This window comes from Synechococcus sp. MIT S1220 (assembly GCF_047303025.1).
In the GTDB taxonomy this organism is placed as follows: Bacteria; Cyanobacteriota; Cyanobacteriia; order PCC-6307; family Cyanobiaceae; genus Parasynechococcus.
Map to the genome: position 1 here is coordinate 625089 of NZ_CP138939.1, position 113951 is coordinate 739039.

Below are 113951 nucleotides of genomic sequence, written 5' to 3' on the forward strand. Positions count from 1 at the left end.
CGACGAAGCTGCGGCCCAGTTGAAGATGGAGGTGACCTCCAAACCTCAGGTGGTGGAGGAAGCGGAGGCCGATCTGCGTCGGGTTGAACTGGCCTTGCTGGCCGCGGAGCAGTCCCCGGAGTCGGAACGGATTCAGCTGCAGCGCAACAGACTGGAGGTGTCCAGCCGCCTCGATGATCTGCGGCGGCGTTGGCAGGAGGAACGGGCCCAGCTCGATGAACTCGGCCAGTTGCTGCAGCAGGATGAAGACCTCCGTCATGCCATCGCTGAGGCTGAGCGGCTTGGCGATCTGGAGGAGGCGGCTCGGTTGCAATATGATCAGCTCCATACCCTCCAGCAGCGTCGGGAGGAACTGGAGGCCGATCAGGCCCAGGCCCAGGCAGCAGGGGAAGCGCTCCTACGTGAACAGGTTGAAGCGGGGGATATCGCCGATCTTGTCGCCCGCTGGACCGGTATCCCCGTTCAGCGTTTGCTAGCGGGGGAGCGCCGCAAGCTGCTGGCGTTGGAAGATCACCTTGGCGAACGGGTGATCGGCCAGGCAGAAGCGGTCACCGCAGTGGCCGCGGCGATCCGGCGTGCCCGGGCCGGCATGAAGGATCCCCGTCGCCCGGTGGGCTCGTTCCTGTTCCTCGGTCCGACAGGGGTCGGCAAGACCGAGCTGGCGAAGGCGCTGGCCTCCTCTCTCTTCGATGAGGAGGAGGCCCTGGTGCGGCTCGACATGAGCGAATTCATGGAGCGCAACGCTGTGGCACGTCTGATCGGTGCTCCCCCCGGTTACGTCGGGTACGAGGAAGGCGGGCAGCTCACCGAGGCGGTGCGGCGCCGGCCCTATGCGGTGCTGTTGCTGGATGAGGTGGAGAAGGCCCACCCGGATGTGTTCAACCTGCTGCTGCAGGTGCTCGATGACGGACGGCTGACCGACTCCCAGGGACGCACCGTCGATTTCAGGCACACCGTGGTGGTGATGACAAGCAACCTCGCCAGTCCTGCCATTCTTGAACATGCACGTTCGGGCTCCAGCGATGAAAGCCAGCTTCAGCAGCTGGTGGATGAGGCTCTGGCCAGCCAGTTCCGACCGGAGTTTCTCAATCGCATCGATGAGGTGATTCGTTTCCGGCCTCTGCAGGTTGAGGACCTGGTTCGGATTGTGCGCTTGCAATTGGCTGATCTCGGGGCCCTTCTGGCTGAGCAGGGCTTGCAGCTGATGGTTGAGGACCCTGTCGCTGAGGCACTTGCGCAGCAGGGATTCGAGCCGGAATACGGCGCGCGTCCGCTGCGACGGGTGCTTCGTCGCCAGTTGGAAAACCCCCTGGCCACCCAGCTGCTGGAGGAGCGTTTTACGGGCATCAGCCGCGTGCGGGTGCGGACCGATGGCCAGACTCCTGGGTCGCTGATCTTTGAGCCGGAAGACTTGTAAGGGCATCCAGTAAGGTGGTTGTTTGGCATGGTGCCTTTTGGCATCGCTGTCAGCACAAGGTCCAAGCCCAAGTGACCAGCCCAACATCTGAGGACACCGCACCAGCCCGCTCGGATTCCGACGCCGTCCCGACCCGGAAGGGAGGATTTCTGGCTGAAACAGTCGATGAGCTCAAGCTGGTGGTCTGGCCAAGCCGACAACAGCTGTTCAGCGAATCCATCGCTGTCATCCTCATGGTCAGCCTGTCGGCGGCCACGATTGCAGCTGTGAGCCGTTTCTTTGAATGGGCTGCATCGCAGGTGTTCCGTTGATTCACCCCCCGCTCTTCCGCCGTGTCTGACAACCTGATCACAACGGACTCTTCAGAGGTGCTCGATCTGCCTGCACCCAATGAGGGTGAGGAGGGAACGGTTCAGGCTCCAGTTGCTGCCAAAACGGCTGTGGCTCGCTGGTACGCCGTGCAGGTGGCATCCAGTTGCGAGAAAAAGGTCAAAGCCACCCTGGAACAGCGGGCTGTCACCCTCGGCGTTAGCAACCGGATCCTTGAGATTGAGATTCCGCAGACGCCGGCTGTGAAGGTCAAGAAGGACGGCAGTCGCCAGTCCACGGAAGAGAAGGTTTTTCCCGGCTACGTGCTGGTTCGGATGGTGCTGGATGAAGACACAATGATGGCCGTGCGCAGCACGCCGAATGTGATCAATTTCGTTGGTGCTGAGGATCGACGCGCCACTGGTAAAGCTCGAGGCCATATCAAACCCCGGCCCTTGAGTCGCTCTGAAGTTGACCGGATCTTTAAGCGTGCTGCCGAGAAGAAAGCAGTGGTGAAGGTGGATCTCACTGAGGGCGATCAAATTGTGGTCACCGGTGGTCCGTTTAAGGACTTCCAGGGTGAGGTGATTGAGGTCTCCGGAGAGCGCAACAAACTCAAGGCGCTTCTCTCAATTTTTGGTCGCGAGACCCCTGTGGAGCTTGAGTTCTCCCAGATCAGCAAACAGAACTGAATCCACGGGCGGCCGTCTCCCTGCGGAGGGCGGCCATTGGGGTGGTTCGCCGCCCAGCCCACCGGACCTGAGGGACTGGTGATCCGCAACCGTCCAATCCCCTAGCCGATGGCCAAGAAAGTCACAGCAGTCATCAAGCTGGCCCTGCAGGCCGGCAAAGCAAACCCTGCGCCACCGGTGGGCCCTGCCCTCGGTCAGCACGGGGTAAACATCATGATGTTCTGCAAGGAGTACAACGCTCGGACGCAGGACAAAGCCGGCTTTGTGATTCCGGTGGAGATCTCTGTTTACGAAGACCGCAGCTTCACCTTCATCACCAAGACGCCTCCGGCGTCAGTGTTGATCACCAAAGCTGCTGGAATCGAGAAAGGTTCCGGTCAGTCCGCCAAGGGCAGCGTCGGTTCGATCAAGCGGGCTCAGCTCGAAGAGATCGCCAAGACCAAGCTTCCCGACCTCAACTGCACCAGCATCGAATCCGCGATGCGGATCATTGAAGGCACAGCCCGCAACATGGGCGTCGCCATCAGCGACTGACGTCGCCGCTTCACACCCAAACCTCTATCGGGGGAGACATCGCTGATGTCGTCCGCACCCCACCGCTGACATGCCAAAAATCTCCAAGCGCCTGGCCGACCTGGCCGGCAAAATCGAGGACCGTACTTACGCTCCCCTCGATGCGATTGCCCTGGTGAAGGACAACGCCAACGCCAAATTTGACGAAACGATGGAGGCCCATGTGCGCCTCGGCATCGATCCGAAGTACACCGACCAGCAACTGCGCACCACCGTGGCGCTGCCGAACGGCACCGGGCAGAGCGTGAGAATCGCTGTGGTCACCCGTGGCGAAAAGGTCGCCGAGGCCAAAGCGGCTGGTGCTGAACTGGCTGGCGAAGAGGAGCTGGTGGACACCATTGCCAAGGGCGAAATGAATTTCGACCTGCTGATCGCCACCCCCGACATGATGCCCAAGGTGGCCAAACTGGGCCGGGTGCTTGGTCCCCGTGGCCTGATGCCCAATCCGAAGGCCGGCACGGTGACCACTGACCTGGCAGCAGCGATCAAGGAATTCAAAGCCGGCAAACTTGAATTCCGTGCTGACCGCACCGGAATTGTCCACGTGCGTTTCGGCAAGGCCAGTTTCAGTGCTGAGGCTTTGCTTCAAAACCTCAAGACGTTGCAGGAGACCATTGATCGCAACAAGCCGAGTGGGGCCAAGGGGCGCTACTGGAAGTCGCTGTATGTGACCTCCACCATGGGCCCATCCGTGGAAGTCGATTTCTCTGCCCTGCAAGACATCGAGCAGGAAAGCTAATCAGGCTTTCCTTTATGATTAGAAATTGGCGTAAGCCAAATCGGGCACGCGCCCGGCCAGAGACAGCAGGATTTTTTAGGCCCTGATTTTCATTGGGTTCCTTGATGTAATCCCTGCCGAGGCAGACGCGACACGGTTTTGACCCATCTGGATCGGATCGGCACGCGGCCTCGTCTTCTTTCGAAAGACTCGATCGGCCGTGTGCCCAGCTTGTTCCTTTGATCCGATCCAATTCCTATGGGCCGCACGCTGGAGAACAAGCAGCAGATCGTCGGTGAGCTCAAAGAGCTCCTCGCCGACGCCGAACTGGCACTCGTCCTTGATTACAAGGGCCTGTCCATCAAGGAGATGTCTGACCTGCGGGATCGTCTGCGGGCCAGCGACAGCGTTTGCAAGGTGACCAAAAACACCTTGATGCGCCGCGCCATTGATGGTGACAGCAATTGGGCCAGCCTCGACTCCCTGCTGACCGGAACCAACGCCTTCGTCCTGGTGAAGGGCGATGTTGGTGCTGGTGTGAAGGCTGTTCAGACCTTCCAGAAGGAACTCAAGAAGTCCGAGACCAAGGGTGGCCTTTTCGAAGGCAAGCTTCTCTCTCAGGACGAGATCAAAGCCATTGCTGATCTCCCGTCCAAGGAGCAGCTCATGGCTCAGATCGCTGGTGCGATCAATGCTGTGGCCACCAAGGTTGCAGTGGGCATCAACGAGGTTCCCTCTGGTATGGCCAGGGCACTCAAGCAGCACGCCGAAGGCGGCGAAGGCTGATTCGGCCCTGCCGAAACCACTGTTCACTGATCTGTTGCTTCCCCCTAAAAACCATGTCTGCAAAAACCGACGAAATTCTCGAATCACTGAAGTCCCTCTCCCTGCTTGAAGCTTCCGAGCTGGTCAAGCAGATCGAAGAGGCCTTTGGTGTGTCTGCCGCTGCATCAGCTGGCGTTGTGATGGCTGCTCCTGGCGCTGCCGGTGGTGGCGGTGGCGAAGCTGCTGAGGAGAAGACCGAATTCGACGTCATCCTCGAAAGCTTCGACGCTTCAGCCAAGATCAAGGTGCTTAAGGCTGTCCGTAACGCGACCGGCCTCGGCCTGGGCGATGCAAAAGCCCTGGTTGAAGCGGCTCCCAAGCCCGTCAAGGAAGGCATCTCCAAGGATGATGCTGAAGCTCTCAAGAAGGAAATCGAAGAAGCAGGCGGAAAGGTCACCCTCAAGTGATTTTCCGGGGCTGGTCCCACTGGCCCTACTGCACCGATTGCTTGCATTGCAAGGCCTCGTCTGACGCCGGTCCTTTGTGGGCCGGCTTTTTTGTCGTCATGGGGGGGCGGATCGTGGCCCAAAAAAAACCCTGCCTAAGGCAGGGAACAAACGGTGGAACGCATTCAGGAGTCTGTCCTTGTTTCGACCCTGAAGAGGCGATCAGCACTCCTCACACTTTGAAAACATAAAGGGTTGATATGAGGGCCGCATTAGAAACTGGTCGCCTCGCCAACTGGCACTGTGACAATTGGCTGGTGTTCAGCGTCTATAGGGGATGACTTCAAGTCTGATCGGTCCCTTGCCTAGATGGGCGAGGTTGGTGGGGGGAGTCTCCTGACTCGATTTGGGTGACGTCCTGCCTGGACGTTGTGGTGCTGTCGGCGATCCGATCCTTGTGAATCCGGGGCTGTTGCTGCTCGGTTCTGATTTGGCCAGCAGACGGTTCACCGGTTCTGGATGGGAGAAGTACACGTGGCTCAAGGTTCTGCCCTGATACACCCGACGTTCCAGCGTCCATGCGTCGTTGAGGGTGAGCTTCACGAAACCATTCCTGTCGCGACTTGGCACGGTTGCCGAGCCAACCCGGATCGGCATCGCCTGATCCGGGTCCATCGCCTGCAGATGCAGGGTGTCGCCCGATTGCACCAGTCGCAGGCTGAAGCGTCGACTGAGATCCTTGCCTCCACTGCGCAGGGAGTAGCCATTGCTGTCGAGGTATCGGCTGCAGATGCCGCTGAAATCGAAGTTGTTCAGGGATGGATCGATCAAGCCATCCGGGCGAGGTGTCCAGCAGAGCGGTCGGCGTTTGATCTGCTCGAGAACAAGCAACTTCCATTTGTGATCGCCAACGGGCTGGGCGAGCACTGCGAAGCGGGATTGATCCAGAGGCTTGGTGTCAAACAGCGCCCTGGCAGCGATGGACCCCGGCAGCACAGACAAGGTGACCAGGCCTGCCCCTGTCAGGCCGATGGCTTGGAGGTAGGTTCGCGACATGCGCGGGACCGTGAGAACCCGAGTTTTAACGAATCACGCAGGAGCGAACAATGGCAGAGGGACCGGGACGTGTGGTGGCTGCCGCGACCGATGGAGCCTGCAGCGGAAACCCCGGTCCGGGGGGGTGGGGAGCCTTGCTGCGCTTTGAAGATGGCAGCGTCGAGGAGTTCGGTGGACACGATCCCGCCACCACCAACAACCGGATGGAGCTTCAGGCAGCGCTGGAGTTGCTTCAGCGGTTGAAGGATCTGCCGCGCCATCCGGATCTGACTCTGCGGACCGACAGCAAATATTTGATTGATGGACTCGGTTCCTGGATGAAGGGCTGGAAACGCAAAGGTTGGCGAACGGCGGCCGGCAAGCCCGTGCTTAATCAGGATCTTTGGAAGGCCCTGGATCAGGCACAATTGGCGGATGTGCCGCTCCGCTACGTGAAAGGCCACAGCGGTGATCCAGACAATGACCGCGTCGATCGCATCGCTGTTGCGTTTTCGCAGGGCCGGTCACCTGCGCTGGCAACAGCGGCAGCGGGAGCAACGACGGCACCAGCGTCTGTCTCGGACTCTGCTGATGACCCGGCACCACTGGAGCTGCAACGTTTGCTGTCGCGCCTCGAGTTGGCAGACCGTCTGGCAGAGGGGGGGTATGGCCTCACCGCCGTAGAGCTGGCGCAGTTGGTGGAGCAGCCGCTGAAGAGGTTGGAGCTGAAACAGATGGCCTGGAGCTGGCGGGACTGGCAGGTGGAGCCGCTGGAGGAGTGCCGCTGGCGGTTGCGACGCCGCGAGGGAGGATCAGAACAGTCCTGAGAACCTGCATGGCAGTTCCAGACGCATCAAGGACAACTGTCAGTGGTGGGTTTTACAGCCGTTGGCTGGGCCCGCTGCTCAGTCAGGACGAGGGCATGGATGCTGAGCAGATGTCGCGCTCGGCGCTGACCGCTCTCGGGCAGGCCAGTCTGCGGCGCCGCTGGCCTGGGGTTTCCACAGTGCTGAATGGTTTGGCATCGGAGCTGCAGCGTCGCGATCTTCGCCTTGAGCAGGTGTTGTTTGGCTGCCGCTTCGCCAATCCCGTCGGTCTGGCGGCCGGTTTCGACAAGAACGGTGTGGCGGCTGCGATCTGGGATTGTTTTGGATTCGGGTTTGCTGAAATCGGTACCGTCACCTGGCACGGCCAGCCCGGTAACCCAAGGCCGCGGCTGTTCCGTCTGGCGGAGGAGCAGGCGGCGTTGAATCGGATGGGGTTCAACAATGATGGTGCCGAACAGCTCCAGCGCACCCTGAAACGGCAGAACCTGGATCCCACGGGCAAGCGACCGGCCGTGCTGGGGATCAACTTCGGTAAGTCGAAGGTCACCGCCCTGGAGCAGGCGGCCGACGACTACGCCTCATCGCTGGAGCTGCTGGCACCGATGGCGGATTACGCCGTGATCAATGTCAGTTCACCGAACACCCCCGGATTGCGGGAGCTGCAGGATTCAGCGCAATTGCGCTGGCTGGTGGAGCGGCTGCGGCGTCTGCCGGCCTGTCCGCCATTGCTGGTGAAGATCGCCCCCGATCTGGAGGATGAAGCGATTGATGGCATCGCTCGGCTGGCCTTCGAGGAGGGCCTGGCTGGGGTGATTGCTGTGAACACGAGCCTCGATCGGCTGGGTCTGGAGGCGCGTCGGTTGCAGCAGACGGGGCGCAGCCTGGCGGAGGAAGCCGGTGGGTTGAGTGGTGCACCGCTGCGGCGGCGGGCGGTGGAAGTGGTCCGTCGTTTACGGGCCAGCGGTGGCCCTGCCCTGCCGTTGATCGGTGTGGGCGGAATCGACTCTCCGCAAGCGGCCTGGGAGCGGATCACCGCAGGAGCATCACTGGTGCAGCTCTACACCGGTTGGATCTTTCAGGGACCCGATTTGGTCCCCGCCATCCTGGATGGATTGCTGCAGCAAATCGATCGCCATGGCCTGCGTTCGATCACAGAGGCCGTGGGCAGTGGCTTGCCCTGGATGGATTGAGTCACCTGTTGAATCAGTCGTTGAGTAGACGACTCGATCGAGGGATCAGATCACCGCAAAATTCGACTCGGCAAGGTCTGGCCCTCCCTGCACGATCGCAAACAATCCACCGTTCTTGCCAAAACCAGCTTGGGTTTCATTGCTGTTGAAGTACAGCTGACCTTTGGGTTCAAAATAGATGATGTTGCTTGCTTGCTTTTTCTGCGCATTGAGCTGTTGCTTGGATGAAACAGTCACCAGATTGATGCTCTTCAGATTCTTAAATATTTCTCGCTCAAGGTGAATTTGATCCCCTTCGGACGAACGGAAGTTTGTGATGTGATCAGCTTTTTGGTTTCCAAACTCATTGGGCAGATTAAAAATAAAAGCATCTTTTGTTTTTTTAGATGATTGTAATTTTTGTGCACCGCGTCTGCTTTTGACCATTCGAGTGAGGTTTTGATCTTCACCTGATGGATTGATGCGCCAAAGCTCGCGACCTTTTTGATCTTGCGTTGCAGAAAAGTAGATCGAGCCGTCAAGAGCTTCGATATCCCGAGGCGAGGAATTTTTTGCTCCAGGGTTGATGTCGGTGAGTCGAATCGTTCCAGCTTCCGTTCCGTCGCTTTGCCACAACTCCTCACCGTGAACCCCATCGTCTGCACTGAAATAAATCAGATTGTCAATGGCGGTGAGCGCCGTTGGATTGGAGCTTCCTGCCCCTGGATTGATATCCATAACAAGCGCCAGGCTGTCTTTGGATCCTTGCGTGGTCCAAAGTTCGCGGCCGAGGTTATTGCTGTTGTCCGGAGCTCCAAATGGACCTGCTGAGGAGCTTCCGCCAGCAGAGCTTGGATTTGTTGCAGCGCTGCTGCCAGTCTCGCTTGTTCCTGGTTGGGTGCCTGTGCTCGGTGAGACTGGTGTACCGCTGCTAGAGGATGATGAATTTCCTGTGTCAATAATGATCCTGGTTTTGCTACATTGGTTGGCATAATTGATATTCCAATCTCTGGCAAGGGTTGCATCACTTTCCCTCTCCATTTGTTGAATTGCCGAGCTACGAGCGAAATCAATCCAATCGCAGTTGTTTGATTTTTTATATTTGTCAATATATCGATTGTAGGAATTGAAATTGCTTGCCGTTTGTTTGCTGATCGTGTTTGATGGAACAACAAGTTTCGTGAATTCGCAGGGATTTGCGTATTTGTTGTTCCAGTCCCTTGCCAAGGAAGGATCATTTTTCTCTTCCAATTGTCGGATTGCTGACCATCGAGCAGAATCGACCCAATCGCAATTCTCTGTTTCTTTGTAGCGATCGATATTTTCATTGTATGAATTAATATTGGAAGTATCCGATCGTAGTTGTGCAGAGCGCTGCAGGGGTGTCGATTGAGCTCTTGATGGATTGAGGGGATTTAAATCTTTGGTCCGCTTACGCATCGATTGACCATCAGAAATTCTTGCTGTGCTTCCGTCGTTACTGTCTGATCCTTCGTCTTCACCTCCATCTTCCGTTTCTGGTATGGCTTGATAAGTTTCTGCGGACAGGAAAAGCTGAGTGTTGGTCGCAGTTAAATCATCAGGATCAAGGTAGCTGAATTCACTCGCTCTTCTTATCAGTGGTTCTGTTCCTCCAGTAGAACCATCGCTGCTCCAGATCTGTAGCCCGCTGAAGTTATTCTTGGCGGTAAAGAAAAGCTTGTTATTAAATACAGTAAGATTTTCGGGATTAGAGCTGAAGCCTCCAGGTGCAATATCAAAGAACATGCGTGTGCCCTTACCGGATCCATCACTCACCCACAGTTCCCGTCCGTAAATGTCGTCATCAGCTGCAAAATATATTTCCTGCTGATAATTAGTAAGGTGCTGGGGGTTTGATCCGGATGTACTCGAAATGTCTTTGACTAAAGACGCCTTTTGTTTTTTGCTGTTGTATTTCCAAAGTTCAGCACCATTCTCTCCGTCGTTCGCTCCAAACAACAGGCGGTTGGTTAAAGCTGCAAAGTTAGATGGAGAAGAACTGGCAGATCCTGGACGAATGTCGGCCGTTTGTTTGGTTCCCTTTTTTGTTCCATTAGTTTGCCATAATTCAACTCCAGAACTTCCATCTTCAGCGGCAAAATAAAGAGTTTGCTTCAATTCAGTGAAACCATTGGGTGAGGAACTGTTCTTTCCTGGGTAAATGTCTTGAAGAAGTTTTGTTGAGCCGCTTGTCCCCTCAGAAACCCATAACTCTGATCCTTTTTTGCCGTTGTTGGCGGCAAAAAGAAGATTTTTATTAAATGTAATTGTACCTTTTGGATCAGAGCTTGTACGGCCAGATCTGATATTTTTGACGAGTTTCCATTCAACTTCTGTTTCTGATGATGGATCATTATCTGCGTTTGAGCCTTCTCCCTGGTTCACGTCCTGATTGTTTCCATCTTCTTGTGATGATGGATCGTCTGATATTTGCCCATCATTTGGCCCGGATTCTTTAACATTGAGGACCTCGACATTAACGTATTGGTATGAAGAGAGACTCGTATCTTTGTCCTGAACTCGTACAACAACTTGGTAGATGTTATCACGATCTACATCCAATGGATTTTCATAGTCAGGATCTTCTTTGAAATATAATTTTCCGTTTTTAGATTTTATTTTGAACAAATCAGCATCTTCGCCACCCTGTGTCGACCAGGCGGTTGGGTCGTCTGTTGAGGTTGTAAATTGATAAATAAAGTCTTGATTTTCGCGCACCTTAATTTGAGAAGACCCTGCGCCTCTTCCACCTGTCGGTCCTTTGATCGCTGGTCCTAAGGTCCATAATTCACGGCCTGTTTTACCATCATTTGCGGTGAAGAATAGATTTTGATCACTGTTTATGATTTCTCTGGGATCACTGCTGGTTGGCCCGCTGAAAATATCAGTTGCGCGTTGAGCCTTTGCATTTTTTTCGTTGAGATTCAAGGACCACAATTCAACTCCTCTTTTGCCATCCGTTGCATTGAAATAAACAAAGTGTTGTTGCTTGCTGCCGCTTCCTCTTCTGATGGCCGTAAATGATGCCGGGTTCGATGAAGCCGGGCCAGGATTGATGTCTTGGAATGCTTCAGCTTTTCCGTTTCTGACCCTCCAGGGCTCACGTCCATTGGGGGAGGATGCGGAGTAATAAAGCGTTCCATCCACATTGGATAGCTGACTTGGCTTTTCGCCACTGTTTGCTAAGCGTGTTGGTTTGTTGTTGGCTTTGCTGATGAAATAAAGTCCACGACCGTTTCTTCCGTCATTTGCTGTGAAGTAGAGTCTGTCGTTTACAACTGTTAGATCTTGTGGGCTTGAATTACCATTGATGTAAATATCTTGAACAAGTTTTTCATTTTTTCCTTGGTTAGATACGCTCCACAATTCAAAACCAGTTGTGCCATCATTGGCCACCAGGTAAAGCTGATTATTGAAACTTTGTAGCTCCCTGGGAAAGGAGCTGGCAATGCCGGTAGAAGGAATGTACTTGTCGATGAGTGAGGGTGGAGTAACCCTGATGTCTCTGACCTCATATATTGAATATTCAGTGCTGTTGATTCGTATTGGTCTCGTGCCGGCTTCAGTGCCATCACTGAACCAGAGCTGAAGACCGCCGAAATTGAGTTCTGGGGCAAATGCATCTACCCTCTTGAACTCTTCAACTGTGTACCCAGTGAAGAAAAAATTTCCATTACCTGCATCAGTGAAATTTCCTGGGAAAAAATCATCAGAATAGAGTGGACTTTCTTTCGATATTTCTGCTGTAGTTATGTTTAGCGTTTCTGTCCTGGTTATGATTCCGGTGTCTTCGTCTTCTTCCTCTTGAACCTCGATTATTTGCTCCGTTATTACTCTATTTGGGAAGAGATTTCTGAAAATCTTGGTTCCTACATCATCTCCTTCCCAGCGCCAAAGCTCGTAGCCATTCTCGCCTTTGTTAGGATCAGGCCCTAATGCATCATCTGCACTGAAAAATAAAACATCATCAATAACAAAAAGATTATTTGCGGCAAATCCATCTGCACCTGGGTACAGGGCTTTAAGTTTCTTGGTTCCCCCAGTGGTCCCGTCGCTACTCCAAACTTCAAAACCCTCACCTGAATCAGCTGTGAAATAAAGAAGTCCATTCGCTTCGACCAAGTTATCGACAGCATTGAACGATTTGATGAGTACTGTTCCACCTTCACTTCCATCGCTTTTCCATAGGCCTACAGGTTGTTCGTTGTTGTTTTGATTTCCATCGCTCGTATTGGAAGTGTTCTCATTACTCGAGTCTTGCTCTGTTTCTGCATCATCTTCGCCTAATTCACTGTTCTCTGTCGGTGTATCGTTTCCATTTGCATCAGCTTCGTTATCGGTTCCGCTTCCATTTAAATCGGTGCCACTGCCGCCATTCCCTTCGCCAGTATCACTGTCTTCTTCGTTTTGATTGATGGGCTGATCATTGATTGAAGTTTCTTCTCCTCCTCCACCGTCATTGCTGAGGTCGGCGGCAAAATAAAGAAATCCATCGATGCTAATCAGGTTGTCTGGAGAAGAACTTCCTGAGGGATTGATGTTCTTGACTAGCCTGGCGCTCAATTCTTTTTAAAAAAAGCATTGTTTAATTTTAACGGCTTTTGGCTTCCCCGCAAGGGCTTCATGAAAGTCTCATTCACTTCTCAGCTTTTTTGAGCCTTAACTTTTATCGTGCAATTATTTTATTGTTTAAGTGGATGCAATTCTTTGTTAACGTTGTGATTGCAGTATGAACTGCCCACTCTGTGTTTATTCCCATGGAATTGCCGCAGGTCCAGGAGTTGATGGTGTCATGGCGGCGAATGTTGAAAGCGCAGAGCGTCTGGGTGGTCGTTTCCGATCGTGATGTCATCTGTTGTTGGAAGAACGCTGCTGGATTGGCTTGGCGCTCGGCTTTGTGGCCTCCAGATGGTTGTCGGGGTGGTGTGCCACTGCAGCGTGAACCCATGGGCGAATTGCTGGCTGACCTACTGCTTGATTGCGACGTTGACGGTGCTCAGATTGAGTTGTTGCTCCCAGTTGGTGCATGCAACTGGCGCGTTCTTGAAGGTGTGACTTTGGACAAGCTTGCTGCAGCAAATTTCAGTTATCTCAATCCTGCAGTGTCTGGTGAGATCCCTCCCGGTCAGGCTGACTATCGCTCGTATCTGTCCCTTTCCGATTGTGTGGTGGAGGTCTCCACTCCTCGGCAGACGCTTCAGAGCTGGATCGATGTGATCGAGCTTGCTGATCTGCCCCTTCGCAGGGTGACATGGACTCTTGGCTCAGCTTTTCGGGCCACGCAATGTCTTGTGCCTCTGGAAAACGCTCATGTGGCATGGCTGGTCAAGCACAGCGAATCATCAAGTCCTCGTTTGATCCTGCTGCGCGATGGGATTCCGGAGGTGGATTGTCATTTGAACTTAGACATGGATTTAGGAAACCAAGTGCGTCAAACCGTTGATGCCTGGACGAAGCTCTCGAACGCGTTCGTTTCGGTGTCTTGGGTGCTGACCGCACCTGAAACGGAGTTTCATCTCTTAGCCGAGATGTTGCAGTGCAATGGAGAACTTTTAGATCTTGGGATCGATTCGGCTTTCTGCCCAGAGCCATTGCTACCTGACCTCGAGCCGGTCCCCCTTGATCCGTTGGCTCATCTCGCTTTGATGGGGGCTTGGCAGGAGGCACACTGATGGCCTTACGTCGCGGCGATGATCAGGCGGATTTGCTTCGTGAACGTCGGCTGGAGCTGGGTCTCACGAGTGCGCCCAGGCCTTTGTTGCCGGCCGGCAGGTTGTTGCTGATCGGATCCAGCTTTGGTGGTGTTCTGCTTGTGCTCAGTGTTCTGTTGTTGTTTTGGTTAAGGCTGGAGACGGGCCAGCTTGAACAGCAAGTGGCCAAGCTTCAACCGATCGAACAACGCGTCAACTCAGCGCGTCAACGCTTGCAGGTCATGGGTCAACGCACCAAGGCCCTAACTGACGACACGGCGCGTTTGGCCTCCCAGCTGGTGTCGATTCGCTCCGGCTCTGCGTTTTTGGAGCAACTGCGACGCGTCACCCCAGCCGGCGTTCAGCTGCTTTCAGTAAGCGTCCAGCCGAATCAGCTCGTTCTTACTGGTCTGGCCGAGTTTGAAGCGGGGGCGGGTGCCTTTGAACGGATCAACGCTTTGGCTTTGAATCTTGAAGCGCTCTCAGCTGTTCCGCTCGAAGGCGTCACCGTTGAGAAGGTCAACACCGACGACACTGGACTGGCTGATTTCAACATGCGTGTTGCCATTAACCCCACGGTTCCAGTCTCTCCAGAGGAGCTGCAGCAACTTGGCGCGGATGGGCTGGCTCGCCGGTATCAGTTTTTGGTGGAGCGGGGCATTGATCTGTGACCAATCTGTCTGGGGCTAACAAGGCAGTTTGGTTCAGCCGTGAACGGGTACTGGTTGGGTTGCCCTTACTGGCAGGTGGATTGATGGCCGCGATTATGTATTTGCTTTTGGTGCGTCCTGCCTGGGTTGGTGTTGATGGCCTACGCGAGCGTCTGGAGCAACTGGAAGTAGTGCAGCAGTCGTTACCGAGCCTCGAGCGCAAGCTGGCGAAGGCGCAAGAGAAGCAGCAGGACGCTGAGGATCAACAGGCGCTCTTGGTGGATTTGATCGCTGGTCGTGAACGCATCCAAACTTTCCTCGCTTGGTTGGATCGTGATGCGCAGGCCGCCGGCGTGGAGCTGAAGTTCTATGAACCTACGAAGCCTCAGAGCGCTCCCCCCCAGCAGAGCAATCGGCCTCAACTTCGTCAAAGGACATCGAAAAAGGACGCCAGCGATGAGACCGCACCCACGGATCCCCTGCTGGGCTTGGGGTACCGCAAGACATCGTTGTTGTTGCGGGTTCAAGGCGCATTTGCTGATCTACAGGACTTTCTGCAGCGGATGGAGCGGCTGCAGTTGTTGGTGGAGAGCAGTGACCTTGAGTTGGAACAGGTGGATCTGCCGGCCGCCCCCTCTGAGGACCCCAATGCGGAGGGATTGTCCGGCACGATGCTTGGTTTGCGACTCACGTTTTACGACAAGCAACCGGTACCCCCGGATGTTGAGGCGGTGGGTGCCGATCCGAAAGCGGAATCAGCGTCCTTGAAAGAGGCACCAAATTGAGGCTGGTTGAACCCGTCCAGCATCGATACCATCCGCCAAGACGGACCTTGAGTGTCGCGACGGCGTGATGATCCCTTCCCCGAAGCGACTGTTTCCTTTGTCACTCATTCTTGGGTTGCTCGGGGGGCCCTGTCTGGAGATGGCGGCCCCCGTTTCGATGGCCAGGGCGCAGTCCGTTCGAGCCGTGGAATTGAAGGTGCGTCAGACCCCGAACGGTGTTGACGTGATCATGGCCGGGGTTGGTCCTGATGCTCGTTTGGTGGATCAGCGCTTAAGTGCCAATGCTTGGGCGGCGCGCTTGTTGGCCCCATCCAGTAGCGGCCTCAGTCGCGGATCTCAGCAAATGGCCTTGCCTTCGGCGGGGCTGCAGTCGATCCGCCTCACGGGGAGCGGCTCCAAGCTGGATCTCCTTGTGGAAACAGGGCCTGGTGTGCAGCTTCCATCGCCGGAGATCAGCGACAACGGATTGGATCTGACCCTGCGATTTCCTGGGCTTGGACCACGCGCCATCAGCACGACCGGTCAGCTCGATTTGAGGCGACCTGGACGTGTGGCGCAACCGACCTATGTGCCACCGATGCGCCCTCGAGCGGTGGCGCCACCGTTGGGCGACATGGCCGTGGGCACGATGTTGATCAACAACCGTAGTTTCGTGAATGTGAGTGGGCCACCAGTCACGCTCACCTTGAACGACGCACCTGCGAAGGATGCGCTGATGGCTCTGGCTCGTCTTGGTGGTTATGGGTTCGTTTACGTGGACGATGACATTGCTGGAGGAGGTGTATCAACGAGGGCTGATTCCGGTTCCATCCTGAGCGTTCCCGTCACGATGGCGTTCAGAAACGAGCGATTTGACCGGGCTCTGAACAGTGTGCTGCTCGCTTCCGGGTTGCAAGGCAAGTTGGACGGCCGCACATTGATGGTGGGAAGTGCTGTGTCGGCAAAAACCTTTGGACCGCAAATGTCCAAGGTGTTCCGCTTGAATCAGGTTGAAGCGGACAAAGCAGCTCAATACCTAGCGAATCTGGGTGCGCAAATCAGTGTCACGATCACCGAAAGTCAAACGGACAGAGATTATGAGACTACGGGTGCGTCAACGGACAGTCAAAATGTGACTGAATCAAGCACGGAATCATCTCGTGAGCGGGTTGAAACCTATGGAGCATCAACGGGTCCTTTGTTGGGTTTAACGGGAACAACAGATAGTCGTTTGAGCACGATCACACTGATTGGTGATCCTCTTTTAATTAGTGTGGCTGAGGCCTATCTGAAGCAGCTGGATTTGCGTAAGCGGCAAGTGGCTGTGAAGGTGCAGATCCTCGCTGTTCAGTTGGACAACAACAAGGCAATCGATTCCAGTTTCTCGGCTCGGATGGGGGATGCTTTTATTGTCAGCCAGAATGGTACGGCCCATATCAATTTTGGGAAAAATAAGCCAGGTAATAGCGATGGAACCGGTGTTTATGACCCCGAAGGAACGGGATATGGCGAGGTTGGTGCTTACCAAGCCAGGGTGCCCGGCGTGCCAGCTCGATCTGTGTTGGACCCTGTTGTTGAGGAAAACCGAGTCGTTAATCCTCCGTATGTTCAGGCTCAGAAGGAAGTGACTCTGGCAGACGGTACAACTGAAATGGTTGAATTATTGGATCAGCAGGGCAGGCCTATTTATGTTCCAAGTACAGATCCAGCTGCAGAACCTCAATTGGTTCAAGTGTTCGATAGTAAAGGACGTCCTATTTACGTCCCATCTACAGATCCAGCTGCGGATCAGGTGCTGAAGCCGCGCTACGACAAATATGGTCGTCCAGTGTATGTGCCGGGAAAAGATCCTGCTAAATATGTTCAGTCCGATAATTCGTTTTATGCCTATATCGAGTCTGTGATTACGTCGACATCGGCCAAGGTTTTGGCGCAACCAACGTTGTTGGTCCAAGAAGGTGAGAAAGCAAAAGTTGAAACCGGTGAAAGTGTGATTACGGGAGTGGAAAAAAATGAGTCGGACAATGGAACAGTTACATTTACAAATGACCGGCAAATGGCTGGTTTAACTTTGGATTTGCAAGTGTTTAAAATTGATGACAACGGATTTGTAACAATGAAAATTCAGCCAAGCATTTCTGTTCCTAATTCTGCTGGCGTCCAAGAGAATGTTCAGATCTTTAATATCGATAAGCGGTCTCTTGATTCCGGGCGAATTCGTCTACGGGATGGTCAGTCTTTAATCCTGACTGGTGTGATTCAAGACAGGCAGGCTGAGCGGGCGACGAAATGGCCAATCCTCGGCGACATGCCAATAATCGGGCAATTTTTTCGCGATTCTAATTCCTCGCGATCGAAAAGTGAGCTCGTGGTTATCGTCACCCCTGCTGTCCTTGATGATGATCAAGGAGGAACCTACGGATATGGCTATCGACCGGCAACACCTGCTTCTCGTGAGCTGCTGCAATCGGATCGTTGACGCTTAAGGGATCATTGGAGCCAGCGCGCGGATGGCAATTGGGGCCAGAGTTTGGAGAGTCGACAGAGTTCCTCCTATCAATTTAGAGCCGAAACCATTGCCGTTTGGTTCTGGGTTTCCTGGCTTTTTCAAGACTTCAGTGCTGGCGATCTGCAATTGCTTCGCTTTTACAGAATCGCCTTGCTGCTCAAAGAGTCGTCCTGCGTGGGCCAAATCGTTTGAGGCAAGGGCAATTTTTTCCTGTTCTCCCCGGCTTATGCCTCGGGCCACCCAACTCAACGGTTCGTTCGGTTTGCTTTGAATGGCTGCACTGAAGAGTTGCTCCGCGTCTTGCCAGCGACCAGCGGATGCGGCGTCCACGCCCGCGTTGTGCAAGGCGGCATGACTGCGCACGCCTGTTTGGATTCCCTGGGCTCCTTGCCAATGGCTCTGTTCAAGCGCTTGCTCATCGAGTAGTGCGCCGCTGAGATCAGCGTTGCGAAGATCGGTGCCGTAGATCCTGCTGCCCCGAAGATCTGCTCCGCGCAGGGAGGCTCCGCGCAAACTGGTAAAGCTCAGGTCGCTGTCACGCAGCTTGGCGCCATCAAGTCTGGCCTGGCTGAGGTTGGCGCGTTGGAGTTGCGTGCCTGTCAGATCAGCATCCCGTAGATCGGCGTGCACGAGGTCTGCATCGGCCAGGTCGCAACGTCGGCAACTCTTGTGCTGCAGCACTCTGATCAGATCAGTGGGGTCACCAGCCCGGGCCAGATTGCTGCTGCTCAGCAGGCTGACCAGCAGCAACAGGGGCAGTGCGATCGGCATGCCGTCATTGCGGAGATTGCTTTGTTGTTGTATCGCCCTCGTTTCCCGGTGTCGACGGCTGTCCAGTCCGTTTAAGGGCTTGATCCACCGCTTCCTTAAAGGCGGGCCATGGCAATGCGCCTTCGATCACGGTGCCTCGATGCCGATGCTCGGCAAGGGTCGGACCAATCACGAAGGTTGGTGTGGCTTGGATGCCAAGCAGGCTCGCTTCAGACCGGTTGGCTTCAATGAGAGCCAAAGTTCTTGGATTGTTCATGCAGGCCTGAAGGGACGTTGTGTCGTCAATAACGCTCCCTGCAATCTCCATGACCCCTTTGCAGCTCAGGCAGGTTTGCTCCTTGAACAGAGCTGAATACACCTTCCAGTACGACGTTTGATCTCCCGCACAACGGGCCGCAGCGGCTGCTGGCACGGCATGGTTATGAAACGGAAGGGGCAAATCCTTGTGCACAAAACGCACCAAGCCTTTCTCGATGTAGGTGCTCTTTAATTTCGCCATCACATCATTGTGAAATTGTTGGCAATAGGGGCATTCGAAATCGCTGAATTCCAGGATGGTGATCGGTGCATCGGCTTGCCCCAGCGTTGGTTCTCCCTGAATCAACACATCTGTTGTGATTGTGTTTGGCGTGGGGGGTGGCCCCTCGCGTTGCTGGTGTTCTGCCTGTTTGAGGTCCCGCTTGGACGAAAGCCAGCGTTGAGCAATCAGCGTCGTAGCGCTGCCGACGGCCATGCCCAGCACCACCGCGAGGATGAGGAATCGTCGCGACGGCATCTGTCGCCAAACCATGTGCTGTTCCATGGTTATGGCACAGACGCTTCGTCCTGGATTCAATGATGTTGGACAGGGTCTCGGTTTGTGAGTTCTGGTGCGTGGCTTGATCTTGATCTCTTGCGTCAACGACGCGAGCAGACGGGGCAACGCGCCCCTGAAATTCTCCCTACGCGCATTTTTCTGCTGCGCGGTGCCTTGATCGGGGCCGTGTTGCCCGTGCTGCTGCTGCTCGCCTGCGGCTGGCAGTGGTGGCAGGCGCAGCATCTGGCATCAGAGGAACAGATGTTGCAAGCATCAGCAGCAGAACATGATGCGATGCAGCAGCAGCTCACGCAAAGCAGAGCGGATTTGGAGCGGTTGATCAGCACCAATGAAGCCATCGCCTCGGCGATGGCGGATGTGCGATCGAGTTCGGCGTTGCTGACAGATCTCAGTCAGCGGATTCCAAGCACGGTGACCCTTACGAGCATGAAAAGTGAGGGAAATGCCCTTGAGTTGGTGGGTGTGGCATCGCAGCCGACCGGGCTCAGGGATGTGAATGCCTTCCTCCTGCGTTTGGCGGCATCATCGATGTTTGATCCTTCAGAGGTGCGGCTGCAGCGAGCTGAGCTGGAGCGAACAGACACCCTGGAGAGATTGAGATTCACCGCACGTGCTTTGTTTGCGCCGGATGCAGCGCGAGCAACGCTGCCGCGATTGCCTGGCATCGGTGCTGATGGTCTGGCCAGCCGCGTTCGCGTGTTGCAGAAGGAGGGGTTGCTCAAATGACCAACTTTTCGGCCGGACGCGCGCCGCGGGCGGCGGCCTGGATGACACCGGAACGGGCGGTTGTTCTGATTCCGATCATTCTTGGTGTGTTGATTGCATCGATGCTGTTGATCTTTGGCTTCACACCGTTATCGGTGCTGGTGCGAGATCGTCAGGCGACGGTGGATCAACTCAAGCTCAAACGGGACGCAGTGCCTGGGTTGCGTCAGGAGCTCGAATCCCTGCGTGCCGATCAGGAGGCCCGTGAGAGCCAGAAGGATCAATTGCTCGGCTTGATTGCTGGAACGGCCGACTTGGCAACGTTCCTGGCTGAGTTGAATCTTCTTGCCTTGGCCGAATCGGTCACGATTACGGCGACTGAACCCGGTGAGATCGAGCGTTATGTGCCTCCCCCTGAACCTCCAGAGGGCGAGTCCCCAGACGAGGACCCCCCTATGGAAGGTATGGAGGTCCTTCCCACGGATCCGCTGCTGAATCGAGGTTTGGAGAAACGTTCCGCTGCGCTCACAGTGCAGGGCCCGTTTGAACATGTGTTGCGTTTTCTCCGTGCGTTAGAGAGTCTTCAAGTGTTCGTAATCATCAACGATCTCAGTGTTGAAGCGGAGCCAACTCCGATCGTGCGTAAGAAGATCGCTGAGGACTCTCCCTCAGCATCATTCACACGAATGTCACTCACACTCACGGCCTATGGACGGACGGCAGCGCTTGTCAAGTCAGGTATGGACTCTGCGCTTGAGGAACCAGAACCAATGGATGAACAGCCTTGAGGTTAAGGAGTTATGCGTTTCAGAAGTTTTTGCTCGTTATGTCAAGGTGCTGTTCTGAATAACTTTGGATGGTGTCATAAGCAGAATGAGTCTCTTTACTTATCAATTGGAGTTCTTCCAGTGGAGAAGGCTTGCTCCAAATGAACATGTTTTCGCGTGAAAGCCTGCTTAGAATGTATGCAATCGCTGGCTTGAGCTTGTGGAATGACCTATCTTTATGCTGGCTTGGGAATTGCGATGTTGACAGGAATTATGGCAATTTTTGAAATGAGTTTGTCTTTAACTGGCCGTACATTGATTCCTGCACAAGAGGATCCTTATTTTCAAGCTGTAAATTTCTCCGCAATCGATCGTGACTTCCTCAAATTGCTAAACGAAAATAGTCATCTCAATGCAATTGGAAAAAATGAAAAACGTTCAATTCTTTGCCAGAAGATAGAAAGTCATATTGAATCATTGACGAAAGGCAAATGCCCGCCTCAAGTTGAGTTTTGTGCCATCAAAGATTTCAAAGAGGATGCTTCAGTTTCTCCTGGTAGTGACGTTCCTTTTGCGTGTGCATTGAGGTCTTTGTCGTATAGAGTTATTGTCAATCCAGGGATTTCGCAGGATTATCAGCTTTTTTCCTGTATTCTTGATGGTAATGATGAACGTTGCTCTTTCGAGGGTTCGTAAATGATTGATGCTGTTGTGGGTGGTGTGATTATCGTTACGGCGACATCGTCTCTGTTGATGGCGTTGGATCTTGCTCAGAAGGCTTTTGATGAGTCAGGTCGTTATCCATTGACTACTGAAGAAAAAGATATTTTAGTGCGAGCTGGAATTGATCGAGATGATTCGGAAGATTTCTACGTAAAAAATATTCTTTCTCTGCCTCGCGATGCGCAGTAATCGTCAGGCTGATCTCCGTGGGATGACGGTGCTCGAAGTGCTTCTTGCGGTCATGATGCTCAGTGTCTTCACCGGTGTTGTGGCCACTGTGATGCAGTTCACCGTTCGCTTTATGGGGGAAGCTGAGCCGGGCACCGCTGATCCGGGTGGACAACTTCCCCACGGCGTTCTGATTGATCATCAAAAGATCCAGTTGGTGATGGATCGATTGGTCGACATCCTTCAGCAACCAGGAATCAGCAAAGAAAGGTTGGATGGAACTCTTCAGGGTTACAACCAAATTGCTTTTGATAACGCGACGTCTCGTGCTACGGCTTGCACTAAAGAGCGCGACCCTTTACTGGCTTGGGATTTACCAGGCAAGTCTCTTGAGATGCCAGCCGGCTATAGAATGTGTTTGTGGAAGACAACTCGAGCCGAACCTTCACTGAAAGACCTATTGGATCCGACAAAAAACTCAAAAGGCGGTGTGTATGTGCTTCAAGCACTTCCTGAAACCTTGAGTGCTTCTGGTCTTCCTGTTCGACGATTGTTCTGCCGACCGCGTCCTTACTGTTGATCGATGACCTCAACTCCTTTGGTCGGCGGTACATTCTTTGGCTTGGACATCAGCCAATTCCCTCAGCGTTTGTTCAATCTGAGACGTCGATTCTCCAAACGCGTACTGCTGTTGGAGTTTGGTTCTGATGCACTGCGTTACGCCGAGGCAAAAGTCTCCGTTGATGGTATTCAGCTGAATCATCTCAGTACATTTAAGTTGCCGGCTGATGCCTTGGATCGCGGTGTGCCAAGCGACCCTATGGCGATGGCAGAGTTGCTCAAGGAGATTTGTCTTGAGAAAAAGATTCCTGCCCATCGTGTGGCTGTTTGTTTGTCTCCAGAGGTTGCTTTTCAACGGGTGATTCAACTGCCAGCTGATCTAACCGATGAGCAAGCACGTTTGTATGTGTTAGATCCTGCCAATGGCATTCAAATTCCATTCCCGTTAATTCAAACTGATTTTGATCTTTGTTCATTTTCTTTTGGTTCTGAGCTCAGTGAAGACCAAGGTATGAAGGATTATCTTCTTTCAGCAATTCCTCAGGTTTTGGTGGATCAGGTGATTGCCATGCTCGAGCTGGCGAATCAGGAATTGCAACTTCTCGAATTGGGCTGTTTCAGCCACTTACGCTTAATTCGAGACGACTTGTTGGCGATCACTCAAGATCAAGTCCATCTGGTTCTCGAACTTCTTCCAGACTGCAGTTATTTCATGGTCGTAGGGAATTCGGGGCCGATGGCTGTCGACAGACTTGCTGCAATTCGCACATTTCCAGAACCTGAGTTTGATGAAGATCAAACTCTGAGTGTTTTACAGAATCATGTCAATGCCGAATCACTAATTATTCAGGAAGAGAGCTACCTTCCGATTTCTGAACTTGATCTCCGCGCTTTGATTCTTGATCTCAAGTCTTCCCTTAAGAATTTCAATGAACGATTTCCCAACCGTGTGATTAGCTGTTTGCATTTGATGGGAAGCAATACATCGCATCCAAATTTGGCTGAGTTGTTGACCTCCGAGCTTGGCTTGAATTCTGTTGTGTGCAAGCCATTGTTGGCGCCAGGTCTTCTCGCAGCGCAAGCCGACGATCCTTTGCTTCAAGGAAGCATCAATCGATTGGTTGGATTGGCACTTGGCCTTCTACCCAAAAAAATGTTGCTTGCAACATCTCAACACTCTTCTAAAGAAAGTTTGGATGTCAAGCTGAGTTCAATAAGTACTCTGTCAGTTGTTGATGTCGTTGCGGGTAGATTTGCTCAGCCGTCATCTTCGACGACCAATCAATCTGAAATGTCTAATGGTCTTGTTCTATCAACGCAGCAACTTGCTGAACAACAAGAACTTGAATTTCAGCCAGATAGTGAGAATAACCTACGCCCATTACCCCTGGGTGAACGTGAGCCGGCTGAAGTCAATGAATCGACTTTAGTGTTGCTAGAGGATTCCAGCGTAGTTCCCGGAATACTCAACCTAATAGAAGATGAACAGCCAGATGAAGTAGACGATTTGACTGACATTCAGAGCCGACGACCCAGTGTTAATCCTGAGATGGTAAGTTTTGATGCTCAGCTCGTTGATGAAAAAAATGAGCCTGACCAAATCAGTTTGATGCCCGAAGATCCATCACAATGGCCAAGTATCCAGAAGGCTGAGCTTGAAGACGATCATGACGCTGATCGGAACCCAGTCGTTGCAAAGGCCGATGACTCGGATCAGGATGTTGTGATCGCATTGGATGACGGATTGCAATGGCCCTCCATTCAGAAGGACCGCGATGATGATCAGCCTGAGAAGAGCATTGATCGACACTCTATGTCCAGCGACCAGCTGGTCGCGTCTGAATCCTCAGTGGAAAGTTCATCAGCCTGGCCAAGCATCCAAAAGGCTGAGCTTGACGACGATCAGGATGTTGATCGGAACCCAGTAGAGGCGATGGCTGATGACTCGGATCAGGATGTTGTGATTGCATCGGATGAAGAATTGCGATGGCCATCGATTCAAATTGATGGAATTGACAATCTTTCAGGTGCTTCAACTGATCAAGGCTTGATTGTCAACAATCAGGATGCTCAGGTCGCACCTTCGTTGGAGGATCAAGAATCATGGCCGAGTATTCAGAAAGTTAATCGCGAGGACGATAGCAAGGCAATAGGAACTGATCGCCCATCCATGCTGGAAAATTTGGATGTGGAACCTAAGAGTTCGTTGGATGAGGCTTTGCGCGGTTCAGTTATTCAAAATATTGGCGATGAAGCGATGCACAAATTAGAGAATAATCCTGATGCTGTCGTTGTCAGTGAGGATACCGATAATGATCTGTTGTTGATTCTCAATGATGTTGTGCAGGAAGAGATTGGTTCTGTGGAGGCTTCTCAGAATTCCTCTTTGTCTACCTCTGAGACGTCTCTTGATCTGAACCTGGCTGCACAGTTGCGGGATGATATTCGTGACGATGAACTGAATCAGTGCAACGATGGTCCTGTCACTGAATCTAAAGCTGAACATTTAGAAGAATCGTCTGATTCTATCCCTGGCCTTCCTAAAGTTAATGCCTCAGACACGTTAATTCCTAAACGAGGTCAATCATCTGTCGAGACGGATGACAAAACGACTGAAGATTACTCCTTTGGTGAATTGCGCTTTCAAGACGATTGATTTTTACCCCATATTTTGAATTAAACTGAACATTGGTAGATATAATGCAACCACGATGGTGCCGACAATTCCCGCAACCACAAACACGACAGCTGGCTCCATTGCCTTTGTCAGAGATGAAACAGCAGACTCGACTTCGCGTTTGTAAAAAACAGATAACTTTTCAAGCATAAAGCTCAATTGTCCTGTTTCTTCTCCAATTTTGATCATCGATACAACAAGCTTTGGAAATGTTCCACTTCTTCCTAGAGAATAATTTAATTCTTGCCCTTGCTGAACGAGGTGGATGCCTTGTCGAATGGTGCGTCGGATCACCTCATTTGAGCTGGCTGAAACGCACCGCTCTAATCCCTCAACAATTGGGATCCCCGAGTTGACGAGAGTCGCTAGCGTGTCGCACATGCTTGCCATCTCCGCACGCAAGATCAGATCGCCAAACAGTGGTATCTTCAGGAGTAATCGATCGATATTGAGTCGACCTTTCGATGAAGAGTAGTATTTGCTAAATAAATAACTACCTGCAATAACAGCAATTGGTCCACCAACCGCGAATTGGAGTGAAGTGACAACCTTGGACAATTCCAAAAGGAATGTTGTTAGTGCTGGAAGTTCGGCTCCCATGCCGTCAAACATATCTTTGAATTTTGGAACAATAAAAATCAAAAGTCCAAGGCTCACGGTCACTGCTAGTAAGAGGACAATGGCTGGATAGATCATGGCTCCAATGAGCTGTCCTTTTAATTTCGCCTTTTCTTCCATCAAAAGTGCGATCCGATCCAGGACGCTTTCAAGGATTCCCCCTGCTTCCCCTGCTTCAATCAGACCAACTGTCAGTGGTTCAAACACTTTTGGGAAATTCCGAAGGCTTAAAGACAGCTCTTCACCAGCACTTAATCTTGCTGCTATTTGTTGAACACAGCTGCTGAGATTTTGATTGGTCATGTTCTCAGCAATCAATGTCAGTCCTTGTGCCAGTGGCACACCGCTTTGCAGAATCACGGCCAGCTGGCGAAAAAAGACGAGTAGATCCTTCTGTGGAACTTTTAAATTTTTGCCAACAGCTTTTGTTTTGACTGTTCTAGGCTTACTTCCTTCTCCTCCAGCTTTATTCGAGGTTGGCGCTGAGATCGTCGAGCTGTTTGATTTTGAGCCATAACTAGCCATGATCAGTTCGTCACCAGCGTCGCTAAAATAGCTTTCGGATTCGATGCTTTGCCCATCGCTTCTTCTTGGCTCACTTGCCCTTCTTCGATCAATTGCATGAGGCATTGTTCAAGGGTATTCATTCCTTCTTTGCTTCCGGTTTGAAGTTGAGAGTAAATCTGGCTTACTTTTCGTTCACGAATCAAGTTAGCAATGGCCGGCGTGTTGATCAGGAGCTCATACGCCAAGGAACGTTTGCCAATCGTATTTTTGCAAAGTGTTTGGGACATGATTCCCAAGAGCGAGGTTGACACTTGCAGCCGGGCTTGCTCCTGTTGATCCCCTGGGAACACATCAACGATTCTTTCAACAGTTTTTGCTGCAGAGGATGTGTGTAGTGTTCCCAGGACAAGGTGACCTGTTTCTGCAGCGGTAATCGCTAGCTGTATGGTCTCAAGGTCGCGCATTTCTCCGATATAAATCACATCAGGATCCTCTCGCAAGGCGGCCTTAAGAGCTGAGGCAAACGTTTCGGTGTCTCGCTTGACTTCCCGTTGATGAATGATTGAGGTGCGTGAATGGTTGAATTCAAATTCAATCGGATCTTCAATGGTGAGGATATGTCGTTTCTGAGTTTCTAAAATACAATTAATAAAAGCCGCTAAAGTTGTAGATTTTCCAGAACCAGTTGGCCCTGTACAAAGCACAAGTCCACGGTGTTTATGTGTTAAGTCGATAAATGGTTGTGGAAGCCCAAGATCTTGCCATTTTGGTAAATTATCTGGCAAGATTCGTAAGGTGAGACAACGCTTTTCATTGGCGACATAAGCATTAATACGAATTCTTGATAGTCCGTCCAAGCCAATGGACGTATCCAAATCGTTTCTGTTTTGAAATTGCTCTAATTTCTCTTGCCCCATGATTTCAAGCAGAAGCTTTGTCATGTCATCTGGACTTAAAATATTCTCTAAAATTTTGATATCTGAATTGACGCGGATGGCGATTGGTGATCCTTCCTCAAGGTGAATATCTGAGGAACCGGCTTTGATGGCAAAATCAACAATCTGACGTGCAAGCCCCATGATGTTTGAAAAAGATTGTTTTTAGAATTCCGTATTGCAGATTTTCTGAAGTTCAGAAATCGTTGTGAGTTGTTGCCGGATCAGATCTACAGCATAGCTTTTGAGTGTCAACATGCCACTATCAACGGCAATGCCCTCGATTTCGTGTGTCGCCTTTTTTTCTTTGATGGCATCACGGATTGGCCGGTTGATTTTCATCAGTTCATAGGTACCAATGCGTCCCTGGTAGCCACTGCCATTGCAGCGGGTGCATAGCGTGCCCTCCTGTTTGCGTTGTTGTTTGTCCTCGGCATTCAGGCTTGTTGCGAACCGCACTGACGTGCCAACATTCAACGTTGTGAAATGCGCTTCAGCGTCATTGATGGGGCGTTCCACACTGCATTCTGGGCACACTTTGCGGAGCAGTCGTTGTGCAAGAACACCGCGAAGTGATGCATTGAGTTTGTAGCTTGGCACTTCCATATCCATCAAACGTGTTAACGAACTTGACGCACTGTTGGCGTGCAAGGTTGTAAAAACGAGGTGCCCTGTTTCAGCTGCGTCCATCGAGGATTCTGCAGTTTCTGGATCTCTTGTTTCACCAATCAGGATCACGTCCGGGTCTTGCCTGAGGAAGGTTCGCAGCAGGTTGGCAAAGGTTTGACCCTTCGCTCGAATCACTGGAAACTGTTGGATGTTCCCACCCAGGTCATATTCGATGGGGTCTTCTGCCGTCACAATATTCAACTCACCACTGTCTTTTTCCCGGAGGGCTGAGGCTAATGTTGTTGATTTGCCCGAGCCTGTTGGGCCCGAAACGATAATAATTCCATTGGCTTCATTGATGATGGATCGGAAATCATTGCGCACTTGTTCGTTGCTCACCAATACATCCAAACTCAGCATGTCTGAGTTGCTGTTGAGGATCCTCATGACCATCTTCTCGCCATATTTTCCTGGTGCTGTGGCGCATCGGAATTCCATCAATTGACCTTCAAAGCGTCTTCTAATTTTTCCATCCTGTGATTGACGACGTTCTGCGATATCCATTTGTGCCATATTTTTAAGGCAAGCCGTCAATTTGATTCCAGCGGAGCGAGGCATGCTGACGTAATTCTGCATGACCCCATCGCGTCGAACCCTGATTTTGTAATCTTCCTGTCTGGGTTCAACGTGAATATCTGACACTCCAGACCGGCATGAATGAATGAGTACTTTTGCTGCTGCTTGTTGAATTTTGCTGCCCATCATTTCTGAGGACAGGTCCATGGCCTGCTCTTCAATGATCTGTTCATCGCTGTCATCGAAGTCAAAATCAAACCCTTTGTTTGAACCGTCTCCATCGGCTTCCTTGAGGGCATCTAATATGGCGTCGTCACTGAATTCAAAGGAATCCAGTGCCTGATCACTCATCAGCCGTTCTTGGGCGGCTTGATCCAGTAAGGCTTGAATATCAGTCGCTGCTTTTTCAATGAACTGGCACTCCAGATCAGCAGCTGCAGCTCGCTGCTTGATGAAGTCACCGATTGTGGCGAGATAACTAAAATTGCCGATCGCTACGGTTAATTTTTGACTTCCCGTGTTTTCGTTAAATTCAATCCCCAAGGGAACAACAATATTTTCTCTGCACCATTGAAGCGAGAAGTGCTTGTCTACGAGTTCGCGAATTGTTGTTGGTCCTGTTTGCATATCTTCTGGTTAGTTTTAATTGCACCAAGTGGTGCTTATCTCGGTGCATCCAAACTTTTTCCACTGTGATGGATATTTGCACCTGATATGTGGTAAAGGATCTTTTAGCACCTCTTTTGGAGCACAGGTTTTTACTCCGCAGCTCGAAGCCTTGAATGCATCTTCATCAGTCTTGAAGTTTTCGCCCTCGCATAGCCAGTTCACATCGCTGCAAACACCTTTCCCTCCTGCTTGTGCGACAAATTTTCCTTTAAACTTCTCTGCTTTCTTTTTATCGATTTCAAGTTGGCAAGCTGCTGATTCATTTTCGCTAATACATGTCTCCATTAAAACTTGTGTTTTTTTGTCTTCGCCAAGGCACAAATAGCGTGTGCTGCCGTCGCTGAATGTTGTTTTACCTGTTGTAAGTTGTTTCTCATGATATTTTTCTTGCCATTTCAGCTTGGAGCCAGCATCGCTGCCTTCAAAAAACCAATATTTGTCTGGACTGCATTCAGAAGGTGTTAAGGCTGTTGGATTTCCATTAGCATGAAGATTAGTTTTCTTATCCTTCTCGTATTCTTTTAATTTGGCTGTGCAAATCACACCTTTTTTGTCAGTCACTGCTTGGTCATAGGCTTCTTTTGAGTAGTAAGGAGTGCTATCAAGAACCCATACTTTCTGGACGCATCCTTTTGTTGTACACGTGCTGGTTTTGTAATTCTCGGTTGGACTATCAGGACAACCTCTTTCAGCATCATTGTCCCATTTTGTAGTCTCACCATTCCCTGGATTCTTGAGAAATTTTTCGTAATTAGTAGTGCATTTGTCTTTGGTATCTTGAATATTTTTTTTGTGATCGAGCAGTTTTTGGAGTTTGTCGTCAACGGTGCAGTTGATGCCTGCCCATTTCTTGCAGGAATTCATGCTGCCTTGGTCTGAAGACGATGGCTTTGCTGTTTTGGTGAGTTTTCCATCTATTACGGAGAAGCCGATCGGAAAACGAACGTCTTTTTTATTTGCTGAAGATGATTCTATAGAAAATTGTTGACAGGTGGCTTTCCCGTCTGAAATCTTGTAGCCATATTGTTCTAAATTGGTTGCGTTGACGATTGAATCATTGATTTTGTTTTTTGCAGTGGAGTCAGTGAGCCTGCTGTTTTGAAGGCAGTCGGCTGCTGCGCTATTCAAAAGGGCTTTGACTGCATCAATGTTATTGAAATCAAGAACTCTCATGAAATTAGGAAGAGCCAGGCTTGACAAAATGCCAAGCCCTGCCAAAACAACGATCAACTCGAGTAAAGAAAAGCCTTTTTGGTTAATCGTTGTCTTCATGCCTTAAATCAACTTACTTCCAGGCGTCCGATGTAACGGCTGTTGATTCTGCAGCTGTATTACAGCCTATGTTGTAAGTCTTGGCGCCGGCTGCCTTTGTTCCAGTTTTGCACTGTTTGCTTCCATCCGTCTCCACGTAGAACGTCGGAAATTTGTTGGCAACTTTTGGTATGGCAACGACTGAGTTAATCGCTCCAGCATTTGTAAAACATTCGTACTTTCCAGTTGCGGCCGCGGCGCCAACTCCGGTGCCCGCAGCATTTGACTCAATTTTGAAATCCGCGAGGGAAGGATTATTAAAGGTATCGGTGATGGCTGTCTGGCCACGTGCCTTGAACACTTGGCATTCCTTAAAGGCTGTAATTGCTGCCTGCTGTGCTGAACGGGCAGCTGCGTCGTCACTGACCCCCAGGAAGTTGGGCAGTGCAATGGCCGTGAGCACCGCCAGCACAGCAATCACAACGACCAGCTCGATCAAGGAGAAACCTTTTTCGCCTGGCTTGCGGTTCAGAACTCTGCGGGTGCTTGGGTTCTGCAGGTAGGCCTGAAGCAGGCTCATCGGTTCAGCGCATGGTCTATCAATCATTAGTAGCGCGCATTTCTTTGTCAATACGTCGGTTGTCGTTGCCTGCAGCCCGTCAGGATTGAGTCGCAGCGAACCACGTCATGGCATCTGTTCACGGTGGCGAGCTTCAGCAAGCCCTGCTGCGTCTGGGTTGTCGTCCCGTTGACCTGCTCGATGCCAGTGCTTCATTGGCCCCATGGACGCCACGACTGTGGCGGATGATGTCTCTGGCGATTCGTCATTACCCCGATCGAACCCATCAACGGCTGATTTCCCTGATCGCGGCGGTGCATGGGGTGCCTGCCGAGTTGGTGCTCCCCGGTAATGGCGCCGCTGAACTATTCACTTGGGCGGCCCGTGATGCGGCTGAGGCAGGGCTCAGTGTTGTGCCAGCTCCGGGCTTTGCTGATTACGGCCGGGCCTTGCGCTGTTGGCACGGCGAGGTTGATGAGCAGCCGCTGCCACTGACCTGGCCGGCCGCCTTCCCCCAGCCCTATCAGCCACCGGCACATGGTGAGGTGGTTTGGATTTGCAACCCTCATAACCCCACCGGCCAGCTCTGGAGCCGTGCCTCGCTTGCACCCTTGCTCAGCCGTCATGCCCTGGTGATTTGCGACGAAGCGTTCCTGCCTCTGGTGCCCGATGGCGAGTGCCAATCGTTAATTCCGCTGGTGGCGGAGCATCCCAACCTGGTGGTGGTGCGCAGCCTCACCAAGCTCTATGGCATTGCTGGGGTGCGGTTGGGCTATGCCATTGCTCAGCCGGAGCGCCTGCAGCGCTGGGCTGCTTGGCGCGATCCCTGGCCGGTGAACGGGATCGCCACGGAGCTGGCCGAACGGTTGCTGCAGGATCCTCGCCATTACAGGCGTTGGTGCCAGCGCGTCCAGGCTTGGTCCGCTCAGCAAGGTGCCTGGATGCAGAAGCAGTTGAGTGCACTGCCGGAGCTCATGCCTTTGCCGTCAGCGGCGAACTTTCTATTGATCAGGGGAGAGAAAAGCCTGGTGCCGTTGCGGGAGGCGATGGAACAGCGCCATCACATCCTGCTGCGCGACTGCGGTTCCTTTGCTGGCTTAGGTGAGTGCTGGTTGCGGATCGGTCTGCAGAGTCCCCGCCACAACCGCCAGATCATCCACGCCTTGAGACAGGAACTCCGGGGTTGAGGGCACCCGGCTGAGATTGATCCTGATCAGTTGCCCTGGCTCGTGAGCTCTTCAAGCAGCTCTGCCAGGCGATGCTCCGCATCCCGCACTGCCAGTTGTTCCATGCCCTTGCGCATCGCTATTAGGGGGTCTGGTGTGTTGGATGCGGGCTCCAGCCGGTGGGCCAGCAGGCGGATCAGTGCCCTGCTCAGGGCATGGTGCTCTGGCTCGTGTTGGTGCACGATCACGCTGCCGCCGAATTCCGCGGCGCAGGCGGCATTGGCTTCCTGATGATTGTCCGCAGCCTGGGGGAAGGGCACCAGCAGGCTGGGTGTGCCACACACTGCCAATTCACTGATGCTGCCGGCACCGGCGCGGCTGATCGCCAGATCAGCGTGTTGCAGCAGCCCTGGGATCTCATCGCTGAAGGGTCGCTCCGCCAGCAGCGGATGCCGCAGCTGCCCCACGTCTGGGTCGTTGCTGCCGGTGAGGTGCACAACGCGGCAACCTTTGGCGAGCAGCTGCGGCAACGCCGCTCGCACCATCCGGTTCAGTCCCACGGCGCCCTGGCTGCCGCCCATCACTAGCAGCAACGGCCCAGCGCCAGCGGGAACCCAGCTCGGCAGGTATTGCCCTGTAAGAAAGGCGGCACGCACCGGGGTGCCGGTCATCAGGGGCTGGCAGCCGGGAATGCGCTCAGCCGCCGCCGGTAGCCCCACAGCAACCTGGCTGCAAAAGCGACCCAGCAGGCGGGTGACCCGGCCAGGAATCGCATTGGATTCATGCAGCACCACGGGGATGCCGCACAACTTCGCGCCAAGAATGGCGGGGGCGGCGATGTAGCCGCCGGTGCTGAACACCACCTCGATCCCGTGGCTCTTGATCAGTTGCCGCACCGTGAATGCCGCTCCCAGCAGCCGCAGCAGTTGGATTAGCTTGCGCAGTCCGTGACCCTGCAAACCTCCAGCCCGCACGGTGATCAGGTCATAACGCTCGGGCACCAGGCTTGTCTCCAGCCGGTCGGGGACGCCAAGCCAACGGACGTTCCAGGGCGCTGGGAGGTCTTCGGCAACAGCAAGGGCCGGGAACAGGTGACCACCGGTGCCGCTGGCCGCAATCAGAAGCCGGGTCATGGCGGCAGACGTCCCTGGTGAAGCGGCTTAACTTAGGGCGACCCTCAAGGACCATCCGGTGCATTTCCACCTGCGAGCAGCTGCTGCCGCCGTCGTGAGTGGCGTGCTCCTGCCGCTGGTTGCGTCATCGGCACGGGCTGCGGATGGATTCAGTGCCCGGCTGCAGCAGGCCCTCAACGGTGGAGAGGTTGAGGCGCTGGAAGCGCTGCTCTCTCCTGAATTGTTGGAGCCATTCCAAAGCCGCTACAGCCGTTTCCTGGCGGACTTTCCCGATGCCACTTGGACGGTGCGGCCCCTCACCACCAGGCCGGATGGGCGCCGCAGCTTGGAGTTGGTGGTGCGCGGCGAGCGAGAGGGGGATGGACTTCGCTATCGCCTCGATGCCAGTCAGCGCCTGGCGGTGCGGATTGAAGCGGGTCGCATGCTGGAGCAGGAGGTGTTGGCTGAGCAGTCGTTGTTGCACAGCGGAGCCGCTGCGGTGCCGGTGACCCTGGCGATTCCCGATGCGGTGCTTACCGGCAGCCGTTACGACGTTGATGTGATCGTCGATCAACCGCTCGGCAAGGCTGTGGTGGCTGGTGGATTACTCAGCCTTACGCCTGAGCAGGTGGATCAGCAGATTCGGCCTGACCTGTCGCTTGAGCCAATGGGTGGTGGTGGCCTGTTCAAGACGGTTCAGGCTCCGCAGCGCCCGGGCCTGCAGAACTGGGCCGCCATGCTGGTGCATCCCCAGGGCGTGATCACGATCACCAAGCGGGTTCGGGTGGTGAGCGATCGCAACGATCTATCCCGCTGATCCTGGGTGCTCTCATGGCCGGAGCGCTTGGGTTGCTCGGCTTGGCGTTGAGAATTTTGGCGTTTTGGATGGCGTTGTTTAAGGGCGCCTTGCATCGGTGTCGTCCAGAGCGCGGCGCAGGCCGGCCACATCCTCATCACCGTGTCCGGCGTCGATCAATGTTTCTTCGATTTGGCGCACCAGCTCGGTCACCGGGAGCTGGAGCTTCAGGGCGGAGGCGGCGTCCAGGGCAATGCCGAGGTCTTTGTGATGCAGCGCGAGTTTGAACCCGAGCGGGTAATGGCCTGCGAGCATCGCTTGCGAACGATGCTTGAGGGCCCAGGAGCCAGCCGCTCCATCCTTGAGTGCCGAGATCACAGCATCCATCGGCAGATTGAGCCGTTGGCCCAGCGCCACGGCCTCCGCCACGGCCGCATAGCTGCCGGCCACCAGCACCTGATTCACCGCCTTCACCTGTTGCCCACTGCCCACAGCTCCGAAGTGGTGCACGCTGCCGCCGATCACCTCCAGCAGCGGTTGCACCCGTTCAAGCGCGCTGCTCTCGCCACCCACCAGCACGGTGAGGGAGCCGGCCCTGGCGCCTTCGGTTCCACCGGTCACCGGAGCATCGATGTAGGCCACGTCCATCGCCGCGAGCCGTTTGGATGCTGTGCAGGCGCAGGCCGGCGAGATCGTTGAGCAGTCCACAACGATGCTGTCCGGTTGCAGGGATTCAGCGGCACCATTGGCTCCGAACAGCACGGTGTCCACCGCCTGATCGTCGCTGACGCAGAGCAGCAACACATCCCGCTCCGCCGCCGCTGCTGCGGGCGTGGTGCAAGGTTGGCAACCAACCAGCCCTGGATCGGTTTCCGCATGGCGACTGCGGGTGTGGACTCGTAAGGCGTAGCCGGCACGATTCAGATTCACGGCGATCGGCAGGCCCAGGGCTCCCAGCCCCACCACGCCGATGCGCAAGTCAGATCTGGTCATGGTTTGGTGCAGAACCATTCAGATCTTCGCGGTTCAGCTTCGTCAAAGTGGAGTTGTTCCGTTCCACCCTGTTCTCCGATGACCCTGATCACCTTCGGGCGCGCTGGTCTGCTGGCGTCCATCACGGCACTGGTCACTGCACTCAACCCGATCGCACCTGCCCAGGCTCAGTACATCTATGGCGACGGTTACCAGCAGGCCAAACAAGGCGAGACGCGCCTCACTCCCAATCAGCGTGAAAAGTTGTTCCGTGCCCGGAAGGCATGGATGAAGCAGAGCTACAAGCGCCGGATCTCAATCCTGGAACGTGAGAGACGCTGCGTCGACAAATCCAAAGCTGCCGCTGAATTCCGCCAGTGCAAGCTCGCAAAAAAAGAAGCACGGAGAGAACTGTCTGCTGATCGCCGCGCTTACATCAATCCAGTCCGCCGCAGCGTGGGACTTCCAGCCCTTCAGGCGCCTCCACCAAGCCGTGAACGCAAGGGCCGCGGCAACGGTCGCGCTTGATTCGATCAGGGTCAGCCCACTTGTCTCTTAGGGAGAAGCGGGCTGCCGTTAGTGAAGCAAGTGTGATCAGGCTGCGTCGTCGAGGGCGGCCACGCCAGGCAGCACTTTGCCTTCCAGCAATTCGAGGCTGGCTCCACCACCGGTCGAGATGTGAGACATCTTCTCGGCCAGGCCGGCTTTCTCGACGGCTGCCACAGAGTCGCCACCGCCAATGATCGTGCAGCATCCCTTGGCGCTGAGGTCCGCCAGGCTGGTGGCGATGGCGTTGGTACCGGAAGCGAATTTGTCGAACTCGAACACACCCATCGGACCGTTCCAGATCACCGTCTGACAATCGGCTAGGGCAGCTTGGAACACTTTGATGGCGTCAGGACCGATGTCCAGGCCCATCCAACCGTCGGGGATCGCGGTCACATCGGTGATCTGGCTGTTGGCATCCGGGGCGAAATTATCGGCAAGCACCACATCTGTGGGCAGCAGCAATTCGACACCTTTGGCCTTCGCTTTGGCTTCCAGTTCCTTGGCCAGCTCCAGTTTGTCCTCTTCCACCAAGCTCTTGCCGACCGCCAGGCCACGGGCTTTGTAAAAGGTGAAGATCATGCCGCCGCCGATCAGCACCTTGTCGCACTTGTCGATCAGGGCTTCGAGTACACCGATCTTGGAGCTCACCTTGGAGCCGCCCACAATCGCGGCGAGCGGACGCTTGGGCTCGTCCACAGCCCCCTGCAGGTACTGAAGTTCCTTCTCCATCAGGAAACCAGCCACGGAGGGCTTGAGGAACTTGGTCACCCCTTCGGTGGAAGCATGGGCGCGGTGGGCGGCGCCGAAGGCGTCGTTCACGTAGACGTCTGCGAGGCCGGCAAGCTTCTCCGCGAAGCCAGCCTCGTTCTTCTCTTCTTCTGCGAAGAAACGAACGTTCTCCAGCAGCACCACATCGCCGTTGGCCATGGCGCCCACTTTGGCTTCGGCGTCAGCGCCGATGCAGCTGTCGGTCTTGGTGACTGGCTTGCCCAGAAGCTCACTCAGACGGGCGGCGACGGGGGTGAGACGCATCTCCTCCTTGACCTGGCCCTTCGGACGGCCGAAGTGGGCGGAAAGAATCACCTTGGCGCCCTTGCCGATCAGGTCATTGATCGTGGGCAGGGCAGCACGGATCCGTGTGTCATCGGTGATGGCACCGGCATCGTCTAGAGGCACATTGAAATCAACCCGCACGAGAACGCGTTTGCCGCTCAGGTCGCCGGCATTGAGGCTGGCCAGGGAACGCTTCGCCATAGAGTTGAGTCGTGCGGTTTGAAAACGCTGGGAGATTAACCCGTGTTGCCCGGGCTGAGCAGCGCTAGGACGTGGAAAAGGGTCTGAGCGAGGTTCAGTCCATGTTCGAAACCGTTCTCTTCCCGATCGATCAGAGCCGGCAAGCGCTGGAGACGGCCGGCAAAGCTCTTGAGTTGGCCCAAACCCATGACAGCCGTTTGCTGCTGTTGTCGGTGGTGGAGCCGGAGCGGCCGGGGATGGGGGATTCTGATTCGGTGGCGGCGCTGTTGCAGCGCACGCAAACTGAGGTTCAGCAGATGGGCGTGCCCTGCGAGGTGATCGAGCGCCAGGGCAAACCCGCCTTCGTGATCTGTGATGTGGCGGACGAGTTGAATGTGGATGTGATCGTGATGGGCACCCGGGGCGTGAATCTCCAGCAGGACAGCCAGAGCACGGCGGCGCGGGTGATTCAGCTCGCCCCCTGCCCGGTGTTGGTGGTGCCGTGAGCACGCCGGCGATTCAGTGGTATCCCGGGCATATCGCCAAGGCGGAGCAGCAGCTCAGCCGCAATCTGGACAAGGTCGATCTGGTGATCGAGGTTCGCGATGCCCGCATTCCGCTGGCCACCGGTCATCCCCATCTGGATCGCTGGGTGAAGGGCAAGCAACACCTGCTGGTGATCAATCGGCGCGACATGGTGACGCCGGCCGCGCGGCAAGCCTGGGAGCAGTGGTTCAAGGCCAGGGGGCAACGCACGGTTTGGTGTGATGCGAAGGCAGGGACCGGCGTAAAACAGGTGCAGCAGGCGGCGATCCGCGCTGGCGATCAACTAAATGAACGGCGGCGCAACCGGGGCATGCGACCCAGGCCCGTACGTGCCCTCACCCTTGGTTTTCCGAATGTGGGTAAGTCAGCCCTGATCAATCGCTTGGTCAAACAAAAGGTGGTGGCGAGTGCCAGGCGCGCTGGGGTCACCCGCACGCTGCGTTGGGTGCGTCTCGGCCAGGACCTGGATCTGCTCGATGCGCCAGGGGTGTTGCCCCCCCGGCTCGACGATCAAGAGGCTGCTCTGCATTTGGCGCTGTGTGATGACATCGGCCAAGCGGCCTATGACGGCGAACTAGTGGCACAGGCCTTTCTGGAACGGTTGATTGGTCTTCAGGTTGATGTGGCGGCCGGTGTTGTTCTTTCTGCGGTTGAGAAGCGATACGGCATTCCCTTGACGGGTGATAAGGTTGATCTCGCGATCTGGGTGCAGAGGGCCGCCGCGCGGCATACATCCGGAGATACGGCCCGGATGGCCCAACGTCTGCTTGATGATTTCCGCAAATCCGCCCTGGGCAGCATTGCCCTGGAGCTGCCGGCATGAGCCCCACCTGGCGGCGGCCACCCCTGCCTGAGGAGACCTTCACCGATGACTTCGGACAAGGGGAGGGGGAGCTGCTGACGCTCACTTACCCAAAGCCTTTGCCGATGAGGCTGGACCGTTGGCTGGTGAGCCAGCGCAAGGAGCAGAGCCGAGCGCGGATCCAGAAATTCATTGATGCCGGTTATGTGCGGGTCAATGGCAAAGCCGGGAAGGCCAAAACCCCTTTGCGCCAGGGCGATGAGGTGCAGCTCTGGATGCCACCGCCGGAGCCGCTGCCGTATCTGCAGCCGGAACCGATGGACCTTGATGTGCTGTTTGAGGACGGGCACTTGATCGTGCTCAACAAACCCGCTGGTCTGACGGTGCACCCCGCCCCGGGCAACAAGGATGGAACGCTGGTGAACGGATTGCTGCATCACTGTCCGGATCTACCGGGGATCAGTGGCAAGCTCCGGCCCGGCATCGTGCATCGGCTCGACAAGGACACCACCGGTTGCATCGTGATCGCCAAGAGCCAGGAGGCACTGGTGAAGCTGCAGGTGCAGATTCAGAAGCGGATCGCCTCCCGCGAGTATTTCGCTGTGGTGCATGGGGTCCCTAACGGCGACAGCGGCACGATCGTTGGCGCGATCGGCCGCCATCCGGCCGATCGCAAGAAGTACGCCGTGGTGAGTGGTGCGAACGGCCGATACGCCTGCACCCACTGGAGCCTGGTGGAGCGTTTGGGTGATTACTCGCTACTGCGTTTCAAGCTCGACACCGGGCGCACCCATCAGATCCGGGTCCATTGCGCTCACATGAACCATCCGGTGGTGGGGGACCCCACCTACAGCCGCTGCCGCAAGTTGCCAGTTGAGATGCCTGGGCAGGCTCTGCATGCGGTGCAGCTTGGCCTCGACCATCCGATCACACGGGAACGGATGGTGTTCGAGGCCCCCTTACCCGCAGTGATGGACAAGCTGATAAGCGTGTTGCGGCGCCGTGTCCATCAGAGCTGATTTAAGTAAGCGAGCGCACTGGTGAAGCCGGCGTTGTAGTCGATGGCCACTTCATTGGAGATGTAATCGCTGCGGGCATCTGTGTAGGCGAAATCATCGGCGGCCGATGGCCCACCGACCAGGGCACCGCTTAGTTCATAACGATTCGGCTGATCTGCGTTGAAGTCTGCCCAACCCACGCCGGAGGCGGCCCGGTGGTGCGGCTGCTGCGGTGAGTTGTCGCCGTAGTCGACCACATAGCTCGCCTGTCTTGGATTGTCGCCAAGGATGTAGTCGATGCTGTCGCGGGCCAGGTCGCTGTAGCGACCGTTGGGGTCGATCAGGGTGTCGGCGACGACGCCCGCCAGCATCGCGGTGTTGGCGGCGTAACGCAGTGAGCCCCAGGGGCTGATGAAGCGCAGGCCGCCAGCAGTGATCGTTACGCCATCCCGTCCATCCACCCAGCTGTCCAGCCAGTTGCGAACATCGTCGAGGGCCTTTGGGTCCCTGGCGTCCTCCGCCAGGAGAACTGCTGTTGCATAGGAGGAATCGTCCCAGTTGTGGGTCCAGCCGTTGTTCAGGCCTCCGATGGACTGGTGGTATGTGTCCTGCGCCATGGAGCGGTATCCCGATCCATCTGCACCGGAGGCCTCCATGGCCCTGGCCAGCCAGGCAGCGCCGTAGGCGAGCTCATCGTTGTACCCACTCCATGAGTTGTAGAAGCTCTGCACACCCGTGATCGCATCGGAGTATTTGCCGCGATAGCGATCGGCAAACGTGAACAGGGATTCAGCGCGCTCCAGCAGGGTGTCTGCGTAGAGCTGATCCCCCTGTTGGCGAAACAGCACCGAGGCGGAAGCCAGGGCTGCGGCACTGGCTGCACTGACATCGGAGCCGGGTTTGTCTGGGGTGACGGCCATGGCCGGCCGTGGGATGGTCTGGACTTCCGGAGCGCTCCAGAGCGCATGGTCGCTGTGGCCATCGCCGACCTGGGCAATGAAGAAGGTTGTCGCACCGCTCTGATCCAGGCCCTGCGCCTTGAGCAGGTAATCCGTGCCCCAGCGCACAGCATCTAGCAGAGCATCCATCTCGCCAGCATTGCTGTAGCCGTCTGGGAAGCTGATGCCACCCCAGGCGAGGCTGGAGAGGCTGGAGGCCAGGGGCAGCCCGAACTTCACGTGATCGCCGGCATCGTGATAACCACCGCTGAGATCCAGGCTCAGATCGGCTTGCAGGTTCGCTGCCGTCGCATCACCGAAATAGATGCCATCACGGCCATCGGACAGTCCTGAGTCACCGCGCCAGGGAACCCGGTTGCGGGCTTCATCGAGATCTCCTGACCGGTTCGCTTCGTAGAAGAGCAGCGACAGGCCCAGCGCGCTGCTGTAACTCCTGGTGTCCAGCGGATCGGGTTGTGGATCGGGTTGTGGATCGGGTTGTGGTTCCGGGTCAGGGTCAGGGGTTGGTGCTGGATCAGGTGTTGGCTGTGGAGCTGGCGCTGGTGTCGCCGTTGGATCTGGAGTTGGAATTGGGTTGGGTGTGGGGGGGATTGGATCGGTGTTGGTGAAGAGCAGTTCAGCGTTGAGGGATCCGCTGTTACCGATCGGGGCACCCTGGTTGCCGTTGAAACCGACCGAGATGGAGGCACCGGCAGGAATGGAACGGCCCCAGTCCATGCCAGTGAGGGTGTGGCGGTAGGAGCCATCGCTGGTTTGGCTGGAGGAGAGCTGCGCACCCCAGGGGTCGCCGCTGATGGTGTGGGGGCTCTCAAAGCTCCAGCTCCAGTTGTTGAGGTTTCTGGAGGAGGTGTTGGTGAGGGTGATTTCAGCGGTGAAGCCGTTCCACCAGAGCTGGCCATCCACCGCGACGGAGAGGGATGCATCTGGCTGTGGTGCTGGATCGGGTACTGGCTGAGGATCTGGATCGGGTTGTGGGTCAGGTGCTGGATCAGGTGTTGGCTGTGGAGCTGGCGCTGGTGTCGGCGTTGGATCTGGAGTTGGAATTGGGTTGGGTGTGGGGGGGATTGGATCGGTGTTGGTGAAGAGCAGTTCAGCGTTGAGGGATCCGCTGTTACCGATCGGGGCACCCTGGTTGCCGTTGAAACCGACCGAGATGGAGGCACCGGCAGGAATGGAACGGCCCCAGTCCATGCCAGTGAGGGTGTGGCGGTAGGAGCCATCGCTGGTTTGGCTGGAGGAGAGCTGCGCACCCCAGGGGTCGCCGCTGATGGTGTGGGGGCTCTCAAAGCTCCAGCTCCAGTTGTTGAGGTTTCTGGAGGAGGTGTTGGTGAGGGTGATTTCAGCGGTGAAGCCGTTCCACCAGAGCTGGCCATCCACCGCGACGGAGAGGGATGCATCTGGCTGTGGTGCTGGATCGGGTACTGGCTGAGGATCTGGATCGGGTTGTGGATCGGGTTGTGGTTCCGGGTCAGGGTCAGGGATTGGTGCCGGAGTGGGGGCGGGTTGGCGGCCGGGTGTGGGTCGCTTGTTGTCCGGGCTGGCGCCCGTTGGATCACTCAGGGTGACCATGCTCTGGAAATAGTCGATCACCACCGCATCGGGGACCGTCAACGCAGGCCATTGCGGCCAATCGAACGTGTCGTTCATGAAGGGCTGGCTCTGGTCATGGCTCAGCACCGTGAGGTGGTTGATGTCATGGGCAATGGCGCCCCCTTCGATCTCCAGCCAGCCATGGGCGCGGGAATGCATCCAGCCGCCGTGGTGGGGCTCCATCTTCAGCGTGTTGATAAACGCCTCCAGCCCACCGGTCGTCTCCAGATGTTCGATGAACCCAGGGCGATCAACGCGTCGGGCCAGCGTCAGAACCGCTTCGCTATCGCCGAGTCGTGCGGTGCGCTGCAGCTCAGCGATCAGTTGTGGCTCGTAAGCCCCATCAGCGATCCAGCCCACCTTTGCGCCCTGCATCGCGTACCAGAGCCCAACGCCGGAGGTGTCCTGGCCCCAGGCGTTGGCGTTATTGGTGAGCCCTTCCGCGAACGCCCAGCGCCCGACCATCTCGAGTTCAACCGCATCAAGCCCCAGAAATCTCCGCAGGTTGTTGTAAGCCTCGAACGCTTCTGTGGTGATCGGCGTTCGCCCGCCCATCAACGCGTCGTGGGAGGTGTGCGCACTGCCACCGAGCGAGCCGAATGCGGTGATCGGCACATAGGAGCCGGTCATGAGCTTGAAGACGATGTCACCCAAGCGTCCGGGACAGGTCCGCTCTGACTCAATCCTTCAGGTGACGTGTTTCAAGATGAATGGCTTGGCGCAAGCGGATAATCTGACGCCAAATGCCAGCATTTCCTGACAAAAGCAGGCAAGGTTTGGGCGGACAGTGGTGATTGTGGCTACCGAATTCAGGAATAGCTGGACTTTTCAGCGGATCTGACTTTGATGGTGCTTCACCTGCGATTGCTTCCATGGTCATCCGGGTCCGTTGTCGCCGTTCTTGGGTTTCCGCTCTAATGCGCTCCTTGCGCAACGAAATTGTGCCGCTTCCGATTCGCAGGCATCTGATTGTTGTGGATCAACCGAAGGTTGATGAATTGCACCCGCAAGTTGATCTCAGAAGAGTGGCTTGATTCAGGAACCGGCGAGCAGCCCCTGTTTCAAACCTGCGACAGCTGCAGCTGTGCGACTGCGCACATTCAGTTTCCGCATCACAGATTGCACATGATCACGAACTGTGGCGGGGGCAAGGAACAGTTGAGTTGCCACTTCGCGATTGCTCATTCCATCGGCGACAAGTTTCAGAACTTCCAGTTCCCGTTCGCTCAACTTGTCACGGTCATCAACTGCGGTTCCTGATGAGCTCAGTTCAGGGTCGATGAATCGTTGATGCCGATTCACAGCGCGGAGCGCTTCGACCAAGACGCAGGTTGGTCCTCCGATGTTGTGATCGAGCACCACCCCGGAGAGCGACGAACTCGCCAGGGCGACAGGGCTGAGAGCATGGTTGTGGGTCAGGATCAGGATGGCGCGGTGATCGAGAGGCGATTCCCCCAATGCCTCAATCAGATCAAGGCCTGAGCCATCGACCAGATGCTCAGTGACGAAAACGACTGCAGGGTGTTGATTCTGCTGAAGATGGACGCGTACGGCTTCTCCTGAGGTGCTGATCAAGCCGGGGTAAGCGCAGTTGAGCGTGGTGAGTTCATTCACCGCTTCAAGAGCCACCAGTTTTGGATAGACGCAACTGATCACCGATCGATGGTGAATCAGCAGTCCCAGTTCCTCGAGAAAGTCCTTGAAGGGCATGACAATGGCAAGCCTCTTCAAAACTAGGTGGGCAATCTCGGGCAGGCGTCCACCAAGGTACGGCTGATCGCGGCTTTGGGATGGTCCAACAGCGCATCTCCCGGTCCCTCTTCCACGATCCTGCCCTTGTCAAGAACGATGACGCGGTGACAGAAGCCGCTGGCGACGGAGAGGTCATGGGTCACGAAGATGATCGCCAAGCCCAGGTCCTGTTGGAGCTCGCGGAGAAGAGTCAGCACATCCGCCTGAACTTCAGCATCGAGCATGCTGACGCTTTCATCGCAGATGAGAACATCAGGCTTGAGGGCGAGGGCCCGCGCAATCGCCACCCGCTGTTGCTGCCCGCCGGAGAGCTGGCGCGGGAATCGATTCTGAAAGTTTTCTGGCGGGTTCAGGCCAACCCGCTCGAGCAGGGCGCGGGCCTTTTCGCGAGCCACCGCTTTTGAGCAGATGCCATGGATCAGCAGCGGATCGGCGATCGCGTCGGCAGCGGAGAGGGCCGGATTGAGGCAGGCAAGAGGGTCTTGAAACACCATCTGGATGCGTCGCCGTGCGACGCGCAGCCTCCTGCCTCGCAGTTTCAGCAGATCTTGGCCGTGCAGTTGCACCCGTCCGCCGCGGATCGCAGTGAGGCCCATCAACGCCCTGCAAAGCGTGCTCTTGCCACATCCCGAGGCACCCACCACACCGAGGCTTTCACCTGCCCTGAGGTCGAAGCTGATGCCATCCACGGCCTTGAGCCAGTCCGGCGCCCAGGGCAGTCCGCCAATGGTGTGCCAACAGCGCATATCGTCCAGCTGCAGAACGGTGGAGTTCTGGGGGCGTTGCGGAGAACGGCCGCCTTCCCGGGCCCGGGCGGCAGCGACGAGCCGTTGCCCCATCGGAGAGCGGGGCTGGGTGAGCAGTGTTCGGCTTGCGCCGTCCTCCACCTTCTGTCCGCCGTCGAGCATCGCCATGCGACCGCACCAGCGGGCTGCCATCGCCAGGTCGTGACTGATCAGCAGCAGGGCGCTGCCCAGCTCGTCGCACAGCTCGCTCAGTTCTGCCATCACCTGCCCTGCCACAGCCACATCCAGGCTGGTGGTGGGTTCGTCTGCAATCAGCAGCGGAGGTTCGAGCGCGATGGCCAGGGCAATGGCCAGGCGCTGGCGCATCCCCCCACTGAGTTCATGGGGATAAGCGCGGAACCGTTGCGCCCCGATGCCGACTTTGTCCAGCAGGTCGAGGGCACGGCTGCGCTGCCAGTTGGCATCGCGCTCGGGGCGGTGGGCCCGCAGGGTGTCAAGCAGATGCCCGCCCACGCTCAGCAGAGGATTCAGACGGGTCATGGGGTCTTGAAACACAAGACCGGCGGCTTGGCCGCGCAGCCTCCGCAAGGCCGGTCGATCCAGATCGCGTGGATCGGAACCGGTAAGGCGCAGCCCGCCACTGCAGACGCAGCCAGGGGGCAGCAGCTGCAGCACAGTACGGGCGACCGTGCTCTTGCCGCAGCCTGAAGATCCCACCAAAGCAAGCTTCTCGCCGGCCTGGAGCTGCAGGTCGAGGCCGTCCAGGGTCCAGCTGTCGCTGCCTGGATAACGCAGCTTCAGTTGTTCGAGCTCCAGAACCGGCTGTGGCATCGACGGTACGAAGAACCCAGCACTGAATACCATGGGACAACCCGCTGGGTCGGATGCTCAACGCCGCCTCCTCACCGGATACCCCCAGAGCCGACGACGCTCCGGTTCCAGTGGCCTGCGGTCTGCCTGAATTGCGGCGGCATCTGATCCGTCATCCGGATGACTACGACATCGCTCTTCCGGAGTGGCTGAAGCAATGCATCGCCAATGTGCCTCCTGGCATTGGCCAGAGTTGTCCCACGGATCCTGAAGCGCTTCTTGTTTCAGCCTTCGATTTCGGTTTCCAGCTGCACGAGGGGCAGTTCCGTGCCAGCGGCGACCCTTACATCGTGCATCCGGTGGCTGTGGCGGATCTGCTGCGAGACATCGGCGCCAGTGCAAGCGTGATCGCTGCGGGTTTCTTGCACGACGTCGTTGAGGACACGGACGTCACCCCCCAGCAGATTCAGGAGCACTTCGGGAGCGAGGTCCGGGAACTGGTGGAAGGGGTCACCAAGCTTGGAGGGATTCACTTCAACAACCGCACTGAAGCGCAGGCGGAAAACCTGCGAAAGATGTTTCTGGCAATGGCCAGCGACATCCGGGTGGTGCTGGTGAAGCTGGCCGATCGGCTCCACAACATGCGGACCCTCGGAGCGCTGAAGTCTGAGAAACAGCAACGCATCGCCCGTGAAACTCGCGAGATCTATGCCCCGCTGGCGAACAGGCTCGGGATCGGCCGGTTCAAGTGGGAGCTCGAGGATCTGGCGTTCAAGCTGCTGGAACCGAATGCGTTCCGGGAAATCCAGCATGAGGTGGCCAGCAAGCGCAGTGAGCGGGAGGACCGCTTAGCGGTCACAGTTGCCCTCCTCAACGACCGGCTGGCGCTCGCTGGGCTGGACGGTTGCGAAGTGAGTGGCCGGCCGAAGCACCTCTACGGCATCTGGAGCAAGATGCAACGCCAGCAGAAGGCGTTCCACGAGATCTACGACGTAGCGGCGCTGCGGATCATTACACCCAGCGTGGAAGCCTGCTACCGGGCTCTTGCGGTGGTGCACGACACCTTCCGTCCGATTCCCGGACGATTCAAGGATTACATCGGTCTGCCCAAGCCGAACGGCTACCAGTCGCTTCATACGGCTGTGATCGGTCGCCATCGTCCGATCGAGGTTCAGATCCGAACGTTGGAGATGCACCGCGTGGCTGAATTCGGCATCGCGGCGCATTGGAAATACAAAGAGGGTGGTTCGCCGGCGAGCAGCAGCAGTGAGGCAGAGCGGTTCAACTGGTTGCGTCAGCTGGTGGATTGGCAGCAGGAAGGCGGCAACGACGATCACAACGACTACCTCGCCTCGATCAAAGAAGATCTGTTTGACGAAGAAGTGTTTGTCTTCACGCCGAAGGGTGATGTGCTTGGGCTGCGCAAAGGCTCAACAGCCGTTGATTTTGCCTATCGCATTCATTCTGAGGTTGGCAATCATTGCCATGGTGCACGCATCAATGATCGCCTTTGTTCTCTGGCTACGTCGTTGCAGAACGGTGATTTCGTTCAGATTCTCACCAGTAAGACAGCCCATCCCAGCTTGGATTGGCTGAATTTTGTCGCCACGCCAACGGCACGGAATCGCATCAGGCAGTGGTACAAACGCAGCCATCGTGATGAAACGATCGAGCGGGGAAAAACCCTGCTCGAACGGGAATTGGGCCGCGACGGTTTCGATGCGCTTCTCAATGGAGCGGCCATGCATCGGGTGGCGCAGCGGTGCAATGTGCCCTCTTCAGAGGATCTGCTGGCATCCCTCGGTTTTGGTGCTGTCACTTTGCATCAGGTGCTCAATCGCCTGCGGGAGGAGATCCGTCTCCAGGCGGCTCAGACGGTTGCGCCGCCGAGCAATGAGGAGGTGGCGAGGTCGCTTGTGCCCCGCAAGAGCAAGGAGTCTGCAGCGGAGAGAAGTGGAAACGAGGGAGCGATTTTGGGGGTTGAGGGCCTCGATTACCGGCTGGGTCGTTGTTGCAGTCCACTGCCTGGCGAGCTGATCGTGGGCACGGTGGCGCTCGGCAACCACGGCATCACGATTCATCGTCAGGACTGCGAGAACGTCTCACCGATTCCGAATGAGCGGCGGCTGCCGGTGCGGTGGCGGACGCCCTCTGGTGGTTCCGCGCAGCAGTACCCCGTTCAGATGCGGATTGAGGTGATCGATCGGGTCGGCATCCTCAAGGACATCCTGATGCGACTTTCCGATGGAGCGATCAATGTGAGTGATGCTCGGGTTCGCACGGCGCAGGGACGGCCTGCGCGGATCGATCTGCGGGTGGAGCTATCCGATGCGGATCAACTGAGCCGCACGATGAACCAGATCCGTTCCATGGCGGATGTGATTGACATCGCACGAACGGGCGAGGGCTGAGCTCCGGAGTTGGGTTTCAGCTTGATGGTTTGCTTGGCGCCGACTGCAGACGAATGCCAAAGCTGCTCCCCTCCCCAACGCTGGAGTCAACGCTCACCGATCCGCCCATCGCTTCAACGAACATTTTGACGATGGAGAGTCCCAGGCCGGAGCTGGTCTGGCCACGACGCAAGGTCACGCCCTGGGCCCGCGTGAAGCGGTTGAAAATCAGTTCCTGTTGATCGGCGGCAATGCCCTGGCCGTGGTCTTGGATCAGCACATCCACCCAGTCTTGCTGGGCATTCAGAACAACATCGATCGGGCTGTCTGGATCGGAGTATTTGACGGCATTCCCGATCAGGTTTTCCAGGCACTGAATCAGGCGGTCGTGGTCACCAACCGCCTGAATGTTCTGGTTGGGATCGAGGTTGTCCGAGATCGGATTGCTGTGGGCCGAACGTGCCATTTTTAATGTCTGTTGAATCGCTGATGACACACTGAAGGTTTCATTCAGCATGGTCAGTTGATTGTTGTCCGCGCGGCTCAGATCAAGGAGGTCGCTGAGCATTCTGTTCAGTCGCAGGGCTTCCTGATTGGCAATCGATAGGGACGTGATGGTTCTGTCGGAGAGGTTATCGTCACGATTCAAGACCGATTGAATGAATCCCGAAACAACGGTGATGGGTGTTCGGAATTCATGGGAAATCGTTGATGCAAATTGTTTCTGATTGGTGGCTGATTCCTGAAGGCGATTCACCATCTGATTGAATTCATCGAGAATGGGAAGGATCTCGATTGGTGCATTCTGTGTGGAAACTTTCGCGGTTTCCAGTTTGCTCAGTTCAATTTGTGCAAGGTTTGAGCTGATGTTGCGGATTGGGTTAAAGAGTTTGCGTGCCACAACGATCAGCACCACTGTGGTAATGCCGATCAGGAACAACTCAGAGAGAAATTTGATGACGCTCTGGGTGTGCATCAGAGGTTGACTGAGCAGCGGCCTCAGGAGGACAAAGTGTCCTGTGGCTTGGCCGCCAGGGAGTTTGACTGCTTTTAGAGCAATAGCCTTGTTGAGTTTTAAATCGAGGATGGTGAATCCATCTTCTGCTGCGATCGCTTGTTCAGCAAAGGATTGAAGCTCGTTCGGTTCAAATGAGATCAAGCCGCTGCGGGTTGCCGCCAGGCCTGGTTTGCCATAGATCAAGCCAATTTTTCCGTCGTAGAGCCGTAAGGGCTCAATTAATTCTTGATAATCAGCTTGGCTGCAGCAATTCATCGCCTGCTCGGCAGGTAGCTGATCAAGTTTGTCGTTGATCTGGCTGATAGGAGCGATCACATCGGCACTGGATCGCACATTGAAAAGGTTGTGTTTGAAGATCTTTCGGAGCTGAATCGTGATCGCAAGGCTGATGACAGACTGAGCAACGATGACAGACACGCTGATCCAAAGAAAACGTCGCGCCAGCGACCAATGCTTTTCTTTTTGGGCGGTGCTGGTTGGTGGGTCTGCGCTCGTCATATTGTGATTCAGTTTTCTTGTTTCAGAACGGTGAAAGAGTTCATATCGACATCAAAGCGAAGCTTTAATCGCATTTTTATCTTAATTCAATAGGCATTTTTGGACGGGGAATTTAAGGTTTCAGCCGATGTTTGTGGTGGCTGCTGAGTTGTTCATTGCGTTCCTGATCTCTGTGGCAGGCTGCAACAGATCGCTTTGATTACAGCTCGCTGTTCAGTGCTCGGCTGGTCATCCTGTGGCGTCTGGAGGCTTGATTCAGGCGCCGTTGGAATACGAGGAAGGCGAAAGTTCCAACGACGAGACTCATCACAGCGGCGACAACGCTCGAGCCCAGCAGGATGCGATGGCTGAATGCCCAGCCCTGGTTCCACAGATTGGTGCGATCAATTCCTGTGAGATCGCTGTCCGAGCCGCCCATGCCCAGTAGATGACAGCCAACCACGTAGTTGAACCAGTAGAGAGGCAGATAGGTCAGGGGATTGCTCACAAGAGTGCCGGCGGCGGCGAGCAGATGGTTCCCGCGCACCAACGTGGCGACGCCCACGCTGAGAAAGATTTGCAACCCGAAGAAGGGGTAACAGCCGCAGAACACGCCAGCGGCTAGACCCCGAGCGCGCTGGCCTGGGGTGCCTTCCTGCGTCCACAGCCAGGTGATTCCCCGACGGATTCGAAGGCGACTGTGGCGCAGCAGCCGGCGCATGAAGCTCGTAAATCGGCTGGATCCTAGGTATGGAAGTGAGCAGGATTCGGCTCTGGGTTGGCCAGCACAGACACCATTGCCTCGGTCGCCACGGCGGTGGCGGCCGGCCAGGGCGGCATCGCGGTGATCCGTTTGTCCGGTCCTGCGGCTGAAGCGACAGGTCGTTCTGTTGTGCGTTGCCCCGGGAATCAGACCTGGGCCAGTCACCGAATTCTCTACGGCCACGTGATCGATCGGACCGGTCAGAAACGGATTGATGAAGTGCTGCTGCTGCTGATGCGAGCACCCCGCAGCTTCACCGGGGAAGACGTGGTGGAGATCCACTGCCACGGCGGTGTAATTGCGGTTCAACAGGTGTTGGAGCGGGTACTGGAGGAACCGGGGGTTCGCCGTGCCTTGCCGGGTGAGTTCAGCCAGAGGGCGGTGCTGAATGGACGCTTGGATCTCACCCGCGCCGAGGCGATCAGTGAGCTGGTGGCAGCCCGGAGTCGTCGGGCCGCCGATCTGGCCATGGCCGGCCTTGATGGCGGTGTCCAGACGCGCATCTCTGCATTGCGGGAGCGGTTGCTGGATCAGCTCACCGAACTGGAGGCACGGGTGGATTTTGAGGAGGATCTTCCGCCTTTGGACGGCAAAGCGTTATTGGCTGCACTTCAGGCCGTGCGTCAGGAGTTGCTTGCGCTGGTGGCGGATGGTGAGCGTGGTGAAGCGTTGCGGAGTGGCCTGCGCGTGGCCCTGGTGGGTCGCCCCAATGTCGGCAAGAGTTCCCTGCTCAATCGGCTCAGTCGCCGTGAGCGGGCGATCGTCACCGATCTGCCGGGCACCACCCGCGATCTGCTGGAGAGCGAGATTGTGCTCGAGGGGGTGCCGATCACCTTGCTTGATACGGCCGGCATTCGCAGCACCAAAGACGCGGTGGAGCAGCTGGGGATCGCCCGCAGTGAGGAAGCACTGGCGTCGGCGGATGTGGTGCTGCTGGTGGTGGATGGCCATGCGGGTTGGACCGCCGACGATGCAGCGTTGATGGACCGGATCCCCGCTGGGGTGCCGCGCCTGGTGGTGGCGAACAAGTCCGATCTTCCGGCTGGGCTGTTTGCAACACCGGCGGATGTGCGGCTTTCTGCGCTGGATGGCAGCGGGGAGGAGGCGTTGGTGCAGGCGTTGCTCCAGCGTTGTGGTGCGGCTGATGCTGATGGTGTGCTGCTGGCTCTCAATCAGCGGCAGCGGGATCTGGCGGGGCTGGCAGCCGAGGCCCTGGCCCGAAGCCAGGAGGTGGCGGCTCAGCACTTGCCATGGGATTTCTGGACGATTGACCTGCGTGAAGCGATTCGTGCCTTGGGGGAGATCACCGGTGAGGAGCTCACCGAAGCGGTGCTCGATCGTGTGTTTTCTCGCTTCTGCATTGGAAAATGAGATCCAGCCAGCTTGCGCCATCGTTGTGCTGTTCATGGGTGTGCTGACCAGCAGTGCCGCGCTGTCTTGCTGAGGATCGTTCGCTTATTTAGCTTTTCTGCCAGGTCATCCACCAGAAAAATAATGAATCATCCACCTACCGAATTGCTGGTGAATGCGATTGAGCTATCGGTCACTCCCGTCTTTCTGTTGGTTGGTATTAACAGTTTCATGGCCATCCTTGCTGGTCGGCTCACGCGGATTATCGATCGCTATCGCGCCATCTCAACCAAAATCAACCGCTGCGGCGAAGAGAACAGTGATCGGATTCGCTTTGAGCTGAAAACGATGAAAGCGAGAATGCAGATTTCACTTCGCTCGATTCAGCTGTTGACCTTGGGAATGGTTGGTACGGCATTGGTGGTGATTTTGATCTTTGTCGCGACAATCGCGATGATTGATTTAACGCCGATCACCATGCTGCTCTTTTTGGGTGTGATGTTGTTGATTGCGTCGGCTGCCTTTTTGTTTCTCAGGGAAATCCAATTAGCCACCAAGCAGGCCGATCGTTTCACTGATCTATGGGCATCGGGTCATGATTTATAGGCTGTGATGTTCATGTGGATGTTGTTGATTGCTCGGAGCCTGAGCCAGTGATTGGCTCACCGGAGCATGAAAGGCTGACGTCAGCAGCTCTTGCGCCCGTGCTGTCGATGACGCCCTCTCTGCGCTCTCGCCTGGCGGAATGGTTGGCGGAGGACCTCGGACGTGGTGATCTTTCGGCTGCTGCCCTGAAGGGACGCCGTGGCCACGCTTCTTGGATCGCTAAGCAGGCTGGGGTGTTCTGCGGCGGAGCCTTGGTTTCGGAGCTGTTTGCGTTGCTCGATCCGCAGCTCACGGTGCAATGCCTGGTGGAGGACGGCGCCACCATTGCCATCGGGCAGCGGTTGCTCGAGTTGGAGGGATCCGCAACGGCTCTGGTGGCCGGGGAACGCACCGCCTTGAACCTGGCCATGCGCCTCTCGGGCATTGCCACCGCCACCGCTGAGCTGGTGGCGCAGCTCGAGGGCACCGGTGTGCGGCTGGCCGACACCCGCAAGACCACGCCTGGGCTTCGCCTGCTGGAGAAATACGCGGTGCGCTGCGGCGGCGGCGTCAACCACCGCATGGGGCTGGATGACGCGGCCATGCTCAAGGAGAACCACATCGCCTGGGCCGGGGGAATCACCGCGGCCATCGCGGCCGTGCGTCAGCAGGCCCCCTGGCCCACGGCTGTGATTGTGGAAGCGGAGACGGAGGCTCAGGCGCAGGAGGCGGTGCAGGCGGGCGCCAATGGGGTGCTGCTGGATGAGTTCAGCCCTGAGCAGCTCAAGCTTCTGGTGCCCCGTCTGCGCCAGCTGGCCCGGGATCGGCAGCAGGGAGGGGCTGTGGTGCTGGAAGCCTCGGGCATTCAGCCCAGTGATCTGCGGGCCTATGCCGCGACGGGCATTGATCTGATTTCCACGAGTGCACCGGTGACCCGCAGCCGTTGGCTGGATCTGAGCATGCGGTTCGACTGAGATGGTCGCCGTACAGCGGCGGGGGATGATCAGACCCTGAACACCACAACGTGCTGCGTCTGCCCATGCTCAGCCTGTCCCACAACCTGGATGAGCAGTTGCAGGCCGCCATGCAGCGGGCCTTCCCGGAGGCGGACGCGGGGCTGGATCCCCAGCTGGCACCGGCGAGCAAGCCGGAATTCGGAGACTTTCAAGCCAACGGTGCGCTGCCCCTGGCCAAGCCCCTGAAGCAGGCCCCACGGCAGATCGCCACGGCCATCGTTGAGCAGCTGCAGGCCGATCCCACCTTCACGGACCTGTGCCTCGAGCCCCAGATCGCCGGTCCGGGCTTCATCAACCTCACGATCCGCCCGGAGCGGCTGGCGGCGGAGGTGTCGGCGCGACTTGGGGACGAGCGGCTCGGTGTGCCGGCGGTCAGCAACGCGGCGCCGGTGGTGGTGGATTTTTCCAGCCCCAACATCGCCAAGGAGATGCATGTGGGGCATTTGCGCTCCACGATCATTGGCGACTCGCTGGCGCGGGTGCTGGAGTTCCGCGGCCATCCGGTGCTGCGCCTCAATCATGTGGGCGACTGGGGTACCCAATTTGGAATGTTGATCACCCATCTCAAGCAGGTGGCGCCGGAAGCCCTGGAGACCGCCGATGCGGTGGATCTGGGAGATCTGGTGGCCTTTTATCGCGAGGCCAAGAAGCGCTTCGATGACGATGAAGCCTTCCAGTCCACCTCCCGCGATGAGGTGGTGAAGCTGCAGGGGGGCGATCCGGTGTCGCTCAAGGCCTGGGGCCTGCTCTGCGATCAGTCGCGGCGCGAGTTCCAGACGATCTACGACCGGCTCGACATCCGCCTCAGCGAACGCGGCGAGTCGTTTTACAACCCCTTTCTGCCTGGGGTGATTGATGGCTTGAAGGCAGCCGAGCTGCTGGTCACCGATGACGGTGCCCAGTGCGTGTTCCTTGAGGGTGTGCAGGGCAAGGACGGCAAGCCCCTGCCGGTGATCGTGCAGAAGAGCGACGGCGGCTTCAACTACGCCACCACCGATCTGGCGGCGATCCGCTACCGTTTTGGCTCGGCTCCGGAGGGGGATGCCGCCCGTCGGGTGGTGTACGTCACCGATGCTGGCCAGGCGAACCATTTCGCCGGGGTGTTCCAGGTGGCGCAGCGGGCCGGCTGGATTCCGGACGGTGCGCGCCTCGAGCATGTTCCCTTTGGCCTGGTGCAGGGAGAAGACGGCAAGAAGCTCAAGACCCGCTCCGGTGACACTGTGCGTTTGCGGGATCTGCTCGATGAAGCCGTCGAGCGGGCGGAAGCCGATCTGCGCTCACGCTTAAAGGAGGAGGAGCGCAGCGAGCCTGAGGCGTTCATTCAGCACGTGGCGGGCACTGTTGGACTGGCTGCGGTGAAGTACGCCGACCTCAGCCAGAACCGGATCACCAACTATCAGTTCTCCTTCGATCGGATGCTGGCGCTGCAGGGCAACACGGCCCCTTATCTGCTGTATGCCGTTGTTCGTGTTGCAGGAATTGCCCGCAAAGGCGGTGATCTGGATGTTTCAACAGCCCAGCTGCAGTTTTCTGAGCCTCAGGAATGGGCTCTGGTGCGGGAGCTGCTCAAGTTCGACGCGGTGATTTCTGAGGTGGAGGAGGAGCTGCTGCCCAACCGGTTGTGCAGCTACCTGTTCGAGCTCAGCCAGGTGTTCAACCGCTTCTACGACCAGGTGCCGGTGCTGAAGGCTGAACCAGAAGCCCTGTCATCGCGTTTGGCGCTCTGCCGTCTGACGGCCGACACCCTCAGGCTGGGTCTTGGTCTGCTGGGGATTGCCACCCTTGATCGCATGTGAGTCCAGCCGATTGTCGCTTCAGGCTTGTGCAAGACATGGAACGCTCGTATCAAGGCCTTGGTATTAAACGAGGCAGATGGCTGTTGAGGTCAAGCAAGAAGGTGTTGTGATGTCCACTTGAAAAATGTCGTGGTGATCGATGTTGCTTTGGCATGGGGTATTGCCTTCAAGTCAGGATGGGTGAAGGCCACAATGCAGGCCATGACCTGCCCATTGCCAGGACATTTGTGAGAACAGGTTGTTGCGTTTTTGGGCTGGTTTTTGAAAATGCTTCGGCAAGCAACTCTCTTTGTGAGTAACTGTCTTTTGGTTGTCCTGAAATTATGTTGAACGCGTGCTTCCGCTTTGAGTGCTCAATGGATAGCGTTGTTTTCGTTTGACTGTTCTTGGCGAAATGTTCTGTCGACATTAGAATGATATTTTCAGAGGTTCATGCTCTTGAAAATCTTTATCTTTCCAGCCCTATTCGCCAGCGCCATGGCGATGTCAAGTTTTATCATGCCATCGGCCAGTGCAGATGAAATTTGGATGTCGGAAGGGAAGATGATTCAGTGGTTGGAAAGCAAAGGCAGCACGGCTGTTTTTAAGATGAATAATGTTTATTTTTATGTTGAAGATCTTGCTTCCGCCAGTTCTAGCAACCGTGGGACTTATCGAGGTTATTGGGTGACGAAGACCAATCCTCAGCGACAATGTGCTACGTTCCGTGAACTTTATGGTAGTCGTTCGTCTTACACTTGGGGGCGTTTCAAGGTCAAATTTATCGGCAATAGCTTCCCCTACAAGTGGACTGCGAAGTTGGGAGATTGTGATCGCAAGGTGTATAAAACGATGGAAGCTGTACCCATGATGCAAGCCAACTAAGGAAGAAATTTGACTAAGTTGTGGCTTGACCAAGATGTGGCCAGAGAGCAATCAAGTTTGGCTGCATGTAGCTTTTGTTTGCATTATATTAACTAATTTTAAATTGATTGATGCTGATGGCTGATGTTTGTGGAGTGTTCCCTGTGTGGTGCTTTTCCAGAAATTTCAATATTTATTGATTCTATGATTTCTCTGCAGAATTGATTATCTGCTTACAGACCTTGTACCTTTCGATCCATGCTGGCAAGTAGAAAATAGCGCCTTTGAAATTGTGCCAATCGATTGAAGAAGCGTGATGAAGTGCTTTAGGTCAGTTCTTCTAAATCTTGATTTGATTGGTTCGAAGGCCTATGGCTTGAGCGCAATTCTGATCGGGTGTTCTGGCTTCGTCTTTCCCCTCGGAATTGTTGTGGCCCGCGGCTTGCGGCATCAGACGGTTTTGTCACTTTCCGTCCCTCTCCCCTCAGACTGGGGCATGGTCTGCTGGGTATTTCCACCCTGGAACGCATGTGAGCGACACCAACACGCCGTTCACACCCGCGGGTGCTCCTGTGGCGCGGGATGCCGTGGAGCAGCTCAAGGCTTACAGCGCTCCGCTGGAGGGGCGCCGTGAGCTGTTGCGGCTGGATTTCAACGAGAACACCATCGGCCCCAGTCCGCTCGTTGCTCAGGCGCTGCGGGGGTTCAGCAGTGAAGAGATCGCCGTTTACCCGGAGTACGACGGGCTTCGGGAGGCTGTGGTGCAGAACCTGCAGGAAAGCGGCTGCAGGCCGGGGTTAACGCCCGATCAGGTGGGGCTGTTCAACGGTGTTGATGCCGCAATTCATGCGGTGTTTCAGGCCTATGGCGATCCCGGGGATCGTTTGCTCACCACTGCCCCCACGTTCGGCTACTACAGCCCCTGTGCCCGTATGCAGGGGATGACGATCGAGGCCATTCCCTACGAAGGTGAGTCGTTTGCGTTTCCATTGGCGGCAGTCACTGAGGTGTTGCAGCAGCAACCACCGCGACTGCTGTTGATCTGCAATCCCAACAACCCCACAGGCACCCGCTTAGCGCCCGATCGCATCATCGCGTTGGCGACCACCGCGCCTCAGACGCTAGTGGTGGTGGATGAGCTGTATGAGGCCTTCACCGGCGACAGTGTGCTGCCCTCCGCAGATTTCGCAGCCACGCCGAATTTGCTGGTGCTTCGATCGCTCGCCAAAACCGCTGGTTTGGCCGGTCTGCGCATTGGCTTCGCCATCGGCCATGCCGATGTGGTGGATCGGGTTGGCCGCGTCACCGGTCCCTATGACGTCAACAGTGTTGCGGTGGCCGCTGCATTCTCTGCTCTGGCGGATCAGTCCTACGTCGATGCCTATGTGTCTGAGGTGCTGCGGGCCCGCGAGTGGACAATCCAGGCGTTGCGCGAGGCGGGAGTGCGCCATCACTGCGAGGGTGGCAACTATCTCCTGATCTGGCCGAAGCGAGCGGTGGCCGAGCTGGATGCGGAGCTCAGGCAAGCCGGAATTCTGGTGCGGTCGATGGCCGGAAAGGCGTTGATCGATGAAACCTTCCGGGTCAGCATTGGCACCACCAGCCAGATGCAGCGGTTTGTGCCGGCCTTCTTGGCGCTGGATTACCCATCGATGCCGGCTTGATGTTGTTGGTGTGAGGTCAACAGGGTGGCCAGCCAGGCCGCGGCATCGCGTTCGCCGCTCTGCTGCAGTTCCTGGATGTAGGCGCGAATGTCTCGTTCTTGGAGGCTAGTCATTGTTGGGTTGGGTCTGATCGACCTCTTCAACATCCAGCCATTGGTGGAGACCGCTTGGAGCAGATCGTTTGGTCCTCGGGAGAGGCTCTGGTGAAGATTGGGTGAGCCGTGGCTGCTGCTCAAGGGTGGGCGTTGACGGCAGTGGCGGGGCTCCGGTTGATTGCTGGCAACGGAATCGAATCGATTTGGCTCGGATCCTTCTGTTGGCCACCGGCGGCACCATCGCCGGCCAGGCCGACGCTGGTGCAATTCTGAACAGCTACACCGCTGGGGTGTTGGGGGGTGAAGACCTGCTGGCGGCCGTGCCTCAGTTACAGGAGCTGGCGGCGATCAGCGTGGAGCAGATCGCCAATGTGGACAGCGCTGATCTGTTATTCGATCACTGGCGCTTACTGGTGGGTCGTATTCGTGAGGCGTTTCAAGCGGAGCCTGATCTCACTGGGGTGGTGATCACCCACGGCACCAACACCCTGGAGGAAACCGCCTGGCTGCTGCAGTTGCTGATCGATGATCCCCGCCCGGTGGTGCTCGTCGGGGCGATGCGGCCAGCGACTGCCCTGAGCGCCGATGGGCCACTCAACCTGTTTCAGGCCGTGCAAGTGGCGGTCAGCCTCGAAGCACCCGGCCACGGCGCGCTCGTGGTGATGGATGGCCAGATCCAGGCGGCCCGCCAAGTCACCAAGGTGGCGACCCAGGGGGTGGGGGCTTTTGCGAGTCCCGGGCGCGGGCCCTTGGGCTGGGTGGATGACACCGGCGTGCATCTGCCGATGGGGAGCGGTTCACGGCAGGTGCCCTTCGCTGCGCTCGATTTACCGGAGCAATGGCCCCAGGTGGCGATTCTTTACGGCTGTGTTGAACCCGATGCCCGGATGCTCACTTTCTTCCTTGAGGCTGGGATGCAGGGGCTGGTGTTCACCGGCACCGGTGCTGGTCAGCTCTCCGCTGGGGAACGCAGTGCTTTGGGGGCCTGGGCTGGACCGCGGCCGCTGATGCTGCGGGCCAACCGCTGCGGTTCGGGGCCGGTGCATAGCGATGCCGAGGATGAGCGGTTCGGGTTGCTGCCCGCCGGCAGCCTTAACCCCCAGAAAGCAAGGGTGCTGTTGTTGTTGGCGTCCATCGCTGGAATGGATCGTTCCGCACTGGAGGAGTTGATGATTGATCTGGCGCGGGGTTGAATATTGCAACTCTTTAAAAGCAGAAATTGCTCTTCAGGGGTTGGTTTGTGGATCAGATCAACACCCTTGGCTGACCTCAGGTGCCTGGGTAATGAGTGCGCTTGAGATGATCGATGCACTCTCGAACTTTGAGATCCGGCATCACCATTACCCGTCGCATCAGGCTCTCTCGATAGGTGTAAAGCCCTTTGCAGCCTTTGATGGGTTCTAAAAGAAGATCGAGAAGATGTGCTTTCGCTGTTGTACCCGTCATGGATTCAATTGAATCGGTGTGGATTGTTTTGATGGATCGTCAGGAGATGGATCAGCACAATGAGACCGCCCTGCTTTTCCCTCGCGGGTGTTGTATAGCTTTCAGCCTTTGATGTTTGGCATCAGGCCTCCCGACATGCCTTCAAGCGTTGAAGCTCAAAACGAAGACTGTGCGATGAATGATGCTGATCTGATTTGATTCCATTCTGCTTCATTCTATGTTCAACCTATTGTGGTTTTGATCGAATCTGTTTCCATCCCCCAAATGGGTGATTGATTGCGTTGATGCTTCACCCGAATGCGTGAGCTGCTTTCTCTTGTTCCTGGCTACATCAGCCCTGAAGTTCATTTGGCTACTGAATAGATCTCCGGTAAGGCATCAACACGTTCGGCGAGGATGGCTTCGATGATCGCGTGCAGATAAGCAGCACGTCGCAACTTGATTTGTGTTGGCTGATCCTGAACATGGCCAATGGCCTCAATCAGTGCCACGAGTGCCATCAGTGCCTGATGGTTTGTTGTACGGTTCACGGCATGAGTTGATCGTTATTCATACCTTTGCTTCGTTGCCGCGTTGATGCTTTGAGCGGCATCATTCCCCGCTGTGACCTGCCTCACCGAGCACGAATTGATGTTGGATGTAAAGATCAGCCACCGCCTCAGGCTTCTCTGAAACTCGATGACGCTGCTTCTTGTTGCTGCCTGTTTTCTCGGCCTGCTCTGGATGACGCAGATCTTGGTGAGGAGGGGTATGGATGATGGCTCTGGGGGATAGCCAGCCAACCACCACAAAAAACCTCAGTCACCTCTACAGCGCTGCTTTCGGCTTGGGTTGATGCACTTCAGCATTGCTTCACTTCGTCGTGACGTCGTCGCTGAAACAAACGACTTGGAAGCAGGACGCAACAACGTTTCCGTCAAGATCAGGGCTGACGTGACCCCTCCGCTTTGGCTGCGTTGTTTGGATCATTGCCATGCCATTCCCACTCTTGGTGACCGCTGCCCCGAAGGCAATAAGCATGAAGGCTGATTGCCTGATGCGCGTTCGCTGACGAGAGTATGTGCATTGAGATCGGAGGAGCCAATGACGGCCGACACTCCACCTGAGCAAGCCGTAGAAGCATCCTGACTTTTCTGGCCCCTGCTCCAACTTTTCAACCCAACCGTGAGCAATTCGTCTGGTGCGACAAAGATGTGCGTCAACCCAGTCGATACTCCTCCGCACCGTGCATAGGTGCCCTGCAGGAGTCCCGCTACACACCTGGATCCAATGGCCCCAGGGTTTGCCTTAAGCCAGACGCTTCGCACCTTTTCTTTCAGTTCACTGTCGTTCGATTAGCTTTCAACGCTTCACGGATACAGCTTCACTGAATACCAGGTAGCGATATGCACAAACGAGCGAGGTAGGCCGTCTTTCCATCGGGAAGGGCGGCCTTCTCTTTTGCTCGATGGGCCAATCCGGCGCTACAAATAGACCCCGTGATTGACCTCGAAGGTTGGTTCGCAACGTTTGGGCTCATGTGTGGTGTGTGGCAGAGAATCGCAGCCGCAAGCCAAGATGAATGTTCTCATTGTTGTGATGATGCCTCTCACTGTTCTTCTGTCGACACTGGCCGGCGGTTTCCTGCTTGGATTTGTATTTACAGCGTTGCGTTTGCCATTGCCTGTTCCACCGTTGGCGGGTTTGATCGCCGCTGCGGCTTGTCTCGGAGGTTCAGCAACCTTTGAATTGGTTCGCCAGCATTGGTTCAGTTAATTGACACAGCACATCAAACATGTGTTTGAACGTGCTGTTCGCCCACTGTTCAAGTTTGGCTCTGCGATTCTGATCGCTCTGGTGGCCAAATTGCAGTAATTGTTCGTGCTTTTCTTTCGTCGTCGAAACAACAATCATTTAATTTGAGTTGCTTAAATCATAAGTACTGAGCAATTGCTCGACGCGATAAAAGATTAAAGGCATCGGATCAATGATGATCTTTGGCGTGAAGGAGATCTTTGACTCGATAAGACGTGCTGAATCGCGGTCCACTTGCGTCTGGCATGCATCGACATTTCTCTTGGAGGCCAGGCGCGATGTGACGATCTCCTTGCTCCCCTGCGTCTTTTTGCTGGGTGTGGGGTGAAAGCAGGACGTAAGCCGGGTTCTGTTCACGCCTCCGAAGAGGGTGGGTGGCTATCTATCTGGGACCGTCGTTGCCGACGGCCTCGAGCGGCGCGTTCAGTCGGAACGGGGCTGATGGCCAACCGTCGTTCCTTGGCCTTGCTCCCAGCCGGGGTTTACCGAGCCAGCACCTCTCGATGCTGCTGGTGCGCTCTTACCGCACCTTTGCACCCTTGCCTGTGCACCCCAGGGCATGCCCCAAGGGCCATCGGCGGTGTGTTTCTGTGGCACTCTCCTCACGGTCACCCGCACTGGGCGTTACCCAGCAAGCCTGGCCATCGGGGAGCCCGGACTTTCCTCAACCGGATTCTTTGGAATCCTGTTGCAACCACCTCGCCTGCTTTCAGCCTCCATCATGCTCTTTGGGCATAATTTGAAGATCTGGGGCTGTAGCTCAGCTGGATAGAGCGACGGTTTCCTAAACCGTAGGTCGTGGGTTCGAGTCCCGCCAGCCCCGTGATGGATCCCGACCCGCGTAGTGAACGCTACATCTGGTGGGGTGGGCAGATCGCTTGCCACCGCTAGGGTTGGCCCAATGGAGGATGCCATGACCCAGCTTCACGACCTCCGCCTTCGTCTTCTCGTTCAACAGGAGAGCGAAAGGATCGCTGATTCGCAGCCGTTAGACCTGGATTTGTCCGTTGTTCAGGCTCGGTGCCTCTGCTGGCTGGCCCTTCTGGCAGAGGCCCATGAAGATCAGGCAGGTGATGCCGAGCGTCGTGGTGACACGGAGCAGGCCATGGGTTGGTTCGCGGATTCGATGCGTCTTCGTGACGTCATTCAGGTGGTGTCGTCCATCGAAATCCCTTTGCCCACCAATCAGGAGGAAGACGATCTTGGCCGTGATGATTCCCAGGGACCTCTCGCGGCCTGATCAGTGTCATAGTGGGGTATGACTGAGAGGGACTGCGGTGCCGGAAGAGCCCTGCCAATGCCCGGACTGCCAGAGGTTTTACCGGGAACATGACCGGTTAATCCGTGAGTTCCCGACTCTGCGTCAACAGCAGGAACTCAACTGGGCAGCCCTTCAATCGTTTCGTACCTTGTCTGGTCGCGTTTTAGAAGACCTGCAGAAACAGCACGGTTCAAAACAGCAGGAGTCTTCGTCGTCGGCAGCAACACCTCAGCTCAGCACAGGCGGTGTACCCGAAGAATCAACAGATTCTTTGCAGCAGGCCATGGCTGATCTGGAGAACATCAATGCCCATCTCTTCTCGATTGAGGCGTTGATGGAACGCGTCTTTGATGTGCGGGTTCCCGAAGAAATCGAGCAGAAATTCCGAGAGCTTGCCGGTGAACTCGCTCCAGATCCATTGAATGTTGATCGTCTCAGGCTGAACCGCCTGTTGCATCAAACGCCCGACTTACCCGATCGGAGCTGAAACCGGGCTGGCACTGCGTCTCCGGCAAAGTTTGGCAATCATCCCCTCTTCATCGGCCGGGATCACCGATAGCGAAACGTCATCCCACCACTGCAGGGCTGAAGTCAGTTCATTGCGGAGGGCTTTGTCGTGTTCGCCAATTCCTCCCGTCAACGCCAAGACGTCCACACCATCAAGACTGGCTGCCATTGAGCCAAGCAATTGCAGTATCAGATGACGGAACACATCCAAGGCTCGGATGGAGCCATTGCGTCCTTGGCCAGCGGCCTCGCGGATCTCTCGCATGTCGCTGCTGAAATCAGACAGTGCTTGCAGTCCGGAGTCCTTCTGCAGCATGGTGTCTAAGAGGTCCGCGCTCTACCCCTCACGCATCAGTTCGAGCAGCATTCAGGGTCCACTGTTCCGGATCGGGTCGCTATCACCAGACCCTCTAGTGGGGTGAATCCCATGGTGGTGTCGATGCAGCGACCGCCACGGATGGTGGCCAAGGACGCCCCAGCCCCGAGGTGAGCACTGATCAGACGCAACCTTGATGGATTGTTTCCCTTCGCACGCCACTGCTCGGCCATTGCCTTTACCACGTGCTGATCGTTGATGCCGTGAAAATCGAAGCGGCGAAAGCCCTTGTTGCGTAAGGCACTGGGGATCTAATAGGTGTAGGCCGCCGCCGGCAGGTTGCTGTGGTGGGCGGTATCGCTGCGCGGCCGCTATGCCAGGGGAAGGCCCCGGTGGAATCCACCAGGGCCGCCTTGAGGCTGGAGCTGCCGAGGTTGATGACCAGGGCAAGATCGGCCATCAGCGCACATCGCACGTGATCTCGACGTTCAGCGGATCCACGTTCCAGATGTTTCGGCAGTACTCGGCGATGGAGCGGTCGGAGGAGAAGAAACCCGTGCGTGCTGTATTGAGCACGGACATCCGGTTCCAGTGCATCCGGTCGGTCCAGGCACGGCTGACCGCCTCCTGAGCCCGAACGTAATCGCTGAAGTCGGCCATCACGAAGAAGGGATCGTGGCCTGTGAGGTTGTCCAGAAGGGGACGGAACAGTTCACCGTCGCCGTTGCTGAAGTGACCCAGCTCGATCAGACGCAGCGCCTCCTGCAGCTCAGGGATGGCCGAGATGAAGTTGCCAGGGTTGTAGCCCTCCTGCTTGAGAGCCTTGATCTCCTCAACGGTCTTGCCGAACAGGAAGAAGTTCTCAGCACCCACCAGCTCTCGGATCTCCACATTGGCGCCGTCGAGGGTGCCGATGGTGAGAGCGCCGTTCATCGCGAACTTCATGTTTCCGGTGCCTGAGGCTTCCTTGCCGGCGGTGGAAATCTGTTCGGAGAGATCCGAGGCGGGATACACCTGCTCGGAGAGCTTGACGTTGTAATCAGGCAGGAAGACCACCCGCAGACGACCGTCCATATCCGGGTCGCTGTTGACCGTTTCAGCGATGCCATTGATGAAACGGATGATCAGCTTGGCCATGTAGTAGCCCGGAGCTGCCTTGCCACCGAAGATCACCGTGCGCGGCGCCATGCCCTCCGCCTGACCGTTCTTGATCCGCAGGTACTGGGTGATCACCTGCAGGGCATTCAGGTGCTGGCGCTTGTATTCATGGATGCGCTTCACCTGCACATCGAACAGGGTGGATGGGTCCACAAGCACCCCGGTGTTCCTGTGGATGTAGCCGGCCAGCTTCCGCTTCACATCGAGCTTGGTTTCAGCCCATTGATCGAGGAAGCCCTGGTCGTTCTGGCGCTCCTCCAGCTTGCGCAGGCTCTCCATGTTGGAGATCCAGTCCGGGTCCACGTGCTCATCCAGCAGTTTTGAGAGGCCGGGATTGGACAGTGCGACCCAGCGACGCGGGGTGACGCCGTTGGTGACGTTGGTGAACTTTTCGGGCCAGAGGGCAGCGAATTCAGGCAGCAGATCGGTCTTCACCAGATCGGAGTGCAAGGCCGCAACGCCATTGACGTGATGGGCGCCGATGGTGGCCAGATGCGCCATGCGCACGGCTTTGCTGCCTTCCTCATCAATGATCGAGAGCTTCCGCTGCATCGCGTCGTTGCCGGGATAGCGGATGCGGACCTGTTGCAGGAAGCGGCGGTTGATTTCGTAGATCAGTTCGAGGTGACGGGGCAGCAGGTTGCCGAACAGGTTGAGGTCCCACTTCTCAAGGGCCTCCGGCAGCAGAGTGTGGTTGGTGTAGGCAACTGAGCGGGAGGTGATGTCCCAGGCCTTGTCCCACTCCATGTGGCGATCGTCGATCAGGAGACGCATCAGCTCAGCCACTGCAATGGCTGGGTGGGTGTCGTTCAGCTGAACGGTCCAGTACTGGGGGAAGTCCTCCACCGCGAGGCCCCGGTTGTCCAGGCTGCGCAGCATGTCCTGCAGGGAACAACTCACGAAGAAGTGCTGTTGTTTCAGGCGCAGGCGGCGACCTTCGTCGGTGCCGTCATTCGGATACAGCACCTTGGAGAGGGTCTCGCTGCCCACCTTCTCTTCCACAGCACCGTAGTAATCGCCGATGTTGAAGGCGTAGAAATCAAAGCTTTCGGTGGCATCGGCGCGCCAGAGGCGCAGTCGGTCGCAGATGTTGACCCGGTACCCCAGGGTCGGGACATCGTGGGGAATACCAATGGCATGTTCCGCAGGAATCCAGCGGGAGCGGTAGTTCCCCTTGTCATCGATGTAGCTCTCCGTGCGGCCACCGAACCCGACGAAACAGGCTTCATCGGGCTGGGGCAGTTCCCAGGGCCATCCCCCCTTCAGCCACTTGTCTGTGATCTCCACCTGCCAGCCGTCACGGATCAGCTGGTCGAAGATGCCGAATTCGTAGCGGATGCCGTAGCCGGTGGCCGGAATCTTGAGACTGGCCAAGGACTCCATGTAGCAGGCCGCCAGGCGCCCCAGACCACCGTTGCCCAATCCAGGCTCTTCCTCAACTTCCAGGATCTGCTGCAGAGATTCGATGCCGAAATTTCTCAGGGCCTCTTCGGCTTCCTTCTGGATGCCCAGGTTGAGCAGATTGTTGTTGAGTTGAGGTCCGATGAGGAACTCGGCGGAAAGGTAAGCAACCGCTTTCTGCGGATGGGCGCGCATCGCTTCCATCGTCGCCAGGTAACGCGTCATCAAACGGTCCCGAACCGCATAACTCAAGGCCATGTAGAGGTCATGGCGACTGGCGGTGGGAGCGAGTTTGCCGAGGGTGAAGAAGAGATGCTCGGTCATTCCGTCAAACACGCTCTTGGCATCGAGGCCAGCGCGTTCAGGGTCGTTGTAACAACCCGGAGTCGGCAGTCGCAGGTCGAGTGGCTGGGAGGTTGTCATGACAGCGAGGGGGAGAGGGAGAGAGCTCTCGCTCTCTTCGTGGTTGAGGTGTGAACGGGTGGATCAGATGTTGGAGGAGCCGTAGCCGAACTTCCAGTGCCAGTTATTGATCTCGGGGGAATCCATGCCCTCGGTGTAGGGGTAGCTGCGGTGCTTCTCGATCTCGCCCTTGATGCGCTCCTCGATTTGGGACGCACGGGAGCCAAGGGAGTCACCGCGCTCGATCAGATCGATCAGGAGGCCGAAGCGGTCGATCTGGTTGCTGATCGCCAGCTCCAGAGGGGTGTTGTTGCCGTGTTCTTTGAACAGGGGATCGTGCAGCGCTTGCTCATGGAGAACTTTTTCGGAAACGAGGGGGGGCTGATGAGGCGCGGTCGTCATGGATTGCTCGGAATAGCAATGCTGTTGAGGGACCCACGGCCTCACAAAGGAGAATTCACCCCTTTAGACCATGCGGATAAATGGAAATTAGCCATCTCGACCATGCCTGCCGATAAACAAGAAGCGAAGATTTCGGTTCCCTTTTAAATCGGACCAAAGCAGCTGGTTGTTGAACAGTCCAACCTGGCTGGCACCACTAATCTCGGCATGAATGCTGTGCAGCACCATGCTGTTTCCCGCGCTGCTGAGTGAGATCAGCAGTCATGACCTTGAGGCCGCCGAATCTCTGATCGGCGTCCTTCGCTTCATCCTGATCTTCGTCGGGGCCAGGATGCTGGCCGAGATCCTGGTCCGTTTTGAGCTTCCCACCATCCTCGGGGAGCTCCTCGCCGGCGTCATCATCGGAGCATCAGGCCTGCATCTGCTGGTGCCTCCGGAGACTGGAGTGCAGCTCAGTGCTGCCTTCTCCGATGTTGTGAGTGCTCTGGCTCACGTTCCAGCCGATGAGATTCCCAATCTTTACGAGGAGAGCTTCGGCGCGCTTCAGTCCGTCTCAACCCTGGGGCTTTATTCCCTTCTATTTCTGACCGGACTGGAGAGCGAACTGGAAGAGCTGATGGCCGTTGGTGTCCAGGCGTTCTCCGTCGCGGTGGTGGGTGTGGTGTTGCCTTTTGTTCTCGGCACGCTCGGATTGATGGCGATCTTCCACGTTGATGCCATCCCAGCCATCTTTGCTGGGGCCTCGATGACGGCAACCAGTATCGGAATCACAGCGAGTGTGTTTGGGGAACTCGGATACCTGCGCACGCGTGAAGGTCAAATCGTAATCGGTGCTGCAGTGTTGGACGACATCCTCGGCATCGTCATTCTTGCTGTTGTTGTCTCCTTGGCCGCCGGCGGCAGCCTCGCGATTGCCCCGATCGTGCAGCTCGTTGTTGCAGCGGTTCTGTTCGTGGTTGTGGCACTCCTGCTCAGCCAGAGAGCTGCGCCAGCCTTTGATTGGATGATTGACCAACTGAAGGCCCCCGGCGCCAAGCTGGTGGGCTCATATTTACTGCTGGCCCTCAGCTGTTTTGTAGCAACGGCGATCGGTCTGGAAGCCGCCCTCGGCGCGTTCGCCGGTGGGCTGATCGTGAGCACCTCCAGGCACCGTGAGGAGATTCAGAGGGCCGTGACCCCAATCGTCGGGCTTTTCGCAACGGTGTTCTTTGTGCTGGTGGGGGCAGGCATGGATCTGTCCGTGATCAACCCCGCGGATCCGGCGGCGCGTTCCGCATTGATCGTGGCGGGTTTCCTGTTCGTGGTGGCCATCATCGGCAAGGTTGCAGCGGGTTGGGCCGTCTTCAGCGACAAACCCACCAACAACCTTGTTGTTGGCCTGGGAATGATGCCGCGTGGTGAGGTGGGTTTGATCTTTCTCGGGCTCGGCACCGCTTCCGGTCTGCTGGATCCAGGCCTCGAAGCAGCGATTCTCCTGATGGTGATTGGCACCACCTTCCTCGCACCGGTTCTGCTGCGGGTGGTGCTCAAGGACAAACCGCCGGAGGATGGCGACGTGGTTTCCGAGGAATTTGTCGCTGATCCGATGTCCGGCTCGTAAACGGTTTATGCCCTCCACACTGCCTACAGGCGAACTTCAGGATTCAGGAACGACCGGATTCCGTCACCACGAGCAGCAGGCTCCAGCCGATGCCAATCAGAGCAAGGCTGGAGCCCCATCCCGGGCCAAGTGTCCAGCTCACCAGCAGCTGCATCACCATTCCCACGGCCAGGGAAAGCAGCACGCTGCTCAGAATCAGCAGTGCCTGGGTGATGTTTTGCGAGAGGGCCGTATCGTTAAGGCTGGTTTCCAGCTTCCCGAGCGGACCGCTCAAGGGGATATAAAGCGCGAGCGCCCAGAACAGAGCTCCTCTCCAGATCGCCCCATCGGTTAACGGTCCGCCGATCCCATCCATGGTTGGCATCCAGCCCGATTGAAGTGCTGCCTAGCATCGCTGCTCTCGCCGCGGACTGTGGAGACCTTCACCTGGAGTCATCTCGGGCATCCGGTGCACACCGTGAGACAGGGGCCTCAGCCCTCCAATCCCCTCGGCCCAGCTCTGTTGCTCGTGCATGGGTTCGGTGCATCGACTGATCACTGGCGTTACAACATTCCCGTCCTGGCAGAACGTCATGACGTGCATGCTCTCGATCTGCTCGGGTTCGGGCGCAGTGCCAAGCCAGGGGATCTCGCCTATGGCGGTGCGCTCTGGCGTGATCAGCTGGTGGCTTACGTGCGGGAGCGGATCGGCAGGCCCACCGTGATCGCCGGTAATTCCCTTGGCGGTTTCGCTGCGTTGGCTGCCGGTGCCGTCCTGCAGCAGGAGTGTGCCGGTGTTGTGCTCCTCAATGCAGCCGGTCCCTTCAGCGATGAGCAGAAAGCCCCCAAAGGCTGGGCTGCGGTCGCCCGTCAGAGCATTGGTGGCGCCTTGCTGAAGAGTCCGGTGGTGCAGCGGGTGTTGTTTGAGAATCTGCGTCGCCCCGCCACCATCCGCCGCACTCTCAGGCAGGTGTACGTCGATCAGACGAACGTTGATGAGTGGCTTGTGGAGTCGATTCGCCGCCCTTCTCTCGATCCTGGTGCCTTCGGTGTTTTTCGAACCGTGTTCGACATCCCTCGCGGACAGCCCCTCGATGAACTGTTTGCAGAGTTGACCGCACCACTTCTTTTGTTGTGGGGAATCCGTGACCCCTGGATTAATGCACCAGGGCGTCGGGCGACGTTCCAGCGCCACGCACCGAAGGCCACCACAGAGGTTGTGCTGGAAGCGGGTCATTGCCCCCATGACGAGGTTCCCGATCAGGTGAATGCTGCCCTTCTCGACTGGATCGCCCAGTTGTCCTGATCAGCGGCCGCGACATTCGCAACGTTCAGCGCTAGATGGACGTCAACGGCGTTTCATTAGACGCATGCCGATGACCCTCAAGCAGCAGACCGCTCCCTACGAACACTGGGAATACGTTCATCCCGAGAGTGGAGATCGGTTGTGCATCGTTCCCGAGCGCGGTGGGCTGATCACCGCGTGGCGCTGCGGAGAGCGGGAGCTGCTCTACTTCGATCAGGACCGGTTTGCAGATCCTTCCAAGAGCGTCCGCGGTGGCATTCCGGTGCTCTTCCCCATCTGCGGCAATCTGCCTGGAGATCTGTTCAGGTTCGACGGCGTTGATTACACCCTCAAGCAACATGGGTTTGCTCGTGATCTTCCCTGGCAGCTCCAGTTGCTCGAGGATCAGAGCGGGATCCGTCTGAGCCTGAGCGAGACCAAGCTGACCCTCGCGGCTTACCCCTTTGCCTTCCTGGTGGAGATGGATGTGCGTCCGGTTCAAGGGGCGCTGGAGATCGGCATCACCATCCACAACCGCAGTGCCGGGCCGATGCCGTTCAGCTTTGGCTTGCATCCTTACTTTTCAGTCGATGACCCGGCTCAGACCGAGCTGGTGGGGCTCAACGACCGCTGCTTCAACCACTTAAATATGGCCGAGACCGGCACCGCCTCTCAGTTGAAGTGCCTGGCTGAAGGTGTGGATTTCCTGTGCCGTCCGGCGGGGCCCGTCACCCTGGTGGATCGCAGCAGCGGGCGCCAGCTTCAGCTCCAGCCCGAGGCGCCAATGGACCTCTCCGTGATCTGGACCGAGCCCCCCCGTCGGATGGTCTGCCTGGAGCCCTGGACAGGGCCGCGCCAGTCCTTGATCTCCGGTGATCGAAAACTGGAGATCCCGCCGGAAGCGAGCACCAGACTCGGCTGCCGATATCAGCTGAGCTGAAGCGAGCCGAGTCGCATCGCCAGCTCAGCCGGCGACGCCAGGTAGCCGGCCCGGACTCAGTTGGGCCTGGGGATCAAATTGCTGTTTCACCGCGGACATCACCGCCTTGGCGGGGGCATCGCCCCAGGCCTGCAGACGATCATGATTACCACCAGGTTTTGGTTGCTGCAGCACGGTGAGCCGGCCTCCCAGGGCTTCGGTGCGATGCCGCAGGGCCTCGATCCGTTTGGCTGTGGAGTTCAACTCTGCTGTGCTGATTATGTCGGCTGTGCTGATCTGCCATCCATCTCCGCAGCCTGCACCCGCGGCCAGATCCCAGCGCCAGCCCTTCAGATCCAGGCGCTCGGCACTGCTCAGCAGCAGATGCAACCTGGCTGGAGGCATGGCGACGCGCACCAGCCACTGCATCGCGTCGCTGCTCAAGCCGGGGGCCAGCGGCTGGTCGCAGGGGTGACGTTCCGCGTCAAGTTGGTGCTGTCCCGCGAGGGCTTCGAGGCGGCTCAGCTGCGTGTCCACCGCCTGATCCGACACACTGCTCACGAGCAACCGCAGTTGCCAGGAGCCATCGATCGACCCGTGCCAGTCGCAGCGTTCTGGAGTGAGGCTGGAGTGAAGCAGGCTTGCTCGGCAGGCCTCCAGATCCTTTAGCGCACCGTGGAGATGCAGGAGACCATGGGCCGGCCGAATCGGCTGCACCCGCAAGGTGAGCTCGGTGATCAGCGCCAGGCTTCCCCAGCTGCCGCAGAGCAGCCGCATCAGGTCGTATCCGGCCACATTTTTCACAACCCTCCCGCCGGCTCTGGCCGGGGTGCCATCGCTGCGCAGCAGGCCGATGCCGATGATCTGATCACGAACACCGAGGTGACGTTGGCGTAGGCCGCCGGCGAGGCCCCGGGCCACCAGTCCGCCGATGCTTCCGGCGGATTCTGGGCTTTCGGCAGCTGTGCTCCGCGGCCAGTCAACGGGGAGCCATTGGCCATGGACGGCCAATGTGGCCTGGAGATCCGCCAGCGCTAGACCGGCCTCCACCGTGATCGTGAGGTCGTCCACGGCATGGTCAAGGATGCGGTGAAGACCACTGCAGCTCAGCTGTTCAGGGTTACCTGTGATCGGTGGGCCCCAGTGCAGTCGACTCCCCTGCCCGCAGGGGGTCCAGGGTGTGGCGTGCTGATGCCACTGGCCAACCAGTGTGATCAGATCCTGCTGGGAGGTGGGGGTATGGAGCACGGCATGATCGTGCCATGAAGGTTGTGGTGATCGATGACGACCCCACCGGCTCCCAGACCGTGCATGGCTGTCCGCTGTTGCTCCGCTGGGATGTGGAGACCTTGCGGCGGGGGCTGAGGCATCCTTCGCCGCTGCTGTTCCTATTGGCCGACACCCGCTCTCTTGCGCCGATTGCAGCGGCCAAGCGGAACCGGGAGATTGCCAGCAATTTAGATGGGGCGCTTCGGGCGGAAGCCCTGCAGCGCGCAGATGTGTTGCTGGTGAGTCGCGGTGATTCCACCCTGCGCGGCCATGGTGTGCTTGAGCCGGACACGCTTCAGCAGGTCTTCGGTCCCTTTGATGCCACGTTCCATGTGCCGGCCTTTCTGGAGGGCGGCCGCACCACGGTGCACGGGGTGCATCTGCTCCATGGGCAACCGGTGCACACCACACCTTTTGCGGCAGACCGGCTGTTCGGTTTCAGCAGCAGTGACCTGGCCGTTTGGCTGGAGGAGAAGAGCAGCGGAGCGATCCGTCGTGCCGATGTGCAGCGGATCAGCGGCCGCGAGCTGGATGCGGCTTGCGGGGCAGGGCTGCCGCGTTTGGTGGATCGGCTCAGATCATTGAGGGGCAATGCGCCTGTGGTGGTGGATGCGGAGCAGCAGCAGCAGCTGCGTTCCTTTGGGGCTGCGGTGCGGGCCTTGCGCAGTGAGAAACGCTTTCTGTTTCGATCGGCGGCGAGCCTGGTGAAGGCTCTTGCAGATCCAGGCCCTCAACCGCTTGATACCAGGGGTCTTGCAGCTTTGCGGCGGCGCGGTGCTGCCGGTGAGTGCCTGTCGGGGCTTGTGATGGTGGGTTCCCATGTGCCCCTGGCGGATCAGCAGCTGGAATGGCTGCTGGCGGAACCGGATTGCCGGGGTCTTGAGCTCCCGGTGCGCCGCATCGCCAGGGTGCTGGAGGGGCCGACGCCAGATCTGCTGCTGGCGGATCTGGAACGGGTCTGGTCTCAGGAGTTAAAGACGCTGCTGGCCAGCGGCTGCACACCGGTGCTGTTCACCAGCCGCGGTGAACTTCGCTTTGCGTCAGAACAAGAGGGGCGCCGTTTCTCTCGAGAAACGGCCCGGTTGATGGGCCGTTTGGCGTCAAGCGTTGCTACCGATCTCGGTTATTTGATCAGCAAAGGGGGCATCACCACCCAGACGCTGCTGGCCCGGGGGCTGGCCCTCGAGTCGGTGCAGCTGGAAGGCCAGCTGTTGCCTGGACTGTCGCTGGTGCGCCCGTCAGCGGGACCCTGCAGCGGTCTGCCGATCCTCACCTTTCCTGGCAATCTCGGAAGTGCGGGAACCCTGCGTGAGGCCTGGCAGCGGTTGGAGGGCGGCTGAGGCCGCCAGCAGTTCCATCGGGTGATGCACGCTGGCGCGATCGGCGAGGTGCTGGCGCAACTGCATCGTGCAGCCGATGTTGGCGCTCGCCACCAGCTCGGCGCCGGTGCTGCTGAGGTCGTCTGCCTTGATCCGCCCCAGTTCAGCCCCTTCCTCGTATTGCACCAGGTTGTAGATGCCGGCACTGCCGCAGCAGACGCCCGCTTCGGTGGCCTCCCTGAGCTGCAGCCCTGGAATGGCCCGCAGCAGTTGGCGCGGCTGGGCCTGAATCCCCTGCCCGTGAATCATGTGGCAGGCATCGTGCATGGCCACAACGGCATGAAGCGGTTGCAACCGGGCTCGGAACGCTTCGCTCAGGCCATGAATCGCCAGAAATTCCTGCACGTCCTGCACCGGTGCACGGAACTGGACGTCTGTGGTCAGCAGCTCGTCGTAGGCCTTCATCGTATGACCGCAACCGGAGGCGGCCACCAGCACCGCATCCAGCTCTCCGTCAATGGCATTCATGCTGCGCACCAGATCAGCGGCCAACTGGCGTGTCAGCTCCAGTTCCCCCTGGTGATGGCTCACCGCACCACAGCAGCCCTGGTCTGGCGGGATCACCACCTCAAAGCCGTTGGCCTGCAGCACTTTCACCGTGGCAATGCTCACGTTCGGGTCGAAGCAGCGCTGCACGCAACCCAGCAGCAATGCCACCCGTCCGCGAGATTCGCCCTCAGCGGGATTGATCTGCGGCAGTTGATCGCTGAAGGCCTCCGCTGCCAAGGGCGGCAGCAATCGCTCCATCGCTTCGATTTCGGGGCCGAACAGGCGCGTGAGTCCCGTGCGGCGAGCCAGGGTCTGCAGCGGAGTGCCGGCATAGGCCCGCAGTGGTTGCAGCAGCGCCCGCAGGCGACCCGGGTAGGGGAGCACCTGCAACAACAACTGGCGGAAGCTGGTTTGCCAGGCCGATCGTTGCCCCGCCTTGATCAGCTTGGGCCGGGTGTGCTCGATCAGCTGGTCGTAGCGGACGCCGGAGGGACAGGCGCTGACGCAGGCAAAACAGCCCAGGCAGGTGTCGAAATGACTGGCGACGGTGGCATCCAGTTCCAGTTCGCCGGCTTCAATTGCACGCAGGGCGTGAATGCGGCCGCGGGGGGAATCCATCTCACTGGCCAGGACGCGGTAGCTGGCGCAGGTCGGTAAACAGAAACCGCAATGCACGCAGGGATCGGCGGCGCCCGGGGGGAGACCTGCGAGCTGGGACGGCGTCTGACTCATGTTCAAGAGTTTGACGGATCTAGTCGGCCAGCCAGTCTTTACTGACGTGAGATTTTCATGGATGCCGATGTGCTGGAGACTGCAGATGATTCCTGAGATTGGAATGTTAATGAGAACTTTGTTGGATGTTTTTGTGAGCTTCAAGCTCACAAAAACACATTGTTAGACCCCTTCGCTTCGTATTGATCGCTTCGTGTTGATGGCAAGAGGTGCGCAATTGAAAAGAAAACATTATTTTTTCATTTAATTGGCGTTGGCTTGGCGTTTAATGATAACTAGAAAATTCAATGTAATGACTAGCGCCTAACCATTATTTGTCGTGATCTGGATGTGAATCACTGTTGGATTTTTCGTGTTGTTTATTGAGCTCAAGCAGGGGAGATGTTGATGCGAAAACTGAACATCCCATGTTTAATCGCGCAGACATGCTTGGTTTGATTCTATAAAGTTTACTAAATTATTTAGTTTGATTGATTGTGCAGGGAAATGGCTAACTTGAAGAAGTGGTTTCTGATCTCAATTAAATGGCAAAGAAATTTCTTGATCATCTTAAATCCAGTGGAAATCATCATTACGCGTATGGGGTTAATTTGAAGTCCCCCAGGGTCAAATTTGATGAAAATTCAAGAAAACGTTTTGAAATAGTTGCTGATCTAGAAGGGTCTGGGAACCATACATGGAATCACTTAAGCAATGATCGGGGTGAGGTGAGCTCGAAGAATTTGGTGAAGGGTTTCAAGTCCCACGCTGCTGCGAATCAGGGTTCGGATCGGAAGCTGATTGGTGCGATGCCAGCAGGTGATGTTCACAACTCAAATTCTTTCTTGTTTGAATATCGATCGATTAAAGCAAAAGAAAAACAAGGAAAGCTTATTTGGCAGGCTAAAGTATTGGATCATGATTATGTTCATGATAATTATCAATTTTTGCGAGCTGCTTTTGGCCAGCGGACCCTCCATAATCATCTCAGATTTAATCCGAACAAGCACTTCGTTTCAGGGTTTGATAGCTATTCCGTTTCGCGGCAGGTTTCTGGCCCTTTAAGCCGCAGAATATTGGATGATGATTTTTATGATGAGATAGGGGGCGACAGGGGGCCTCTCAAGTTTTCTTTTGGCCACATCTGGCATGGAATTACGCATGGAGCAAGTACGGTTGCTCATGCTGCTGAACACGTGGCTGATAAAGTGTCGAGTGGAGTGACAAGCGTTGTTTCAAAGGCTGGTTCGGCAATCAGTAAGGCAGCTACAACCGTTGTGGATGACACAAAGAAGGCTGTTTCTCAGGCGGTCAAGTTTGCAGATGATGAAGTGATTATGCCGGTCGTCAATGCGACTGAAAAGTTAGCAAAATCCTTGTTTGGGTATAATCATTTTGATTATACTTTAAGTTTCCCCTCTCTCTCCATTGATGAGTCTGAAGGCGCTTTTTCGGCATCGCTCAATGTTGATCCCACGATGAATGGTTCTTTAAATCTTAAGGCTGGGATTGTTGGCGCCCTTGTTCCTGAAACTGTGCAGCTCAATTTTCAGCCAGCACTGGAGATTTCTGGTTCTGTTGAAGTTGATCTTAGTGGTGCCGATGTCGATAAAACATTCACACTGGATGGGCCATCCGTCAATGCTCCTGCGATCGACCCGCCAATTATTGATGCTGCTCAAATCGATTCCGAGATTGATTTCGAATTTGAAGGCGATGCTTCTGTTTTTGACGATGGATCAACTTTAGGAGCAACGGTTACGTTTACTCCATCCGCATTATTTCAGATTGGGCTAGATGACACAGGCGTCAGCAACACAAGTACGACTCCGACAATTACCACTCAAGTACCAGGCGGATTTGAACCGAAAGCAGGATTGTCCTTGACGGCGACGCCGAAATTAACCTTCAAGGCTGGAGCCAGCGTTCCCTCAGAAGTGCCCGTGATTGGTGGAACGTCGATTGCAAGCATCGATACTGTTTTGTCGAATCCACTGACGCTGTCTATTGACTCAAGCGATTTTACCTCGATCAATGTATCTGTTAGTGGTGACCTTGATTGCGACCTTAGCCTGCTTGGCGAAAGTGTTCCAATCGCAAGTACGAATTTGTATGGGCCGGTGCAAACGTCGATCACAATTTAACTTTAGGTGAGCTAAATAGTTCTCGGATTGAAGTTCCAAGGAGAGAAAGTTTCCTTCTCAAAGCCCTCTGACAATTGCTGTAGGGGGCTTTTCCTTTTGGCGGGATTGTCGTTGATGTCGTCACTTAAAAACGTTCAATAATCGCCTCAGCGAAGCCACTGCAGCTCACCGGATCCACCTGGGGTTCCATCAGCCGGGCCAGGTCATAGGTGACCTGCTTGTCGGCGATGGCAGCACTTAACCCTTTGGTGATTAGATCTGCAGCGTCCTGCCAGCCGAGGAACTCCAGCATTATCACGCCGCTGAGGATCACCGAGCCGGGGTTGATCCGATCGAGCCCGGCGTGCCTCGGGGCGGTGCCGTGGGTGGCTTCGAAAATGGCAGCGTTCTCGTCGATGTTGGCGCCTGGGGCCATGCCCAGACCTCCCACCATCGCGGCCGCAGCATCGGAGATGTAGTCACCATTCAAATTCAGTGTGGCCAGGATCGAATATTCCTGTGGTCTGGTTTGAATTTGTTGAAAAATACTGTCGGCAATACGGTCATCGACCAATACTTTGCTCTCCCATTTGCCGTAGCCATGGCTCTCGCCGATTGAGCTGAGAACACCACGCACTTCAGCGTCGATGGCTTCTTTTTTTTCGGTTGTGAGACTGTCGTAACCCGGTTCGATTAAGCGGGCATTGTCCTGAACACTCAAGGAGTGATCTCGATCAAGATTGTCCAGAATCCAGCTTTCCCGCTCGGTGACGCAGTCCGATCTGAATTCCGTTGTGGCCAGCTCGTAGCCCCAATCGCGGAACCCCCCCCTCGGTGAATTTCATGATGTTGCCTTTGTGCACCAGGGTCACGTGTCGCTTGTTTCCCTCGAGACGTATGGCGTGTTGGATCGCCTTGCGGATATGGAGCTGGCTGCCTTCTTTGCTCACAGGTTTGATGCCGAGGCTGGATCCTTCGCGGATGCGTTTGTTGCCCAGTCCAGGGCTGGCGGGGATCACCGTTTCATTGAGATGGCGCAGCAGTTCGACTCCAACCTCATCCCCGGCTGACCACTCAATCCCGATGTAAATATCTTCCGTATTTTCTCGATAAACCACCACATCAAGATCCTCCGGACGTTTATGAGGGCTTGGCGTGCCGGTGTAGTAGCGGCAGGGGCGCACCCAGGAATAAGGTTCGAAGATCTGGCGTAGAGCAACATTTAAGGAGCGGATGCCACCTCCCACAGGCGTGGTGAGAGGGCCCTTGATCGAGACGCCATATGTGCGAATTGCTTCAAGCGTGCCTCTGGAAGATATTGATATGTTCCATAGAGGTCGCAGGCCTCATCTCCGGCATAGACCTTGAACCATTCGATTCGTTTCTCTCCCCCGTAGGCTTTTGCAACGGCGGCATCAAGTACTTTTTGCGTCGCCGGCCAGATGTCGACACCGGTTCCATCTCCCCGGATGAAGGGGATGATGGGGTCATTAGCGACCTTAGGTTGGCCGTTTTCGAAGCGGATGGGGTGCCCTGGCTTGGGGGCGTGAGCTTCTCAAACTGGGCCATGGAGGGGTCGGTTAGAGGTCGGTCTTGGGAGCCTATGACTTAGGGATGCAGTCTGATGATCAAACCGCTGTTCTGATCTGTTTCATAGCGGTATAGCAGCTCGAATGACCGGTCTTGAAGGATCGGGTCAAGCACTTTGGCAGGGCGATCGATATTGACGACGAGATCACCCGCTGTCGGCTTGTAATTGTCGCCGCGATGTATCCCATCGGTAATTAAAAAGCGTTTGGTTTTTGGGTTGTATTCGATCAGTCGGTCATATTTTAATCTGCCCAAATGATGGTGTCTGGTTAATCTTGATTTGCGGCTATAAATAATGTTCACTTCGTCCCCTGCCTCCTTGATTGTTTTGGTGAGCGGCTGGATGGCGTCATAGGTTTTTTGGGCAGAATCCTGTTCTTGTTTCAGGCTGGTGATTGTGGTTAAGAAAGACGGTTGGCTGAATACATGCTCTAGGCCCAAGATAAGTACAGTTGCCAATGTTCCACCCAGGGCTTTTTGTTGGTTATTCAATCCTAGGGAATATTTGCTGGAGCTGGCCACTCCCCAAAGCCATGTGAGATTCAATATACAGATTAATTGAATGGGCAGAGTGAGATAATCGCTGCCTTCTAGTCTGATTAGAATGAATAGCGATGTGGCGTAAGTAAGCGCTGAAAAGTTCAATGCATCGAGGAGATTCAACTTGATCTTCTTGCGAGTGGCAAGGATCATCCGCGTCAATGTGATGGCCAGCAAGAACCAACAGCGAAGATCAGGGATGAATTTGGGAGTTAGGTGGTCTTTGTAGTACCCTTGCCCCACGTAGATGCTGGGCAGAAGAGAGAGGCAGATATAGCTGAAGCTGAAGATTAAGATCAGGCTGCATAGCCAGAGCTCGAGCCTGTAGTGCTTATGAATTTCCCTTAATTTGTTCAGGCGCAGTGCCGGTTAGCCCTGCATCCTGTTGAAGATTCCAAAGGCCATTATCATGACTGGTGGAACAATGAATAACAGGATGGCGGTGTCTTTGATGAACAGGCCAATGAGCCCAAAAAGAATCGTGCTGTAGAAGGATGATTGTGTGTTGTGTTGTTGGTAGTTGAGGTAGGCGCAGGTAAAAAGGATCCATAAAAGAATGAGGATTCTTTCGCAGTAGATGACTTGAAAAAAGGCTGTTCCAGTCGCTGGGTGAATCAGAAGTAAAAGGCTTGTAATGAGCAGTAAAGCTGGAATGGGTTGGTTGTTGTATGGCCTGAGCCTGCTGACGAATTTTGCACTGAAGATTGCCACCGCCAACAATTCGGCTGCATTGATCAACATCCAAACTTTGATGTGAACAGTGAACCAGCTGAGGATCTGAAGGTCTTGGTGGGCAAGAGGGTAGAAGCGGAAATTGCTTCTCCTCATTGTTTCGTTGACGAAGCTCTCGCGAAAGGAAAAGTTGTTGAGGAGTTGGTCGTTCAGGAGTTCGGATGACCAGCCGATCAGGTCTTTGTATAGCCAACTGGTCCCCTGAACCATGGCGATGGTATAGACAAAAAAATGACCGTGACGAGCGGATGTTGACGGATAAATTGCAGCAGAGATTGGCCTCTTGTCTGCGGCGTCACTTTTGCAGCTTTAGCTTCTTTTCTTTGGTGGTAATAGATGATTGATATCAGGCTGCTGATCGCGATAGTCAGCGCAATCAGCATCACATCGTGAGCTGTTCCGAGGTAGTCGTTCAGCAATGCATCCCCTGCCTTGGAGGTTGCATCTGGGAGGGTCAGTCGATTGTTGTGCAGCCAGAACCATGCCGCCAGGCTTGCAATGTTGAGGGTAACGGCGACAGAGATCAACCATGCCAGTGGGGTAAGGGCAAGAAGCTTTCGTGCTGGCATTGGTTGTTGATTTGCCGCGATTGATCCGGATGATTGACCCTAGTTTTCGATGAGACGATGATCGTCAAGTTGTTGCGTTGGAAGAGTCTGAGGAGCGATTTAGATTCCCGTTGATCGGATCTGGCGCGATGAGCTTCACGAATGGCGCTGTTGATCTGTGGGTGGTGGCCGCCTGTTTCAACGAGGAATCCGTGATTCTTCGTTTTATCGAGCGTGTGCTTGCTGTGGAGGAGGTGGACCGGTTGGTGCTCATCGATGACCGGTCCTCTGATGGAACGGTCCAGACGATTCGACAGTGGCAGCAGAGCCATCCCGAAGCCTTGGTGACGTTGCTGGAACTGACCCGGAACTTTGGCAAGGAAGCCGCAATGCTTGCGGGCTTAGATCACGCCAATGGCCGCTGTGATGCAGTGGTGGTGATCGATTCCGATCTTCAGCATCCGCCCGAGCGGATTTCGCTGATGGTGTCCGCTTGGCACCGGGAGATTTCGGCGCAGCTCGATCAAGCGCTCGCTGCCGAGGGACTCGCTCGGGCTGAGGTGCACTTGGTCAGTCGCGGTGATTCCACCCTGCGCGGCCATGGTGTGCTGGAGCCGGACACGCTTCAGGAGGCCTTCGGTCTGTTCGATGCCACGTTTCATGTGCCGGCATTTCTGGAGGGGGGCCGTACCACGGTGAATGGGGTGCATCTGCTGCATGGGCAACCGGTGCACACCACACCCTTTGCTCAGGATCGCTTGTTTCGGTTTGGCACCAGTGACCTGGCCGCTTGGCTGGAGGAGAAGAGCAGCGGAGCGATCCGTCGTACCGATGTGCAGCGGATCAGTGGCCGCGAGCTTGATGCGGCTTGTGGGGCAGGGCTGCCGCGTTTGGTGGATCGGCTCAGAAAACTTAGGGGCCAACGTGCCTGTGGTGGTGGATGCCGAGCGGCAAGGGCAGCTGAGCGCATTTGCGGCTGCGGTGCGGGTCCTCCGCGGTGAGAAACGCTTTCTGTTCCGTTCGGCGGCGAGCCTGGTGAAGGCGCTGGCGGATCCTGGGCCGCCACCGCTCGATGCCGCAGGGATGGCGGGGATGCGCCGACATGCCTCGGATGGTCGCCCGCTGCCGGGGCTGGTGATGGTGGGATCCCATGTGCCCCTGGCGGATCAGCAGCTGGAATGGCTGCTGGCGGAAGCTGGTTTGCCAGGCCGATCGTTGCCCCGCCTTGATCAGCTTGGGCCGGGTGTGCTCGATCAGCTGGTCGTAGCGGACGCCGGAGGGACAGGCGCTGACGCAGGCAAAACAGCCCAGGCAGGTGTCGAAATGACTGGCGACGGTGGCATCCAGTTCCAGTTCGCCGGCTTCAATTGCACGCAGGGCGTGAATGCGGCCGCGGGGGGAATCCATCTCACTGGCCAGGACGCGGTAGCTGGCGCAGGTCGGTAAACAGAAACCGCAATGCACGCAGGGATCGGCGGCGCCCGGGGGGAGGCCCGGCAACTCGGTCGGTGAGGCCATGGGCCGATTCTGGCTGATCTGTACCGTGCTGACTGGCAGCCCTGGATCGGGCTGAAATCGACGCCCTATCGCAGGCGATCCAGGCGCAGTTGATCCTCTGCAGATGTCAGCGCCAGAAAGCCGAGCCCCACCACACCGATGACGGCGAGGGCCGTGGCCGAAGCGATCATGAACATGATCACGATTTGATAGCGCACAGCGTTGGATGGATCAGCGCCCTGGAGGATCTGCCCTGTCATCAATCCCGGCAGACTCACCAGTCCCACCACGACCATGGCGTTGATGGTGGGGATCATCGCCACGCGCACCGCATCTTGGATGGCGTGTCGACCTGCTTCCCAGCGGGTTGCTCCATGGGCAAGCCATGCTTCGATCTGCTCCCGCTCGCTCTGCAGGTTTTCAATCAGGCGGTCGAGTCCGAGAGAAACGCCGTTCAATGTGTTGCCAAGAACCATGCCCTGAAGAGGGATCAGGTACTGCGCTGCATACCAGGGATCGGGACGGATGATTCCGGTCAAGCCCAGACCGGTGATCAGGGCCGAGGCCGCCATCACACTCAGCACGCTGTTGAGGTAAATCCCGGAGAAGCGCCGGCGCGAACGCTGTACGGAGGTCACTCCGGCAATGGCCGCCATCACCAGGCTCACCGCGAGGATCAGAACAGCGTTGTCTTGCTGGAACAGCCACTGCAGTAGATGGCCCACCAGCAGGAGCTGCACGATGGTGCGCGCCGAGGCCAACAGTAGTGACCGGGTCAGGCCGAGCTGCAGAACAACGGAGAGCAGCACGTTGATCAGAATCAGCAGGCTTGCCAGAGCGAGCTGCCCGTTGCTGATCGCCACAGAGCCACTGGTGCTCATCGCGTCAAATGCACACAGCGGTTCGCCAGCCGCTCCACCTGCGCTGAATCATGGCTTGTGAACAGGCACGCCACCTCACGCTCCTGCATCCAAGACCGCAGCAGTTTTTCCAGGGCCGTGCTGCTCTCTGGATCGAGGGATGCCGTCGGTTCATCGAGCAGCAGCACACAGGGCTCGAGCAACAATGCTCTGAGCAGCGCCAGGAGCTGCCGTTCGCCACCGGAGAGGTGATGAGCTTGCTGTTTCAAAAATGTTGAATCGCGTCCGAGTTGTTGCAGCCAATCTGGAAGATTTTGGAGGTTGGCCAGGTGCCGGCGCTGCACGCGAAAACGGAGAGGCCAGAGCAGATTGGTCTCCACGCTTCCCTCAACAAGCGGCGTCTGTTGGGCCACGTAGAGAACCGCTGCTCGCCACGCGGGGCTCGGCCAGCGGTCAGCCCGTTGCCCCTGCAGCCTCAGTTCACCCGAGCAGAGGGGATCCAGCCTGGCGATCGTTCGCAGCAACTGGGTTTTGCCGCAACCGCTCGGACCACGCACGGCCACGCGTTCACCGGGCCACACTTGAAGATTCAAATTCCACCACAACCGTTTCTCCTGCCGTTCCCAACCGATCTGCAGGGTCTCCAGTAACGGTTTGGAGGGGGCCTGGTGCATGGCGCTCGACCCGAACACGTTCGATTGTTGCCTCTCTCCGTTGAGGATTTGGGTGGTGCTGTAACCACACGCCATCGACGTCTTAACAGGTCCTCAGCCTTGTGGATGGGCCGCAGTGACGAACTGCTTGAAAAAGTTGATGGACGAGTTCAAGGCCCAGGGGTGTTGATTGATTCTCATTCGAGCTCAAATCGTGCCTGATCAATAATCATTTTTTGTTCCATATTGATCAATGCATTGACGCCTTTTGTGGAAGGCTTATTGCTTGACATTGTTCTGATTGTAATGGCTGCTTGTGAAGCGGTCTTGGTTTTTGTTTGTTTCAGTCAGACAAGATTTCGGGCTCCCTTGGAATCTTTTGGCAGGCTGTTTGCATGCAGAGCTGAAGGGATTGGTGGTATTCATTATTGCTTTGCGAGATGGTTTCAGATGGCTATGATACAATTAAAAATCTAAATGCTCTGGCTTGGTTTGAAGGGAGAATCCATACTGGTCGTTGTGGCGGGGCCATCGGCCTCGGGTAAGACAACATTTATTGATCAGATTACTCGCCGTAAGCAATCACCTTTAGCAGACAAAGCGCTTCAATCTTTGGGGGTTGCTTCAGGGATCAGTTTTCGTACCCTTGGAGCCAATATCGCCAGAAAGTCGATCAAGCGGGGAGAGATTTTGTCGGAATCCTATCGGTATCAAATATTGCATCTTGATCTCACATCTCGGAGTCGTGGTAAACATTTAAAATTTTGCCCGATTATTTTTTCTCAATTTATGTCCATATATTCAATACAAATTTACCTCCCCTATTCGGAGTGGCTGAATCGGATCCGTCTGAGGATTGCGACAGGAGAGAGCGTGAGTGATCGCGCTCAGAATTTACTTGATTATACCGAAAATGACTACAGACTTGGAGAGCGATTGTATCGAAAACTGTACACGCGTTGGGAAAATTATCTCGATCTCAGGCGTGTTCGATCTCGTGTCACTATTGACACAGCTAGCAAGACCGTATTTAAGAAGCCACCCGCTGAAATCAGGCGTAACCTCATTGGTCGAGCTGTTTATTCGGCAATCTGTTGCAGGCCATCACTGATTGCTTAGCAGATGATCATCACGCTGTTGATCAGCCAATGATTAATCAGCCAATGATTGATCAGTCAATAGCTGACCGTTTTTGAACAGCTTGAAGACTGATTTGTGGCCAAATGATGGATTATTTTTGTCGTGATTAATAAGATAATTGGCAATCATTGCTTACTTGAAAATGTTATAAATTTCGGGTCTGATTGTCTGTTCAGAATCGTTCGATAATTGCTTCAGCAAATCCACTGCAGCTCACCGGCTCCACGGCGGGTTCCATGAGCCGAGCCAGGTCATAGGTCACTTTCTGATCTGCAATCGCTGCACTTAGGCCCTTGGTCACCATGTCGGCGGCGTCCTGCCAGCCAAGGAACTCGAGCATCATCACGCCACTGAGAATTACAGATCCGGGGTTGATCCGATCCAGACCAGCATGTTTCGGGGCGGTGCCGTGCGTAGCTTCGAAAATGGCGGCGTTATCGCCAATGTTGGCCCCGGGGGCCATTCCTAGCCCGCCAACAACAGCGGCGGCTGCATCGGAGATGTAATCACCATTCAGGTTGAGCGTGGCTAGGACGGAATACTCCTGTGGGCGGGTCTGAATCTGCTGGAAAATACTGTCGGCAATCCGGTCGTCCACCAGCACCATCTGTTTCCATTTGCCATTGCCATGGCTGCTGCTGATCGCATCAATCACGCCCTGCACTTCACGATCAATCGCCTCCTTCTTCTCCGGTGTGAGGCTGTCGTAACCCGGTTCGATTTTGCGGGCGTTGTCTTCAATGCTCAAGCCGGGTTCACTGTCGAGATTACCGAGAATCCAGCTTTCCCGCTCGGTGATACAGACATCGCGGAATTCTGTTGTGGCCAGTTCATAGCCCCAGTCGCGGAAGGCGCCCTCCGTGAATTTCATGATGTTCCCCTTGTGCACCAAGGTGACGTGGCGGCGTTGGCCCTCCAGTCGGAGCGCGTGCTGGATCGCACGTCGCACATGCCGTTGGGTGCCCTCCTTGCTCACAGGCTTGATGCCCAGCCCCGAACCCTCGCGGATCCGCTTGTTTCCTAAACCGGGACTGGCCGGAATCACGGTGTCGTTCAGGTGGCGAAGCAGCTCGGCGCCGACGGCATCGCCCGAAGCCCATTCGATGCCGATGTAGATGTCTTCGGTGTTTTCCCGGAACACCACCACATCAAGATCCTGTGGGCGGCGATGGGGACTCGGGGTGCCGGTGTAGTAACGGCAGGGCCTGACGCAGGAATACAGATCGAAGATCTGTCGCAAGGCCACATTGAGCGAACGGATCCCACCGCCCACCGGAGTGGTCAGTGGTCCTTTGATGGCAACGCCGTAGGTGCGGATCGCCTCCAGGGTGTCTTCCGGCAAATATCGATAAGTGCCGTACAGCTCACAGGCTTCATCTCCGGCATAAACCTTGAACCATTCGATCCGTTTGGCACCCCCGTAGGCCTTGGCGACAGCCGCATCCAACACCTTTTGTGTTGCAGGCCAGATGTCCACACCGGTCCCATCTCCTCTGATGAAGGGGATGATCGGATCGTTGGCCACAACCGGCTGACCGTTCTCGAAGCGGATCGGGGTGCCTTTGGCGGGGGCAGTGATCTTCTCGAACTGGGCGGACGGAGTCACTGCTTGATTAACGATAAAATCTCCATCAGCTTATGTCTTGGCGGCTGAGAGAAGCAATTATTTTATGATAGTCAATGAATAAATGAATTAATCCTAACTATCATTCCAGTTTGGAGGGAAGAATTGTGACGATAAATTTTATCAAAATTAGTCGCATTGATGATAGGCCCAATCAGGGAAACTTTTTTGTCTAAGTTGGCCACAATGTCACCAATTTTAGGTTGATAAATATCTCCCTTTCCTGACCCATCCTTGATAATGAATTGTTTTGAATTGGGCTTGTATTCGATCAGGCGTGTGTAAGGAATGCGTCGAAGATGTCTCTTGGCTGTAAAACGTGAACGTTCATTGATAATGATGTTCACATCGTCTCCATCCTCTCGAATTGTGCGTGTGATGAGGTTTAGCTTCTCAAAAGTTTTTTGGATAGAGTTCTGCTCTAATTTTATTGCTGTCACGGTTTTTAAAAAACTATTTTTTGAAAGTTTATGCTCGATGCTGATGAATAATAGTGAACTCAGCATTCCTAGGATGCTGACCCATTGCCGACTCCAATGTGGGCGATCGATTCGGGTAGTGAACTCCTGCCATAAACAGCCGATATTGATAACAATAATCAATTGGATTGGAAGTGACAGATAGCTGGATGCTTCAAATCTATAGATTGCGCCAAGCACAGATGCATAGATTATTGCTGTAAGGTTTAGCCTGTCGAGTAGAGAAAACTTGGCTCTACTTCTCAGAATTATGAACATTCGCGTTAAACAAATGATTAGTAGCAACCAGAAACGGCCGTCTGGGTGGAACACGTTAATGGAATCATTGTTGTAAGCACCCGTATTCGCATAGGTACTCGGCAGTAAGGACAAATAGATGTAGCTTGTGCCGAAAATGAGAGAAAGTCCGCACAGCCATAGTTCGAGGCAATAAGTCTGACTCCAATATTTGATCCTCTCAGATGGGATGAGTTTTTTGTTCCTTGTATCAACAAAGATTCCTGAGACAACAGTCAGGCAGGGTGGAATCGTGAAAAGAATAATCGCGATGTCCTTGACATAAATGCCCAGCAGCCCCATTAAGATTGTTAGACAAAAAGAAGATTGTGTTTTATGTTGTTGATACACAACATAAAAGTTTAAATATAGGATAAAAATCAGGCAAAGCAGTCTCTCGGAGTAGATGACATGGAAGAACGTTGTGCCGGTCGCCGGGTGGTGAAGTAGCAGAAGCGTGATGACGACCAGAAGTGAGGGATTGGGTTTGTCAAATTGATGTTCGAGACGTTGTACTAATTTCGTGGTGTAAAGAACGATGCAAATCAATTCCGCAGCGCTTACAAGCATCCAGACTTTGATATGCAATGTGAACCAGCTGAGGATGTGGAGGTCTTGATGTGCGAGGGGGAAGAAGCGATAGTCGCTTCGACGCATGGTTTCGTTGACAAAGCTTTCGCGAATCGAAAAATTGTCAAGAAAATTTCCACCAATTAACTCGGGGTACCAGCCGATCATGTCCCGATATAAATAGGTCGTTCCTTGGATCATTATGACCGAGTAAATTATAATAATTATAGTAAAAATAGGGTTGTTTTTTATAAACTCAATTAGTTTTTGAACTGAATGCTTGCTGATGCGAGTATGTGCGGCTTTTGTTTTGACTCGGGTGCGTGTGGTTTTTTGTACAAGTATGATAATCGTAATCGAAAGTAGTATCAGCCATATGTTGTGAGCAATCATCAAATATAGATCGAGCAGGTTCTCTCCCGTTTCTGTCTGTGGGCTAGGGAGGTCCAGTCGATGGCTGACGATCCATGCCCAACTTATTAGTCCGATCAAGCAAAGTGTGAAGTTAATTGCTGCTAATCGGAGCAGTTTTCGCAGCTCGAGTGGGGGATGTTCTGGCGCGCAGTGGGTTGGCGCATTAGACGTCATCAAAATTTTGTTGGCTAGTGATGAGAATTAGATTTGAATCGGATTCCATCATTTTTATAATTCAATTGTGCTGCCATATTCCTGCTCGCTTAGAGCGTGAATAGCCCATTACACACTAAACTAGAGTGATTGCCGAACAGTCTTTGTGTACAAATCGGCTGGCGTTTGGGTTGTAGCAGCTTGTTTTAACGAGCAGATGGTGATCACCCGATTTATCGAACGGGTGCTTGTTTTGCCGGAGGTGACCCATCTTCTCTTGATCGACGACGGTTCCAGTGATGCCACGGTCGCCACCATCCGGCAGTGGCAGAGCGTGCACCCCACGGCGTCCGTCACATTGCTGGAGCTCACGCGGAATTTCGGGAAGGAAGCGGCGATGCTTGCCGGCCTCGACCACGCCTGCGGCCATTGCGCCGCCGCCGTGCTGATCGATTCTGATCTTCAGCATCCGCCGGAACGGATCCCGGCGATGGTGGCCTCCTGGCAGGCCGGAGCTGAGGTGGTGACGGCCGTGCGGGATGACCGCGATCAGGAATCCCGGTTCAAGGTGACCACGGCGTCCTGGTTTTACCGCGTCTTCAATCGGTTGGTGGACTCCATTCAGTTGCAGGAGGGTGCCGGTGATTTTCGACTGCTCTCTGCACCTGTGGTGGTTGCCGTCACCCAGATGCGAGAAGCCACTCGTTTTTCTAAAGGGCTCATGCCCTGGACTGGTTATCGCAGTACCGAGATCCCATACAGCCGGGTCGTCCGATCCGGGGGACAGACCTCCTGGAGTGCGATCAAGCTCTGGCGTTATGCCCTTGATGGCATCTTCTCCTTTTCCGTCAAACCCTTGAAGGTTTGGGGGGTGATCGGCGTGTTCATTTCCATGCTGAGCTTTCTTTACGCGGCGTTGATCGTGTTGCGAACGCTTCTTTTCGGGATTGATTTGCCTGGCTATGCCTCCTTGATCGTTGCGGTGCTGTTTCTCGGAGGAATTCAGCTCATTGGGATCGGGGTGCTGGGGGAGTACATCGGACGGATTTATATCGACGTCAAGCGACGCCCCCACTACTTCATCCGTGCGATTCACGAGCCCTGAGGGCTCGCCATTCCGCCTGTCGCTCTGGGGAGCGGAAAAACACGGCGGAAGCACCAAAGCCTCTCTGATCCAGGGATCGGGAGGCACCCTCCGCCGCTGGATGGGCCAGCAACAAACTCCGGGTGAATCCGTCGCCGGTTCCAGCAGCGCGCAGTTCACGTGCGATTGCATCGAGCGGAGCGCCGATCATCTGGCCCGTGAACAGCACTCCCCCGAAGCATCCATTGGTGCTGATCCCTACGCGTTGCAATTGCGGACGTGCCCGGGCGCTGAGGAGTTGGAGCACCATCCATTTCAGAAGCCCGCCACTCCTCACGGCATCGACCCAGCAAGACAGCGGCAAACCGGTGGGAAGCGGTTCTCGGGTGGTGCGGATCCACACGATCGACTGGGACGGTGCCAAGGTCAGCAGGGTGTGCAGCACGATCGGAACGAGCTGGATGTGTTGATGGCCGTCGAGGTGAATCTGCCTCTGCCCCGTGAGCTTTCGGAATCGATCGATCTGCTGCTGGATGGATCGCTCCAGCTGCTGCTGCACTCTGCGACGACGCCTCGGCAGCAGTGATGCAAGCAACAGAGCACCGAAGCTGGCCGGCAGGTCAGGACAGTCGGCTGAAGATGGTCCCTCTGTCAGACAGAGGTGTAGGTAGAGAGGATCTGCAGGTTTCAGCTGCTGCCAGGCCCTGGACGCCGCGGCGGCTGATGCGCCATTCACCAGCAGACTGGCCCCGTCGAGTTGGTCCCGTCCGGCCAGGTCGAGAATCGCCTGATCCACTTCGCTGGCCAGTCCGAGGTCATCGGCATGGATGAGCGGTTCCGGTGCTCTTAGCAGGCGTTGATGCGCACTGAACTGTGCGGCCCGACTCCAGATCAGGGCATTCAGCACCGTGGGCGTGAACACCAGCAGCAGATCCCGCAGCGGTTGCCCCGGGGGCCCGGGCAACAGCAAGGGCAGAAGACTGCAAACACTCAGATTTACGCCGTACTGGAGCAACAGCCAGCGACGTGCGAATCGGCGCCCACCGGTTTCCTCGCGAAAGGTGAGCAGCGCATGGCCGAGGTACCCCGCCAGAGAGGCCACGAGAAAGGCGATCGGATTGGCCAACCATTCCGGCCCAGCGGCGCTAATGCCTCGCAGCACGCCGTAATGAATTCCGGCAGCTGTGACGCCCACGGCGCCATAGCGCAGGGCGCGTTGCCAGAGACGCCGCAGCTTCATCGCCGGGGTGCCTGACCGGCACGCTGCAAGAGCGTTTCAATCAACTGCCAGGCCCGCGCGTCGTAGATCCGAACGAAATCGCTAAAGCTTTGTGCTGCGCTTTCGTCAGCTCCGTCCGAGATCACGCGCAGGACCAGCCATGGCACATCCTCCTGCTCGGCGACCTGGGCCATGGCGGCGCCTTCCATTTCCACGGCCTGGAGTCCTGGCAATGCTTCGCGTAAGTCAGCCAGTACCGCTGCATCTCCAATGAAGCGGTCCCCTGTAGCGATCAGCCCCTGCCGGGCGGGGCCGAAACCTGCCCATTGCGGCGTTCCCTTGGCCTCTTCCAGGGCGTCTGTTGCCCAGGTCAGCCAGGGCGGGGGAGGGGTCAGACGATCGCGATCCAGGGCAGGGAGCGTGAAGCGGTTGCAGAGAGGTCTGGCATCCATGTCGTGCTGCACGACGGCATTCGCCAACAGAACGTCCCACTGCTTCAGATCGGGATTGGCAGCACCTGCAACGCCCGTGAACAGCAGCAGATCAATTGGATCATCGTCCGCTGCGCTGGCCAGCAGCCGGGTGGCGGCCCGCGAGGCACTCACCTTGCCCCAGCCGCTCCAGCTCAAGGTCAGCCTTACTTCCCGCCCATCGCCACCATTCCAGATGCCCTTGTGAATGGTGAGGTCGCCATGACGGCTGGAGTGGAGATCCTGTAAGTGCTGAAGGTTGGTGCCGATCTCCTCGGGCATCGCCCCGAGCAGTCCGATATGCAGCGGACGAGCCATGGAATTGTTGTCGTGGCGCAACCGTAATGGCCATGGCTTGCCACTCCCTGCAGGATTGGTCCAGGTCGGATGAATGGTTTGAACGCTGGCGAATCAGTGCGGAGTGTGGAGCAGGCCAGAACGCTGGCGTCGGCCGTGACGCTGGTGCGTCGTCATTTTCCGGCTGCCAGCGCCAACCTCCGCCCCTGGCGCGATGACGCCCAAACCCGGGAGTGGACAGAGCCGGAATCGCTCGACCTGGCGTTTCACTTTCCAGGTTGGAGTCCACGCCTGGAGTGTCGCAGCCTGTTGATGCAGTTACGACTCAGCCGCTCGGAGACCGGCGCTTCCGGGCAGCTGCTCGGTGTGCTGATGCGGGGCATGACCTACGACGGCGAACGCTGGCGACTGGCGACTGTTGGCGACTGGCAGCCGGCAGGCTCCCACCTTCCACAGCCGGATCAAGTGCAGCGTTTGCGTCAGATCTGCCACGAACTGTTCGAATTGTTCGGTGGTCACACATCAGAAGAACCAGCGGCGTAACCCTTCGCAACGCTCTGAGCCATCAGGATGAGTAGTCCTTATAGGGTTTTTAAATCTGTCGTTCGTAAAGCACTCATGTCCGTCGCTTTGGCAGCCCAGCTTCGTGAAGGCACCAAGAAGGCCCACACGATGGCCGAAAACACGGGCTTCGTCAGTTGCTTCCTGAAAGGTGTGGTCGACAAGGCCAGCTACCGCAAGTTGGTTGCCGACCTCTTTTTCGTTTACTCAGCGATGGAGGAGGAAGTTGGCAAGCTGACCGATCACCCTGTGGTGGGTCCTGTCGGCATGGAGCAGCTGAACCGTCGTGAGTCCTTGGAGAAGGATCTCGCTTACTACTTCGGCGACACCTGGAAGGATCAAATCCAGCCCTCTCCTTCCGCTGCTGCCTATGTCGATCGTATTCATGCCATCGCGAAGGAGTCTCCAGAGCTGCTGGTCGGTCACCACTACACCCGTTACATGGGTGATCTCTCCGGTGGACAAATCCTTAAAAACATCGCTCAGAAAGCGATGAATATGAAGGGTGACGACGGGCTGCGTTTCTATGTCTTCGACGACATCGCTGACGAAAAGGCGTTCAAGACCAAGTACCGCTCAACGATGGATGAGCTGCCCATCGATCAGGGCACGGCAGACCGCATCGTGGAGGAAGCGAATCATGCGTTCCATCTCAATATGAACATGTTCAAGGAACTGGAAGGGAACCTCATTGCAGCGATTGGCAAGGTTCTGTTCGGTTTCTTGACCCGTCGTGAGCGCACCGGCAGCACGGAGGCCGCCGCGGCCTGATCTGTGCCCACAGCGGTTGTCCGTTTTCTGGTCCCCGGGACCAGCAGCCGGTTTCGTTGTGGTGGTTTGAGCGTTGAATTGCAGACAGCCCAGCTGCTTGCTGGGCTTCGCAGAACTGAAGTGGTGACCTATCGCGAACGGCGCGAGGGTCATTTCTATCTGGATGACCTCCTGTCGGACAGCCCAGCCAATCCTGACGTGCTCTGGATTGTGAGTTGGGGGTTTGATGTCCCCAAGTTGGTTCGGCGCCTGCGGGGGCGACGGGTCGCTTATCACGCCCATAGCAGTGGGTATGGCTTCAACTTGCCGCCCGGTGTTCCTGTGTTGGCAGTCAGTCGCAACACCCTGGGTTATTGGGGTGATCGCGCGCCGCGCAATCCGTTGTTTCTCGTTCCCAATGCCCTGGACCAGCTTTGGCTGGAGCGGGGGGATCGGGCTGATGCCAGCGGGCGAACGCGTCCGATTGATGTCCTGGTACAGGCGCGTAAAAGCAGCGATTACGTGCTGCACCAGCTCGTTCCGATCCTGCGCCGGCAGGGCCTCAAAGTGGAGGTGCAAACCGGCTGGGTAGACGACCTTGTCGGGTTGTTTAACGATTCTTGCGTCTACATCTACGACTCAGCCGAGTACTGGCGTGGCCGTGGTGTGAGTGAGGGGTTCGGGCTGCCACCACTCGAAGCGATGGCCTGTGGTTGCGTGGTGTTCACCAGCTTCAACCATGCACTGTCCGATCACTGTGACCCTGGACGCACGGCTCACCAGATCGGTTGCGGCAGCCTTGCCCATGACGTCTGGCGCATCAAGGCCGCTGTGCGTGAACCTTGTCGCTGGCGGCCGCCAGCGGTGGAGCTTGCGGCCCTTCTGCAAGCCTGTGATGAGGAGCGTTTGCGCGAGCGGTGGAGCCGCGTTCTTGACGAGCTTGACCAGATGCGTCGATGGCCGGATGAATTTCCTTTGCTCAATGCTCCTGTCTGGCGGTTGCGATGGCGTCAGATCCTTCAGAGGGCAAGGCGAGTGGTCGATCGGTTACCCGGCTGGCCGAGGCGTGTCTGAAAGTCTCGGGCTGAAGGCTTAACTCAGCCTGATAACAAGAATCGGCTCGGATCCTCACTGGCGACGAGATCAGATCGTCTTATGCCCCTTCAGAGCCAGACCTGGAATGAACTGAGCACGCTGCTTCGTGAGCTCTCCCCGAAGCGGCGGAAATTTCTGGTTGTGGTGCTGGTGGCTTCCCTGTTTCAGGGGGTGGTCGACATGCTTTTGGTGGGATTGCTGGCTCGGTTGGTCGGGTTGCTGGCAGGGGCAAAACTTGAAGATCAGATACCAGGAATTCGTTTTTTTGGTGGTGGTTTTCTTGATCAGGCTGGATGGATTGTGTTGCTGCTGATTGCAGCATTTTGGTTTGCATCGGCGGTTCGGTTCGGGGTGGCTCTTCTGGAAGCTCTTCTCTCCGCAGATATATGGGCTGACCTGGTTCACAAGGTTTATAACAATTTGCTGCTACAAAATTATGAGTTTTTTACACAGAAACGCACCACTGTTTTATCTGAGCGTTTCAACCGCATTTTGACGCGTGTTACGTCTGCGGTGATTTCTCCGATGATTGCTATTACTGGCAATCTTCTCAGCGTATCCGCTCTCCTGATCGGTGTTGCTTTCGCCTTGGGTGGAAAGGCAATTTCTATCTTTCTGTTTCTACTGATTGCCTATCTTGTTGCTTCGTTATTGATCACACCATATCTGCGCCTTTTTCTTAGGCAGAAGATGAGATACACCCGCCGCATTCGGCTCACCTTCTCGGAATCGCTTCGATCGATGCGTGATATTCAGCTGTATTCCTCTCAGCAATTTTTTGTCAATCGCTTCATGCGCGATGGCTCTATTGCGAAGCGGAATGATCGGCTGGCTAATCTCCTGCCCAATGTTCCCAAGTTTCTGATTGAACCGGCGGGCATCACCATTTTGTTCGTCGTGGGCTTGGCTCCCGCTCTTCTGAATGGTGACGACGAACAGCTGCGTGATGCGCTGCCTCAGCTGGCGACCGTTTTGGTGGTGTTGCTGAGGATTTCCGGACCACTCCAGTCGATGTTTCGAAGCCTGAATCGATTGAGGGGTGGTCTGCCCGAGGTGAAAGATGCCCTGGAGCTGCTTTGTATGCGGCCGACGCGACTGGCCCTTGCCGATCCTGCTGTGCCTTCGCCGGACGGTGTGATGCCACGCCGGATTATTGAGTTGAGAGATGTGAGCTTCTCCTATGGAATCTCCGGTGCACCCGTGCTGCGCAATGTGGACCTCTCCATCCCGATTGGCTCCAGGATTGCTCTCGTTGGAAAAACGGGCAGTGGAAAAACAACTTTGGCCCATCTCCTGCTCGGTTTGTTCAAGCCTGAATCCGGTGAGCTTCTTCTTGATGGCCTGTCGGTGTCTGAGGAAGAAATGCCTGCATGGCAGGCCAACTGTGCCTTTGTCCCTCAGCAGATCAGGCTCCTGGATGGCAGTGTTCGAGAGAATGTCGCCTTCTGTGAAGACCCCGATGCCATTGATGATGACAAGGTTTGGTCCGCGTTAAAGGCGGCACAGTTTGCAGATTTTGTCGCTGATATGCCCTATGGGCTTTACACAATGTGTGGTGAAAATGGAATGAAATTGTCTGGCGGTCAGCGTCAGCGATTGTCCCTGGCTCGGGCGTTCTACCGCAACGCAAAATTATTGGTTCTCGACGAGGCCACCAGCGCATTGGATAACAAAACTGAGCACGATGTGATGCAGGCTCTAGATCTGGTAGGACGGCGTTGCACGATGATCGTGATTGCGCACCGCTTGTCGACAGTGAAAAAGTGCGACCGTATTTATGAAATTGCAGATGGTGGTATTGCGGCATCTGGAGATTTCACAACTCTGAAAGATCTATCGCCAAGTTTTCGAGAAATGGCGATGCTCGATGAGGGCTGAGGACCATGGCTGATGTCATCCTGCTGTCCACAGCGGACTGGGATCATCCCCTCTGGACCAACAAACAGCACCAAGCTCTGTCGCTAGCGGCAGCCGGACATCGCGTTCTTTATGTCGACTCCCTTGGTGTGCGGGGTGCGCGGGCGAACCGTTCTGACAGCAGTCGCATTTTGCGGCGACTGCGACGCAGCGTCCGGCCGTTGCGATGCGTCCATCCAGGGGTCTGGGTCTTGTCGCCGTTGGTGATGCCCGGACGCATCCGCGGACTGGCTGGTCGACTGAGTCGCTGGAGTTTGAATCTGGCCCTGTTCTGGGCGGATCTATGCCTCGATCTACGTCGCCCCCTGCTGTGGACCTACAACCCCAACACTCGCTACTACTTAAAACTCGGCCGTTTCCAGGCGACGATTTACCACTGCGTTGACCGGATTCAGGCGCAGCCGGGGATGCCGGAAGCCTCTCTCGACGTCGCTGAGCACGACCTCTGCGGTGCTGTGAATGCCGTTTTCACAACTGCTCCTGAGTTGCAGCGGACCCTCGCTCCGCTCAATGCCGGTACCCATCTGTTCGGCAACGTTGCCGATGCTGATCACTTTGGTGCTGCTCTGTCCCAGACCCTTGCGCCTCCTCCGGATCTGCCGTCCATCGCTGGCCCGTGCCTGATGTTCATCGGAGCGATTGATGGCTACAAACTCGATCTGGTCATGCTGGAGGCCTTGATCGCCCGGACACCCAGCTGGACCTATGTGCTGATCGGTCCCATTGGAGATGGCGATCCCGACACGGATGTCGAGCCGCTGCGATCCCATCCCAATGTTCACCTGATCGGTGCTCGACCGTATGCCGAGCTGCCCGCTTACCTCTCCCGTGCTGATGTCGCTTTGCTGCCGCTGCAGCTGAACGAGTACACCCGCCATATGGATCCGATGAAGTTTTTCGAGTATCTGGCGGCCGGGTGTCCTGTGGTGGCAACGGCGATTCCATCGCTGGCAGCCCAGGCGGATGTCGCCAGTTTGTGTCCACCGGATCCGGAGGCCTTCCAACGGGCGATCGAAGCGTCGCTACGCGGGGATGGTCCGAGCCGTTCCATGCGTCTCGCCCGTGCCCGGGACTTCACCTATGAGCGGCGGACGGACGCCATGCTTGCCTGCCTCAGGGGCCACGGCCTGATGCCCCCTGAGCCGCTGCCGCCGCAGGCGTTGGCTTACTACCGGGTACGGCGTCAGTTGCGTTTGTCCTGGATCGGTACGCAATCGGCCCTCGCGTTCGTTCAGATCATGGAGCGATGCACGTCGGCAGCCTGGGGAGCAGCGGCGCTGGATCGTTTGCTACGGATCGCACCCAACAGCATCGACTGGTTGGCAGCACGTGCATCCCGTGCTTTGGAGGCTGGAGACAATGCCCTTGCCGTTGGCTTGATCGAACGGATCTGGGGGCTGGATGGGGAGGCTGAGATCCTGCACCAGTTGTTGTTTCGACGTGGATCCAGGCCAGGCGACCGCCGCGATCAGCTCGAGATGTTCGACGCGCTGGCGGCAAGCGAACGCTTGCCGCTGCACTTTGCGGGTTACTGCCGTGTGGTGCGCACCTACAGGGCCATTGACGCCAAGGACCCTGCCGCGATTCGCCGCTGCGCCGATGCCCTGGGGACCATCATCACGAGCCTGGATGCTGATCCAGAGACCTATCGCTGTCTTCGTCCCAATCGCGAGAACCGCGCCAAGCTTTTGATCTCCGCGCATCTCACCCGCTTGCGGGCCTTGATGGCGCTTGAGGATCACGTGTTGTTGGATGACGCATCCCTGGCCCTGCAAGGTTGTGCCAGGCGGTACGACCCCTTTCGAATCGATCGCAACACGGCAACGCGGATGACCCGGAACATCATGCGATGCCTAGCTGTAGCAGCCGTGATGGCCTGGCGATCTGGAGACGGCATCCGATTCGAGGCCTTGTTCAGCGATGTGGAGCGGCTCCAGATCGCTTGTCATGCCGAGCGTTTCGATCCGGTTGCCCAGCGCACACAGGAAGACCATCGCGGTTTTGCTGACCAGATGTTGGAACGGCTGCAGCGTTGCCGATGGTCTGTTGGCCAGCCGGAGAGTCGCCCCGCGATGGACGTTTTTGTTGAGCCGGTCCTGCTCGTTTATTTCCCGGAGTTGCGCTTGGAGCGCGCCGAGAAGGCGTGGCGTTTTCTTCGACCTCTATCCTCCGCATCCCCAGCATGAGCCGGGGGTCGATGCCGGCGATCGCCTTCACGATCGATTCCCTCAAGCTTGGTGGGGCTGAGCGGACCCTGCTCCGCTGGGCGGTCTGGTGTCGTGATGCCGGATGGCGGGTGCTTGTGGTGACCCGCCATGGGCGGGAAAAGGATGCTTACCCCCTACCGCCAGGACTGGAGCGCCGACAGGAACCACCGCTGCCGAGCATGGTTACCTGGTTGGGTTGGTGGGCTTTTCCGGCCCGGATACTGAATTTGCGTGCTCTGCTGCGCAGCGAGGCCGTTGATGTGGTGGTGGGGGTGACCGTGCTGCCGGCGGTCAAACTTCTGCTGGCCACCCGGGGATTGTCCTTGCGCTGCCTGGTGTCGGAACGCAACTATCCACCCGCCAAACCACCGTCGCTTCCCTGGCGATGCCTGCGCCGGCTCAGCTATCCGTGGGCTGATCTGCACCTTGTTCAGACCCGCACAACGGGGAACTGGCTGCGGCGCCACTGCGGTGCACGCCGTCAGCTTCTGCTTCCCAATCCGGTGGTTTGGCCCCTGCCCGAGCATGAGCCGCGGCTGCGTCCCGATGATCTGCTTCCGGCTGATGTTCCTGTGATTCTTGCGGCTGGAACCAAACCTCACCAGAAGGGGTTCGACCGTTTGATCCCAGTGTTTTCAATCTTGGGCTGCCGTTTTCCGGCGCTGCATCTGGTGGTGCTGGGTTTAGGTGATCAGCCCCAGCAGGGTGTCGATCACCAGGCCCGGTTGCGGGCACAGCTCGGTGATGCGCCGGACCTTCAGCGCCGTTTCTTGATGCCCGGACCCGTCGGTAACATCTCCGCCTGGTATGAGCGCGCAACGCTGTTCGTGCTTCCGTCGCGCTTCGAGGGGTTTCCCAATGTGCTGCTTGAGGCGATGGCGGCAGGTTGCGTCTGCATTGCCAGTGACTGCCTCACCGGGCCTGCGGATCTGATTGACGATGGCCTGAACGGCCGCCTGCTTGCTGAGCAGGCCTCGACCACAGATTGGGTCGATGGGCTGGGTGGACTGCTCAGCGAGCCCAGCCAACGCCAGTCGCTGGCTGAGCAAGCCTGCCGGGTGCGGCAGCGGTTCTCCGAAGAGCGCCTGCGCCGTGATTTTCTGGATGCCTTGCACCAACCACGCCATGGATGACCTCTGGGTTGTGCTTCCCCATCTCGGAGCCGGTGGTGCACAGAAAGTGGGTCTGCTGGCAGCGGAGCATTTCGCGCACCAGGGCATGACCGTGCGGGTGTTGTCCCTGAGACCCGATCACCCCGTGCGCCACAGGGTGCCAGACAGCGTCAATCTTTTGAATCTGGACTTGTCGACGCACTCTGAGCTGCATCCCTTGCTGAGGGACGCTTCAAACCGTGCGCTGCAGGCACGGGCTCGGCGTTTCAGCGTGGCGCAGCTGATCAAGGTCCAGCGTGGTCTGCTCCGTCTGATCACGCTGCTGCTGTTGCAGGTGTTGCAGCTGTTGCTGCCCTGGCTTGAGACCCGTGTTCAGCCAGGGCGATCCGGGGCGATGACCGCCCTGCTGAACCACTGCATGGGCAGTTTTGGCGGTCTGCGCTACATCCGCCTGCGGCAACTGTTTCTCGAGCGTCAACCCAGACGTGTTCTGGCTCTGCTCTCCAAGACCAACATCCTTTGCTGTGCCGCTGCCTGGGATCTCCCCATTCATCTGGTGGTTTCGGAGCGAAACGATCCCCGATTGCAGGAGATGGATCCGCTCTGGAGCCGCCTGAGGCGCATCTGTTACACGCGGGCTGATGTGGTGACCGCCAACACAGAGGGGGTGCTGCGGGCCTTGCGAGGCATGGGGCATTGGACCCGCCTTGAGCTGCTGCCGAATCCTTTGCCAGCCGGTGTTCTCCGTGACGACAGCGCCCCATCGGGGCAGCGTCGTTGCGAGGAGGTGCTGGCGGTTGCCCGGTTGGTGCCCCAGAAGGGCCTGGATCTGCTGATCCGCGCATTTGCTGCCCTACCTGAATCGTTGCGTTCACGCTGGCTGTTGACGCTGGTCGGTGATGGTCCGGAGCGCCAGGCCCTCTCCGATCTGGCTCAGGCTTCGGGCATCCCTGACCGGGTGGTGTTCGAGGGCTTTCAGTCAGATCCTGCTGTGTTCATGGCACGCGCCTCGATCTTTGCGCTCCCTTCTCGGTTTGAGGGCATGCCCAATGCTCTTCTTGAGGCGATGGCGGCTGGTCTGCCGTCGGTCGTGAGTGATGCGTCGCCTGGCCCTCTCGAAATGGTGAGCGATGCGGTCCACGGCTTGGTGGTTCCCAAGGAGGATCATGCGGCATTCGCCACGGCGCTTCAGGCTCTGATGGTGGATCCCCAGATGCGGCGGACGCTGGGCTCTGCAGCCCGTCAGAAGCTTCGGACCCTTGACTGGCCGGATGTTGAGCCGCACTGGCGTTCGGTGCTGGCCTTGCCTTCAACGTGATGGAGGCTGTTCACGATCGAGGGCACCTGATGGTGTTTGCGCCGACCCGACGGGCAGTCAGTGAGACTTTCATTCGCGCCAATTTGGCGAGATTGCCCTTTCGGATTTCGGCTTATTTCGGTGATGAGCGCCCCTGGTTCAAGCCGCTGCGGCTGCTATACGGCCTGGCGATTCTGCTCAGCAAAGTGCTGACCCGGCTGCGACTGTTGCGAGCCGCAGGCTTACCGGCGTCTGGCGCGGCGATGTTGCTGATTCAGCGTGATCGTCCCGCGCTGGTGCTGGCTGAATTCGGTTTTGAGGCCGTGCGGGTGATGGAAGCCTGCAGATGGAGTCGACTCCCACTCGTGGTCCACTTTCGCGGATCAGATGCGTCGGCGGAGGAACGCATCGGCGTGCTCAGCAGCCGCTACAAGCGTCTGTTCAGCATCGCTGATGGCGTCATCGTGAAATCAAACGCCATGGCGGAGCGCCTCATCGGTCTGGGGGCGCGGCGCGAACGGATCATCGTCAGTCCATCCGGCGCCGACAGTGAGCTGTTTCATGGCAGTGCACCCTCGTCGTATGGGCCGCTCTTGCTCGCCGTTGGACGCTTCGTGGCCAAAAAAGGTCCCCTCCAAACCCTCGAGGCATTCCGTCGTTGTCTGCTGCAGCTCGGTTCACCAAGCGAGCCGATGCTCTGGATGGTTGGAGAAGGACCGTTGCTGACCCGCGCCATGCAGTTTGTGGCTGAGCAGAACCTGCAGGGGCAGGTCCGTTTCCTCGGTTGTTGCGGCCAGCGTGAGGTGGCAGCTCTGATGCGGCAGGCGAGAGCGTTTGTTCAGCATTCGTGTGTCGCTCCTAACGGCGACAGCGAAGGAAGCCCCGTAGCGGTGATGGAGGCTCAGTTGAGCGGACTTCCCGTCATTGCAACTCGGCATGCCGGCATCCCCGATGTGGTGATTGAGGGAGAGACGGGCCTTCTCGTGGAGGAGGGTGATGAGGAGGCGATGGCGATGGCGATGCTGCGGCTGATCAATGACCCGGAGCTGGCGGAACGCTTTGGACGGGCAGGGCGCCAGCGGGTTCTGAAGAGATTCACCGTGGCTCATCACCTGCAGCAGGTCACCGATCTCCTCGATCGTGTTCAGGCCAAAGCTGCAGCGATGCCGTGCCCACCCCTTTGATGGAACGCTCTCCAACGCTGTTGCTGATTCGCGGGCTTGGCCACAGCGGCACCACAATTTTGGATCTTGCCCTTGGTGCCCACCCACGGATTGTCGGCTTAGGCGAGGCCACGAGGATTCTGCAGACACCGCGCCCTGGGGAGGAAAACCGCGGTCCCGCGCTGTTGCGGGGGTCTCACCGACATGAACGCCGTTGTACCTGCGGGGAGCTAGCAGTTGACTGTCCGGTCTGGGGACCAGCTCTTACGTGGCTGGTCGCTCATGAACAGCAACCTCTACATCAGAAGATGCAACAGCTTCTGAACCTGGTGACTGCTGGAGTCGAGCGCGGCCAGTTGCCTGACGTCATTGTTGATTCTTTTCAGGATGATCTTGAACTGCCGCATCGAATGCCTCCCAATGTTGATGTGCGTGTCATCCATCTCGTCCGTGATGTGCGCTCGTGGTTGCATTCCCGTTTAAGGGCAAACAGGCAAAGGAAACGGTGGCTGCCAGATCTGCGCACCCTTGCGCGATGGTGGTATGTGAATCGCAAGTTTGATCGCGTTTTGCGGCAGTGCGGGCGACCAGTATTTCATTTGGGTTATGAGGAATTGGCTTTAAAGCCTGAACGGTCTTTGCAATTGATCTGCGATTGGCTTGGGCTTGACTTCCACGATCAAATGCTTACTCCTGGTATGACGACAAAAAGTCATATTCTTAGTGGTAACCGCATGCGATTTGACAAAGATCGAGTGAGTGAGATTCGTTACGATGGCTCTTGGCTTGATTCGTCTGACCACGTAATCCGTCTTGCGATGTTGATTCCGCCCGTGCAACGCTTGAACCAGAGACTCGTGTATTCCAATCGGATCTTAACCCGCTGACGACTATTAAGTGCACCACTTACTTGCAGTGGGCCAATGTTGTTGGATATTAAGTTCTGGATGCTCTCGAGAAATTGTCAGAAAAGTCGTGCGTTGGCTCTCTCCTATGGCTTTAAGAATCTCATCAGGAATTGTTGTTGTTGAGTTGCTTTCGTTAACGCGGACTCCCCAGTTTGGAGCGATGTAATCAAGATGGAGATGCCTGCAGAGTGCTTGAAATGTCGTTTCGGTGAAGAGCTTCTCATAGAGATCAATGAAGAGGTCTTTCTGGTCGAATACCGCCTTGATATTTTGGAGTGTTGATAAGTAATTACTGCGTTGGCTGGGCTTCTCGAGGATTTTGGAAGCTAACGTGCGAAGTTGGTCTAACTCATGCTCGGGATTCAATGAATTTGATTTCCTTAGTTTCATTCGCTGTTGCGAAAGAATTCTCTCGACTGGATCTCTCATTATAAAAACTGCTTTTGTTGTGATGCCACGCTTGAGGAATTGATCACGTGTCCAGAATAATGTTTCCTTTTTTAGGCAACTGTATGAAGGCGTGATATCACCGGTTAGTTTGATATCTGATCGACTTAAGATTTTCGAAAAGTAATTAAAATAACGGTCGGGTTTTTCGAGAAAGCGATAGCGGTTCCAGGTGCGCCATTTCCATGGAAATGGACGGCGGCTTCGAAATTTTTGGAATGATGTTAAGCTTAATGCATCAAGAATATGATATTCTTTTAAAAAGCCAAAGTCAGTATCTTCGCGACGGTTAAGTTGATCGTGGAGCCAGGAAGTTCCTGCTTTTTGTGCGCCAAGGCTCAAAAGAAATGTTTTTGTTTTGCCTGCTTCTAGCATTTATTGGCCATGCAGTGAAGAGCGGTTGGCCCGTATTGCGATAAAGTCCATGCATCGAGGCCCGACATGTTGTGGCGAAATCTTTTGATGTGATATCGATAATTTCTATTGATTTCAACCATGATCGGTAGTTCTTCTTTTTTATAGCCATGACAATCGCCTTGTTCTTTGAAAATTTGATACTGAAAAAATTCAGGCGCAGGACGCTTTAAATGGATGGAGTTGTATGCACTGATCGCATTGTTTAGGCCATGGCCATCCATCACAGCGATTGAAGATACGATCGTTGGATTGATCATGACTTCAAGGTTATTTGATGTCGAGTTTTGGAAAACTCTTCACCAGGTTGTCGATACTTTTGACTTGGCTCAGAAATGCCTCCAACATCTCAAGGGGCAGTGCGCTAGGGCCATCGCAGCGAGCCTGATCGGGATCAGGGTGTGCTTCGAGGAATAGTCCAGCCAGCCCGACAGCCATTCCGGCCCTAGCGAGATCCACAACCTGTGATCGGCGACCACCGGACGCGGCGCCGCCAGGATCACGGCACTGCAGCGCATGGGTGACATCGAAGATCAGGGGCAAGTCATCACAGCAACGCCTCATCACTCCGAACCCAAGCATGTCCACAACAAGGTTGTCGTAGCCGAAATTGGTGCCACGCTCGCAAATGAGCAGCTGCTCGTTGCCGCACTCGCGAAACTTTTCAATGATGTTGCCCATCTGTTCTGGGCTGAGGAACTGCGGTTTTTTGATGTTGATCACCGCTCCCGTTTCGGCCATGGCCCGAACCAAATCGGTCTGTCTGGCCAGAAATGCAGGTAACTGAATGATGTCGACCACCTTTGCTGCGGCTTCGGCTTGCTCCGGTGTGTGCACGTCCGTGATCACCGGGATGCCATGGGTGTCTTTCACTGCCTCGAGGATGCGCAGACCCTCGTCGAGACCGGGACCGCGGAACGAATGAATGGATGAGCGGTTCGCCTTGTCGTAAGAGGCCTTGAAGACCAGCGGAATATTCAAGCTTTCGCAGACATCCTTGTAATGGGCAGCGCAGTTCAGGGCGAAGTCCAAATCTTCGAGCACATTCACCCCACCCAGCAACACAAATGGGTGGTCATTGGCGACGGTGATCGTTCCGAGCTTGACCTGTCGCGCTGGCATGTCATCGAATCGGAGCCAGCGGAGCATACCGAGTCTGTTCTTGATGCCCGTGAGCACTAGCCTCCAGCCATGAGCTTTTTGGCAGGCCTTAACGACGCCCAGCGCAAGGCCGTCGATCACCATCAGGGGCCACTGTTGGTTGTGGCAGGTGCCGGGAGTGGCAAAACCCGGGCCCTGACCCATCGTATTGCCCATCTGATCGGTGAACACGGGGCCGATCCGGCTCAGATCCTGGCGGTGACCTTCACCAACAAAGCCGCCCGCGAAATGAAGGAGCGACTCGAGGTGCTGCTTGCACAACGGCTCGCCTTAAGCCAGTTCGGCCAGCCCTGGGGCACCTTGCCCCCCGTCGAACAGCGACAGCTGCGATCGCGTATTTACCGCGAAGTGACGAAAGAGCTCTGGATTGGAACGTTCCATGCTCTGTTTGCCCGTTTGCTTCGTTTTGATATTGACAAGTTCAAGGATGCTGAAGGGCTCAGCTGGACCAGGCAGTTCTCGATATACGACGAGGCGGATGCGCAGAGTCTGGTGAAGGAGATTGTGACGCAGGAACTCCAACTCGACCCAAAGCGGTTTGAGCCCAAGAAGGTGCGCTGGGCGATCAGCAACGCCAAGAATCAGGGCTGGCTGCCGGATCAGCTGGAGGCCAACGCCGAGGGGCAGCGGGGCAAGCTCACCGCCGATGTTTATCGCCGATACCGCAAGGCACTGGCTGCGAACAACGCACTTGATTTTGACGATCTCCTGCTGTTGCCCGTCCAGCTTCTGCAGCAGAACGAGCAGGTGCGGAGCTACTGGCATCGCCGCTTTCGGCATGTGCTGGTGGATGAGTATCAGGACACCAACCGCACCCAATACGACCTGATCAAGCTGTTGGTGACGGATGGCAAGGATCCCCAGTCCTTCGACGACTGGGCGGGGCGATCCGTTTTTGTGGTTGGTGATGCTGATCAGAGCATCTATAGCTTCCGGGCCGCGGATTTCACAATCCTGATGGGTTTTCAGGACGATTTCGGTGATCAGGCCGCCGATGACATCACGCGCACAATGGTCAAGTTGGAGGAGAACTACCGCTCCACCGCCACGATCCTCGAGGCGGCGAATGCGCTGATCGCCAACAACAGCGAGCGGATCGACAAGGTGCTTCGTCCCACGCGCGGCGAGGGGGAACTGATCATGTTGACCCGCTGCGATGACGAGATCGCTGAGGCTGAGGCCGTTGTCCATCGGCTGCGAACGATGGAGGCGGCAAATCCCGATTTGAGCTGGGGTGACATGGCCGTGTTGTATCGGACCAACGCCCAGTCCCGGTCGATCGAGGAGTCGCTGGTGCGCTGGAGGATTCCTTACATCGTGGTGGGAGGGCTTCGTTTCTACGACCGCCGCGAGATCAAGGATTTGCTCGCCTATCTGCGCCTGCTGGTGAATCCTGCCGATACCGTCAGTCTTCTGCGCGTGATCAACGTTCCCAAGCGCGGCATCGGCAAGACCACGATTCAGCGCCTCACGGATGCGGCCAATCAGCTCGGGATCCCGCTCTGGGATGTGGTGAGCGACCCTGAAGCAGTGCGATCGCTTGGCGGACGATCAGCGAAGGGTTTGCTGCAGTTCTGCGAGCTAGTGAATGACTTGCAGCGCCAGATCCAGGATGCGGCGCCGTCGGAGCTGATTCAGCAGGTGATGGAGAAGAGCGGCTATGTGAGTGAACTGATCGCTGATGGCAGTGATGAGGCCGAAGAGCGGCGCCGCAACCTTCAGGAACTCGTTAACGCAGCACTGCAGTACCAGGAGGAGAACGAAGAGGGAGATCTTGAGGGTTTCCTTGCGACTGCAGCGCTCTCCAGCGATGCGGATAACAAAGACACCGCCGCTGATCGGGTCACTCTGATGACACTGCACAGCAGCAAGGGGTTGGAGTTCCCGGTGGTGTGCCTGGTCGGCTTGGAGCAGGGTTTGTTCCCGAGCTATCGCTCCCTCGATGATCCGGCCTCGCTGGAAGAGGAGCGTCGCCTCTGTTATGTGGGCATCACCCGGGCCAAAGAACGTCTGTTTCTGTCCCATGCGAGTGAGCGCCGGCTCTGGGGTGGCATGCGTGAAGCGGCGGTGCCGTCCGTTTTTCTCTCCGAACTGCCTGAAGCCCTGGTTCAGGGGGATCTGCCCCAAAGCGGTGGTGCGGCGTTGCGGCGGGAGCGTCGGCTGGATCGGCTAACCCGTGTTGATCGTGAGCGTCCGGCGCCGGCCGCTGCGAATGCTGTCCGGCGTCGACATGCTGGACCAGCCCCTGGTCGGAGCTGGAGTGTGGGAGATCGCGTCAGCCATGCCAGCTTCGGTCTCGGAGAGGTCACCCACACCTTCGGAAGCGGCGAGAAGGTATCGATTGCCGTGAAATTTGCTGGCATGGGACCCAAAATCCTCGATCCGCGGCTCGCGCCCATCGAACCCGTCGCAGACGCTTAGCGAATCAGTTCACACCACTGCTGATCGATCAACAGTTGTTTCCTGTCGAGGTAGCGGCGCGCGGCCGTTGAGCCCCGCTTCCCAGCCGTAATCCAGGGCTGCTCAAGCCGAGCATCGATTTCGATGACCTCTTCTTGCAGGGCCTGATCGAGCGATGGGAGTCGACCATTCACCAGGACGGTTCTGCCGGCATATAAGGCCAGTTCCATGCGGTTGGCACTCTTTTGGCAGCATTCGACCGGTGTCGGGTAAGGGATCAAAGCCAGGCCAGGTCTGGCCAGAGCCTGGCGCATGTTGTTGATGGTCCAGTCCATGGCTTCGCAGGGCAGGGTGTTGGGCGACAACCTGCGTTCCAGATGTTGGAGAGCCTCGTCGCTGCGTGAGCACACCAGCGTGATGCTGGCTTGATGCTTTTGAAGCGAATCGATCGATGCGGCGATCAGATCGCAGAACAGCGCGAAGGAGGGGCGTTCCGCGGGGCCGATCGCTTCGATTACACCGAACCAGAGAATGTTCAGCGTCGGACGCGGGTCCGGCGGGCGTTCGCTGGTCGTCGGCAGACAGGCTTTGTCCAGGCTGTCGGGAATGACCTTGATCTTGTGTCGCTGCCGTTCTGGAACGGCAGCGATCAGTGCTTTCGTGGGGATGGTGATGGAGCTGGCCAGTGCGAATGCGTCCTGGATATGGACGTAGCTGGGTTTGACGTCGCACGCATCCACGATCAGCCGCGTACCGAACCAACGCGCGACGCGCATTCCATCGATCAGCCGCGGATCGTTCGGTTTGCCCGCGATCACCACCCGGGCTGAGGCGAGGGTCAGCAGGAACTTGGCACGCCGCAACGTCGGTGGCAGATCCCTCAACCACAGGCGCATGTCCTTCGGCAGCCGCCGGCAGAATCGCGGTAAGTCGTGTTTGGACAGGCGCTTCTCTGAGGGCAAGCTCAGCTGCCGAACAGCAGTTCCCTGTTGTTCGGCAAGCCGCTTGACATTCCACCAGCGCAGTCGGCAACCCGCACGGTTCGGGTCAGCCTCGATGAGGACCAGCACTGCGTTTTCTGATCGGATCTCCACAGCAGCTTGCCGGGGATTGCCTTCCGCAGCCTCCGATTAACCTCCTGGCCAGATCAGGCCGGATTGTGTCGACCGTGAGACCGCCGATGATTCCAATCTTCATCGGCTACGACCCGCGGGAACGGGCGGCCACGAATGTGCTGATCGACAGCCTCTATCAGCACAGCAGCGTGCCGCTCAGGATCACGCCGTTGGTCACATCACAGCTTGAAGCGCAGGGCTTGTACAGGCGTACGAGAGATCCGAAGCAGAGCACCGCCTTCTCGTTCACGCGCTTCCTTGTCCCGCATCTGATGGGGTACGACGGCTGGGCCCTTTTCATGGATTGCGACATGCTCTGCCGGGGAGACATCCTGTCGCTCTGGGAGCAGCGGGATGAACGATTTGCCGCCATGTGCGTGCAGCACGATCATGTCCCGGGTGAATCCGTGAAGTTCCTCGGAGAGGTGCAGAGCGCTTACCCGAAGAAGAACTGGAGTTCCTTAATGCTCTTGAACTGCAACCGCTGCACCAAGCTCACTGTTGAGTACGTCAACAGTGCCTCTGGTTTGGAGTTGCATCGTTTCCACTGGTTGGAGGGTGACCATGAGATCGGTGCGATCCAAGGCTCCTGGAATCACCTGGTTGATGTGCAAGCCCCGCCTCAGGAGGGCGATGAGCCGCAGCTTCTGCACTGGACACTTGGTGGCCCTTGGTTCCGCGAGCAGCGGACGATGGGTGGCCCGCTGGCTGCGGAGTGGTTCAGTGCCAGGGACGATGCGATGAAGCTGTGGGATTGAGAATGGAGCGTCGCAGTGTGGTTGCCGTACCGGCCCGGTTGCGATCATCCCGTCTGCCCAACAAGGTTCTTGCGGATATTGGGGGACGGCCGATGATTCAACGGGTACTTGAGCGATGTCGCGCTGCGGTGGGACCTGAGGCCGTTGTGCTCTGCACGGACAGCAGGCAGCTGCAGGGTCTTGCCGAAGACTGGGGTTTCCCCGTGTTGATGACCGCCGAGCACTGCAGTTCCGGCAGCGAGCGGATCGCCTCGGTTGTGGAGCCGTTGATGGCACTCGCTTGGGGAGGTCGGGAGCCTGATCCCTTGCGCACGGCAGTGATCAATGTCCAGGGCGATCAGCCGTTTCTGGATCCCGCAGTGGTCACGGCCATGACGGAGACGTTTGCTCGCCTGGATCCTGTTCCGGCAGTGGTGACTCCGGTGTACCGGCTCAAGCCGGACACGATTCACAACCCCAATGTCGTCAAGACCCTGCTGGCCCACGATGGGCGCGCCCTGTATTTCTCACGCTCCGCCATCCCCCACGTCAGGGATGTGGACCCGTCTGAGTGGCACGGCCATGCCACCTACTGGGGCCATGTGGGCATGTATGGCTTTCGTGGAGATGTGCTGGCCGGATGGGATCAACTTCCGGCATCTCCCCTGGAAGATTTGGAACGGCTCGAGCAGTTGCGCTTGATTGAAGCGGGCCACATGATTGCCACGTTTGAAGTGAACGGCACATCGCTATCGGTGGACACCGCTGAACAGCTGGAACAAGCCAGAGCGATGGCGCGATCGATCGACTGAGCCTGGTCAGTCGTTGCGGTCCCGCCAACCGTTTTGGGCCAGGGCTTGCCAGGCACCGCGTGCCTTCAGGATGCGTTCCGCCAGCTCTCGAACCGCTCCCTGGCCACCGCGGCGTTGAAGAACAGCATCAGCACCCCTGCGCATTGGCTTGCAGGCGTCCGACGGGGCCAGGAGCAGTCCCACGACCGGGCGAACCGCCAGATCATTGAGATCGTCTCCGATAAAGGCGGTTTCCGCTGGCGTCACCGCCAGTGCTGTCTGCAGGCGTTCCAGGCAGGCGGGCTTGTCCTTGATGCCGATCAGGCAGTGAGAAATTCCAAGCTGACGGGCCCGAACCTCCGTCGCTCCCCCCTGTCCACCGCTGAGGAAGGCCAGTTGTAGTCCCTCTTGCTGCAGGAGTCGGATGCCAAGCCCATCTCGGACATCAAACCGTTTGAGCACGTGACCATTCGGATCGAACCAGAGCCCTCCATCGGTCAGAACGCCATCCACATCAAGCACCACCAGGCGGATCCGGGACAGACGTCGGTTCAGCGCCCACCAGCGCAGCGCGATCAGGGGAGTCATGCAAGGCCGGCCTGGATCAGATCATGGAGCCGCAGCAGGCCGAGCAGGCGTCGCTCACCATTCACCACCGGCAACACGGAAATTGGCTTGCGGCGGTTGCGCTCCATCTGCTCAAGTGCATGCACCACCAGCACGTTTGCCTCAACCGTGATCGGGTCGGCTGTCATCAGATCGGCAGCTTGGAGGGTGGTCCATTCCTCAGCGCTGTGATCCTGAAGGGCCCGGCGCAGATCGCCATCCGTGATGATCCCGGCCAGGGCCCCTGGACGATCGGGATGCTCCACCCATCCACTGCCGATGCCGTCGCGCGTCAGGCCCCCGATCACATCAGGCAGCGGTGTGTGCGGACGCAGCGGATGCAGCTTGGCAGCGGGCACCATCAGATCGGAAGCCGTGAGGGTGAGCTGCTTGCCGAGGGATCCTGCGGGGTGATTCAAGGCGAAGTCCGCCGGAGAGATCCCGCGTCGTTCCATCCAGACCGCGGCCAGTGCATCCCCGATCGCCATGGCCACCGCCGTGCTGGCGGTCGGCGCCAGGTTGAGGGGGCAGGCCTCACGGTCCACACCGGCTTCCAGCACCACGTCACTGCCTCGTGCGAGGGAGGACTCGGCTCGACCGACAATCGCGATTCTGGCCGTGCCGCGTCGCTTTAGGTGGGGCAGAACTTCAAGTAATTCGCCCGTTTCACCACTGTTGGAGAGCAGAAGGCAGACGTCCTCCGATGCCACGACACCCAAATCGCCATGGAGGGCATCCACAGGGTTGAGAAACAGGGCCATCAATCCGATGGACGAGAACGTGGCCGCAATTTTTCGGGCCACGATGCCGCTTTTGCCCACACCGGTGATCACGAGCTTGGCGCGTTGGTCGGCACAGCGCTCGAGCAGAGCCAGAGCCGCTTCCACCTCTGCAGCGGATAAGCGCTCCGCCGCCGAGGCGATCGCATTGGCTTCTTCCTGCAGACAGCGGGTCAGAGCGGACAAACGCTGGATCCGTGATGATCAGGTCATTGTCCTTCACGTCAGTCGATGACTCCCCTGGCATTGGATCTGCCGGGTGTGCCGTCCGCCCTGCTGGAGGACTTGCGGTTGGCTGCTCAGGATGCAGGTGTGAGTCGCTTGGCGCTGGTTGGCGGAGCAGTGCGTGATGCCCTGCTGCATCATCAGCATGGATATCCCTGGCTTGGGGTGCCTGATCTTGACCTGGTGGTGGAAGGCCATGCAGAGCATCTGGCCGCAGCGTTGCGCGAGCGTTGTGGACCCAAGCGCCTGAGCCGTTGCCTTGTCCATCCGGCCTTCGGCACTGTTGAGTTGTTCCTTGACGGGCAGCCACTGGATCTGGCGACGGCCCGGGCAGAGGTTTATCCGGCGCCGGGTCGGAATCCTGAGGTGACGCCGGGATCGCTGCAGGCGGACTTGAAACGTCGGGATTTCACGATCAACGCGATGGCGCTTGATCTCATCTCCGGTGAGCTGATCGATCCCTTTGGAGGCTGCGTCCATCTCGAGGCCCGGCAACTCGTTTTTTTGCACCAAAACAGCGTCAGCGACGATCCCACGCGTCTGATTCGCGCCGCTCGATACGGTGCCCGGCTTGGTTTTGGGTTGGATCCGTCCTCCCTGGAGCAGCTCAACAACACGATCGCTGCCTGGCCCTGGGCCTGGCGGTTCGGCGACCCCCCGGCACAAGCACCGCCTGCACTGGCGACGCGATGTCGGATGGAGCTGGATCGTCTCTTCGCCAACGAGCCATGGGAGCAGGCCCTCCATCGCCTTGAGCGTTGGGGCGCCCTTCCCCTGATTGACCCCGCGCTGCAGAGCGATCCGACCTGGCGTCGTCGCCTGCACTGGGCGGTGCGGCTGGGTCTGCCGTTACTCCCTGCTTGGCTTGCGGGGGTCTCCGATCCGCTGGCGACGGCGAGGCGTCTGCAGATTCCAGGGCAACATCAGCAGTGGCTTCAACAGTTGCTCGAGCTTCGCGTCTGGTTGCAGACCAGCGCTCCGTCTGATCAGGCGGCTCCATCGCGTTGGACCCTGGCGCTTGAATCCTTCGGTTGCCAGCCCGAGGTCGTGGCGCTGCTGATCTGCGACCGTCCTGCCCAATGGCGGTTTCTCCTGCGCTGGTGGGGCCGCTGGCGCCACTGCCTCTCGCCGATCACGGCCCGGCAGCTGCTCGCTGAGGGCTGGCAGCCTGGGCCCGACCTCGGGGCCGAACTGAAACGCAGGCGGCTGGCCGTCATCGATCAAGGTCGATGAGTCGGACAAGGTCGATGAGTCGGATCACCTGGATGGGAATGATCCTGGTGGCTGGCGTCGTCCTGGCCTTTGCCTTGCGCTCCCTGCTGCTGATCGACGCCACCGGTTTGTGGAGTGATGAGCTGTACAGCGTGGGCAAAAGTTTCCAGCCCAGCCCTCTGGCACTCCTCTCAATGCTGCGTGAGGACACCCACCCTCCGGCCTATTACGGGTTGTTGTGGGCCTGGGGACAGCTGATCGGGCAGAGCCCGATCAGCTTGCGACTGTTGTCCTGGCTGGCCTACGGCCTCGGTGGAGTGGTCATCCTGGTTCAGACCGCTGCGCTGGCAGTGGAGATGGGGGTGATGCGCCATCTGGCTGTTCCTGTCGCTGCCCTGCTGGTGTTCTGCAGCCCCTATCCGATTCGTTTCTCGCTGGAGGGGAAGAGCTACGCCCTGCTGGTTGTGTTGGTGGCGCTGGCCTGGTGCTGGCGCCGCGGCGGCCGTCTCCTGCCCTATGGCCTGTGTGTTGCGCTAGCGGCCCTGACCCATTTTTACGGGCTGTTTTTGTTCCTGTCCGCGGCCGTCTGGGATCTCTCCAGGCGGCGATGGAGTGCTGCGGTCACCGCGGCGCTTGCTGTGATCCCCGCGCTCTGTTGGATCGGTTATGCCGCTGCCTACCTGTTCAGTTCCCGATCAGGCAGCTGGATCGGCCCGCCGGATTTCGCCCTGTTGGAGGAAACGCTGGCCCGTTCGCTGGGGCTCTGGCCGCTGCCCAAGCTCACGCTATTGCTTTTAAGTTTCTGGGGGCTGCGCCGCTGGGGTGGCTTGCGGCGGCATGGCTCAGGGAACTGGCACGAGAGACGGCTGCTAGACGGCAGCGGATTGCTCCCATCGCTGCTGATGGTGCTGGCCGTGGTGCTGATTTCCTTCGTCAAACCACTCGCTTTTAGCCGTTATTTCGTTGTTCTTCTGCCGGCTCTTGTTCCGTGGTGCGCTGTTCAGATTGCCAGTTTCAGCTGGAGCGGCTCGGCGCGTTGGTTTGGATCCGCGCTCCTCGTCGTGATGTTGCTCAGCTGGTGGGGTGGGGGCTTCGCTGAACTTGATCCTTCGGGCAACGGTGTTCGGGAGCAGGATCAGTTCGCTGCAGTCAGTCGTCTCACGGGCGGTGAACGCGATCGCTTCACGCCCCGGCCTCGCCTGTTCAACCTCAGTGATCAGATGGAGCTGGCCATGGGTCGTATCCCAGACCAGCCGACTTCCTGGCAGGACACGGATGATCTGGAGAACCGTCTTCTTCAGCAGCCAGCCCTGAACCAGCTCTGGCTGGCCAGCAGTGGACCTCCGGCGCTGAATCAACGCCGTCTCGAGCCATCGCGCCGTTTGTTGGAACAGAACCGCTTCCAATGTGAACCGGTGTCGGAGCGCTTCACTCACGCGTTGGTGCTGCATTGCCGATCCAGTGCCACCCCTCGTCCCGACTGAGCGCTGCTGCGGCTTTTGGATCGCAGGCCACCAGAAGCGGCCCGCAGGTCTGGGGGTCGACCAGCAGCTCAAGCAATGCCGCATCGTGGGCGCCTTCCACCGTCACGATCGCCCCGTCGCTGTGTTCGGCTGGATCAAGCCACCGCCAGGCGAGGCGGTTTGCCGGCGCCAGACTGCTCGCTACGCCTTGATCGAAAAGGTTCAGGCTGCCGGAGTAGGCAGGAATCTGCTCTCCATTGAGCTGGATCTGAACGCAGGGTCGGTGCCCGAGCATTTCTCCGAGATGCCCCAGCAGGCCGAAACCGGTGATGTCCGTGCAGGCATGAATCGCCTCGCCCATGGCCAGCAAGGGCTCCAACCGCTCGTGCTGGCTGCGGCTCATCGTCGCCAGGACGCGGTCGAGATCGCTGGGGGACACCCTGCCGGCCATGGCTCCCGCAAACAGCACGCCCGTGCCCAGCGGACGACTCAGCAGCAGGGCATCTCCGCTTCTGATGCCTCGCTTCCGCCAGATCCGCCCCCCCGGATCCGCCGTTCCGCCATGAACACTCAGGGCGACCTGGATCCCGAGGCTGGCGGGCATCGGCGCTTCCGATCGCCCTTCCAGGGTGTGTCCGCCAAGGAGTTGGGCCCCTTGCGGAATGAGTGCTGAATGCAACCCGGCCAGTGTCTGGGCCAGCAAGTTCTGTTGCTGAGCTGAATCCACGGCAGGAAGGGTGATCACGGCCATGGCACTCGCCACATGCGCGCCACAGGCCCAGAGATCGGAGCAGGCATGCAGTGCCGTGAGTCGACCGTTGAGCCAGGCATCGCTGATCAGGGCCGGAAATCCATCGACGCTCTGCAGTTGGGTCGGCAGACCTGGCAGCACAGACGCATCTTCAGGATTGCTGGCCAGTTGCCCGAGCCCCACCTGCTGGAGTGCATCCTGCAGAGGAGCTGCGGCGAGTTTGGCGGCGCATCCGCGGCAGGCCATCGGCATGGTCATGGCCATGGGGGTTTGGCTCTTGAAGCCGGCCATGAACCGTCTGTCGATGGCTTGCTTCAGTTGCCAAAGCCATGGGGATGCTCCCAGTGTCCAGCGGCCGCGGCGGGCCCAAGCCTGCCGTGGTTGGAGGCTGGCATCACCGAGCAGTTGCAGTGCATGCTGTTGGGGACGCCAGGCTTGCAGCGGTTTCCCAAGGCAGGAGGCCTGAAGGTTTCGGGCCAAGGGGATGGCAGCCCGCACGGCCCAGACACCCGAGGGCGGCCTGGGTTGGTTGCGGACGACAGCGCAGTCCCCACTGGCGAACAGGCCTGGGTGGTCGCAGACCTGCAGGCAGGCATCGGTCTGCACGCGTCCGTCCTGGTCGACGGGCAATCCACTGACTTTCAACCAGTCGGGTGCCTGGCTCCCGGTGCAAAGCAGGGTTGGACCATCGGTGGCGCCAGCCGCTCTGAGCAGATCGATGTTGGCCCGTTTCAGGGCCCGTTGATGATGGGGTTCGATCTGGTCGGGACGCGCCTGCAAAAGCAGGTGGCGGTTCGGCCAGCGGCAGCGCAGGGCCAGCACCACTTCGATGCCGGCTGCACCAGCGCCGATCACCCGGAACGGTTGGTCGCTCTGGTCTTGTTCGCGCAGGAAATCGAGGGCTATTTCCAGGGGTTTGATCGGAATTCCAAGGGCCGTTGGCCGCGAGACCGCGCCTACGTTGAGGCTGAGCCGGCCGAAGCGAAGGGGTGGTCGGCCCTCAAGGTTCAGCAGCCGCTTGGCTGGATCGATTCCTTCGATCTCTGCTGCCACGAAGACCGCGCCGGCTCGATCGCACAGATCTCGCAGGTCGATCGCGACGTCATCGCGGTCGTAATCGCCCGCGATCAGGCCGGGAACCATTCCCGAATAGAATGCTGTGCCGTGGCGATTGATCAACACCACCTCGCCGCGAGGTCGATGCTGTGGATGAATGGCCCACCGCTTCAGCACAAGGGCGTGGCTGTGGCCTCCACCGGCCAGAAGCAAGGGACCCTCGTTGGTCATGGGGCGTTGCGATAGCCCATCGGATTGGCCTGCTGCCAGGCCCAGCCATCGGTGCACATCTCCTCAAGGCTGCGCTGGGCGCTCCATCCCAGCAACTGTTCCGCTTTGGCCGGGCAGGCCTCCAGCTTGGCCACATCACCAGGGCGACGGGCCACGATTTCATAGGGGATCGACAGCCCTGTGGCCTGTTCAAATCCGTGGATCACTTCCAGCACTGATCGGCCACAACCGGTGCCGATGTTCAAGGTGAGTTGGACGGGCGCTGGTCGCTCGAGCAGGTGAGCAAGGGTGGCGCTGTGGGCCTCCGCCAGATCCATGACATGGAGATAGTCGCGGATTCCCGTGCCATCCGGCGTTGCGTAGTCATTGCCGAAAATGTGTAGTCGTTCACGGCGGCCAGCGGCCACCTGCGTGATGAAGGGGAACAGATTGTTGGGGAC

General features: G+C 56.9%; 106 protein-coding genes, 1 tRNA gene, 1 other RNA gene and 4 pseudogenes (2 of these 112 cut by a window edge). 61 read left to right on the forward strand and 51 right to left on the reverse strand.

Going from position 1 to position 113951, the window contains the following annotated elements:
- From SIB64_RS03025 to rplL, 7 genes and pseudogenes are all read left to right on the forward strand, one after another.
- A pseudogene (locus SIB64_RS03025) lies at positions 1-1417 on the forward strand (ATP-dependent Clp protease ATP-binding subunit) (its annotated part extends 704 nt beyond the left edge of the window); the annotation flags it as partial.
- A gap of 71 nt (positions 1418-1488) precedes the next feature.
- The gene (gene secE, locus SIB64_RS03030) at positions 1489-1728 is read left to right on the forward strand and encodes a preprotein translocase subunit SecE (protein ID WP_413441850.1); all 240 of its coding nucleotides are present in this window, start codon (positions 1489-1491) and stop codon (positions 1726-1728) included.
- A 21-nt stretch (positions 1729-1749) separates the two neighbouring features.
- Positions 1750-2418 carry a transcription termination/antitermination protein NusG gene (nusG, locus tag SIB64_RS03035; RefSeq protein WP_413441851.1) on the forward strand — a complete coding sequence of 223 codons (669 nt, stop codon included), beginning with the start codon at positions 1750-1752 and terminating at the stop codon, positions 2416-2418.
- 108 nt (positions 2419-2526) lie between these two features.
- Positions 2527-2952 (forward strand): 50S ribosomal protein L11, encoded by a 426-nt coding sequence (gene rplK / locus SIB64_RS03040; RefSeq protein ID WP_413441852.1) that lies wholly within the window; start codon positions 2527-2529, stop codon positions 2950-2952.
- A gap of 70 nt (positions 2953-3022) precedes the next feature.
- Positions 3023-3730 carry a 50S ribosomal protein L1 gene (gene rplA, locus SIB64_RS03045; RefSeq protein WP_413441853.1) on the forward strand — a complete coding sequence of 236 codons (708 nt, stop codon included), beginning with the start codon at positions 3023-3025 and terminating at the stop codon, positions 3728-3730.
- 237 nt (positions 3731-3967) lie between these two features.
- Positions 3968-4495, forward strand: coding sequence for a 50S ribosomal protein L10 (gene rplJ, locus SIB64_RS03050; RefSeq protein ID WP_413441854.1), 528 nt, complete (start codon positions 3968-3970; stop codon positions 4493-4495).
- Between the two features lie 53 nt (positions 4496-4548).
- Positions 4549-4941 (forward strand): 50S ribosomal protein L7/L12, encoded by a 393-nt coding sequence (rplL, locus tag SIB64_RS03055; protein ID WP_413441855.1) that lies wholly within the window; start codon positions 4549-4551, stop codon positions 4939-4941.
- 300 nt (positions 4942-5241) lie between these two features.
- On the opposite strand, the gene SIB64_RS03060 is transcribed toward rplL, so the two are convergent.
- Entirely contained in the window at positions 5242-5976 is a 735-nt protein-coding gene (locus SIB64_RS03060; RefSeq protein WP_413441856.1) for a DUF3747 domain-containing protein, read from the reverse strand.
- A gap of 50 nt (positions 5977-6026) precedes the next feature.
- Between SIB64_RS03060 and SIB64_RS03065 the strand changes: the two genes are divergently transcribed.
- On the forward strand, positions 6027-6782 hold the full coding sequence (locus SIB64_RS03065) for a ribonuclease H family protein (RefSeq protein WP_413441857.1): 756 nt from the start codon (positions 6027-6029) through the stop codon (positions 6780-6782).
- A gap of 8 nt (positions 6783-6790) precedes the next feature.
- Positions 6791-7972 (forward strand): quinone-dependent dihydroorotate dehydrogenase, encoded by a 1182-nt coding sequence (locus SIB64_RS03070; RefSeq protein ID WP_413441858.1) that lies wholly within the window; start codon positions 6791-6793, stop codon positions 7970-7972.
- 45 nt (positions 7973-8017) lie between these two features.
- On the opposite strand, the gene SIB64_RS03075 is transcribed toward SIB64_RS03070, so the two are convergent.
- Positions 8018-12535: an ELWxxDGT repeat protein gene (locus SIB64_RS03075; RefSeq protein ID WP_413441859.1), complete on the reverse strand. Its 4518-nt coding sequence runs from the start codon at positions 12533-12535 to the stop codon at positions 8018-8020.
- A 194-nt stretch (positions 12536-12729) separates the two neighbouring features.
- On the opposite strand from SIB64_RS03075, the gene SIB64_RS03080 reads away from it, so the two are divergent.
- From SIB64_RS03080 to SIB64_RS03095, 4 genes are all read left to right on the forward strand, one after another.
- The gene (locus SIB64_RS03080) at positions 12730-13644 is read left to right on the forward strand and encodes a hypothetical protein (RefSeq protein ID WP_413441860.1); all 915 of its coding nucleotides are present in this window, start codon (positions 12730-12732) and stop codon (positions 13642-13644) included.
- A complete protein-coding gene (locus SIB64_RS03085) occupies positions 13644-14333 on the forward strand; it encodes a PilN domain-containing protein (protein ID WP_413441861.1) in 690 nt (229 codons plus the stop codon). Before SIB64_RS03080 ends, SIB64_RS03085 begins: the two co-directional genes overlap by 1 nt.
- Positions 14330-15097, forward strand: coding sequence for a hypothetical protein (locus tag SIB64_RS03090; protein ID WP_413441862.1), 768 nt, complete (start codon positions 14330-14332; stop codon positions 15095-15097). The genes SIB64_RS03085 and SIB64_RS03090 overlap by 4 nt, the downstream gene beginning before the upstream one ends.
- 67 nt (positions 15098-15164) lie before the next feature.
- Positions 15165-17555 carry a type II secretion system protein GspD gene (locus tag SIB64_RS03095; protein WP_413442848.1) on the forward strand — a complete coding sequence of 797 codons (2391 nt, stop codon included), beginning with the start codon at positions 15165-15167 and terminating at the stop codon, positions 17553-17555.
- 3 nt (positions 17556-17558) lie between these two features.
- Here SIB64_RS03095 and SIB64_RS03100 read toward each other — a convergent pair whose 3' ends face one another.
- On the reverse strand, positions 17559-18356 hold the full coding sequence (locus SIB64_RS03100) for a pentapeptide repeat-containing protein (RefSeq protein ID WP_413441863.1): 798 nt from the start codon (positions 18354-18356) through the stop codon (positions 17559-17561).
- Positions 18357-18360: 4 nt separating this feature from the next.
- On the reverse strand, positions 18361-19158 hold the full coding sequence (locus SIB64_RS03105) for a DsbA family protein (RefSeq protein ID WP_413441864.1): 798 nt from the start codon (positions 19156-19158) through the stop codon (positions 18361-18363).
- Between the two features lie 57 nt (positions 19159-19215).
- Between SIB64_RS03105 and SIB64_RS03110 the strand changes: the two genes are divergently transcribed.
- The 6 genes from SIB64_RS03110 (at position 19216) to pilM (ending at position 24753) form a co-directional block, all read left to right on the forward strand.
- Positions 19216-19899, forward strand: coding sequence for a PilN domain-containing protein (locus tag SIB64_RS03110; protein WP_413441865.1), 684 nt, complete (start codon positions 19216-19218; stop codon positions 19897-19899).
- On the forward strand, positions 19896-20666 hold the full coding sequence (locus SIB64_RS03115) for a hypothetical protein (protein WP_413441866.1): 771 nt from the start codon (positions 19896-19898) through the stop codon (positions 20664-20666). The genes SIB64_RS03110 and SIB64_RS03115 overlap by 4 nt, the downstream gene beginning before the upstream one ends.
- Before the next feature lie 204 nt (positions 20667-20870).
- Positions 20871-21341, forward strand: coding sequence for a hypothetical protein (locus SIB64_RS03120; RefSeq protein ID WP_413441867.1), 471 nt, complete (start codon positions 20871-20873; stop codon positions 21339-21341).
- On the forward strand, positions 21342-21557 hold the full coding sequence (locus SIB64_RS03125) for a hypothetical protein (protein WP_413441868.1): 216 nt from the start codon (positions 21342-21344) through the stop codon (positions 21555-21557). It abuts the gene before it with no gap.
- Positions 21547-22116 carry a hypothetical protein gene (locus SIB64_RS03130; RefSeq protein ID WP_413441869.1) on the forward strand — a complete coding sequence of 190 codons (570 nt, stop codon included), beginning with the start codon at positions 21547-21549 and terminating at the stop codon, positions 22114-22116. Before SIB64_RS03125 ends, SIB64_RS03130 begins: the two co-directional genes overlap by 11 nt.
- Positions 22117-22119: 3 nt before the next feature.
- Positions 22120-24753 (forward strand): type IV pilus biogenesis protein PilM, encoded by a 2634-nt coding sequence (gene pilM, locus SIB64_RS03135; RefSeq protein WP_413441871.1) that lies wholly within the window; start codon positions 22120-22122, stop codon positions 24751-24753.
- Positions 24754-24756: 3 nt separating this feature from the next.
- On the opposite strand, the gene SIB64_RS03140 is transcribed toward pilM, so the two are convergent.
- The 5 genes from SIB64_RS03140 to SIB64_RS03160 all read right to left on the reverse strand — a co-directional run bounded on the left by SIB64_RS03140 (position 24757) and on the right by SIB64_RS03160 (position 30519).
- Positions 24757-26022 carry a type II secretion system F family protein gene (locus SIB64_RS03140; protein WP_413441872.1) on the reverse strand — a complete coding sequence of 422 codons (1266 nt, stop codon included), beginning with the start codon at positions 26020-26022 and terminating at the stop codon, positions 24757-24759.
- A complete protein-coding gene (locus SIB64_RS03145; RefSeq protein ID WP_413441873.1) occupies positions 25920-26978 on the reverse strand; it encodes a type IV pilus twitching motility protein PilT in 1059 nt (352 codons plus the stop codon). The genes SIB64_RS03140 and SIB64_RS03145 overlap by 103 nt, the downstream gene beginning before the upstream one ends.
- 21 nt (positions 26979-26999) lie before the next feature.
- A complete protein-coding gene (locus SIB64_RS03150) occupies positions 27000-28208 on the reverse strand; it encodes a GspE/PulE family protein (RefSeq protein WP_413441874.1) in 1209 nt (402 codons plus the stop codon).
- Between the two features lie 453 nt (positions 28209-28661).
- Positions 28662-29960: a Tfp pilus assembly protein FimT/FimU gene (locus SIB64_RS03155; protein WP_413441875.1), complete on the reverse strand. Its 1299-nt coding sequence runs from the start codon at positions 29958-29960 to the stop codon at positions 28662-28664.
- Positions 29961-29973: 13 nt separating this feature from the next.
- The gene (locus SIB64_RS03160) at positions 29974-30519 is read right to left on the reverse strand and encodes a prepilin-type N-terminal cleavage/methylation domain-containing protein (protein ID WP_413441876.1); all 546 of its coding nucleotides are present in this window, start codon (positions 30517-30519) and stop codon (positions 29974-29976) included.
- A 107-nt stretch (positions 30520-30626) separates the two neighbouring features.
- Between SIB64_RS03160 and SIB64_RS03165 the strand changes: the two genes are divergently transcribed.
- On the forward strand, positions 30627-31685 hold the full coding sequence (locus SIB64_RS03165; RefSeq protein ID WP_413441877.1) for a pyridoxal phosphate-dependent aminotransferase: 1059 nt from the start codon (positions 30627-30629) through the stop codon (positions 31683-31685).
- A 26-nt stretch (positions 31686-31711) separates the two neighbouring features.
- On the opposite strand, the gene SIB64_RS03170 is transcribed toward SIB64_RS03165, so the two are convergent.
- Entirely contained in the window at positions 31712-32797 is a 1086-nt protein-coding gene (locus tag SIB64_RS03170; RefSeq protein WP_413441878.1) for a UDP-N-acetylglucosamine--N-acetylmuramyl-(pentapeptide) pyrophosphoryl-undecaprenol N-acetylglucosamine transferase, read from the reverse strand.
- Between the two features lie 58 nt (positions 32798-32855).
- Here SIB64_RS03170 and SIB64_RS03175 point away from each other — a divergent pair, with 58 nt between their 5' ends.
- Entirely contained in the window at positions 32856-33593 is a 738-nt protein-coding gene (locus SIB64_RS03175) for a hypothetical protein (protein ID WP_413441879.1), read from the forward strand.
- A gap of 78 nt (positions 33594-33671) precedes the next feature.
- On the opposite strand, the gene SIB64_RS03180 is transcribed toward SIB64_RS03175, so the two are convergent.
- Entirely contained in the window at positions 33672-34565 is an 894-nt protein-coding gene (locus SIB64_RS03180; RefSeq protein ID WP_413441880.1) for an NAD(P)-dependent oxidoreductase, read from the reverse strand.
- A 78-nt stretch (positions 34566-34643) separates the two neighbouring features.
- Between SIB64_RS03180 and SIB64_RS03185 the strand changes: the two genes are divergently transcribed.
- The gene (locus SIB64_RS03185; RefSeq protein WP_413441881.1) at positions 34644-35072 is read left to right on the forward strand and encodes a hypothetical protein; all 429 of its coding nucleotides are present in this window, start codon (positions 34644-34646) and stop codon (positions 35070-35072) included.
- A 66-nt stretch (positions 35073-35138) separates the two neighbouring features.
- Here the strand turns inward: SIB64_RS03185 and SIB64_RS03190 are convergent, their stop codons facing one another.
- A complete protein-coding gene (locus SIB64_RS03190) occupies positions 35139-36347 on the reverse strand; it encodes a phosphoglycerate kinase (protein WP_413441882.1) in 1209 nt (402 codons plus the stop codon).
- Positions 36348-36448: 101 nt separating this feature from the next.
- Here SIB64_RS03190 and SIB64_RS03195 point away from each other — a divergent pair, with 101 nt between their 5' ends.
- The 3 genes from SIB64_RS03195 to SIB64_RS03205 are packed head-to-tail and all read left to right on the forward strand — an operon-like array spanning position 36449 to position 38693.
- Complete coding sequence (locus SIB64_RS03195) at positions 36449-36832, forward strand: universal stress protein (RefSeq protein ID WP_413442849.1); 384 nt, start codon at positions 36449-36451, stop codon at positions 36830-36832.
- Positions 36829-37695, forward strand: coding sequence for a ribosome biogenesis GTPase YlqF (ylqF, locus tag SIB64_RS03200; protein ID WP_413441883.1), 867 nt, complete (start codon positions 36829-36831; stop codon positions 37693-37695). The genes SIB64_RS03195 and ylqF overlap by 4 nt, the downstream gene beginning before the upstream one ends.
- The gene (locus tag SIB64_RS03205; protein ID WP_413441884.1) at positions 37692-38693 is read left to right on the forward strand and encodes an RluA family pseudouridine synthase; all 1002 of its coding nucleotides are present in this window, start codon (positions 37692-37694) and stop codon (positions 38691-38693) included. The genes ylqF and SIB64_RS03205 overlap by 4 nt, the downstream gene beginning before the upstream one ends.
- Here the strand turns inward: SIB64_RS03205 and SIB64_RS03210 are convergent.
- From SIB64_RS03210 to SIB64_RS03225, 4 genes are all read right to left on the reverse strand, one after another.
- Positions 38684-41851, reverse strand: a complete 3168-nt coding sequence (locus tag SIB64_RS03210) for a glycoside hydrolase family 9 protein (protein WP_413441885.1) — start codon at positions 41849-41851, stop codon at positions 38684-38686. The genes SIB64_RS03205 and SIB64_RS03210 overlap by 10 nt on opposite strands.
- A gap of 49 nt (positions 41852-41900) precedes the next feature.
- Positions 41901-42095 (reverse strand): hypothetical protein, encoded by a 195-nt coding sequence (locus SIB64_RS03215; protein WP_413441886.1) that lies wholly within the window; start codon positions 42093-42095, stop codon positions 41901-41903.
- Between the two features lie 161 nt (positions 42096-42256).
- Positions 42257-42931: a helix-turn-helix domain-containing protein gene (locus tag SIB64_RS03220; RefSeq protein ID WP_413441887.1), complete on the reverse strand. Its 675-nt coding sequence runs from the start codon at positions 42929-42931 to the stop codon at positions 42257-42259.
- A gap of 23 nt (positions 42932-42954) precedes the next feature.
- The gene (locus SIB64_RS03225; RefSeq protein WP_413441888.1) at positions 42955-44583 is read right to left on the reverse strand and encodes an ABC transporter ATP-binding protein; all 1629 of its coding nucleotides are present in this window, start codon (positions 44581-44583) and stop codon (positions 42955-42957) included.
- A 20-nt stretch (positions 44584-44603) separates the two neighbouring features.
- On the opposite strand from SIB64_RS03225, the gene SIB64_RS03230 reads away from it, so the two are divergent.
- The gene (locus SIB64_RS03230; protein ID WP_413441889.1) at positions 44604-46940 is read left to right on the forward strand and encodes a RelA/SpoT family protein; all 2337 of its coding nucleotides are present in this window, start codon (positions 44604-44606) and stop codon (positions 46938-46940) included.
- A gap of 16 nt (positions 46941-46956) precedes the next feature.
- On the opposite strand, the gene SIB64_RS03235 is transcribed toward SIB64_RS03230, so the two are convergent.
- Together SIB64_RS03235 and SIB64_RS03240 are read right to left on the reverse strand one after the other, a co-directional pair.
- On the reverse strand, positions 46957-48435 hold the full coding sequence (locus SIB64_RS03235) for a sensor histidine kinase (protein WP_413441890.1): 1479 nt from the start codon (positions 48433-48435) through the stop codon (positions 46957-46959).
- Positions 48436-48634: 199 nt separating this feature from the next.
- The gene (locus SIB64_RS03240; RefSeq protein WP_413441891.1) at positions 48635-49135 is read right to left on the reverse strand and encodes a DUF2062 domain-containing protein; all 501 of its coding nucleotides are present in this window, start codon (positions 49133-49135) and stop codon (positions 48635-48637) included.
- Positions 49136-49192: 57 nt separating this feature from the next.
- Between SIB64_RS03240 and mnmE the strand changes: the two genes are divergently transcribed.
- The 7 genes from mnmE (at position 49193) to SIB64_RS03275 (ending at position 56431) form a co-directional block, all read left to right on the forward strand.
- Positions 49193-50548 (forward strand): tRNA uridine-5-carboxymethylaminomethyl(34) synthesis GTPase MnmE, encoded by a 1356-nt coding sequence (gene mnmE / locus SIB64_RS03245; RefSeq protein ID WP_413441892.1) that lies wholly within the window; start codon positions 49193-49195, stop codon positions 50546-50548.
- Between the two features lie 123 nt (positions 50549-50671).
- The gene (locus SIB64_RS03250; RefSeq protein ID WP_413441893.1) at positions 50672-51133 is read left to right on the forward strand and encodes a DUF2721 domain-containing protein; all 462 of its coding nucleotides are present in this window, start codon (positions 50672-50674) and stop codon (positions 51131-51133) included.
- Positions 51134-51240: 107 nt separating this feature from the next.
- A complete protein-coding gene (gene nadC / locus SIB64_RS03255) occupies positions 51241-52086 on the forward strand; it encodes a carboxylating nicotinate-nucleotide diphosphorylase (RefSeq protein WP_413442850.1) in 846 nt (281 codons plus the stop codon).
- 65 nt (positions 52087-52151) lie between these two features.
- Positions 52152-53924, forward strand: coding sequence for an arginine--tRNA ligase (gene argS, locus SIB64_RS03260; RefSeq protein WP_413442851.1), 1773 nt, complete (start codon positions 52152-52154; stop codon positions 53922-53924).
- A 432-nt stretch (positions 53925-54356) separates the two neighbouring features.
- Positions 54357-54788, forward strand: coding sequence for a hypothetical protein (locus tag SIB64_RS03265; RefSeq protein ID WP_413441894.1), 432 nt, complete (start codon positions 54357-54359; stop codon positions 54786-54788).
- Positions 54789-55163: 375 nt separating this feature from the next.
- The gene (locus SIB64_RS03270; protein ID WP_413441895.1) at positions 55164-55301 is read left to right on the forward strand and encodes a hypothetical protein; all 138 of its coding nucleotides are present in this window, start codon (positions 55164-55166) and stop codon (positions 55299-55301) included.
- On the forward strand, positions 55298-56431 hold the full coding sequence (locus SIB64_RS03275) for a pyridoxal phosphate-dependent aminotransferase (protein ID WP_413441896.1): 1134 nt from the start codon (positions 55298-55300) through the stop codon (positions 56429-56431). The genes SIB64_RS03270 and SIB64_RS03275 overlap by 4 nt, the downstream gene beginning before the upstream one ends.
- Here the strand turns inward: SIB64_RS03275 and SIB64_RS03280 are convergent.
- Positions 56410-56667 carry a hypothetical protein gene (locus tag SIB64_RS03280; protein WP_413441897.1) on the reverse strand — a complete coding sequence of 86 codons (258 nt, stop codon included), beginning with the start codon at positions 56665-56667 and terminating at the stop codon, positions 56410-56412. The two genes, SIB64_RS03275 and SIB64_RS03280, sit on opposite strands and share 22 nt — an antisense overlap.
- A 62-nt stretch (positions 56668-56729) precedes the next feature.
- On the opposite strand from SIB64_RS03280, the gene SIB64_RS03285 reads away from it, so the two are divergent.
- Positions 56730-57719: an asparaginase gene (locus SIB64_RS03285; protein ID WP_413442852.1), complete on the forward strand. Its 990-nt coding sequence runs from the start codon at positions 56730-56732 to the stop codon at positions 57717-57719.
- A gap of 76 nt (positions 57720-57795) precedes the next feature.
- On the opposite strand, the gene SIB64_RS03290 is transcribed toward SIB64_RS03285, so the two are convergent.
- The 3 genes from SIB64_RS03290 to SIB64_RS03300 all read right to left on the reverse strand — a co-directional run bounded on the left by SIB64_RS03290 (position 57796) and on the right by SIB64_RS03300 (position 58761).
- Positions 57796-57972, reverse strand: a complete 177-nt coding sequence (locus tag SIB64_RS03290) for a hypothetical protein (protein ID WP_413441898.1) — start codon at positions 57970-57972, stop codon at positions 57796-57798.
- Positions 57973-58316: 344 nt separating this feature from the next.
- Positions 58317-58502, reverse strand: coding sequence for a hypothetical protein (locus SIB64_RS03295; protein WP_413441899.1), 186 nt, complete (start codon positions 58500-58502; stop codon positions 58317-58319).
- Between the two features lie 61 nt (positions 58503-58563).
- Complete coding sequence (locus SIB64_RS03300; protein WP_413441900.1) at positions 58564-58761, reverse strand: hypothetical protein; 198 nt, start codon at positions 58759-58761, stop codon at positions 58564-58566.
- 45 nt (positions 58762-58806) lie between these two features.
- On the opposite strand from SIB64_RS03300, the gene SIB64_RS03305 reads away from it, so the two are divergent.
- Together SIB64_RS03305 and SIB64_RS03310 are read left to right on the forward strand one after the other, a co-directional pair.
- A complete protein-coding gene (locus SIB64_RS03305; RefSeq protein ID WP_413441901.1) occupies positions 58807-59001 on the forward strand; it encodes a hypothetical protein in 195 nt (64 codons plus the stop codon).
- Between the two features lie 528 nt (positions 59002-59529).
- Positions 59530-59727, forward strand: a complete 198-nt coding sequence (locus SIB64_RS03310; RefSeq protein ID WP_413441902.1) for a hypothetical protein — start codon at positions 59530-59532, stop codon at positions 59725-59727.
- A 361-nt stretch (positions 59728-60088) separates the two neighbouring features.
- Here SIB64_RS03310 and rnpB read toward each other — a convergent pair.
- Positions 60089-60477: RNase P RNA component class A (rnpB, locus tag SIB64_RS03315), an RNA gene on the reverse strand.
- A gap of 38 nt (positions 60478-60515) precedes the next feature.
- On the opposite strand from rnpB, the gene SIB64_RS03320 reads away from it, so the two are divergent.
- The 3 genes from SIB64_RS03320 (at position 60516) to SIB64_RS03330 (ending at position 61514) form a co-directional block, all read left to right on the forward strand.
- A tRNA-Arg gene (locus tag SIB64_RS03320) sits at positions 60516-60589 on the forward strand.
- Between the two features lie 90 nt (positions 60590-60679).
- A complete protein-coding gene (locus tag SIB64_RS03325; RefSeq protein ID WP_413441903.1) occupies positions 60680-61006 on the forward strand; it encodes a hypothetical protein in 327 nt (108 codons plus the stop codon).
- Positions 61007-61043: 37 nt separating this feature from the next.
- Positions 61044-61514, forward strand: a complete 471-nt coding sequence (locus SIB64_RS03330; protein WP_413441904.1) for a hypothetical protein — start codon at positions 61044-61046, stop codon at positions 61512-61514.
- On the opposite strand, the gene SIB64_RS03335 is transcribed toward SIB64_RS03330, so the two are convergent.
- The 6 genes and pseudogenes from SIB64_RS03335 to SIB64_RS03360 form a co-directional block, all read right to left on the reverse strand.
- Entirely contained in the window at positions 61497-61850 is a 354-nt protein-coding gene (locus tag SIB64_RS03335) for a hypothetical protein (protein ID WP_413441905.1), read from the reverse strand. The two genes, SIB64_RS03330 and SIB64_RS03335, sit on opposite strands and share 18 nt — an antisense overlap.
- Before the next feature lie 35 nt (positions 61851-61885).
- Positions 61886-62095: a hypothetical protein gene (locus SIB64_RS03340; RefSeq protein WP_413441906.1), complete on the reverse strand. Its 210-nt coding sequence runs from the start codon at positions 62093-62095 to the stop codon at positions 61886-61888.
- The gene (locus tag SIB64_RS03345; protein WP_413441907.1) at positions 62089-62310 is read right to left on the reverse strand and encodes a hypothetical protein; all 222 of its coding nucleotides are present in this window, start codon (positions 62308-62310) and stop codon (positions 62089-62091) included. Before SIB64_RS03345 ends, SIB64_RS03340 begins: the two co-directional genes overlap by 7 nt.
- A complete protein-coding gene (locus SIB64_RS03350; RefSeq protein WP_413441908.1) occupies positions 62310-64832 on the reverse strand; it encodes a glycogen/starch/alpha-glucan phosphorylase in 2523 nt (840 codons plus the stop codon). The genes SIB64_RS03345 and SIB64_RS03350 overlap by 1 nt, the downstream gene beginning before the upstream one ends.
- A gap of 63 nt (positions 64833-64895) precedes the next feature.
- Positions 64896-65135: pseudogene (locus SIB64_RS03355) on the reverse strand (hypothetical protein); the annotation flags it as partial.
- A gap of 165 nt (positions 65136-65300) precedes the next feature.
- Positions 65301-65441 (reverse strand): hypothetical protein, encoded by a 141-nt coding sequence (locus SIB64_RS03360; protein WP_413441909.1) that lies wholly within the window; start codon positions 65439-65441, stop codon positions 65301-65303.
- Here SIB64_RS03360 and SIB64_RS03365 point away from each other — a divergent pair.
- The gene (locus SIB64_RS03365; RefSeq protein ID WP_413441910.1) at positions 65440-66813 is read left to right on the forward strand and encodes a cation:proton antiporter; all 1374 of its coding nucleotides are present in this window, start codon (positions 65440-65442) and stop codon (positions 66811-66813) included. The genes SIB64_RS03360 and SIB64_RS03365 overlap by 2 nt on opposite strands.
- A gap of 43 nt (positions 66814-66856) precedes the next feature.
- Here SIB64_RS03365 and SIB64_RS03370 read toward each other — a convergent pair whose 3' ends face one another.
- Positions 66857-67177, reverse strand: coding sequence for a hypothetical protein (locus SIB64_RS03370; RefSeq protein ID WP_413441911.1), 321 nt, complete (start codon positions 67175-67177; stop codon positions 66857-66859).
- Positions 67178-67225: 48 nt separating this feature from the next.
- Between SIB64_RS03370 and SIB64_RS03375 the strand changes: the two genes are divergently transcribed.
- Both SIB64_RS03375 and SIB64_RS03380 read left to right on the forward strand, forming a co-directional pair.
- Positions 67226-68098: an alpha/beta fold hydrolase gene (locus tag SIB64_RS03375; RefSeq protein ID WP_413442853.1), complete on the forward strand. Its 873-nt coding sequence runs from the start codon at positions 67226-67228 to the stop codon at positions 68096-68098.
- 70 nt (positions 68099-68168) lie between these two features.
- The gene (locus SIB64_RS03380; RefSeq protein ID WP_413442854.1) at positions 68169-69017 is read left to right on the forward strand and encodes a galactose mutarotase; all 849 of its coding nucleotides are present in this window, start codon (positions 68169-68171) and stop codon (positions 69015-69017) included.
- A 24-nt stretch (positions 69018-69041) separates the two neighbouring features.
- Here SIB64_RS03380 and SIB64_RS03385 read toward each other — a convergent pair whose 3' ends face one another.
- Entirely contained in the window at positions 69042-70244 is a 1203-nt protein-coding gene (locus SIB64_RS03385) for an FAD-binding oxidoreductase (protein ID WP_413441912.1), read from the reverse strand.
- A 14-nt stretch (positions 70245-70258) separates the two neighbouring features.
- On the opposite strand from SIB64_RS03385, the gene SIB64_RS03390 reads away from it, so the two are divergent.
- A complete protein-coding gene (locus SIB64_RS03390) occupies positions 70259-71605 on the forward strand; it encodes a four-carbon acid sugar kinase family protein (RefSeq protein WP_413441913.1) in 1347 nt (448 codons plus the stop codon).
- On the opposite strand, the gene SIB64_RS03395 is transcribed toward SIB64_RS03390, so the two are convergent.
- Complete coding sequence (locus SIB64_RS03395) at positions 71504-72865, reverse strand: (Fe-S)-binding protein (RefSeq protein ID WP_413441914.1); 1362 nt, start codon at positions 72863-72865, stop codon at positions 71504-71506. The genes SIB64_RS03390 and SIB64_RS03395 overlap by 102 nt on opposite strands.
- A 524-nt stretch (positions 72866-73389) precedes the next feature.
- Here SIB64_RS03395 and SIB64_RS03400 point away from each other — a divergent pair.
- Entirely contained in the window at positions 73390-74988 is a 1599-nt protein-coding gene (locus SIB64_RS03400; protein ID WP_413441915.1) for a hypothetical protein, read from the forward strand.
- 124 nt (positions 74989-75112) lie between these two features.
- Here the strand turns inward: SIB64_RS03400 and SIB64_RS03405 are convergent.
- The 4 genes and pseudogenes from SIB64_RS03405 to SIB64_RS03420 form a co-directional block, all read right to left on the reverse strand.
- Positions 75113-76536 (reverse strand): annotated as a pseudogene (locus SIB64_RS03405) (NADP-dependent isocitrate dehydrogenase).
- A 39-nt stretch (positions 76537-76575) separates the two neighbouring features.
- Positions 76576-77274 (reverse strand): hypothetical protein, encoded by a 699-nt coding sequence (locus SIB64_RS03410; protein WP_413441916.1) that lies wholly within the window; start codon positions 77272-77274, stop codon positions 76576-76578.
- Positions 77275-77466: 192 nt separating this feature from the next.
- Entirely contained in the window at positions 77467-77838 is a 372-nt protein-coding gene (locus SIB64_RS03415) for a hypothetical protein (protein ID WP_413441917.1), read from the reverse strand.
- 164 nt (positions 77839-78002) lie between these two features.
- The gene (locus SIB64_RS03420) at positions 78003-78398 is read right to left on the reverse strand and encodes a hypothetical protein (protein ID WP_413441918.1); all 396 of its coding nucleotides are present in this window, start codon (positions 78396-78398) and stop codon (positions 78003-78005) included.
- A gap of 128 nt (positions 78399-78526) precedes the next feature.
- Between SIB64_RS03420 and SIB64_RS03425 the strand changes: the two genes are divergently transcribed.
- The gene (locus tag SIB64_RS03425; RefSeq protein WP_413441919.1) at positions 78527-79378 is read left to right on the forward strand and encodes a four-carbon acid sugar kinase family protein; all 852 of its coding nucleotides are present in this window, start codon (positions 78527-78529) and stop codon (positions 79376-79378) included.
- A 184-nt stretch (positions 79379-79562) separates the two neighbouring features.
- On the opposite strand, the pseudogene SIB64_RS03430 reads toward SIB64_RS03425, so the two are convergent.
- The 3 genes and pseudogenes from SIB64_RS03430 to SIB64_RS03440 all read right to left on the reverse strand — a co-directional run.
- Positions 79563-79895: pseudogene (locus SIB64_RS03430) on the reverse strand (4Fe-4S dicluster domain-containing protein); the annotation flags it as partial.
- Positions 79896-79960: 65 nt separating this feature from the next.
- On the reverse strand, positions 79961-80755 hold the full coding sequence (locus SIB64_RS03435) for an ABC transporter permease (RefSeq protein ID WP_413441920.1): 795 nt from the start codon (positions 80753-80755) through the stop codon (positions 79961-79963).
- Positions 80752-81483 carry an ATP-binding cassette domain-containing protein gene (locus SIB64_RS03440; protein WP_413441921.1) on the reverse strand — a complete coding sequence of 244 codons (732 nt, stop codon included), beginning with the start codon at positions 81481-81483 and terminating at the stop codon, positions 80752-80754. Before SIB64_RS03440 ends, SIB64_RS03435 begins: the two co-directional genes overlap by 4 nt.
- A 381-nt stretch (positions 81484-81864) precedes the next feature.
- On the opposite strand from SIB64_RS03440, the gene SIB64_RS03445 reads away from it, so the two are divergent.
- Entirely contained in the window at positions 81865-82506 is a 642-nt protein-coding gene (locus SIB64_RS03445; protein ID WP_413441922.1) for a hypothetical protein, read from the forward strand.
- A 193-nt stretch (positions 82507-82699) separates the two neighbouring features.
- On the opposite strand, the gene SIB64_RS03450 is transcribed toward SIB64_RS03445, so the two are convergent.
- Positions 82700-84133 (reverse strand): NADP-dependent isocitrate dehydrogenase, encoded by a 1434-nt coding sequence (locus SIB64_RS03450; protein ID WP_413441923.1) that lies wholly within the window; start codon positions 84131-84133, stop codon positions 82700-82702.
- Between the two features lie 71 nt (positions 84134-84204).
- Complete coding sequence (locus tag SIB64_RS03455) at positions 84205-86064, reverse strand: hypothetical protein (RefSeq protein ID WP_413441924.1); 1860 nt, start codon at positions 86062-86064, stop codon at positions 84205-84207.
- A 145-nt stretch (positions 86065-86209) separates the two neighbouring features.
- On the opposite strand from SIB64_RS03455, the gene SIB64_RS03460 reads away from it, so the two are divergent.
- A complete protein-coding gene (locus tag SIB64_RS03460) occupies positions 86210-87148 on the forward strand; it encodes a glycosyltransferase family 2 protein (RefSeq protein WP_413441925.1) in 939 nt (312 codons plus the stop codon).
- Here SIB64_RS03460 and SIB64_RS03465 read toward each other — a convergent pair.
- Both SIB64_RS03465 and SIB64_RS03470 read right to left on the reverse strand, forming a co-directional pair.
- Positions 87123-88367, reverse strand: a complete 1245-nt coding sequence (locus SIB64_RS03465) for a ChbG/HpnK family deacetylase (RefSeq protein ID WP_413441926.1) — start codon at positions 88365-88367, stop codon at positions 87123-87125. The genes SIB64_RS03460 and SIB64_RS03465 overlap by 26 nt on opposite strands.
- Positions 88364-89134 carry a 5'-methylthioadenosine/adenosylhomocysteine nucleosidase gene (locus SIB64_RS03470; RefSeq protein ID WP_413441927.1) on the reverse strand — a complete coding sequence of 257 codons (771 nt, stop codon included), beginning with the start codon at positions 89132-89134 and terminating at the stop codon, positions 88364-88366. The genes SIB64_RS03465 and SIB64_RS03470 overlap by 4 nt, the downstream gene beginning before the upstream one ends.
- 69 nt (positions 89135-89203) lie before the next feature.
- Between SIB64_RS03470 and SIB64_RS03475 the strand changes: the two genes are divergently transcribed.
- The 9 genes from SIB64_RS03475 to SIB64_RS03515 all read left to right on the forward strand — a co-directional run bounded on the left by SIB64_RS03475 (position 89204) and on the right by SIB64_RS03515 (position 100102).
- Positions 89204-89656 carry a hypothetical protein gene (locus SIB64_RS03475; protein ID WP_413441928.1) on the forward strand — a complete coding sequence of 151 codons (453 nt, stop codon included), beginning with the start codon at positions 89204-89206 and terminating at the stop codon, positions 89654-89656.
- A gap of 75 nt (positions 89657-89731) precedes the next feature.
- A complete protein-coding gene (locus SIB64_RS03480; protein ID WP_413441929.1) occupies positions 89732-90445 on the forward strand; it encodes a heme oxygenase (biliverdin-producing) in 714 nt (237 codons plus the stop codon).
- A 3-nt stretch (positions 90446-90448) separates the two neighbouring features.
- The gene (locus SIB64_RS03485; RefSeq protein WP_413441930.1) at positions 90449-91498 is read left to right on the forward strand and encodes a glycosyltransferase; all 1050 of its coding nucleotides are present in this window, start codon (positions 90449-90451) and stop codon (positions 91496-91498) included.
- An 81-nt stretch (positions 91499-91579) separates the two neighbouring features.
- A complete protein-coding gene (locus SIB64_RS03490) occupies positions 91580-93397 on the forward strand; it encodes an ABC transporter ATP-binding protein (RefSeq protein WP_413441931.1) in 1818 nt (605 codons plus the stop codon).
- A gap of 5 nt (positions 93398-93402) precedes the next feature.
- Positions 93403-95622 (forward strand): glycosyltransferase, encoded by a 2220-nt coding sequence (locus tag SIB64_RS03495; RefSeq protein ID WP_413441932.1) that lies wholly within the window; start codon positions 93403-93405, stop codon positions 95620-95622.
- Positions 95619-96776 (forward strand): glycosyltransferase, encoded by a 1158-nt coding sequence (locus SIB64_RS03500; RefSeq protein ID WP_413441933.1) that lies wholly within the window; start codon positions 95619-95621, stop codon positions 96774-96776. The genes SIB64_RS03495 and SIB64_RS03500 overlap by 4 nt, the downstream gene beginning before the upstream one ends.
- Positions 96769-98073 carry a glycosyltransferase gene (locus SIB64_RS03505; protein ID WP_413442855.1) on the forward strand — a complete coding sequence of 435 codons (1305 nt, stop codon included), beginning with the start codon at positions 96769-96771 and terminating at the stop codon, positions 98071-98073. The genes SIB64_RS03500 and SIB64_RS03505 overlap by 8 nt, the downstream gene beginning before the upstream one ends.
- Positions 98073-99236 carry a glycosyltransferase gene (locus SIB64_RS03510; RefSeq protein ID WP_413441934.1) on the forward strand — a complete coding sequence of 388 codons (1164 nt, stop codon included), beginning with the start codon at positions 98073-98075 and terminating at the stop codon, positions 99234-99236. The genes SIB64_RS03505 and SIB64_RS03510 overlap by 1 nt, the downstream gene beginning before the upstream one ends.
- On the forward strand, positions 99221-100102 hold the full coding sequence (locus tag SIB64_RS03515; RefSeq protein WP_413441935.1) for a sulfotransferase: 882 nt from the start codon (positions 99221-99223) through the stop codon (positions 100100-100102). Before SIB64_RS03510 ends, SIB64_RS03515 begins: the two co-directional genes overlap by 16 nt.
- A 6-nt stretch (positions 100103-100108) precedes the next feature.
- On the opposite strand, the gene SIB64_RS03520 is transcribed toward SIB64_RS03515, so the two are convergent.
- The 3 genes from SIB64_RS03520 to kdsA are packed head-to-tail and all read right to left on the reverse strand — an operon-like array spanning position 100109 to position 102106.
- Positions 100109-100945, reverse strand: coding sequence for a sulfotransferase family protein (locus SIB64_RS03520; RefSeq protein WP_413441936.1), 837 nt, complete (start codon positions 100943-100945; stop codon positions 100109-100111).
- The gene (locus SIB64_RS03525; protein WP_413441937.1) at positions 100939-101244 is read right to left on the reverse strand and encodes a hypothetical protein; all 306 of its coding nucleotides are present in this window, start codon (positions 101242-101244) and stop codon (positions 100939-100941) included. Before SIB64_RS03525 ends, SIB64_RS03520 begins: the two co-directional genes overlap by 7 nt.
- Before the next feature lie 10 nt (positions 101245-101254).
- Complete coding sequence (kdsA, locus tag SIB64_RS03530) at positions 101255-102106, reverse strand: 3-deoxy-8-phosphooctulonate synthase (RefSeq protein WP_413442856.1); 852 nt, start codon at positions 102104-102106, stop codon at positions 101255-101257.
- A 69-nt stretch (positions 102107-102175) separates the two neighbouring features.
- Here kdsA and SIB64_RS03535 point away from each other — a divergent pair, with 69 nt between their 5' ends.
- The gene (locus SIB64_RS03535; protein WP_413441938.1) at positions 102176-104566 is read left to right on the forward strand and encodes a UvrD-helicase domain-containing protein; all 2391 of its coding nucleotides are present in this window, start codon (positions 102176-102178) and stop codon (positions 104564-104566) included.
- On the opposite strand, the gene SIB64_RS03540 is transcribed toward SIB64_RS03535, so the two are convergent.
- Positions 104563-105639 carry a hypothetical protein gene (locus SIB64_RS03540; RefSeq protein WP_413441939.1) on the reverse strand — a complete coding sequence of 359 codons (1077 nt, stop codon included), beginning with the start codon at positions 105637-105639 and terminating at the stop codon, positions 104563-104565. The genes SIB64_RS03535 and SIB64_RS03540 overlap by 4 nt on opposite strands.
- Positions 105640-105725: 86 nt before the next feature.
- Here SIB64_RS03540 and SIB64_RS03545 point away from each other — a divergent pair, with 86 nt between their 5' ends.
- Together SIB64_RS03545 and kdsB are read left to right on the forward strand one after the other, a co-directional pair.
- Positions 105726-106418, forward strand: coding sequence for a hypothetical protein (locus SIB64_RS03545; protein ID WP_413442857.1), 693 nt, complete (start codon positions 105726-105728; stop codon positions 106416-106418).
- Positions 106419-106420: 2 nt separating this feature from the next.
- The gene (gene kdsB / locus SIB64_RS03550) at positions 106421-107209 is read left to right on the forward strand and encodes a 3-deoxy-manno-octulosonate cytidylyltransferase (protein ID WP_413441940.1); all 789 of its coding nucleotides are present in this window, start codon (positions 106421-106423) and stop codon (positions 107207-107209) included.
- 6 nt (positions 107210-107215) lie between these two features.
- Here the strand turns inward: kdsB and SIB64_RS03555 are convergent, their stop codons facing one another.
- Together SIB64_RS03555 and SIB64_RS03560 are read right to left on the reverse strand one after the other, a co-directional pair.
- Positions 107216-107776, reverse strand: a complete 561-nt coding sequence (locus SIB64_RS03555; RefSeq protein WP_413441941.1) for a KdsC family phosphatase — start codon at positions 107774-107776, stop codon at positions 107216-107218.
- Complete coding sequence (locus SIB64_RS03560) at positions 107773-108759, reverse strand: KpsF/GutQ family sugar-phosphate isomerase (protein ID WP_413441942.1); 987 nt, start codon at positions 108757-108759, stop codon at positions 107773-107775. Before SIB64_RS03560 ends, SIB64_RS03555 begins: the two co-directional genes overlap by 4 nt.
- A gap of 45 nt (positions 108760-108804) precedes the next feature.
- Here SIB64_RS03560 and SIB64_RS03565 point away from each other — a divergent pair, with 45 nt between their 5' ends.
- On the forward strand, positions 108805-110031 hold the full coding sequence (locus SIB64_RS03565) for a CCA tRNA nucleotidyltransferase (RefSeq protein WP_413441943.1): 1227 nt from the start codon (positions 108805-108807) through the stop codon (positions 110029-110031).
- Between the two features lie 14 nt (positions 110032-110045).
- On the forward strand, positions 110046-111494 hold the full coding sequence (locus SIB64_RS03570) for a hypothetical protein (protein ID WP_413441944.1): 1449 nt from the start codon (positions 110046-110048) through the stop codon (positions 111492-111494).
- On the opposite strand, the gene selD is transcribed toward SIB64_RS03570, so the two are convergent.
- Together selD and galE are read right to left on the reverse strand one after the other, a co-directional pair.
- On the reverse strand, positions 111439-113511 hold the full coding sequence (gene selD, locus SIB64_RS03575; protein WP_413442858.1) for a selenide, water dikinase SelD: 2073 nt from the start codon (positions 113509-113511) through the stop codon (positions 111439-111441). The genes SIB64_RS03570 and selD overlap by 56 nt on opposite strands.
- Positions 113508-113951, reverse strand: the 3' portion of a protein-coding gene (galE, locus tag SIB64_RS03580; RefSeq protein ID WP_413441945.1) for a UDP-glucose 4-epimerase GalE. 591 nt of this gene lie beyond the right edge of the window; 444 of the gene's 1035 nt are visible here — the last part of the coding sequence; the start codon falls outside the window, past its right edge; its stop codon occupies positions 113508-113510. Before galE ends, selD begins: the two co-directional genes overlap by 4 nt.

Excerpts from the sequence above, each read along its gene's own strand:
- rplK (WP_413441852.1), top strand. The coding sequence starts at position 2,527 with ATGGCCAAGAAAGTCACAGCAGTCATCAAGCTGGCCCTGCAGGCCGGC.
- rplA (WP_413441853.1), top strand. The coding sequence starts at position 3,023 with ATGCCAAAAATCTCCAAGCGCCTGGCCGACCTGGCCGGCAAAATCGAG.
- rplJ (WP_413441854.1), top strand. The coding sequence starts at position 3,968 with ATGGGCCGCACGCTGGAGAACAAGCAGCAGATCGTCGGTGAGCTCAAA.
- rplL (WP_413441855.1), top strand. The coding sequence starts at position 4,549 with ATGTCTGCAAAAACCGACGAAATTCTCGAATCACTGAAGTCCCTCTCC.
- SIB64_RS03060 (WP_413441856.1), bottom strand. The coding sequence starts at position 5,976 with ATGTCGCGAACCTACCTCCAAGCCATCGGCCTGACAGGGGCAGGCCTG.
- SIB64_RS03065 (WP_413441857.1), top strand. The coding sequence starts at position 6,027 with ATGGCAGAGGGACCGGGACGTGTGGTGGCTGCCGCGACCGATGGAGCC.
- SIB64_RS03070 (WP_413441858.1), top strand. The coding sequence starts at position 6,791 with ATGGCAGTTCCAGACGCATCAAGGACAACTGTCAGTGGTGGGTTTTAC.
- SIB64_RS03080 (WP_413441860.1), top strand. The coding sequence starts at position 12,730 with ATGGAATTGCCGCAGGTCCAGGAGTTGATGGTGTCATGGCGGCGAATG.
- SIB64_RS03085 (WP_413441861.1), top strand. The coding sequence starts at position 13,644 with ATGGCCTTACGTCGCGGCGATGATCAGGCGGATTTGCTTCGTGAACGT.
- SIB64_RS03095 (WP_413442848.1), top strand. The coding sequence starts at position 15,165 with ATGATCCCTTCCCCGAAGCGACTGTTTCCTTTGTCACTCATTCTTGGG.
- SIB64_RS03100 (WP_413441863.1), bottom strand. The coding sequence starts at position 18,356 with ATGCCGATCGCACTGCCCCTGTTGCTGCTGGTCAGCCTGCTGAGCAGC.
- SIB64_RS03105 (WP_413441864.1), bottom strand. The coding sequence starts at position 19,158 with ATGGAACAGCACATGGTTTGGCGACAGATGCCGTCGCGACGATTCCTC.
- SIB64_RS03115 (WP_413441866.1), top strand. The coding sequence starts at position 19,896 with ATGACCAACTTTTCGGCCGGACGCGCGCCGCGGGCGGCGGCCTGGATG.
- SIB64_RS03120 (WP_413441867.1), top strand. The coding sequence starts at position 20,871 with ATGACCTATCTTTATGCTGGCTTGGGAATTGCGATGTTGACAGGAATT.
- SIB64_RS03125 (WP_413441868.1), top strand. The coding sequence starts at position 21,342 with ATGATTGATGCTGTTGTGGGTGGTGTGATTATCGTTACGGCGACATCG.
- SIB64_RS03130 (WP_413441869.1), top strand. The coding sequence starts at position 21,547 with ATGCGCAGTAATCGTCAGGCTGATCTCCGTGGGATGACGGTGCTCGAA.
- pilM (WP_413441871.1), top strand. The coding sequence starts at position 22,120 with ATGACCTCAACTCCTTTGGTCGGCGGTACATTCTTTGGCTTGGACATC.
- SIB64_RS03140 (WP_413441872.1), bottom strand. The coding sequence starts at position 26,022 with ATGCCTCATGCAATTGATCGAAGAAGGGCAAGTGAGCCAAGAAGAAGC.
- SIB64_RS03145 (WP_413441873.1), bottom strand. The coding sequence starts at position 26,978 with ATGGGGCTTGCACGTCAGATTGTTGATTTTGCCATCAAAGCCGGTTCC.
- SIB64_RS03150 (WP_413441874.1), bottom strand. The coding sequence starts at position 28,208 with ATGATGGGCAGCAAAATTCAACAAGCAGCAGCAAAAGTACTCATTCAT.
- SIB64_RS03155 (WP_413441875.1), bottom strand. The coding sequence starts at position 29,960 with ATGAAGACAACGATTAACCAAAAAGGCTTTTCTTTACTCGAGTTGATC.
- SIB64_RS03160 (WP_413441876.1), bottom strand. The coding sequence starts at position 30,519 with ATGAGCCTGCTTCAGGCCTACCTGCAGAACCCAAGCACCCGCAGAGTT.
- SIB64_RS03165 (WP_413441877.1), top strand. The coding sequence starts at position 30,627 with ATGGCATCTGTTCACGGTGGCGAGCTTCAGCAAGCCCTGCTGCGTCTG.
- SIB64_RS03170 (WP_413441878.1), bottom strand. The coding sequence starts at position 32,797 with ATGACCCGGCTTCTGATTGCGGCCAGCGGCACCGGTGGTCACCTGTTC.
- SIB64_RS03180 (WP_413441880.1), bottom strand. The coding sequence starts at position 34,565 with ATGACCAGATCTGACTTGCGCATCGGCGTGGTGGGGCTGGGAGCCCTG.
- SIB64_RS03185 (WP_413441881.1), top strand. The coding sequence starts at position 34,644 with ATGACCCTGATCACCTTCGGGCGCGCTGGTCTGCTGGCGTCCATCACG.
- SIB64_RS03190 (WP_413441882.1), bottom strand. The coding sequence starts at position 36,347 with ATGGCGAAGCGTTCCCTGGCCAGCCTCAATGCCGGCGACCTGAGCGGC.
- SIB64_RS03195 (WP_413442849.1), top strand. The coding sequence starts at position 36,449 with ATGTTCGAAACCGTTCTCTTCCCGATCGATCAGAGCCGGCAAGCGCTG.
- SIB64_RS03205 (WP_413441884.1), top strand. The coding sequence starts at position 37,692 with ATGAGCCCCACCTGGCGGCGGCCACCCCTGCCTGAGGAGACCTTCACC.
- SIB64_RS03210 (WP_413441885.1), bottom strand. The coding sequence starts at position 41,851 with ATGACCGGCTCCTATGTGCCGATCACCGCATTCGGCTCGCTCGGTGGC.
- SIB64_RS03215 (WP_413441886.1), bottom strand. The coding sequence starts at position 42,095 with ATGGAAGCAATCGCAGGTGAAGCACCATCAAAGTCAGATCCGCTGAAA.
- SIB64_RS03220 (WP_413441887.1), bottom strand. The coding sequence starts at position 42,931 with ATGCCCTTCAAGGACTTTCTCGAGGAACTGGGACTGCTGATTCACCAT.
- SIB64_RS03225 (WP_413441888.1), bottom strand. The coding sequence starts at position 44,583 with ATGGTATTCAGTGCTGGGTTCTTCGTACCGTCGATGCCACAGCCGGTT.
- SIB64_RS03230 (WP_413441889.1), top strand. The coding sequence starts at position 44,604 with ATGCTCAACGCCGCCTCCTCACCGGATACCCCCAGAGCCGACGACGCT.
- SIB64_RS03235 (WP_413441890.1), bottom strand. The coding sequence starts at position 48,435 with ATGACGAGCGCAGACCCACCAACCAGCACCGCCCAAAAAGAAAAGCAT.
- SIB64_RS03240 (WP_413441891.1), bottom strand. The coding sequence starts at position 49,135 with ATGCGCCGGCTGCTGCGCCACAGTCGCCTTCGAATCCGTCGGGGAATC.
- SIB64_RS03250 (WP_413441893.1), top strand. The coding sequence starts at position 50,672 with ATGAATCATCCACCTACCGAATTGCTGGTGAATGCGATTGAGCTATCG.
- nadC (WP_413442850.1), top strand. The coding sequence starts at position 51,241 with ATGACGCCCTCTCTGCGCTCTCGCCTGGCGGAATGGTTGGCGGAGGAC.
- argS (WP_413442851.1), top strand. The coding sequence starts at position 52,152 with ATGCTCAGCCTGTCCCACAACCTGGATGAGCAGTTGCAGGCCGCCATG.
- SIB64_RS03265 (WP_413441894.1), top strand. The coding sequence starts at position 54,357 with ATGCTCTTGAAAATCTTTATCTTTCCAGCCCTATTCGCCAGCGCCATG.
- SIB64_RS03290 (WP_413441898.1), bottom strand. The coding sequence starts at position 57,972 with ATGACGGGTACAACAGCGAAAGCACATCTTCTCGATCTTCTTTTAGAA.
- SIB64_RS03305 (WP_413441901.1), top strand. The coding sequence starts at position 58,807 with ATGCACTTCAGCATTGCTTCACTTCGTCGTGACGTCGTCGCTGAAACA.
- SIB64_RS03310 (WP_413441902.1), top strand. The coding sequence starts at position 59,530 with ATGAATGTTCTCATTGTTGTGATGATGCCTCTCACTGTTCTTCTGTCG.
- SIB64_RS03325 (WP_413441903.1), top strand. The coding sequence starts at position 60,680 with ATGACCCAGCTTCACGACCTCCGCCTTCGTCTTCTCGTTCAACAGGAG.
- SIB64_RS03335 (WP_413441905.1), bottom strand. The coding sequence starts at position 61,850 with ATGCTGCAGAAGGACTCCGGACTGCAAGCACTGTCTGATTTCAGCAGC.
- SIB64_RS03345 (WP_413441907.1), bottom strand. The coding sequence starts at position 62,310 with ATGGCCGATCTTGCCCTGGTCATCAACCTCGGCAGCTCCAGCCTCAAG.
- SIB64_RS03350 (WP_413441908.1), bottom strand. The coding sequence starts at position 64,832 with ATGACAACCTCCCAGCCACTCGACCTGCGACTGCCGACTCCGGGTTGT.
- SIB64_RS03365 (WP_413441910.1), top strand. The coding sequence starts at position 65,440 with ATGCTGTTTCCCGCGCTGCTGAGTGAGATCAGCAGTCATGACCTTGAG.
- SIB64_RS03360 (WP_413441909.1), bottom strand. The coding sequence starts at position 65,441 with ATGGTGCTGCACAGCATTCATGCCGAGATTAGTGGTGCCAGCCAGGTT.
- SIB64_RS03370 (WP_413441911.1), bottom strand. The coding sequence starts at position 67,177 with ATGCCAACCATGGATGGGATCGGCGGACCGTTAACCGATGGGGCGATC.
- SIB64_RS03380 (WP_413442854.1), top strand. The coding sequence starts at position 68,169 with ATGACCCTCAAGCAGCAGACCGCTCCCTACGAACACTGGGAATACGTT.
- SIB64_RS03390 (WP_413441913.1), top strand. The coding sequence starts at position 70,259 with ATGAAGGTTGTGGTGATCGATGACGACCCCACCGGCTCCCAGACCGTG.
- SIB64_RS03395 (WP_413441914.1), bottom strand. The coding sequence starts at position 72,865 with ATGAGTCAGACGCCGTCCCAGCTCGCAGGTCTCCCCCCGGGCGCCGCC.
- SIB64_RS03400 (WP_413441915.1), top strand. The coding sequence starts at position 73,390 with ATGGCAAAGAAATTTCTTGATCATCTTAAATCCAGTGGAAATCATCAT.
- SIB64_RS03415 (WP_413441917.1), bottom strand. The coding sequence starts at position 77,838 with ATGTTGATCAATGCAGCCGAATTGTTGGCGGTGGCAATCTTCAGTGCA.
- SIB64_RS03420 (WP_413441918.1), bottom strand. The coding sequence starts at position 78,398 with ATGCCAGCACGAAAGCTTCTTGCCCTTACCCCACTGGCATGGTTGATC.
- SIB64_RS03425 (WP_413441919.1), top strand. The coding sequence starts at position 78,527 with ATGAGCTTCACGAATGGCGCTGTTGATCTGTGGGTGGTGGCCGCCTGT.
- SIB64_RS03435 (WP_413441920.1), bottom strand. The coding sequence starts at position 80,755 with ATGAGCACCAGTGGCTCTGTGGCGATCAGCAACGGGCAGCTCGCTCTG.
- SIB64_RS03440 (WP_413441921.1), bottom strand. The coding sequence starts at position 81,483 with ATGGCGTGTGGTTACAGCACCACCCAAATCCTCAACGGAGAGAGGCAA.
- SIB64_RS03445 (WP_413441922.1), top strand. The coding sequence starts at position 81,865 with ATGCTCTGGCTTGGTTTGAAGGGAGAATCCATACTGGTCGTTGTGGCG.
- SIB64_RS03455 (WP_413441924.1), bottom strand. The coding sequence starts at position 86,064 with ATGACGTCTAATGCGCCAACCCACTGCGCGCCAGAACATCCCCCACTC.
- SIB64_RS03465 (WP_413441926.1), bottom strand. The coding sequence starts at position 88,367 with ATGAAGCTGCGGCGTCTCTGGCAACGCGCCCTGCGCTATGGCGCCGTG.
- SIB64_RS03470 (WP_413441927.1), bottom strand. The coding sequence starts at position 89,134 with ATGGCTCGTCCGCTGCATATCGGACTGCTCGGGGCGATGCCCGAGGAG.
- SIB64_RS03475 (WP_413441928.1), top strand. The coding sequence starts at position 89,204 with ATGAATGGTTTGAACGCTGGCGAATCAGTGCGGAGTGTGGAGCAGGCC.
- SIB64_RS03480 (WP_413441929.1), top strand. The coding sequence starts at position 89,732 with ATGTCCGTCGCTTTGGCAGCCCAGCTTCGTGAAGGCACCAAGAAGGCC.
- SIB64_RS03490 (WP_413441931.1), top strand. The coding sequence starts at position 91,580 with ATGCCCCTTCAGAGCCAGACCTGGAATGAACTGAGCACGCTGCTTCGT.
- SIB64_RS03495 (WP_413441932.1), top strand. The coding sequence starts at position 93,403 with ATGGCTGATGTCATCCTGCTGTCCACAGCGGACTGGGATCATCCCCTC.
- SIB64_RS03500 (WP_413441933.1), top strand. The coding sequence starts at position 95,619 with ATGAGCCGGGGGTCGATGCCGGCGATCGCCTTCACGATCGATTCCCTC.
- SIB64_RS03505 (WP_413442855.1), top strand. The coding sequence starts at position 96,769 with ATGGATGACCTCTGGGTTGTGCTTCCCCATCTCGGAGCCGGTGGTGCA.
- SIB64_RS03510 (WP_413441934.1), top strand. The coding sequence starts at position 98,073 with ATGGAGGCTGTTCACGATCGAGGGCACCTGATGGTGTTTGCGCCGACC.
- SIB64_RS03520 (WP_413441936.1), bottom strand. The coding sequence starts at position 100,945 with ATGCTAGAAGCAGGCAAAACAAAAACATTTCTTTTGAGCCTTGGCGCA.
- SIB64_RS03525 (WP_413441937.1), bottom strand. The coding sequence starts at position 101,244 with ATGATCAATCCAACGATCGTATCTTCAATCGCTGTGATGGATGGCCAT.
- kdsA (WP_413442856.1), bottom strand. The coding sequence starts at position 102,106 with ATGCCAGCGCGACAGGTCAAGCTCGGAACGATCACCGTCGCCAATGAC.
- SIB64_RS03535 (WP_413441938.1), top strand. The coding sequence starts at position 102,176 with ATGAGCTTTTTGGCAGGCCTTAACGACGCCCAGCGCAAGGCCGTCGAT.
- SIB64_RS03545 (WP_413442857.1), top strand. The coding sequence starts at position 105,726 with ATGATTCCAATCTTCATCGGCTACGACCCGCGGGAACGGGCGGCCACG.
- kdsB (WP_413441940.1), top strand. The coding sequence starts at position 106,421 with ATGGAGCGTCGCAGTGTGGTTGCCGTACCGGCCCGGTTGCGATCATCC.
- SIB64_RS03555 (WP_413441941.1), bottom strand. The coding sequence starts at position 107,776 with ATGACTCCCCTGATCGCGCTGCGCTGGTGGGCGCTGAACCGACGTCTG.
- SIB64_RS03565 (WP_413441943.1), top strand. The coding sequence starts at position 108,805 with ATGACTCCCCTGGCATTGGATCTGCCGGGTGTGCCGTCCGCCCTGCTG.
- SIB64_RS03570 (WP_413441944.1), top strand. The coding sequence starts at position 110,046 with ATGAGTCGGATCACCTGGATGGGAATGATCCTGGTGGCTGGCGTCGTC.
- selD (WP_413442858.1), bottom strand. The coding sequence starts at position 113,511 with ATGACCAACGAGGGTCCCTTGCTTCTGGCCGGTGGAGGCCACAGCCAC.